This is a genomic window from Phaeospirillum tilakii (genome assembly GCF_042683125.1).
GTDB classification, from domain to species: Bacteria; Pseudomonadota; Alphaproteobacteria; order Rhodospirillales; family Magnetospirillaceae; genus Phaeospirillum; species Phaeospirillum tilakii.
In genome coordinates, this window is the sequence record NZ_JBHUIY010000002.1 from 111,641 (window position 1) to 218,863 (window position 107,223).

At 70.1% G+C, this 107,223-nt stretch carries 95 protein-coding genes, 2 tRNA genes, 2 pseudogenes and 1 riboswitch (1 of these 100 running past the window's edge); of the genes and pseudogenes, 54 read left to right on the top strand and 45 right to left on the bottom strand.

Going from position 1 to position 107,223, the window contains the following annotated elements; all coding sequences use genetic code 11:
* The 4 genes from ACFSNB_RS01585 to ACFSNB_RS01600 form a co-directional block, all read left to right on the top strand.
* Window positions 1–269 carry the final stretch of an aminoglycoside phosphotransferase family protein gene (locus tag ACFSNB_RS01585; protein ID WP_377313842.1) on the top strand. Its footprint begins 724 nt before the window's first position, so only the last 269 of its 993 coding nucleotides appear in the window; the start codon falls outside the window, past its left edge; it ends in the stop codon at window positions 267–269.
* Complete coding sequence (locus tag ACFSNB_RS01590) at window positions 266–970, top strand: nucleotidyltransferase family protein (RefSeq protein WP_377313844.1); 705 nt, start codon at window positions 266–268, stop codon at window positions 968–970. Before ACFSNB_RS01585 ends, ACFSNB_RS01590 begins: the two co-directional genes overlap by 4 nt.
* A gap of 415 nt (window positions 971–1,385) precedes the next feature.
* A complete protein-coding gene (locus ACFSNB_RS01595) occupies window positions 1,386–3,458 on the top strand; it encodes a methyl-accepting chemotaxis protein (protein ID WP_377313846.1) in 2,073 nt (690 codons plus the stop codon).
* An 896-nt stretch (window positions 3,459–4,354) separates the two neighbouring features.
* Window positions 4,355–5,068, top strand: a complete 714-nt coding sequence (locus ACFSNB_RS01600) for a DUF2971 domain-containing protein (RefSeq protein WP_377313848.1) — start codon at window positions 4,355–4,357, stop codon at window positions 5,066–5,068.
* Window positions 5,069–5,323: 255 nt separating this feature from the next.
* Here the strand turns inward: ACFSNB_RS01600 and guaA are convergent, their stop codons facing one another.
* The 6 genes from guaA to ACFSNB_RS01630 form a co-directional block, all read right to left on the bottom strand.
* The gene (guaA, locus tag ACFSNB_RS01605) at window positions 5,324–6,877 is read right to left on the bottom strand and encodes a glutamine-hydrolyzing GMP synthase (protein ID WP_377313850.1); all 1,554 of its coding nucleotides are present in this window, start codon (window positions 6,875–6,877) and stop codon (window positions 5,324–5,326) included.
* A 29-nt stretch (window positions 6,878–6,906) separates the two neighbouring features.
* Entirely contained in the window at window positions 6,907–7,485 is a 579-nt protein-coding gene (gene thpR / locus ACFSNB_RS01610) for an RNA 2',3'-cyclic phosphodiesterase (RefSeq protein ID WP_377313852.1), read from the bottom strand.
* On the bottom strand, window positions 7,482–8,138 hold the full coding sequence (locus ACFSNB_RS01615) for an arylesterase (protein ID WP_377313854.1): 657 nt from the start codon (window positions 8,136–8,138) through the stop codon (window positions 7,482–7,484). The genes thpR and ACFSNB_RS01615 overlap by 4 nt, the downstream gene beginning before the upstream one ends.
* Before the next feature lie 43 nt (window positions 8,139–8,181).
* Window positions 8,182–8,418 carry a YMGG-like glycine zipper-containing protein gene (locus ACFSNB_RS01620; protein ID WP_377313856.1) on the bottom strand — a complete coding sequence of 79 codons (237 nt, stop codon included), beginning with the start codon at window positions 8,416–8,418 and terminating at the stop codon, window positions 8,182–8,184.
* A gap of 244 nt (window positions 8,419–8,662) precedes the next feature.
* On the bottom strand, window positions 8,663–10,672 hold the full coding sequence (locus ACFSNB_RS01625; RefSeq protein ID WP_377313858.1) for a tetratricopeptide repeat protein: 2,010 nt from the start codon (window positions 10,670–10,672) through the stop codon (window positions 8,663–8,665).
* A 165-nt stretch (window positions 10,673–10,837) separates the two neighbouring features.
* The gene (locus ACFSNB_RS01630) at window positions 10,838–11,770 is read right to left on the bottom strand and encodes a ribose-phosphate pyrophosphokinase (RefSeq protein WP_377313860.1); all 933 of its coding nucleotides are present in this window, start codon (window positions 11,768–11,770) and stop codon (window positions 10,838–10,840) included.
* A 277-nt stretch (window positions 11,771–12,047) separates the two neighbouring features.
* On the opposite strand from ACFSNB_RS01630, the gene cobD reads away from it, so the two are divergent.
* Window positions 12,048–13,052: a threonine-phosphate decarboxylase CobD gene (gene cobD, locus ACFSNB_RS01635; protein WP_377313862.1), complete on the top strand. Its 1,005-nt coding sequence runs from the start codon at window positions 12,048–12,050 to the stop codon at window positions 13,050–13,052.
* Between the two features lie 10 nt (window positions 13,053–13,062).
* Here cobD and ACFSNB_RS01640 read toward each other — a convergent pair whose 3' ends face one another.
* From ACFSNB_RS01640 to ACFSNB_RS01650, 3 genes are all read right to left on the bottom strand, one after another.
* Window positions 13,063–14,292, bottom strand: coding sequence for a hypothetical protein (locus tag ACFSNB_RS01640; RefSeq protein ID WP_377313863.1), 1,230 nt, complete (start codon window positions 14,290–14,292; stop codon window positions 13,063–13,065).
* A gap of 143 nt (window positions 14,293–14,435) precedes the next feature.
* Window positions 14,436–14,984 (bottom strand): inorganic diphosphatase, encoded by a 549-nt coding sequence (ppa, locus tag ACFSNB_RS01645; RefSeq protein WP_377313864.1) that lies wholly within the window; start codon window positions 14,982–14,984, stop codon window positions 14,436–14,438.
* Between the two features lie 214 nt (window positions 14,985–15,198).
* Entirely contained in the window at window positions 15,199–16,536 is a 1,338-nt protein-coding gene (locus ACFSNB_RS01650; RefSeq protein WP_377313865.1) for an AmpG family muropeptide MFS transporter, read from the bottom strand.
* A 298-nt stretch (window positions 16,537–16,834) separates the two neighbouring features.
* On the opposite strand from ACFSNB_RS01650, the gene dnaK reads away from it, so the two are divergent.
* From dnaK to ACFSNB_RS01675, 5 genes are all read left to right on the top strand, one after another.
* Window positions 16,835–18,748 (top strand): molecular chaperone DnaK, encoded by a 1,914-nt coding sequence (gene dnaK, locus ACFSNB_RS01655; protein ID WP_377313867.1) that lies wholly within the window; start codon window positions 16,835–16,837, stop codon window positions 18,746–18,748.
* Window positions 18,749–18,886: 138 nt separating this feature from the next.
* On the top strand, window positions 18,887–20,032 hold the full coding sequence (gene dnaJ / locus ACFSNB_RS01660) for a molecular chaperone DnaJ (protein WP_377313868.1): 1,146 nt from the start codon (window positions 18,887–18,889) through the stop codon (window positions 20,030–20,032).
* An 83-nt stretch (window positions 20,033–20,115) separates the two neighbouring features.
* Complete coding sequence (locus tag ACFSNB_RS01665) at window positions 20,116–20,643, top strand: winged helix-turn-helix domain-containing protein (protein ID WP_377313870.1); 528 nt, start codon at window positions 20,116–20,118, stop codon at window positions 20,641–20,643.
* Window positions 20,644–20,738: 95 nt separating this feature from the next.
* Window positions 20,739–22,070, top strand: a complete 1,332-nt coding sequence (locus ACFSNB_RS01670; protein ID WP_377313872.1) for a metallophosphoesterase family protein — start codon at window positions 20,739–20,741, stop codon at window positions 22,068–22,070.
* Complete coding sequence (locus ACFSNB_RS01675) at window positions 22,070–25,528, top strand: ATP-binding protein (protein ID WP_377313874.1); 3,459 nt, start codon at window positions 22,070–22,072, stop codon at window positions 25,526–25,528. The genes ACFSNB_RS01670 and ACFSNB_RS01675 overlap by 1 nt, the downstream gene beginning before the upstream one ends.
* A 131-nt stretch (window positions 25,529–25,659) precedes the next feature.
* On the opposite strand, the gene ACFSNB_RS01680 is transcribed toward ACFSNB_RS01675, so the two are convergent.
* From ACFSNB_RS01680 to ACFSNB_RS01690, 3 genes and pseudogenes are all read right to left on the bottom strand, one after another.
* Entirely contained in the window at window positions 25,660–27,093 is a 1,434-nt protein-coding gene (locus tag ACFSNB_RS01680) for a hypothetical protein (protein ID WP_377313876.1), read from the bottom strand.
* Between the two features lie 231 nt (window positions 27,094–27,324).
* Window positions 27,325–27,468, bottom strand: a pseudogene (locus ACFSNB_RS01685) (DapH/DapD/GlmU-related protein); the annotation flags it as partial.
* A gap of 234 nt (window positions 27,469–27,702) precedes the next feature.
* Window positions 27,703–27,864 (bottom strand): annotated as a pseudogene (locus ACFSNB_RS01690) (maltose acetyltransferase domain-containing protein); the annotation flags it as partial.
* Between the two features lie 147 nt (window positions 27,865–28,011).
* Here ACFSNB_RS01690 and ACFSNB_RS01695 point away from each other — a divergent pair.
* Window positions 28,012–28,416 carry a YbaN family protein gene (locus ACFSNB_RS01695; RefSeq protein WP_377313878.1) on the top strand — a complete coding sequence of 135 codons (405 nt, stop codon included), beginning with the start codon at window positions 28,012–28,014 and terminating at the stop codon, window positions 28,414–28,416.
* Window positions 28,417–28,472: 56 nt separating this feature from the next.
* On the opposite strand, the gene ACFSNB_RS01700 is transcribed toward ACFSNB_RS01695, so the two are convergent.
* Window positions 28,473–28,548: transfer RNA gene (locus tag ACFSNB_RS01700), tRNA-Ala, on the bottom strand.
* Between the two features lie 120 nt (window positions 28,549–28,668).
* Between ACFSNB_RS01700 and ACFSNB_RS01705 the strand changes: the two genes are divergently transcribed.
* On the top strand, window positions 28,669–29,370 hold the full coding sequence (locus tag ACFSNB_RS01705; protein WP_377313880.1) for a pyrimidine 5'-nucleotidase: 702 nt from the start codon (window positions 28,669–28,671) through the stop codon (window positions 29,368–29,370).
* Here ACFSNB_RS01705 and greB read toward each other — a convergent pair.
* Both greB and tsaD read right to left on the bottom strand, forming a co-directional pair.
* Complete coding sequence (gene greB / locus ACFSNB_RS01710) at window positions 29,319–29,909, bottom strand: transcription elongation factor GreB (protein WP_377313881.1); 591 nt, start codon at window positions 29,907–29,909, stop codon at window positions 29,319–29,321. The genes ACFSNB_RS01705 and greB overlap by 52 nt on opposite strands.
* 140 nt (window positions 29,910–30,049) lie before the next feature.
* On the bottom strand, window positions 30,050–31,105 hold the full coding sequence (tsaD, locus tag ACFSNB_RS01715; RefSeq protein ID WP_377313883.1) for a tRNA (adenosine(37)-N6)-threonylcarbamoyltransferase complex transferase subunit TsaD: 1,056 nt from the start codon (window positions 31,103–31,105) through the stop codon (window positions 30,050–30,052).
* A 51-nt stretch (window positions 31,106–31,156) separates the two neighbouring features.
* On the opposite strand from tsaD, the gene hemC reads away from it, so the two are divergent.
* The 6 genes from hemC (at window position 31,157) to cobN (ending at window position 39,987) form a co-directional block, all read left to right on the top strand.
* On the top strand, window positions 31,157–32,125 hold the full coding sequence (gene hemC / locus ACFSNB_RS01720; RefSeq protein WP_377313885.1) for a hydroxymethylbilane synthase: 969 nt from the start codon (window positions 31,157–31,159) through the stop codon (window positions 32,123–32,125).
* A gap of 48 nt (window positions 32,126–32,173) precedes the next feature.
* Window positions 32,174–32,851 carry a uroporphyrinogen-III synthase gene (locus ACFSNB_RS01725; protein WP_377313887.1) on the top strand — a complete coding sequence of 226 codons (678 nt, stop codon included), beginning with the start codon at window positions 32,174–32,176 and terminating at the stop codon, window positions 32,849–32,851.
* Complete coding sequence (locus ACFSNB_RS01730) at window positions 32,848–33,927, top strand: COG4223 family protein (RefSeq protein WP_377313888.1); 1,080 nt, start codon at window positions 32,848–32,850, stop codon at window positions 33,925–33,927. Before ACFSNB_RS01725 ends, ACFSNB_RS01730 begins: the two co-directional genes overlap by 4 nt.
* Entirely contained in the window at window positions 33,924–35,114 is a 1,191-nt protein-coding gene (locus ACFSNB_RS01735; protein ID WP_377313890.1) for a heme biosynthesis protein HemY, read from the top strand. The genes ACFSNB_RS01730 and ACFSNB_RS01735 overlap by 4 nt, the downstream gene beginning before the upstream one ends.
* 13 nt (window positions 35,115–35,127) lie before the next feature.
* Window positions 35,128–36,141: a cobalamin biosynthesis protein CobW gene (gene cobW / locus ACFSNB_RS01740; RefSeq protein WP_377313892.1), complete on the top strand. Its 1,014-nt coding sequence runs from the start codon at window positions 35,128–35,130 to the stop codon at window positions 36,139–36,141.
* 156 nt (window positions 36,142–36,297) lie between these two features.
* A complete protein-coding gene (gene cobN, locus ACFSNB_RS01745) occupies window positions 36,298–39,987 on the top strand; it encodes a cobaltochelatase subunit CobN (protein ID WP_377313894.1) in 3,690 nt (1,229 codons plus the stop codon).
* A gap of 180 nt (window positions 39,988–40,167) precedes the next feature.
* Here cobN and ACFSNB_RS01750 read toward each other — a convergent pair whose 3' ends face one another.
* The 3 genes from ACFSNB_RS01750 to ACFSNB_RS01760 form a co-directional block, all read right to left on the bottom strand.
* Window positions 40,168–40,689, bottom strand: coding sequence for a GNAT family N-acetyltransferase (locus tag ACFSNB_RS01750; protein ID WP_377313896.1), 522 nt, complete (start codon window positions 40,687–40,689; stop codon window positions 40,168–40,170).
* On the bottom strand, window positions 40,686–40,967 hold the full coding sequence (locus tag ACFSNB_RS01755) for a type II toxin-antitoxin system TacA family antitoxin (RefSeq protein ID WP_377313898.1): 282 nt from the start codon (window positions 40,965–40,967) through the stop codon (window positions 40,686–40,688). Before ACFSNB_RS01755 ends, ACFSNB_RS01750 begins: the two co-directional genes overlap by 4 nt.
* Before the next feature lie 71 nt (window positions 40,968–41,038).
* Window positions 41,039–41,974: a cation diffusion facilitator family transporter gene (locus tag ACFSNB_RS01760; RefSeq protein ID WP_377313900.1), complete on the bottom strand. Its 936-nt coding sequence runs from the start codon at window positions 41,972–41,974 to the stop codon at window positions 41,039–41,041.
* A 184-nt stretch (window positions 41,975–42,158) separates the two neighbouring features.
* Here ACFSNB_RS01760 and fabI point away from each other — a divergent pair, with 184 nt between their 5' ends.
* Window positions 42,159–42,968, top strand: coding sequence for an enoyl-ACP reductase FabI (gene fabI, locus ACFSNB_RS01765; RefSeq protein ID WP_377313902.1), 810 nt, complete (start codon window positions 42,159–42,161; stop codon window positions 42,966–42,968).
* A gap of 179 nt (window positions 42,969–43,147) precedes the next feature.
* On the opposite strand, the gene ACFSNB_RS01770 is transcribed toward fabI, so the two are convergent.
* The 6 genes from ACFSNB_RS01770 to ACFSNB_RS01795 all read right to left on the bottom strand — a co-directional run bounded on the left by ACFSNB_RS01770 (window position 43,148) and on the right by ACFSNB_RS01795 (window position 47,918).
* Complete coding sequence (locus tag ACFSNB_RS01770) at window positions 43,148–44,548, bottom strand: NAD(P)(+) transhydrogenase (Re/Si-specific) subunit beta (RefSeq protein ID WP_377313904.1); 1,401 nt, start codon at window positions 44,546–44,548, stop codon at window positions 43,148–43,150.
* A 12-nt stretch (window positions 44,549–44,560) separates the two neighbouring features.
* Window positions 44,561–44,962, bottom strand: coding sequence for a proton-translocating transhydrogenase family protein (locus ACFSNB_RS01775; RefSeq protein WP_377313906.1), 402 nt, complete (start codon window positions 44,960–44,962; stop codon window positions 44,561–44,563).
* A 13-nt stretch (window positions 44,963–44,975) separates the two neighbouring features.
* Window positions 44,976–46,106 carry a Re/Si-specific NAD(P)(+) transhydrogenase subunit alpha gene (locus ACFSNB_RS01780; RefSeq protein ID WP_377313908.1) on the bottom strand — a complete coding sequence of 377 codons (1,131 nt, stop codon included), beginning with the start codon at window positions 46,104–46,106 and terminating at the stop codon, window positions 44,976–44,978.
* A gap of 177 nt (window positions 46,107–46,283) precedes the next feature.
* Entirely contained in the window at window positions 46,284–47,123 is an 840-nt protein-coding gene (locus ACFSNB_RS01785; RefSeq protein WP_377313910.1) for a metal ABC transporter permease, read from the bottom strand.
* On the bottom strand, window positions 47,116–47,784 hold the full coding sequence (locus tag ACFSNB_RS01790; protein WP_377313912.1) for a metal ABC transporter ATP-binding protein: 669 nt from the start codon (window positions 47,782–47,784) through the stop codon (window positions 47,116–47,118). The genes ACFSNB_RS01785 and ACFSNB_RS01790 overlap by 8 nt, the downstream gene beginning before the upstream one ends.
* Complete coding sequence (locus ACFSNB_RS01795) at window positions 47,781–47,918, bottom strand: hypothetical protein (protein ID WP_377313914.1); 138 nt, start codon at window positions 47,916–47,918, stop codon at window positions 47,781–47,783. The genes ACFSNB_RS01790 and ACFSNB_RS01795 overlap by 4 nt, the downstream gene beginning before the upstream one ends.
* 144 nt (window positions 47,919–48,062) lie before the next feature.
* Between ACFSNB_RS01795 and ACFSNB_RS01800 the strand changes: the two genes are divergently transcribed.
* Complete coding sequence (locus ACFSNB_RS01800) at window positions 48,063–48,347, top strand: hypothetical protein (protein WP_377313916.1); 285 nt, start codon at window positions 48,063–48,065, stop codon at window positions 48,345–48,347.
* A gap of 248 nt (window positions 48,348–48,595) precedes the next feature.
* Here the strand turns inward: ACFSNB_RS01800 and ACFSNB_RS01805 are convergent, their stop codons facing one another.
* Genes ACFSNB_RS01805 through chlG form a run of 5 tightly spaced genes read right to left on the bottom strand, consistent with a single transcriptional unit; the run spans window position 48,596 to window position 54,642 of the window.
* Window positions 48,596–49,672 (bottom strand): phytoene/squalene synthase family protein, encoded by a 1,077-nt coding sequence (locus ACFSNB_RS01805; RefSeq protein ID WP_377313918.1) that lies wholly within the window; start codon window positions 49,670–49,672, stop codon window positions 48,596–48,598.
* On the bottom strand, window positions 49,653–51,179 hold the full coding sequence (gene crtI, locus ACFSNB_RS01810; RefSeq protein WP_377313920.1) for a phytoene desaturase family protein: 1,527 nt from the start codon (window positions 51,177–51,179) through the stop codon (window positions 49,653–49,655). Before crtI ends, ACFSNB_RS01805 begins: the two co-directional genes overlap by 20 nt.
* A 22-nt stretch (window positions 51,180–51,201) precedes the next feature.
* Complete coding sequence (locus ACFSNB_RS01815; protein ID WP_377313922.1) at window positions 51,202–52,389, bottom strand: geranylgeranyl diphosphate reductase; 1,188 nt, start codon at window positions 52,387–52,389, stop codon at window positions 51,202–51,204.
* A 37-nt stretch (window positions 52,390–52,426) separates the two neighbouring features.
* Window positions 52,427–53,755, bottom strand: a complete 1,329-nt coding sequence (locus ACFSNB_RS01820; protein WP_377313924.1) for a BCD family MFS transporter — start codon at window positions 53,753–53,755, stop codon at window positions 52,427–52,429.
* Entirely contained in the window at window positions 53,752–54,642 is an 891-nt protein-coding gene (gene chlG / locus ACFSNB_RS01825; protein ID WP_377313926.1) for a chlorophyll synthase ChlG, read from the bottom strand. Before chlG ends, ACFSNB_RS01820 begins: the two co-directional genes overlap by 4 nt.
* 361 nt (window positions 54,643–55,003) lie before the next feature.
* On the opposite strand from chlG, the gene bchF reads away from it, so the two are divergent.
* The 13 genes from bchF (at window position 55,004) to ACFSNB_RS01890 (ending at window position 70,012) form a co-directional block, all read left to right on the top strand.
* Window positions 55,004–55,537 (top strand): 2-vinyl bacteriochlorophyllide hydratase, encoded by a 534-nt coding sequence (gene bchF / locus ACFSNB_RS01830; protein WP_417629360.1) that lies wholly within the window; start codon window positions 55,004–55,006, stop codon window positions 55,535–55,537.
* Between the two features lie 37 nt (window positions 55,538–55,574).
* Window positions 55,575–56,843 carry a ferredoxin:protochlorophyllide reductase (ATP-dependent) subunit N gene (locus ACFSNB_RS01835; protein WP_377313930.1) on the top strand — a complete coding sequence of 423 codons (1,269 nt, stop codon included), beginning with the start codon at window positions 55,575–55,577 and terminating at the stop codon, window positions 56,841–56,843.
* A complete protein-coding gene (gene bchB, locus ACFSNB_RS01840; protein ID WP_377313932.1) occupies window positions 56,834–58,474 on the top strand; it encodes a ferredoxin:protochlorophyllide reductase (ATP-dependent) subunit B in 1,641 nt (546 codons plus the stop codon). The genes ACFSNB_RS01835 and bchB overlap by 10 nt, the downstream gene beginning before the upstream one ends.
* On the top strand, window positions 58,461–62,057 hold the full coding sequence (locus ACFSNB_RS01845; protein WP_417629359.1) for a magnesium chelatase subunit H: 3,597 nt from the start codon (window positions 58,461–58,463) through the stop codon (window positions 62,055–62,057). Before bchB ends, ACFSNB_RS01845 begins: the two co-directional genes overlap by 14 nt.
* Entirely contained in the window at window positions 62,054–62,953 is a 900-nt protein-coding gene (gene bchL / locus ACFSNB_RS01850) for a ferredoxin:protochlorophyllide reductase (ATP-dependent) iron-sulfur ATP-binding protein (RefSeq protein WP_377313936.1), read from the top strand. Before ACFSNB_RS01845 ends, bchL begins: the two co-directional genes overlap by 4 nt.
* On the top strand, window positions 62,953–63,651 hold the full coding sequence (gene bchM, locus ACFSNB_RS01855) for a magnesium protoporphyrin IX methyltransferase (RefSeq protein ID WP_377313938.1): 699 nt from the start codon (window positions 62,953–62,955) through the stop codon (window positions 63,649–63,651). Before bchL ends, bchM begins: the two co-directional genes overlap by 1 nt.
* Window positions 63,648–65,051 carry a BCD family MFS transporter gene (locus tag ACFSNB_RS01860; RefSeq protein ID WP_377313940.1) on the top strand — a complete coding sequence of 468 codons (1,404 nt, stop codon included), beginning with the start codon at window positions 63,648–63,650 and terminating at the stop codon, window positions 65,049–65,051. The genes bchM and ACFSNB_RS01860 overlap by 4 nt, the downstream gene beginning before the upstream one ends.
* Window positions 65,052–65,110: 59 nt before the next feature.
* On the top strand, window positions 65,111–65,887 hold the full coding sequence (gene puhA / locus ACFSNB_RS01865; protein WP_377313942.1) for a photosynthetic reaction center subunit H: 777 nt from the start codon (window positions 65,111–65,113) through the stop codon (window positions 65,885–65,887).
* Window positions 65,884–66,516, top strand: coding sequence for a photosynthetic complex putative assembly protein PuhB (gene puhB, locus ACFSNB_RS01870; RefSeq protein WP_377313944.1), 633 nt, complete (start codon window positions 65,884–65,886; stop codon window positions 66,514–66,516). The genes puhA and puhB overlap by 4 nt, the downstream gene beginning before the upstream one ends.
* A gap of 32 nt (window positions 66,517–66,548) precedes the next feature.
* The gene (gene puhC / locus ACFSNB_RS01875) at window positions 66,549–67,007 is read left to right on the top strand and encodes a photosynthetic complex assembly protein PuhC (protein ID WP_377313946.1); all 459 of its coding nucleotides are present in this window, start codon (window positions 66,549–66,551) and stop codon (window positions 67,005–67,007) included.
* A 69-nt stretch (window positions 67,008–67,076) separates the two neighbouring features.
* A complete protein-coding gene (puhE, locus tag ACFSNB_RS01880; RefSeq protein WP_377313948.1) occupies window positions 67,077–67,913 on the top strand; it encodes a putative photosynthetic complex assembly protein PuhE in 837 nt (278 codons plus the stop codon).
* A gap of 160 nt (window positions 67,914–68,073) precedes the next feature.
* Window positions 68,074–69,225 (top strand): hypothetical protein, encoded by a 1,152-nt coding sequence (locus ACFSNB_RS01885; protein WP_377314029.1) that lies wholly within the window; start codon window positions 68,074–68,076, stop codon window positions 69,223–69,225.
* A gap of 37 nt (window positions 69,226–69,262) precedes the next feature.
* Window positions 69,263–70,012, top strand: coding sequence for an MgtC/SapB family protein (locus tag ACFSNB_RS01890; RefSeq protein ID WP_377313950.1), 750 nt, complete (start codon window positions 69,263–69,265; stop codon window positions 70,010–70,012).
* 12 nt (window positions 70,013–70,024) lie between these two features.
* Here the strand turns inward: ACFSNB_RS01890 and ACFSNB_RS01895 are convergent, their stop codons facing one another.
* Window positions 70,025–70,780: a Crp/Fnr family transcriptional regulator gene (locus ACFSNB_RS01895; protein WP_377313952.1), complete on the bottom strand. Its 756-nt coding sequence runs from the start codon at window positions 70,778–70,780 to the stop codon at window positions 70,025–70,027.
* 96 nt (window positions 70,781–70,876) lie between these two features.
* Here ACFSNB_RS01895 and ACFSNB_RS01900 point away from each other — a divergent pair, with 96 nt between their 5' ends.
* The 7 genes from ACFSNB_RS01900 (at window position 70,877) to ACFSNB_RS01930 (ending at window position 77,933) form a co-directional block, all read left to right on the top strand.
* Window positions 70,877–72,133, top strand: a complete 1,257-nt coding sequence (locus tag ACFSNB_RS01900; RefSeq protein WP_377313954.1) for a radical SAM protein — start codon at window positions 70,877–70,879, stop codon at window positions 72,131–72,133.
* A 15-nt stretch (window positions 72,134–72,148) separates the two neighbouring features.
* Entirely contained in the window at window positions 72,149–72,619 is a 471-nt protein-coding gene (locus ACFSNB_RS01905; protein WP_377313956.1) for a hypothetical protein, read from the top strand.
* 80 nt (window positions 72,620–72,699) lie between these two features.
* Entirely contained in the window at window positions 72,700–74,055 is a 1,356-nt protein-coding gene (locus tag ACFSNB_RS01910; RefSeq protein ID WP_377313958.1) for a B12-binding domain-containing radical SAM protein, read from the top strand.
* Entirely contained in the window at window positions 74,024–75,244 is a 1,221-nt protein-coding gene (locus tag ACFSNB_RS01915) for an MFS transporter (protein WP_377313960.1), read from the top strand. The genes ACFSNB_RS01910 and ACFSNB_RS01915 overlap by 32 nt, the downstream gene beginning before the upstream one ends.
* Window positions 75,245–75,310: 66 nt before the next feature.
* On the top strand, window positions 75,311–76,282 hold the full coding sequence (locus tag ACFSNB_RS01920) for an aliphatic sulfonate ABC transporter substrate-binding protein (RefSeq protein ID WP_377313962.1): 972 nt from the start codon (window positions 75,311–75,313) through the stop codon (window positions 76,280–76,282).
* Window positions 76,279–77,130: an ABC transporter permease gene (locus ACFSNB_RS01925; protein ID WP_377313964.1), complete on the top strand. Its 852-nt coding sequence runs from the start codon at window positions 76,279–76,281 to the stop codon at window positions 77,128–77,130. Before ACFSNB_RS01920 ends, ACFSNB_RS01925 begins: the two co-directional genes overlap by 4 nt.
* A gap of 11 nt (window positions 77,131–77,141) precedes the next feature.
* Window positions 77,142–77,933, top strand: coding sequence for an ABC transporter ATP-binding protein (locus tag ACFSNB_RS01930; protein ID WP_377313965.1), 792 nt, complete (start codon window positions 77,142–77,144; stop codon window positions 77,931–77,933).
* Window positions 77,934–78,114: 181 nt separating this feature from the next.
* On the opposite strand, the gene rodA is transcribed toward ACFSNB_RS01930, so the two are convergent.
* The 6 genes from rodA to ACFSNB_RS01960 form a co-directional block, all read right to left on the bottom strand.
* A complete protein-coding gene (gene rodA, locus ACFSNB_RS01935; protein ID WP_377313967.1) occupies window positions 78,115–79,275 on the bottom strand; it encodes a rod shape-determining protein RodA in 1,161 nt (386 codons plus the stop codon).
* The gene (gene mrdA / locus ACFSNB_RS01940; protein ID WP_377313969.1) at window positions 79,275–81,167 is read right to left on the bottom strand and encodes a penicillin-binding protein 2; all 1,893 of its coding nucleotides are present in this window, start codon (window positions 81,165–81,167) and stop codon (window positions 79,275–79,277) included. Before mrdA ends, rodA begins: the two co-directional genes overlap by 1 nt.
* Before the next feature lie 9 nt (window positions 81,168–81,176).
* Entirely contained in the window at window positions 81,177–81,692 is a 516-nt protein-coding gene (mreD, locus tag ACFSNB_RS01945; RefSeq protein WP_377313971.1) for a rod shape-determining protein MreD, read from the bottom strand.
* A complete protein-coding gene (gene mreC / locus ACFSNB_RS01950; protein ID WP_377313973.1) occupies window positions 81,689–82,573 on the bottom strand; it encodes a rod shape-determining protein MreC in 885 nt (294 codons plus the stop codon). Before mreC ends, mreD begins: the two co-directional genes overlap by 4 nt.
* A 95-nt stretch (window positions 82,574–82,668) precedes the next feature.
* Window positions 82,669–83,709 carry a rod shape-determining protein gene (locus tag ACFSNB_RS01955; RefSeq protein WP_377313975.1) on the bottom strand — a complete coding sequence of 347 codons (1,041 nt, stop codon included), beginning with the start codon at window positions 83,707–83,709 and terminating at the stop codon, window positions 82,669–82,671.
* A gap of 102 nt (window positions 83,710–83,811) precedes the next feature.
* Window positions 83,812–85,356, bottom strand: a complete 1,545-nt coding sequence (locus ACFSNB_RS01960) for a 2-isopropylmalate synthase (RefSeq protein WP_377313977.1) — start codon at window positions 85,354–85,356, stop codon at window positions 83,812–83,814.
* 374 nt (window positions 85,357–85,730) lie between these two features.
* Here ACFSNB_RS01960 and ACFSNB_RS01965 point away from each other — a divergent pair, with 374 nt between their 5' ends.
* Together ACFSNB_RS01965 and ACFSNB_RS01970 are read left to right on the top strand one after the other, a co-directional pair.
* Window positions 85,731–86,450 carry an ABC transporter ATP-binding protein gene (locus ACFSNB_RS01965; RefSeq protein ID WP_377313979.1) on the top strand — a complete coding sequence of 240 codons (720 nt, stop codon included), beginning with the start codon at window positions 85,731–85,733 and terminating at the stop codon, window positions 86,448–86,450.
* Window positions 86,447–87,202: an ABC transporter permease gene (locus ACFSNB_RS01970; protein WP_377313981.1), complete on the top strand. Its 756-nt coding sequence runs from the start codon at window positions 86,447–86,449 to the stop codon at window positions 87,200–87,202. Before ACFSNB_RS01965 ends, ACFSNB_RS01970 begins: the two co-directional genes overlap by 4 nt.
* 73 nt (window positions 87,203–87,275) lie before the next feature.
* On the opposite strand, the gene ACFSNB_RS01975 is transcribed toward ACFSNB_RS01970, so the two are convergent.
* The gene (locus ACFSNB_RS01975; RefSeq protein WP_377313983.1) at window positions 87,276–88,712 is read right to left on the bottom strand and encodes a carbohydrate porin; all 1,437 of its coding nucleotides are present in this window, start codon (window positions 88,710–88,712) and stop codon (window positions 87,276–87,278) included.
* A gap of 148 nt (window positions 88,713–88,860) precedes the next feature.
* Complete coding sequence (gene gloB / locus ACFSNB_RS01980) at window positions 88,861–89,634, bottom strand: hydroxyacylglutathione hydrolase (RefSeq protein WP_377313985.1); 774 nt, start codon at window positions 89,632–89,634, stop codon at window positions 88,861–88,863.
* A gap of 113 nt (window positions 89,635–89,747) precedes the next feature.
* Between gloB and ACFSNB_RS01985 the strand changes: the two genes are divergently transcribed.
* Window positions 89,748–90,548: a class I SAM-dependent methyltransferase gene (locus ACFSNB_RS01985; RefSeq protein WP_377313987.1), complete on the top strand. Its 801-nt coding sequence runs from the start codon at window positions 89,748–89,750 to the stop codon at window positions 90,546–90,548.
* Between the two features lie 63 nt (window positions 90,549–90,611).
* A tRNA-Gln gene (locus ACFSNB_RS01990) sits at window positions 90,612–90,685 on the top strand.
* A 170-nt stretch (window positions 90,686–90,855) separates the two neighbouring features.
* On the opposite strand, the gene ACFSNB_RS01995 is transcribed toward ACFSNB_RS01990, so the two are convergent.
* The 3 genes from ACFSNB_RS01995 to ACFSNB_RS02005 all read right to left on the bottom strand — a co-directional run bounded on the left by ACFSNB_RS01995 (window position 90,856) and on the right by ACFSNB_RS02005 (window position 94,129).
* Window positions 90,856–91,524: a hypothetical protein gene (locus tag ACFSNB_RS01995; protein WP_377313989.1), complete on the bottom strand. Its 669-nt coding sequence runs from the start codon at window positions 91,522–91,524 to the stop codon at window positions 90,856–90,858.
* Between the two features lie 436 nt (window positions 91,525–91,960).
* Entirely contained in the window at window positions 91,961–93,268 is a 1,308-nt protein-coding gene (locus ACFSNB_RS02000; protein ID WP_377313991.1) for a Fic family protein, read from the bottom strand.
* A 321-nt stretch (window positions 93,269–93,589) separates the two neighbouring features.
* Window positions 93,590–94,129 carry a serine O-acetyltransferase gene (locus tag ACFSNB_RS02005; protein ID WP_377313993.1) on the bottom strand — a complete coding sequence of 180 codons (540 nt, stop codon included), beginning with the start codon at window positions 94,127–94,129 and terminating at the stop codon, window positions 93,590–93,592.
* A 174-nt stretch (window positions 94,130–94,303) separates the two neighbouring features.
* On the opposite strand from ACFSNB_RS02005, the gene ACFSNB_RS02010 reads away from it, so the two are divergent.
* Both ACFSNB_RS02010 and ACFSNB_RS02015 read left to right on the top strand, forming a co-directional pair.
* Window positions 94,304–94,666, top strand: coding sequence for a rhodanese-like domain-containing protein (locus ACFSNB_RS02010; RefSeq protein WP_377313995.1), 363 nt, complete (start codon window positions 94,304–94,306; stop codon window positions 94,664–94,666).
* A 5-nt stretch (window positions 94,667–94,671) separates the two neighbouring features.
* Window positions 94,672–95,133 carry a rhodanese-like domain-containing protein gene (locus tag ACFSNB_RS02015; RefSeq protein ID WP_377313997.1) on the top strand — a complete coding sequence of 154 codons (462 nt, stop codon included), beginning with the start codon at window positions 94,672–94,674 and terminating at the stop codon, window positions 95,131–95,133.
* A gap of 82 nt (window positions 95,134–95,215) precedes the next feature.
* On the opposite strand, the gene cobF is transcribed toward ACFSNB_RS02015, so the two are convergent.
* Both cobF and ACFSNB_RS02025 read right to left on the bottom strand, forming a co-directional pair.
* Window positions 95,216–96,001: a precorrin-6A synthase (deacetylating) gene (gene cobF / locus ACFSNB_RS02020; RefSeq protein WP_377313999.1), complete on the bottom strand. Its 786-nt coding sequence runs from the start codon at window positions 95,999–96,001 to the stop codon at window positions 95,216–95,218.
* A gap of 34 nt (window positions 96,002–96,035) precedes the next feature.
* Window positions 96,036–96,722 carry an adenosylcobinamide amidohydrolase gene (locus tag ACFSNB_RS02025; RefSeq protein ID WP_377314001.1) on the bottom strand — a complete coding sequence of 229 codons (687 nt, stop codon included), beginning with the start codon at window positions 96,720–96,722 and terminating at the stop codon, window positions 96,036–96,038.
* A 99-nt stretch (window positions 96,723–96,821) separates the two neighbouring features.
* Window positions 96,822–97,030: riboswitch (cobalamin riboswitch) on the top strand.
* Window positions 97,031–97,318: 288 nt separating this feature from the next.
* On the opposite strand from ACFSNB_RS02025, the gene ACFSNB_RS02030 reads away from it, so the two are divergent.
* The 7 genes from ACFSNB_RS02030 (at window position 97,319) to ACFSNB_RS02060 (ending at window position 104,651) form a co-directional block, all read left to right on the top strand.
* A complete protein-coding gene (locus ACFSNB_RS02030; RefSeq protein WP_377314003.1) occupies window positions 97,319–99,337 on the top strand; it encodes a TonB-dependent receptor family protein in 2,019 nt (672 codons plus the stop codon).
* 74 nt (window positions 99,338–99,411) lie between these two features.
* A complete protein-coding gene (locus ACFSNB_RS02035) occupies window positions 99,412–100,215 on the top strand; it encodes an ABC transporter substrate-binding protein (RefSeq protein WP_377314005.1) in 804 nt (267 codons plus the stop codon).
* Window positions 100,212–101,183 (top strand): FecCD family ABC transporter permease, encoded by a 972-nt coding sequence (locus ACFSNB_RS02040; RefSeq protein WP_377314007.1) that lies wholly within the window; start codon window positions 100,212–100,214, stop codon window positions 101,181–101,183. The genes ACFSNB_RS02035 and ACFSNB_RS02040 overlap by 4 nt, the downstream gene beginning before the upstream one ends.
* Window positions 101,180–101,977, top strand: coding sequence for an ABC transporter ATP-binding protein (locus tag ACFSNB_RS02045; protein WP_377314009.1), 798 nt, complete (start codon window positions 101,180–101,182; stop codon window positions 101,975–101,977). The genes ACFSNB_RS02040 and ACFSNB_RS02045 overlap by 4 nt, the downstream gene beginning before the upstream one ends.
* A 204-nt stretch (window positions 101,978–102,181) precedes the next feature.
* Window positions 102,182–103,063: a metal ABC transporter solute-binding protein, Zn/Mn family gene (locus ACFSNB_RS02050; RefSeq protein WP_377314011.1), complete on the top strand. Its 882-nt coding sequence runs from the start codon at window positions 102,182–102,184 to the stop codon at window positions 103,061–103,063.
* Window positions 103,060–103,704, top strand: a complete 645-nt coding sequence (locus ACFSNB_RS02055; RefSeq protein ID WP_377314013.1) for a DUF1007 family protein — start codon at window positions 103,060–103,062, stop codon at window positions 103,702–103,704. Before ACFSNB_RS02050 ends, ACFSNB_RS02055 begins: the two co-directional genes overlap by 4 nt.
* Window positions 103,680–104,651: a nickel/cobalt transporter gene (locus ACFSNB_RS02060; protein ID WP_377314015.1), complete on the top strand. Its 972-nt coding sequence runs from the start codon at window positions 103,680–103,682 to the stop codon at window positions 104,649–104,651. The genes ACFSNB_RS02055 and ACFSNB_RS02060 overlap by 25 nt, the downstream gene beginning before the upstream one ends.
* On the opposite strand, the gene ACFSNB_RS02065 is transcribed toward ACFSNB_RS02060, so the two are convergent.
* Complete coding sequence (locus ACFSNB_RS02065) at window positions 104,640–105,491, bottom strand: SDR family oxidoreductase (protein ID WP_377314017.1); 852 nt, start codon at window positions 105,489–105,491, stop codon at window positions 104,640–104,642. The genes ACFSNB_RS02060 and ACFSNB_RS02065 overlap by 12 nt on opposite strands.
* Before the next feature lie 49 nt (window positions 105,492–105,540).
* Here ACFSNB_RS02065 and ACFSNB_RS02070 point away from each other — a divergent pair, with 49 nt between their 5' ends.
* Entirely contained in the window at window positions 105,541–106,287 is a 747-nt protein-coding gene (locus ACFSNB_RS02070; RefSeq protein ID WP_377314019.1) for a tetratricopeptide repeat protein, read from the top strand.
* A gap of 111 nt (window positions 106,288–106,398) precedes the next feature.
* On the opposite strand, the gene ACFSNB_RS02075 is transcribed toward ACFSNB_RS02070, so the two are convergent.
* The gene (locus ACFSNB_RS02075; protein ID WP_377314021.1) at window positions 106,399–106,671 is read right to left on the bottom strand and encodes a BolA family protein; all 273 of its coding nucleotides are present in this window, start codon (window positions 106,669–106,671) and stop codon (window positions 106,399–106,401) included.
* Window positions 106,672–107,223: the final 552 nt, after the last annotated feature.

The window sequence follows — 107,223 nt, forward strand, 5'->3', positions numbered from 1 at the left end:
GGATGAAGCAGCGCTGGCTCGACCGGGTCGGGCTCGACCGGGTGGTGTTCGACGCCTCGTGGGCGGTGATGGCGGCCCAGCGCCACGCCAAGGTGATCGGCATCTTCACCCGCCTCGCCCGGCGCGACGGCAAGCCCGGCTATCTGGTCCACATTCCCCGGGTGTGGCGCCTGCTGGAACGGGCGCTGGCCCATCCCGCCCTGGTCTCGCTGGCCGGCTGGTTCGAGCGCGAGATCCCGCCCGCCACCCGTGGGGTGCCGGCGCCATGAGCGCCGCGCCGTCGCATGCGATGGTGCTGGCCGCCGGGCTCGGGCTTCGGATGCGGCCGATCACCCTGACCCGGCCCAAGCCGCTGGTCGAGGTGGCCGGGCGCAGCATGCTCGACCGCGCCCTCGACGCCCTCGCCGCCGCCGGGGTGGGCGAGATCGTGGTCAATTGCCACTGGCTGGGCGCGCAGATCGCCGCCCATCTCGCCGGCCGGGCCGGCATCACCCTGTCGCCCGAGGACGAATTGCTGGAAACCGGCGGCGGCGTCGCCCGCGCGCTGCCCCGGCTGGGCGATCAGGCGTTCTACGTCGTCAATGCCGACATCCTGTGGCGCGACGGGGCGGTGCCGGCGCTGGAGCGGCTGCGCGCCGCCTGGGACGACGCGACGCTGGACGCGCTGCTGCTGCTCCATCCGGTGGCGCGGGCGGTCGGCTATGACGGGGTGGGCGACTTCTTCCTCGGCGCCGACGGGATCCCGGTCCGGCGCGGCACGGCGGAATCGGCGCCCTATCTGTTCACCGGGGTGCAGATCCTCCATCCCCGCCTGTTCGCCGATGCGCCGGCGGGGCGGTTCTCGCTCAACCTGCTCTATGACCGCGCCCTGGCGGCTGGGCGGCTGGGCGCGGTCGTCCATGACGGCGACTGGTTTCATGTCGGCACCCCCGAGGCCCTGCCCGAGGTCGAGGCCCGGCTGCGCGGCTGAGGCGCGTCCGCCCCAAACGACAGTGCCCCACACGCGGGGGGGAGTGCGTGTGGGGCGGCCTGTCGTCCGGCGGAAGGCCGTGGATCTGTCAGGGGGGCAATCCGCGGCCGGTGGGCGGGGGAAGGTGTCCCGCCACCGCCCGACAATGCGGCAAGGCCCCGTCCGATTTCATCTGTGCAGAAGGGTAGGCCGGATCATCGCAAGGGATGATCCGCGCGCGATTTCGATCCCGTCCCCCCTCCTTTGGGGGTAGCGGCGCACCGCCTTTCCGGCGGACTCCGATCTTTCATCCTGGGCACTCCGACGGACGTGATAAGATGATCCGTGGTATCGTTTGCATCAAACGACGCTGTCGTCAGGTCATTGCCGGCGCTTACGGAGTCAGGCCGGCGCCATATCGTGACGCGAGGCGGTAATGAACGTTCGTGCTCTGTCGATCCGCGCTAAGATTGTTATTCCTCTGTTGGCGGTGGCGCTGCTCAGTCTTGGCGCCCTGGCGGCGTTTATTTCATACTATCAGTTTCATGCCGACGAGCGATTTGCGCGCGATCTGATCCGGGTCGAGGCGGTCCGCGAGGCCGAAACCACCACCCGCGCCATCGAATCGGCGCTGACCGCCACCCGGGCCAATGCCGTCTGGATCGGCAGCGCCCTGGCCGGCGGCAGCTTCGACCGCGCCGCCACCGTCCTGGCGCTGAAGGCGACGCTGGAGCGGACCCCGGCGATCACCGGGATCTATCTCGGCCTCGAGCCCGGCGCCGACGGCCAGGAGGCCCGCCACGCCGGCGGCCCCCTCGGCGACAAGGACGGGCGGGCGCTGCTGTACGTCTTCCGCTCCAATGGGCAGGTGACGGCCGAGCCGACCCCGCTGACCGGCGATCCCGCCGAACAGGACTGGTATTACCGCCCGATCGCCGAACGACGCGAGGCGATCACCCCGCCTTATCCCTACGAGGTCGACAAGAAGACGGTGCTGATGACCACCGTGGTCGCCCCGGTGACGGTGGCCGGTGTCCCCCGGGGGGTGATCACCGCCGATCTCAGCCTGACCGACCTTCAGGCCCGGCTCGGGGCGCTGCGGCCGATGGGGACCGGATTCGCCAGCCTGATCTCCTCGGACGGGCAGTGGGTCGGCCATCCCGATTCGGCCCGCCTCGGCAAGCCGGCGGCCGATGCCTGGGCCAAGGACCTGCTGCGCCGGGTCGCCGCCGGTCAGCCGGCCGAAACCGAGTATCTCGACCCGGTCAGCGGGGCGCGGATGGTGGCGCTGATGGTGCCGGTGCGCTTCGGCGCGGCGCCCGAAACCTGGGGCTTCGCCGTCAGCGTTCCCTACGCCACCATCGTCGCCACCGCCAGCCAGACCCGCGATACCCTGGTACTGTCGGCGGTGGCGATCATGCTGCTGATCTGCGGGGTGGGGGCCTGGGTCGGCGCCTCGCTGTCGCGGCCGATCCGGCGGATGACCGCGACGATGGAGCGGCTCGCCGCCGGTGATCTGGCGGTCGAGATCCCCGGCAGCGGCCGCCACGACGAGATCGGCCAGATGGCCGAGGCGGTCCGGGTGTTCAAGGACAATGCCCTGCGGATGCGCGGGTTGGAGGCCGACCGCGCCGAGGGCGAGGCGCGCGCCGCCGCCCAGCGGCGCGAGGCCGCGCTGGCGGTGGCTGACCATTTCGAGGCGGCGATGCTGGAGATGGTCGAGGGGGTCTCGGCCCAGGCCGCCGGCATGCAGGACATCGCCCGCGACATGCGCGCCGGGGCGCAGCGCAGCTCGACCCTCGCCTCGGGCGTCGCCGCCTCGTCGCGCCAGACTTCCGCCAACGTCCAGACGGTGGCCACCGCCACCGAGGAACTGTCGGCCTCGATCGGCGAGATCAACCGGCAGGTCAGCGAGGCGGCGCGGATCTCCGCCGCCGCCGCCGAACAGGCCCACGGCACCAACGCGATGGTCGAGGGGCTGGCCCGCTCGGCGGGCAGGATCGGCGACGTGATCGGGCTGATCACCGATATCGCGGCCCAGACCAACCTGCTGGCCTTGAACGCCACCATCGAGGCGGCGCGGGCCGGCGATGCCGGCAAGGGCTTCGCGGTGGTGGCGGGCGAGGTCAAAAGCCTCGCCAACCAGACCGCGCGGGCCACCGACGAGATCTCCGGCCAGATCGCCACCGTGCAGGAGGAAACCCGCCGCGCGGTCGAGGCGATCGGCGGCATCCGCGCGGTGATCGACGAGGTGCGGCACATCTCCGCCAGCATCGCGGCGGCGGTCGAGCAGCAGGGCGCCGCCACCGGCGAGATCGCCCGCAATGTCCAGGAGGTGGCGCGCGGCACCCAGGAAGTATCGGCGGATATCGCCGCGATCGACCGTCAGGCCGGCGAAACCGGCACCGCCGCCGAGCAGGTGCTGACCGCCTCCAGCGCGCTGGCCCGCAATTCCGACCAACTGCGCGGCGAGGTCGGGCGGTTCCTCGATACCCTGCGGGTGGGGTAGGGGGGCAGAAGCGGGGCTGCCGCCCCGCACCCCGCCCGGAGGCGGCGCCTCCGGGCCTCCGCTGTTTTTAGGGGGGCGGGTTATGGACGGTATGAGGTCGTCACCTCGGGATGAAGATTCCCGTGATGCAGGCTGAATTGCGAACCGCTCTCTGCCCACCGACGGCCTTTTCTCCAATTTCCCTCGGGCAACCGTGATACCCGAGCACATAGGCGGCAGACAGGCTCAAACGTTATTTCCGTGTCAGAGGTCAGAGCCTTGGGAGACTGGCTTCCAACGGTCGCCAGATGCGGAGAGGCGGCGGGCGGTATCGGTGTCGCGGCCCATGCCGGCGCCGCGCGGGCCGACCTCTTGAAAAATACCGCCATTGCGGAATCGGCTTTCCCGCTCAAGATCTTCCCGCGCCTCGGCAGGTGTGCCGGTCTTCACAATTCGTGTGTGGCTCTCGATGAGGCTGCGAATGTTGGTCCGGCGCCCATTGTCGCCGCTTTACTCATCACTCCCATTCAAATTTCCTCTTCTTTGCCAAGCGATTAATTGATTATAATTAGAGAATTCTGGTTCTTATACAAACTGCCGTTCGCTCGAACCGTCAGATGGGCATAGCTCTTGATTTCAAGGGGGATTTTGGCCGTTCGAGAAATTCCGCGGTTTTAGGGACGACCGACATCGCTCGGTCCATTTCTCCTGCACTGACCGCGCCGTGCCACCGACACGGTATAAAACTACGGTGGTGTCGTAAATGATCTCCCGAGAACAGAACCGTGTGGAGGAGCTTAATAATGAAGCTTTATAAGTTCGTAGGCAGCCAAGCGGCAGTCCGAGCCATAGCCCGCGGATCAATAAAATTCACAAGGATATCTGAATTAAATGATCCATCATAACTTGTCCCGTACATGAATAGAGAAGCGGTGGGCTCGTCACTCGTTGCTGTACGAGAGAATGGTTATACGGCAGAGCAATTTGAATGGTTAGGTTGTCAGGAAGCCGTGCTTCGTTTGCTTTCGCCGGAAACGCGTATCATATCTCGTCCAAAAACTATTGAACAAGCAAATCGAACTCTGGCGTTGCCGGTCTATGACGATCTTGATTTTATGGAGAAACAGTTATTAAGAACAATCTCGCTCATACGATCCCGGGTCGGAGTACTGTCTCTGACCGAGAGATTTGACTCTCTTCCAATGTGGGCACACTACGGAGCGCAGGCAAAAGGTTACGTCGTCCAATTTGAGGGCCTTGATCGCGAATTTCAGAACGATCCTACTGGCAGTCTGAACGTCCTAAAGCCAGTGAACTACGTAGAAGATATTGTGGGAATGACTCATGATCCCTGCACTCAAGACAATCTCTTTTTTTGCAAATTTCGGGACTGGAGTTATGAGCGAGAGTGGCGAGTGGTAAGTGCCCTTTCAGCTTGCTTGCTCAGTGAGGATGGAAAGATACATCTGCGATCAATTCACCCTTCTACTGTTACAGGCGTTATCTGCGGCTGGAATGTCACGGGTGAAGAGGTAACTGCTCTTGCAGCTGACCTGTCCGTTATCGATTCTACCATCAAGGTCAAAGTCGCTTTGTTCGACCGTGGTCATGTGAGGGTGACCTCTGTTTAGTTGGCGCGTAAACTACCGTTAGGCCCAGCATTTCAATCTCGGCGGCACGTCGATGCCCGGTGCCGGTGGTTGCACGGACCCGTTCGCCGTCCATCACGAACGCGCACTGCCAAGTGCTTGATCCAGAACGCTTGTGAACCCCCATCGGGACCTCCTGATGCACAGGGGTCCCCACAGTCGGTCCTGATGGTCCGGTCTCCCGCGTCCCGGAGGAGCGGCTCAAGGGGTTAGGCTTTCACCTAACCCCTTGAAAACTCATTCCCACTCGATCGTCCCCGGCGGCTTGCTGGTCACGTCGTAGGTCACGCGGTTGATGCCCTTGACCTCGTTGATGATCCGGTTCGCCACCCGGCCGAGGAAGGCCATGTCGAACGGGTAGAAATCGGCGGTCATCCCGTCGGTGCTGGTCACCGCCCGCAGCGCGCAGGCGTAGTCGTAGGAGCGGGAATCCCCCATCACCCCCACCGTCCGCACCGGCAGCAGCACGCAGAACGCCTGCCAGATCACGTCGTAGAGGCCGGCCTTGCGGATCTCGTCGAGATAGATCGCGTCGGCCGCGCGCAGGATGTCCAGCCGCTCGCGGGTCAGTTCCTGGCCGGGGATGCGGATCGCAAGGCCCGGGCCGGGGAAGGGGTGGCGGCCGACCATCTCGTCGGGCAGGCCCAGTTCGCGCCCGAGCACCCGCACCTCGTCCTTGAACAATTCGCGCAGCGGCTCGACCAGCTTCATGTTCATCCGCTCGGGCAGGCCGCCGACATTGTGGTGGCTCTTGATCGTCACCGACGGGCCGCCGGTGAAGCTGACCGATTCGATCACGTCGGGGTACAGCGTGCCCTGGGCCAGGAATTCCGCCCCGCCGACGGCGCGGGCCTCGGCCTCGAACACGTCGATGAAGGTGGCGCCGATGATCTTGCGCTTCTTCTCCGGGTCGGTTTCCCCGGCCAGCTTCGACAGGAACAGCGCGGAAGCGTCCTTGTGCACCAGCTTGATGTTGAAGCGGTCGCGGAACAGCGCCACCACCTGATCCGCCTCGCCCGCCCGCAGCAGGCCGGTATCGACGAACACGCAGACCAACTGCTCGCCGATCGCCTCGTGCAGCAGCGCCGCCACCACCGAGGAATCCACCCCGCCCGACAGGCCGCAGATCACCCGGCCGCTACCGACCTGGGCGCGAATCCGTTCGATCTCGTGGGCGCGGAACGCCTTCATCGTCCAATCGCCGCCGCAGCCGCAGATGCGATGGGTGAAGTTGGCCAGCAATTCCCGCCCGCGCGGGGTGTGCACCACCTCGGGGTGGAACTGCACGCCGTAGAAATGGCGGGCGTCGTCGGCGATCGCCGCGAACGGCGCGCCCTCCGACGCGCCGACCACCCGGAAGCCGGGCGGCAGGGCGGTGACGCGGTCGCCGTGGCTCATCCACACTTCCAGCGCGCCGTTGTCGGAACTGATCCCGTCGAACAGGGTGCAGGGGGCGAGCTGGGTCACCACGGCGCGGCCGAATTCGCGGTCATGGCCCGGCTCGACCGTGCCGCCCAGCTGGGCGCACATCGTCTGCTGGCCATAACAGATGCCGAGCACCGGCAGGCCGAGGCTGAACAGCCCCTCGGGCGCGCGCGGCGAGCCGGCCTCGGTCACCGAGGCCGGACCACCCGACAGGATCACCCCCTTCGGGGCGAAGGCGCGGATCGATTCGACCGTGACGCGATTGAACGGGTGGATTTCGCAATAGACACCGGATTCGCGGACCCGGCGCGCGATCAACTGGGTCACCTGCGAGCCGAAATCGACGATCAGGATGCGGTCGGACATGATTCCTCCGGACGGTACGGGGCGCGACTTTACTCGAACGCCCCGCCGCCGGACAAGCCGCCCGGCACCGATCCGGCCGCCGTCAGCGGATAGCTGACCAGCCGTTCATACTGGGCGCCGTGCGGCGACAGGTGACTCTGGAACAGGGTGAAGGCCTCGACCGCCAGCGTCTCGGGTGGTGGCGGCACCGCCAAGGCCCGTTGCAGCCGCTCCGGCCGGACCGAGTCGAGCCGGGCCAGGGTGATGTGCGGGGTAAAGCGCCGGGTCTCGGCCGCCAGCCCGACCCGGGTCGCCGCCGCCTCGATCCGTCCGGCCAACCGGCGCAGCGGCGGGCTGGCTTCGACCCCGCGCCACAGGGTGCGGGCGCGGTGGCGGTCGCCGAACAGGCCGAGTTCGGTCAGGGTCAGGGTGAACGGTGCCGCCTCGACCCGGGTCAGGGCGAGGTCGAGGTCGGCGGCGGTGGCCTCGTCGATCTCGCCGACGAAGCGCAGGGTCAGATGCAGGTTTTCCGGTTCGATCCGCCGCGCCCCCGGCAGTCCGGCGGTCAGCCCGGCCAGCCGTTCGGCCAGATCGCCCGGCAGGTCGAGCCCGACGAACAGCCGGATCATCCGGCGCGGGCCGGGACCGGTGGATGGTCGAGCAGGGTTCGCACCGCCGGCAGGATGCGGGCGACGATGGTCTCGACCCCCTGGGCGGTCGGATGCAGCCCGTCCGGCTGGTTCAGCTCGGGATGGCCGGCGACCCCGTCGAGGAAGAACGGGTACAGCACCACCTTGTGGGCCTGAGCGAGGCGGGCATAGAGCGCGTTGAAGGCGGATTCATAGGCGCGGCCGTAATTGGGCGGCGCCAGCATCCCCGCCAGCAGGGTGGGAATCCCCGCCTCGGCCAGCCGGGTCAGGATGGTGGCGAGGTTGGCTTCGGTCAGCTTGGGATCAAGCCCGCGCAGGGCGTCGTTGGCGCCCAGTTCGACGATCGCCCGCTGCGGCCGCTCCGACAGCACCCAGTCGAGCCGGGCCAGCCCATCGGCGCTGGTGTCGCCCGACACCCCGGCGTTGCTGATCTGCACCGCGCGGCCCTCAGCCCGCAACGCCGCCTCCAGCCGGGCGGGAAAGGCCGCCGCCGCCGGCAGGCCGTAGCCGGCGGTCAGCGAATCCCCCAGCGCGGCCAGCCGCAACGGCGCGGCGGCGCCCCCGCGCCCGGGCAGGGCGGTGAGGGCCAGACCGGCCAAGCCCGCGCCCAGCAGGACGCGGCGGGAGGTCATCGCCCCACCGTGTCGGCGGTGGAGCGGGGTTTCTGTCGGCGCATTACTGGCGGTGGGCCGACATTTCCGGGCTGGTCAAGCCGCCGATCGCGGCGCCGGTGACGCCGCCGACCGCGGCACCGACCAGCGGCCCGCCGGCGAGATAGCCGATGCCGGCACCGGCGGCGGCGCCGATCGCCGCGCCCGACAAGGTGCGCTGCTGCCACGGCCGCATGTCGGAGCAGCCGGTGGCGCCGATCAGAACCAGGGAAAGGGCGGCAATCAAGGTAATGGGTCTCATCGTCGTTCCTCTTGCGATCGGGAGGGGAAAACCCGGCCCGGCCGGATCAAGGCCCCAGGCTAGGCAATGCCCAGGCCGCAGGCTGTGACTGTGATCACCTAATGCCGTTCTGGCAACCCTCTATCACGGGCGAGGCTAATCGCCCATTCTGGCCGAATTGCGGCAGAAAGAGTCCGCCTCGCGGCGGTGACCCGGGCTCCGCCCGGACCCGCCAAGGGCCACAGGCCCTTGGATCCCCCCGCTTTTATCGTGCGGTGCGTTCCAGCTCGGCAAGGCGGCGTTCGGTCTCGCTGAGATCGCGCCGGAATCCTGGGTGGTCGGGGTGTTGCTCCGCCAGGGCGCGGGCCAGCGGCAGGCTTTGCCGATAACGCCGGATCGCTTCCACCCGCCGCCCCGCTCGCTCGGCCAGATCGCCCAGCCGTTCGTAACTGACCGAGAGGTCGCGTTGGGCCTGTGCGATGGCGGGGTTGTCGCGGGCGAGGCGCTGGCTGATCGCGAGGTCGGCCTCGAACTGGAGTCGGGCGGTGTCGAGATCGCCGGCCTCTTGGGCGATGGTGCCGAGTTTGTTGTGGCTGATCGAGAGGTCGCGTTGGGTCTGTACGCTGGTGGGATTGTCGCGGGCGAGACGTTCGCTGATCGCGAGAACGGTCTCGAACTGGTGTCGGGCGGTGTCGAGATCGCCGATTTTTCGGGCGATGTCGCCGAGTTTGCTGAAGCTGACCGAGAGGTCGCGTTGGGCCTGTGCGCTGGTGGGATTGTCGCGGGCAAGGCGTTCGCTGATCGCGAGAGCGGCCTCGAACTGGCGCCGGGCGGCGTCGAGATCGCCGGCCTCTTGGGCGATGGTGCCGAGTTTGTTGTGGCTGATCGAGAGGTCGCATTGGGCTTGGGCGCTGGTGGGATTGTTGCGAGCGAGGCGTTCGCGGATCGCGAGAGCGGCCTCGAACTGGCGCCGGGCGGCGTCGGGATCGCCGGTCTCGCTGGCGATGCCGCCGAGTCTCTCGTGGCTGATCGATAGGTCGCGTTGGGCCTGTGCGCTGGTCGGATTGCCGTGGGCGAGGCGCTCGCGAATTGCGCGAGCGGCCTCGAACTGGCGCCGGGCGGCGTTGAGATCGCCGGCCTCTTGGGCGATGGTGCCGAGTTTATTGTGGCTGACTGAGAGGTCACGTTGGGCCTCGGCGCTGGCGGGATTGTCGTGGGCGAGGCGCTCGCGGATCGCGAGGGCGGCCTCGAACTGGCGTCGGGCGGCGTCGAGATCGCCGGCTTCCCGGGCGACGTCGCCGAGTTTCTCATGGCTGACCGAGAGGTCGCGTTGGGCTTGTGTGCTGGTGGGATTCTCGCGGGCGAGGCGCTCGCTGATCGCGAGGTCGGCCTCGAACTGGCGTTGGGCGGCGTCGAGGTCGCCGGCCTGTTGGGCGATTTCGCCGAGTTTGTTGTGGCTGACAGAGAGATCGCGTTGGGCCTGTGTGCTGGAGGGATTGTCGCGGGCGAGGCGCTCGCTGATCGCCAGACCGGCCTCGAACTGGCGCCGGGCGGCGTCCAGATCGCCGGATTGCTGTTTTAGGTCTCCCAGGGTGTTGTTGATGACCATCCGGCCGCGGTCGGATGTTGCGGTATGTATTGCGGCATTGGCGGCGGCGAGGGCGGCGGTCAGATCGCCCGCCTCGTCGCACAATTCCGCCAGGATGATCGCGGTCCAGGTGTCGTCTGGCTGCAGGTGGAATGCCTGTTGGTAGGCATTGCGGGCCTCGGCGGTGTTGATCCCGCGCAGCAGATCGCCGATCTGGCGCCATTTGTCGGCGGCGGCCTCGGTTTCGGCGCGGGCGGCGTCCTTGAGGGTGACGACGGCACCGGTCAGATCGCCGGCTTCGATCTGTCGCACCGCGCGAAGGTTGGCGGGGGTGGCGTCGGTGACGATGGCGCGGGCCGCCTCGTTGCGCCGTTGTTCGGTTTCGGCCGAGAGGGGCGGTGCGGCGGGATCGCGCTGTCGTTTAAGTTCAGCGAGGATCTTGTCGAAATCGGCCTGGGTGGCCGGCTGCTCCCCCATGAATTTCCGACGATCGAACAGCCAGAGATAGGCGGTTCTGATCGACCGATGCTTCCAGACCAGCAGACCAATCAACGCCCCGGCCAGCACCACCCAATTGGGAATCGGGTCGAACAGCGGCCGCAGAGTCTCGGGAGTACGCTCCCGGATCGCGTCATAGGCGGCATTAAGGCCGAGGACCAGCCAGTCCAGCCACGTTTGCCGTTGCACCGTTCCTCCCCCACAGGCCGCCTGCAATCATAGGGCGACCGTTCCGGGCTGGCTACGGACAAAGGGCGGAATTGGTGGTGTTCCGAGGCGGCAAGGGAAGGGAGGTCCAGGAGGCTCGGCCTCCTGGCGGGTGCGGGCGGCGCCCGCTTTACCTCCTCCGATGCCTCAGTCGAACAGGCTGGAGACCGAGCGTTCCTCGCTGATGCGCTGGATCGATTCGGCCATCAGGGGGGCGATGGTGACGTGGCGGATATTGTGGGCCAGCGACACCGCCTCGGTGGCGGGGATCGAATCGGTGATCACCAGTTCGGTCAGCGGCGAGGCGGTGACGCGGGCGACCGCGCCGCCCGACAGCACGCCGTGGGTGACGTAGGCGGAGACCGAGCTGGCCCCGGCCTTCATCAGCGCCTCGGCGGCGTTGCACAGGGTGCCGGCCGAATCGACGATGTCATCGACCATGATGCAGCGGCGGCCGCGCACGTCGCCGATGATGTTCATCACCTCGGACACGCCGGCCTTTTCGCGCCGCTTGTCGATGATGGCGAGGTCGGCGTCGATGCGGCGGGCGATGGCGCGGGCGCGGACCACGCCGCCGACGTCGGGCGACACCACCATGATGTCGTCGCCGGTGTAATGGGCGCGGATGTCGTTGACGAACACCGGGGCGGCATAGAGGTTGTCGAGCGGAATGTCGAAGAAGCCCTGGATCTGGCCGGAATGCAGATCAAGGGTGACGACCCGGTTGGCGCCGGCGGTGGTGATCAGGTTGGCGACCAGCTTGGCCGAGATCGGCGAGCGCGGGCTCGACTTGCGGTCCTGGCGGGCATAGCCGAAATAGGGGATCACTGCGGTGATGCGCCGCGCCGAGCCGCGCCGCAGCGCGTCGAGCGTCACCAGCAGTTCCATCAGATTGTCGTTGGCCGGGAAACAGGTCGACTGGATCAGGAACACGTCCTCGCCACGGACGTTTTCATGGATCTCGACGAACACCTCCATGTCGGAGAAGCGGCGGACCACCGCCTTGGTCAGGGACATGTTGAGATATTCGGCGATCGCTTCGGCGAGCGGCCGGTTGCTGTTACAGGCGAGAATCTTCATGGTGGGATCATCCGTGGAGCGGGCGTGGGGAGCGGCGGCGGCGCCGGAATCCGAACCAGACGGGCTCATCCCCGGACCGGGGGCCTCGCCCCCCAGCCAGCCCGCACGACGCGTTGCTGCGCTCCGACAAAACCGCGCTCCCTATATCAGCCGCTCCCGGCGCTGTAAACCGCCTTGGCCAAAAATGACGGGAAAGTGACGGTCGCGCCGAACGCGGTTGACCCCGGCCGGGCGGCCTGCTTCCCTGTACGGCCGTGCCCTGTTTCGGAGGCCCCCGATGTCCGGTTCGTCCGCCGCCCTGCCGCCGCATGGCGGCGACCTTGCCGCCGCGACGGCGCGCTGGGGACGGCCGGAGGCGGGCTGGCTCGATCTGTCGACCGGGATCAATCCCCAGCCCTATCCGCTGCCGCCGCTGACCGAGGCCGATTGGTCGCGCCTGCCCGGGCACGAGGCCGAGCAGGCGTTGCTGGCGGCGGCGCGGCGGGCCTTCGCCGCGCCCGAGCCGGTGCGGCTGGTCGCCGCCTCGGGCGGGCAGGCGCTGATCCAGCATCTGCCCTGGCTGCGCCGGCCGGGGCCGGTCACCATTCTCTCCCCCACCTATGCCGAGCATGGCCGGGCCTGGGACGCCGCCGGCCATGCGGTGCGCCGCGCCGCCGATCCGGCCGGGGCGGATCCGGCCGGGGTGCTGGTGGTGGTCAATCCCAACAATCCCGACGGCCGCCGGCTCGCCCCGGCGCAACTGGTCGAACTGGCCGGGCGGTTCGCCGCCGCCGGCGGGCTGGTGGTGGTGGACGAGGCCTTCGCCGATCCGACCCCCGACCTGTCGCTGATCCCGCTGGCCCCGGCCGGAGCGGTGGTGTTGCGCTCGTTCGGCAAGTTCTACGGCCGGGCCGGGCTGCGGCTGGGGCTGCTGGCCACCGTCGAGGCCGGGCTGGCCGAGGCGCTGGCGGCGCGGCTGGGGCCGTGGGCGGTGTCGGGGCCGGCGCTGGCGGTCGGCGCCGCCGCCTATGGCGATGCCGCCTGGGCCGAGGCGACCCGCCACCGGCTGGCGGCGGATGCGGCGCGGCTGGCGGCGCGGCTGACGGCGGCGGGGTTCGCCCCGGTCGGCGGCACCGATCTGTTCAGGCTGGTGGCCCATCCCCGCGCGGCAGAATGGTGGGAGCGGCTGGGGCGGCAGGGGATTCTGGTGCGGGCGTTCGCCGACCGGCCCGACTGGCTGCGGTTCGGCCTGCCCGGCGACGCGGCCGGGTGGGCGCGGCTGGAGCGGGCGCTGGTGGGCTGATCCCGCCGGCTCAGGGCGCGGTGGCGCCAGCGGCGTTGGGGTCGGCCTGGAGCTTGCGGCCGGTGCTGCGTTCGTATTTGTCGAGGCCGTTGGTCATCGCCGCGGCGAACCAGTCGTTGTTGCCGGCCGGGGCGGCGGTGGCGGCGCGCGGATCGGTGACGGTGCGGGGTGCGGGCGCGGCGGCGGGGGCCTTGACCGGCTCGGTGGTGGCGGTCAGCGACGGGCCGCCGGTGACCGGGGTGGTGGCGCCGGCCTCGGACTGGGCCGAAACCATCGAGCCGGCCGCCGACGGGGCGATCAGGCTGGTCTGCGGCCGCTGGCCGGTGATCGGCAGGGCGGAATGGGCGCCGCTGCTCGACAGCGAGCCGGTGATCCGGGGCGGATCGCGGGTGGCGCTCGGCACCGTCCGCATCGGCATCTTCAGCGGCCGGGTGGAGGCCTCCGGGGTCAGCCGGGTCGGGTTGGCGGCGTCGCTGACGGTGGCGGCGGCGGGGCTGGCGGCGCCGTCGTTCTGGGCCACCTGGGCCGGGGCGGCGATCGGCGTGGTGGCCACCGTCGGACGCGGCGCGGCGGCCGGGGCCGTCGCCTCGCCGCCGATCAGGTTGTCGAGCAGGGCCATCCGGCCGCGCTCGCCGTTGCCGCCGGGGGGGGCGGTCCCGGTCCCGCCGCCGGGAGCGGCGGCGGAGGAGGAAGCCGATCCGTTGCCGGCGGCGCTGGTCGCGGCGCCGTCGGCGGCGGCCACGGTGGCGGCGGCGGTCGCCGTGCCGCCCGCGCTGGTGGCGGCCGGATCGGCCGGCTTGGCGGCGGCCAGCTTGGTGTCGCTGGCGGCGGCGTCATCCTTGAACAGGGCCAGGACATGGCCGCCGGCGGTGGCGCCGGTGCCTTCCTCCATCACGCAATTGACCGCGGCGCCGATCAGCCCGAGCGGGCCGCCGAACAGGGCACCGCCGACCAGCCGGGCGCCGACGCCGATCTTGTCGCCGGTTTCCTCGCGGTAGATGTCGCTGACGAGGGGAATGTGCTGGAGCGGGTTGATGATGTCGAGCAGGTCGCTGAAGGACGGCCCGTCGTCGCCGTCGAACATCGGCAGGCCGTTGTCGCCGATCTGCCCGGCCGCCCGCGCGGTTTCCGCGTTTTCCGACGGCAGCACCGGCACCAGCGCTTCCACCGGGTTGTAGACCGGGGAGGACGTGGCGGCGGTCGACGCCGAAGGGGTCGGCGATGTGGCGGAAACCGACATGAGGCACCTCGGGAACGGGGTTGCCGGTTTTCAATGCATGGTCCGTGCCATGCTGTCGCCGCCGGAAAACGCGCCACGGGACGCGGCGGGGCGGCGCTCCCCCGGCAGCGGCGCGCTACCGGGGGGCATTTTTTACCCGGTCGTTATTTCTTCTTGGCGGCCTTCTGGGCCTGGGCGCGATCGATCGCCTGCTGGATGATCTCGCCGGCCTTTTCCGGGCCGCCCCAGCCCTTGAGCTGGACCCACTTGCCGACTTCCAGGTCCTTGTAGTGGATGAAGAAGTGCTCGATCTGCTGGAGCAGGATCTTGGGCAGGTCCTCGTGGCTGGTGGCGCCGTCGTAATAGGGCAGCAGCTTGGAATGGGGCACGGCCAGGATCTTTTCGTCCATGCCGCCCTCGTCCTCCATCAGCAGCACGCCGATCGGACGGCAGCGCATCACCGCGCCGACCGCCACCGGGGTGCGGCCGACCACCATCACGTCGACCGGGTCGCCGTCGTCGGACAGGGTGTGCGGCACGAAGCCGTAATTGACCGGATAATACATCGCGGTATTGAGGAACCGGTCGACGTACATCGCCCCCGATTCCTTGTCGATCTCGTACTTCACCGGGTTGCCGTTCAACGGGATCTCGACGATCACGTTGACGTCGCGGGGCGGGTTCTTGCCGATCGGAATCTTCTTGAGGTCCATGGGTTTGGTCAGTCCTGATCTATGAAAGCGGTGTGCGGGCGCCGGCTGGGCGCCCCGGGACCGCGGGCCACGACCGTGCCCGGGGGGGTGCGGTCGCGAGGGAAAGGGCGGCGCGGCTGGCCGTGCCGCCGGAAGAATACGACCGGGGCAGGGCGAAACTCCCCGCTGTCCTGCCGCAGGTTGGGGCTGAGCATCGCTCGCCCGGGCTTTGGATTCAACCCTCCTCGGTGGCGAGCGCGCGGGCGCGCCGGGCCAGCCAGGGCAGGATCAGCAGCGCCGGCAGGGTCGCCACCGTGGTCAGCAGGAAGAATTCGACCCAGCCGACCTGATCGGCCAGCCAGCCGCTGGTCGAGGCGAACAGGGTCCGCCCCACCGCGCTCAGCGACGACAGCAGCGCGTATTGGGTCGCGGTGTAGGCGGCGCTGCACAGGCCGGACAGGTACGTCACCAGCGCCGAGCCGGCCATCCCCGAGGTCAGGTTCTCGACCAGCACGCAGGCGGCCAGCGCGGCGATGTTGTGCCCGGCCATCGCCTGGACGACATAGGCGAGGTTGCCGAGCGATTGCAGCACGCCGAACAGCAAGAGCGCCCGCATCACCCCCAGCCGGACCACCAGCGCGCCGCCGATCACCGTGCCGACGATGGTGGCGCTGAAGCCGAAGATCTTGCTGACCCAGGCGATTTCCTCGAGGCTGAAGCCGGTCTCGATGTAAAGCGGGGTGGCCATCGTCCCGGCCATCGCCTCGCCCAGCTTGTAGCCGACCACGAACAGCAGGATGGCGATCCAGCCCGGCCGGGTCATGAAATCGGCGAACGGGCCGACCACCGCCGCATGCAGCCAGGCCAGCAGCCGCCCGAGCGGGCCCTGCAACCCGGGGCGGCGGGCCAGCAGGTCGGCGATGGCGCGTTCGCGCGCCAGGGTTTCGGGCGAGATCCGGGGGATCGGCTCGCGCCCGAACAGAAACACCGCCATGCCGAGGGTCAGCAGCCCGGCCATGGTGGCGTAGGCGGCGAACCAGCCCCAGGTCGAGGCGATCAGCAGCGCCCCCGCCCCCGACACCAGCATCGCCACCCGGTAGCCGACCTGGACCGCGCCGGCCCCCGGCCCCTGGGTGTCGGGGTCGAGCGTCTCGACCCGGAAGGCGTCGATCACCACGTCCTGGCTGGCCGACAGCACCGCCACCGTCACCGCCAGCAGCGCGGTCAGGCCGATGTCGCCGACCGGGTCGCTCGACCCCAGCGCCAGCACCGCCGCGATCAGCAGGGTCTGGATCAGCAGCCCCCAGCCGCGCCGCCGCCCCAGCCGCCGGGTCAGCAGCGGCAGCGACAGCCGGTCGATCAAGGGCGCCCACAGGAATTTCAGCGCATAGGGGGTGCCGACCAGGGCGAAAGCGCCGATGGTCGCCCGCCCGATCCCCTCGGTCTTCAGCCAGGCCGACAGGGTGGAGAAGGTCAGCAGCAGCGGCAGGCCGCTGGCGAAACCAAGCACCAGCATCTGCAACACCCGCCGGTCCAGATAGGCGGCGAAAGCGGAGGACCAGCGTGGGGGCATCGGAGCGGGGGCCGGACTGGGGGGAGGATCCCGTTGTCATGCCAAGCCTCCCCGCCGCTGGCAAGACAAATCGCCCGTTTCGCCGCCGGCGGCGGTCCGCTCCGGTGCGGGCCGCGCCTCCGCCATCATTTTGCCATGGTTGCACGCCTCCGCCCCCGCCCTATATAAGGCGGCGAGGGCAAGGGCCCACCGGCCTTTTCCCGAACGGATTTAAGCGATTCAACCCGGAAGGGGGTCGCGGGGCGGCTGCCGCAGCCAGCAGGGCCCCGGGGATCTGCCGAGCAGGAATGAGGATGACATGAGCAAAGTTATCGGCATCGACCTGGGCACCACGAATTCGTGCGTTGCCGTGATGGAAGGCAAGGCGGCCAAGGTCATCGAGAACGCCGAGGGCATGCGCACCACTCCGTCGATGGTGGCGTTCACCGATTCCGGCGAGCGGCTGGTCGGCCAGCCGGCCAAGCGCCAGGCGGTGACCAACCCCACCGACACCCTGTTCGCGATCAAGCGCCTGATCGGCCGCCGTTTCGATGATCCGGTCGCCAAGAAGGACATCGACCTCGTCCCCTATCACATCGTCGGCGGCGACAATGGCGACGCCTGGGTCGAGGTGCGCGACGGCAAGTTCAGCCCGAGCCAGATTTCCGCCTTCATCCTGCAGAAGATGAAGGAAACCGCCGAAGCCTATCTCGGCGAAACCGTCAGCCAGGCGGTGATCACCGTCCCGGCCTACTTCAACGACGCCCAGCGTCAGGCCACCAAGGACGCCGGCCGCATCGCCGGCCTTGAGGTCCTGCGCATCATCAACGAGCCGACCGCCGCCGCGCTGGCCTACGGCATGGAGAAGAAGGGCACCGGCACCATCGCGGTCTATGACCTCGGCGGCGGCACCTTCGACGTCTCGGTGCTGGAAATCGGCGACGGCGTGTTCGAGGTGAAGTCCACCAACGGCGACACCTTCCTCGGCGGCGAGGATTTCGACGCCCGCATCATCGACTACCTCGCCGACGAGTTCAAAAAGGAGCAGGGCATCGACCTGCGCAAGGACCGTCTGGCCCTCCAGCGCCTCAAGGAAGCGGCGGAAAAGGCCAAGATCGAGCTGTCCTCCGCGATGCAGACCGAGGTCAACCTCCCCTTCATCACCGCCGACGCCTCGGGCCCCAAGCACCTCAACATCAAGCTGACCCGCGCCAAGCTGGAAGCCCTGGTCGAGGATCTGGTCGCCCGCACCATCGAGCCGTGCAAGGCGGCCCTCAAGGATGCCGGCGTCAAGGCCAGCGAGATCGACGAGGTGATCCTGGTCGGCGGCATGACCCGCATGCCGAAGATCCAGGAAGTGGTGAAGGAATTCTTCGGCCGTGACCCGCACAAGGGCGTCAACCCGGACGAAGTGGTGGCGATCGGCGCCGCGATCCAGGGCGGCGTGCTGAAGGGCGAGGTCAAGGACGTCCTGCTGCTCGACGTCACCCCGCTGTCGCTCGGCATCGAGACCCTGGGCGGCGTGTTCACCCGCCTGATCGACCGCAACACCACCATCCCGACCCGCAAGAGCCAGGTGTTCTCGACCGCCGAGGACAACCAGACCGCGGTGACGATCCGGGTGTTCCAGGGCGAGCGCGAGATGGCCGCCGACAACAAGATGCTGGGCCAGTTCGATCTGGTCGGCATTCCGGCCGCGCCGCGCGGCGTGCCGCAGGTCGAGGTCACCTTCGACATCGACGCCAACGGCATCGTCAATGTCAGCGCCAAGGACAAGGCGACCGGCAAGGAACAGCAGATCCGCATCCAGGCCTCGGGCGGCCTGTCCGACGCCGACATCGAAAAGATGGTCAAGGACGCCGAGTCCCATGCCGCCGAGGACAAGAAGCGCAAGGAGCTGATCGAGGCCCGCAACCAGGCCGATTCGCTGATCCACTCGACCGAGAAGAGCCTCAAGGAGTTCGGCGACAAGGCGCCGGCCGACCTCAAGGGCGAGGTCGAGCGCAACATCCAGGCGGTGCGCGCCGTGCTCGACGGCGATGACGCCGCCGCGCTGAAGGCCGCCACCGAGGCGCTGATGCAGAGCTCGATGAAGCTCGGCGAGGCGATGTACAAGCAGGCCGGCGCCGCCGCCGAGGGAGCCGAGGCCGGTCAGGCCGGCGCCCAGGCCGGTGACGAGAAGGTGGTCGATGCCGACTTCGAGGAAGTCGACGGCGACAAGAAGGGCCGCTGAGCCGGTCTGAACCACGACGCGGCCGGCGGATTTCCGCCGGCCGCTTTTTCCGGCGGCGGCACGCTGGTCTTCCCCCCCGAGGCGGGCGGGACCAAGCGGGCCGCCCGCCTCGGCAGCTCCGGATAGCAAGCGAAGCGCATGAGCAAGCAGGATTACTACGACCTTCTTGGCGTCGGGCGCGGCGCCTCGGCCGACGAGATCAAAAAGGCCTATCGCAAGATGGCCATGAAATATCATCCCGATCGCAATCCGGGCGATGCCAAGGCCGAGCAGACGTTCAAGGAAATCAACGAGGCCTACGACGTCCTCAAGGACGAGCAGAAGCGGTCCGCCTATGACCGCTTCGGCCATGCCGCCTTCGAGCAGGGCGGTGGGCGCGGCGGGGCCAGCGATTTCGGCTTCGCCGCCGGTTTCGCCGACATCTTTGACGAGATGTTCGGCGAGATGATGGGCGGCGGCCGGCGCGGTCAGGCCTCCGGCCGCGGCGCCGATCTGCGCTACGACATGGAAATCTCGCTCGAGGACGCCTTCGCCGGCAAGACCACCACCATCCGGGTGCCGTCCTCGGCGGTGTGCGAGGATTGCAAGGGCTCGGGCGGCCGCGACGGCGCCCAGCCGGTGACCTGCCCGACCTGCCACGGCCACGGCAAGGTGCGCAGCCAGCAAGGCTTCTTCACCATCGAGCGCGGCTGCCCGACCTGCCAGGGGCTGGGCCGGATCATCAAGGATCCGTGCCGCTCCTGCGGCGGCACCGGCCGGGTGCGCAAGGAAAAGTCGCTGTCGGTCACCATCCCGGCCGGAGTCGAGGAAGGCAACCGCATCCGCCTGTCGGGCGAGGGCGAGGCCGGCATGCGCGGCGCGCCGTCGGGCGACCTCTACATCTTCCTGTCGATCCGGCCCCATCGCCTGTTCCAGCGCGACGGCGCCAACATCTTCTGCCGGGTGCCGATCCCGATGGTGACGGCGGTGCTGGGCGGTACCATCGAGGTGCCGACCATCGATGGCGGCAAGGCCAAGGTGGCGATCCCCGAGGGCACCCAGACCGGCCACCAGTTCCGCCTGCGCGGCAAGGGGATGAGCGTGCTGCGCAGCGCGGCGCGCGGCGACATGTTCATCCAGGCCACGGTCGAGACCCCGGTCAACCTGACCCCGCGCCAGATCGAGCTGCTGCGCGAGTTCGAAAAGGCCGGCGAGGAGCGCAAGGGCGGCAATTCGCCGGAAAGCCACGGCTTCTTCGCCCGGGTCAAGGAATTCTGGGAAGACCTCAAGGAGGGGGGATCCTGACGCTCCCCACGCCGCCCCGCCTGCTGCTGATCCTGCCCGATCCGTCGCTGGCGGCGGCGATCGCGCCCCACCTTGACCCGCCGATGGCGGTGACCTGCGTCGCCGACCCCGCCGCCGCCCTGGCGGCGGCCGGGGCGGCCGACCTGATCCTGATCGACGATGCCGTCGCCCCCGGCGCCTGCGCCACCCTGCGGGCCGCCGGGGTCGCTTTGCCGCTGGTGCTGCTGGCCCCCCCGGGCAGTGCCGATTCCGATGCCGACCTGCTGCTGGTCAAGCCGCTGCGTCTCGCCGGCCTCGGCGCCCGTCTCGCCGAGCTGCTGGCCCGGCCGGTGCTGGGCGGCTGGCGGCTCGATCCCGAGCGCCGGGTGCTGGCCGCCGGCCCCGACCGGGTGGTGCGCCTGACCGACAAGGAGGTGGCGATCCTGCTCCGCCTCGGCCGCGCCGCCGGCGCGGTGGTGGCGCGCGAGGAATTGCTGGCCGATGTCTGGGGCTATTCCACCGAGATCGACACCCATACCCTCGAAACCCACATCTACCGCCTGCGGCGCAAGCTGGCCGACGAGGCCGCCGCCTGTCTGCTGACCGAACCTGGGGGGTATCGGTTGGTGTAATGCGGGCTCTGCCCGCACCCGCCAGGAGCCAGCGGCTCCTGGACCTGCTTCGATGGTCGGGGGCGTGAAGGACAAGGGAATGGGATCCAAGGGCCTTGCGGCCCTTGGCGGGTCCGGGCGGAGCCCGGGAAACAGGGGAGGGGATCATCGCGGCGTTTCGTTTCGTCCATGCGGCGGATCTGCACCTCGATTCACCGCTGCGTTCGCTGGCCCTGCGTGATCCCGACCTCGCCGCGCTGATCGGCAGCGCCACCCGGCAGGCGTTGGCGCGGATCGTCGATCTGTGTCTCGACGAGCAGGTCGATGCCCTGCTGCTGGCCGGCGATCTCTATGACGGCGACCAGACCTCGATGAAGACCGCCCGCTTCCTGGCCGACCAGCTCGGCCGGCTGGCGGCGGCGGGGATCCGCGTCTTCATCGTGCGCGGCAACCATGACGCCGCGTCGCGGATCAGCCGCGAGCTGGTGTTGCCCGACAGCGTCAAGGTGTTCACCGGCCGGGCCGAGGCGGTGGTGATCGAGCGCGGCCGGGGCGCCCGGCCGGTGGCGGTGCATGGGCTCAGCTTCGCCAAGCCGCAGGCGCCGGACAGTCTGCTGCCGCGCTACCGCGCGCCGCTGCCCGATACGATCAATCTCGGCCTGATGCATACCAGCCTGGGCGGCTCGCCCGGGCATGACCCTTACGCGCCCTGCCGGTTGGCCGATCTTCAGGCGACCGGGTTCGATTACTGGGCGCTCGGTCACATCCACCAGCGTTCGGTGGCCGAGGGGCGCACGACGGTGGTGATGGCCGGGATGCCGCAGGGGCGCGACGTCAACGAGGCCGGGGCCAAGTCGGCGACCCTGGTGACCATCGGCGACGATGGCGCCGTCACCGTCGAGGAACGGGTTACCTGTCAGGCCCAGTTCGAGCGGGTGACGCTCGACCTGTCCGGGATCGAGGATTGGGGCGATCTCGCCGCCGCGCTGGAACGGGGGCTGGGGCAGGCGCGCGACGGCCTCGCCGCGCCCCATCTGGTGGCGCGGCTGCGTCTCGGCGGGACGACCCCGCTGGCGTGGCGGATCCGGCGCGATCTCGATTTGCTGACCGAGGAGGCGCGGCGGCGGGCCGGGCTGGTCGGCGGCTGCTGGGTCGAGGCGGTCGAAACCACCTGCCGTCCGCCCGCCAGCGGCGGCGAGGATGAAACCGATCCGCTGTGCGAGCTGCGCCGCCTGATCGACGACGAAATCGCCGGGTCGGACGGCTTCGCCGCCGAGCTTGCCCGGCTGGCCGACGAATTGCGCGGCCCGCTGCCGGCGGAATGCCGCGACCTGTTCGGCGGGGACGCGGTGGCGGCTCGAGCCCGGCTGGCCGAACTGGCCGCCGAGGGGATCGACGAGGTGTTCGCCCATCTCGCCGGCGACGGCGCCAGCGGGGAGGAAGGCTGATGCGTCTCCGCCGGCTCGACCTCACCCGCTACGGCAAGTTCACCGGGGCCAGCCTCGATTTCGGCGCGGCGGTGGCGGGGGCGCCCGACCTCCATGTCGTCTACGGCCCCAACGAGGCGGGCAAATCGACCCTGTTCGCCGCCTGGCTCGACCTGCTCTACGGCATCCCGCCGCGCAGTTCCTACAACTTCCTGCATGATTACAAGGCGATGCAGGTCGGCGGCGTGGTCGAGCTGGCCGGGGAGGCGCGCCCGTTCGTGCGGGCCAAGCGGGCGCAGAACAGTCTGCTCGACGCCGCCGGCCAGCCGCTGCCCGACGCGGCGATCCTGGCCGAACTGGGCGGGATCGACCGCGATTCCTATCGCCTGATGTTCTCGCTCGACGATGACAGCCTGGAACAGGGCGGCGAGGCGATTCTGGCCGCGCGCGGCGATCTCGGCCAGTTGCTGTTCTCGGCCAGCAGCGGCCTCGCCGATCTCGGCCAGCGCCTCGCCACCTTGCGCGAGACGGCGGACCGCTTCCACCGCCCGCGCGCCCGCTCCGGCCAGTTGGTCGAGGCGCTGGCCGACCTCGACCGGCTGAAGGCCGAGCGGGCGGCGATCGACACCCAGGCCGCCGCCTATGCCGAGCTGGTCGCCACCGTCGAGCGCGAACAGGCGCGCGACGCCGATCTCGCCACCCGGCGCGGCGCGGCCCAGGCGCGGCGGGAGGAGATTGCCCGTCTGTTGCGGGCCGGGCATCTGCTGGCCCGGCTTGGCCGGGTGCGGGCCGATCTGGCGCCGCTGGAAAGCCTGCCCGAGGGGCCGGCCGATCCCGCCGCGCTCGCCCGTGACCTGGAGGAGCTGCGCGCGGCGGCAATCCGGCTCGATGCCGAAACCGCCACCGCCGAGGCCGCCCGCGCCGAGCTGGCCGAGGCGCGGGCGACGAGTCCCGAGGATGCGGCGGCGCTGGCCCTGGCCGGGCGGTGCGAGGATCTCGCTCCGCTGCGCGCCCGCGCCCTCACCGCCCGGCAGGATCTGCCCGAGCGGCGCCAGACCCTGCGCGAGCTTGATCTGGCCATCGCCGGCCATCTGGTCCGGCTCGGCCGCGCGGGCGAGCCCGATCCGGCGCGGCTGGCGCTGCCGGCCGGGTTGGTGGAGCGGCTGCGCGATCTGATCGAGGCCTGGTCTGGCATCGACACCGCCTGCCGCGCTGCCGCCCGCGAGGCGGAGGAGGCCGAGGCGCTGTGCGCGGCGGGGCCGGACCCGGACGATGCCGAGGCGGCGGCGGGAGAGGCGGCGGCGCTGGCCGCGCTCGACGCCGCGTTGCGCGATTGGCGGGGCAGCGATCACGCCGCCCGCGCCGCCGGGGCCGACCGGGCCCGCGCCGAGGCCGAGGCGGCCCTGGCCGACGCGCTGGCGGCGCTGCTGCCGTGGCGGGGCGCGGCCGACGATCTGCCGGCGCTGGTGGGGCCCGATCCAGCCCGCCTCCAGGCGTGGCGGCACAGCGGGCAGGCGGCGTCGGCGCAGATCGAACGCCGGGCGGCCGAGGTCGAACGGCTGCGGGACGAGGCTGCCCGGCTGACGGCGCGGCGCGCGGCGCTGGCCGCCGGCGGTGGCCTCGCCACCGACGGCGAGGCGGCGGCGTTGCGGGCCGAGCGGGATCGGGCCTGGGCCGAGCATCGCGCCCGGCTCGATCCGGCGACGGCGGATCACTTCGCCGCGTTGTTGCGCCAGGACGACGCGGCGGTGGCAAGGCGCTTCGCCCATACCGCCGAACTGGCCCAGTTGCAGCAGACCGAGCTGGCGCTGGCGGAAAACCGCGCTGCGCTGGCTCAGGCCGAGGCGGCCCTGGCCGCCGCGCGGGAAGAAGGGGCCGAGATCGAGCGCGCCGCCGCCGCCGCGCGGGCCGCGTTGTCGCCTTTGCTGCCGACGGACTGGGGGGTGCCCGAGATCGAGTCCTGGCTGGCCCGGCGCGAGCGGGCGCTGGCGGCGCGGCAGGCGTTGCGGACCGCCGAGGCGGCGGCGGCGCAGGCCCACCGCGACGGCGCGCGGCTGGAAGCGGCTCTGGGCGCCGCGTTGCAGGCCTGCGGCCGTCCCCTGGCGGCGGGCGAGTCCCCGGTGTTGGTGGCCGAGACGGTGGCGGCGGCGGCGGTCGAGCGGCGACAGCGGCGTGACGAGGCCATCCGGCGGCGCGAGGCGCGCGACCTGCGCCGCCGCGCCGCCGACCGCGCCGAGGCCGAGCGGCGGGCGTGGGAGACGGCGTGGCGCGAGGCCTGTGCCGGCTGCTGGCTGGGGGAAGGCGGGGTGCCGGCGGTGGCGACGGTCCGCGCCAGCCTGGGGGTGCTGGCCGATCTGGCCGCCGCCTGCGCGACACGGGCGGCGCTGGCCGATCGCATCGTCAAGATGGAGCAGGATCAGGCCGCGTTCGCCGCCGGGGTGGCGGCGCTGGCGGCCGAGCTTGGCCTCGCGGCCGGTGATCCGGCGGCGGCGGCGGAGCTGGACCGGACCATTGCGGCGCGGATCCGGCAGGCCGAGGCCGAGGCCACCCGGCGGGCGGAGCTGGCGGCGCGGCAGGAGACGGCGGACCGGGCGGCGGCCGACCTGGCCGCGCGGGGCGAGGCCCATCACCGCCGGGCCGGGGCGCTGATGGCGGCGTTGGGTGTCGCCAGCCTCGACGGGGTGGCGGCGCGGCTGGAGCAGATCACCCGGCGGGCGGCGCTGCGCCTCCAGGCGGCGGAGCTGGCCGATGAGATCCTCGACATCCTGCGCCTGCCGCGGATCGAGGACGCGGAAGCGGCCTGTGCCGAGGCCGATCCGGCGGCGCTGGAGCAGGAACAGGCCGGGCTGGCGGAGGAGATCGCCCGGCTGGAGCAGGAGGGGCGCGAGGCCTATGCCGCCCGCCGCGAGGCGGAGACGGCGCTCGACCGGGTCGGCGGCGACGACCGGGTGGCGGCGCTGGAGGCGCGGCGGCGGACGATTCTGCTGGAGATCGAGGCGGGCGCACGCCGCGCCCTGCGGCTGCGGGCCGGGGCGCTGGCGACCGAGCAGGCGCTGCGGCTGTACCGCGAGCGCCATCGCGGGGCGATGCTGGCGCGGGCGGCGGCGGCGCTGCGGCTGATCAGCCGGGGCGCCTATGCCGACCTCGCCACCCAGCCGGACAAGGACGGCGAGGTGCTGGTGGCGCTGGCCGCCGAGGGCGGCTCGAAACTGGCGGCCGACCTGTCGAAGGGCACCCGCTTCCAGCTTTATCTGGCGCTAAGGGTGGCCGGCTATCTCGAATTCGCCCGCACCCGGCCGGCGGTGCCGTTCGTCGCCGACGACATCCTCGAAACCTTCGACGATTTCCGCGCCGAGGAAACCTTCCGCCTGTTCGCGCAGATGGCCGAAACCGGACAGGTGATCTACCTCACCCACCACCGCCATCTGTGCGACATCGCCCGCGCCGTCTGCCCGGGGGTCCGCATCCACGATTTGTGAGACTCGCCGGGTTCCGCTGCCCGTCGCGCGGCCAACACCCGCGCCCAAGCGGAAAGGCCGCTCCGCGCCCGACCATCAATGGGTTCCAAGGGCCTTGTGGCCCTTGGCGGGGGCGGGCAGAGCCCGCGCGATCAGGCCTTGCGGATCTGGAAGGTGGGGGGCAGCGGTTCCTTGCGGCCGACCGACTTGGCCAGTTCCTCGATCTCGTTGATCTTCGAGGCGAGGAAGTCGGCGATATCCTTGTTCTCGGCCGGCAGGCCGCGCAGGAAGGCGATCGCCGTTTCCGGGCGCAGTTTCTTCTGGTTGACCGCCTGGGTCAGTTGGGCCTTGACCGCCTCGGGGTTGGTGAGGTCCCAGATCGACAGGCCGAACTTGTTGGGGAACGACTTGATGATCGCGTGCATGTCGTTGGGGGCGAGGCCGGAGAACAGCCATTTCAGTGCCTGAAGGTCGCCGCGCAGCACCGAGTGATGGAACACGGTGTTGCCCTGGTCGTCCTGTTGCAGCAGCAGCGACAGCAGCGGATTGGTCGGCGCCGGGGACTCCTTGTCGATTACCATGTCCTTGCGGACCAGCTCGCCGCGCACCGACTGCTTGATCACCAGCGCGTCATTGTGCAGCAGGCTGGTGATCTTGCGCATGTGCATGTGTTTTTCGGCGAACAGGGCGATGAACAGCACCCCCTGGCCGTTCTTCTTCTTGCGCAGCAGCTTTTTGGCCAGATAGGCCTGGGCATAGCTCTTGGTGGTGGCGACGTCGGGGGCGCCGATCTTGCGCACCACCTCGGCGGTGCTGGCCATCAGCAGCCGCATCAGATCGTCGAACATCGCATGGTTGGCGATGCTGATCAGATCGAAGAAGGCGGTGCTGCCGGTCTCGACGTCGAAATATTCGAAGAACAGCCGGCAGGTGGAGGCGCGCAGGGTGACGTCGGCCTGGGGCTGCACCGCCTGACGCAGGACGTGCTGACAGAGCAGGCCGCGATTCTCGGCGATGTCGCGCGAGAAGATCATCGACATGATGTGGTTGCGCGCCAGTTCTTCGGCGGTGCCCTCGGCCACCGCGTTCTCGATGTTCTCGATGGTGAGGTGCTTGGTCTGAATCAGGGCGTTGAGCGACTGCCAGCGCGGCGCCGGCACCAGCATCTTGAACAGCGGCGACTGGCCGTTCTTGTTGCGGCGCGAAAAATCGATGTCCATCGCCAGCAGGGTGCGGGCGATCTTCAGCGTCGCCGCGCCCTCGTGCTGGCGCAGGGTGTCGGCCAGATAGTGCCAGATGCCGTTGCCGTTATAATCCTCGTGATTGAGGAAGGTATAGATGTCGGCCTCGCGATCGTGTTCTTTCCAATGGTGCAGGATCGCATCGAACACGCCGGCGGCGGCATCGACATTGTTCTCGGCGAGGCGGAACTGGAGATAGTTCTCGTTGTTGAAGCCTCTGGCGTCGAACAGCCGGTCGGAGTTGTTGCTGAACTTGATCCATTGCATGAAGAACCGATCGAATCGGCCGGTCATCTTGGCGAAACGGGTCTGGATGTCCTCGTGGATCACCTCGAGCGTGTTCATCGGCCGGCTGTCTTAACGTGGATCGGTCAAAAAGGGGCACCCTCTGTCGGCGGGGCGGCTCGGCAATCAGGGGAGGGCGACGCGCCGGCCTGAAGGGTCTGAGTCTACCACCCCATTCTCACCTTATCTGTGGCGAAATGCGCGCTGCAAGCGCGTCGTGCAAGGGGGCGGGCGGAGAAAAGACCGCGCCCGCCGCCGGGCCGGGGCTCACGCGGGCGCGGCGGCGGGGCGGACGCGGGCCGGGTTGCCGCAGGCGATGGCCCCGGCCGGGACGTCGCGCGTCACCACGCTGCCGGCCCCGATCACCGCGCCGTCGCCGATGCTGACCCCGGGCAGGATCAGGGCGCCGGCGCCGATCCACACGTCGCTGCCGATCCGCACCGGCCGGCCGAATTCCAGCCCGGCGGCGCGGGTGGCGGCGTCGCGGGGATGGTCGGCGGCCAGCAACTGCACCCCGGGGCCGATCTGGGTGCGGTCGCCGATCTCGACCGGCATCACGTCGAGGATCACGCAGTTGAAATTGAGGAACACCCCCTGGCCGAGGCGGATGTTGAAGCCGTAATCGCAATGGAACGGCGGCCGGACCTCGCTTCCGTCGCCGACCGCCGCCAGGCCTTCGCGCAGCGCGGCGAGGCGGCTTTCGAGCGAGGCGTCGAGCATCCGGTTGTAGCCGGCCAGCCAGCGTTGCGCCGCCGCCTGGGCCGCGCGCAGGTCGGGGGCGCTGGCCGAATAGAGTTCGCCCGCCAGCATCTTGTCGCGTTCGCTGCGCATGGTTCCCCTGTTTCCTGGTGGTGCCGGGCGGCCAGGATAGCCCGGCCGGGGCGCCGGGGCGACCGTCCCTTTTTTTCGATCTGGCCGCCGGGCCGGTTCGCTGCCATGCTTGCGCGAAAAAATCGCTGACAGGAGGCGGCAATGGAGGTGATCGAGATCAGGACGCCGCGCTGGCGGCGGGTGTTGCTGTTCGGCCTGGGCTGGGTGTTCTTCGCCCTCGGGGTGCTGGGGGTGTTCCTGCCGGTGCTGCCGACCACCCCGTTCATGCTGCTGGCGCTGTGGTGTTTCGCCCGCTCGTCGCGGCGGTTCCATCACTGGCTTTATACCCACCGCCTGTTCGGGCCGCCGCTGCAACGCTGGCAGCGCCACGGGGTGATCCCGCTGTCGGCCAAGATCATCGCGGTGGGGGCGATGAGCACCAGCATGGTCTATGTGGTCGGCTTCACCGCCGCCCCCTGGTTCGCCAGCGCGGCGATGGGGCTGGTCTGCCTGATCGGGGCGGTCTACATCCTGTCGCGCCCGCACCGGATCGCCCGGCCCGACGCGCCGTAAGGTTGTGCCGCAACGAAAAGACCCGGTCGTGTGACACGACCGGGTCTTCGGAAACTTGGTGGAGCCGAGCGGGATCGAACCGCTGACCTCCTCGTTGCGAACGAGGCGCTCTCCCATCTGAGCTACGGCCCCCGAAAGGAGCCCGGAAAATAGTCAAAGCCGGCGGGGCTGTCAATGGGTGTTTTTGATGAAATCTCGCCGTCGCCGCAGGGCGGTCTTGCCAGCCGGGGCGGGGCAGGGTACCTCAGGAGAATGCCGCCCGCTTCCTCCCCGCTCGCGCCGCCGCTCGGCCCGGTCCAGACCTGGGTGTTCGACCTCGACAACACCCTTTATCCGGCCTCGTCGAGCCTGTTCCCCCAGATCGACCGGCGGATGCGCCGCTTCATCGCCGACTGGTTCGGCATCGACGAGGGCGCCGCCCACGATCTCCAGAAACGCTATTACCGCGAATACGGCACCACCCTCAGCGGGCTGATGCGGCATGACGGGGTGGCGCCCGATCTGTTCCTCGATTACGTCCACGACGTCGATCACGGCGTGCTGTCGCCCGATCCCCGGCTGGGGGCGGCGCTCGACCGCCTGCCCGGGCGCAAGCTGATCTACACCAACGGCTCGGTGCGCCATGCCGAGGCGGTGCTGGAGCGGATCGGGCTGGCCGGGCGGTTCGAGGCGGTGTTCGACATCCGCGCCGCCGATTTCATCCCCAAGCCCCAGCCCGAGCCCTATCGCCGGCTGATCGAGCTGTACCGGTTCGACCCCCAGGGCGCGGTGATGGTCGAGGACATCCACCGCAACCTGCGCCCCGCCGCCGCGCTGGGGATGCGGACGCTGTGGGTGCGCGAGGAAGAGCATCCCGACGGGCCGATCCCGCCCCAGGACGAAAGCGACCTCGCCCACGTCGATTACGTCACCGACGATCTGGCCGGCTGGCTGGCGCTGCTGGCGTCGGCGTAGCGGATCTCCAGCACTTCGAGGATCTCGACCCCGCCGGGGCTGCGCAGATGGACCTGATCGCCGATCTCGGCCTTCAGCAGGGCGCGGGCCACCGGCGAGATCCAGCTGATCAGGCCGCGATCCATGTCGGCCTCGTCGATGCCGACGATGGTGACGGTGATCTCCTGGTCGCGGGCGTTGGCATAGGTCACCGTCGCCCCGAAATAGACCCGGTCGTGCCGGGTCTGCTGGGCCGGATCGACCACCACCGCGCTTTCCAGCCGCTTGGTCAGGAAACGGATGCGGCGGTCGATCTCGCGCAGCCGCTTCTTGCCGTAGAGATAATCGCCGTTTTCCGATCGGTCGCCGTTGCCGGCGGCCCACGACACGATCTCGACCACCTTCGGCCGCTCCACTCGCAGCAGGTGATCGCGTTCTTCCCTGAGCGCGGCGAAGCCGGACGGGCGCATGTAGTTCTTGGTGCCGGGCGGCAGGCCGGCCGGGGCCTCGTCCTGCTCGTCGTCGTCGCCGGAAGGTTCGCGGGTGAAGGCTTTGCTCATGATCCGTCTAAAATAGGAGGTTTCGTGGGCGCTGCCCACAGCGCGAGAGCCCAAGCTGAAAGGCGCCGGGGTCCCCGACCATCGAGGCAGGTCCAGGAGCCGCCGGCTCCTGGCGGGTGTGGGCGGAGCCCACGTTTCCGTTACGCCTTGACCCCGGCGCCGACGGCGCGGGGGGCGGTGGGATCGAGCGGCCAGCGCGGGCGGGGGGCGAAATCGAGCGGGTCGCTGTGGCCGAGCCGCAGCTTTTCGATCCCGGCCCAGGCGATCATCGCCGCGTTGTCGGTGCACAGCGCCAGCGGCGGCGCCAGCAAGGCGAGGCCCGCGCGGGTGGCGACCTCGGCCAGGGTCTGGCGCAGCGCGGCGTTGGCGGCGACCCCGCCCGACACCACCAGATGGCGGCCATCGGGCCATTCGGCGCGGAAGCGGCGGGCGGCGCGGGTGACCCGGTCGGCGATCGAGTCGACCAGCGCGGCCTGGAAGCCGGCGGCGACGTCGGCGGCGTCGGTGGGCGACAGCGGTCGGGGCAGCGATTCGATCAGCAGCCGCACCGCGTTCTTGAGGCCGGAAAAGCTGAAATCGCAGTCGGGGCGGCCCTTCATCGGCCGGGGCAGGGCGAAACGGGCCGGGTCGCCGGACAAGGCGGCCTGCTGGATCGCCGGGCCGCCGGGATAGCCGAGCCCGGCCATCTTGGCCACCTTGTCGAACGCCTCGCCGGCGGCGTCGTCGATGGTGGTGCCGAGGCGGCGATAGCGTCCGACCCCCTCGACCGCCAGCAACTGGCAATGGCCGCCCGACACCAGCAGCAGCAGGTAGGGGAAGTCGATCCCGTCGGTCAGCCTTGCGGTCAGCGCATGGCCTTCGAGGTGATTGACGGCGAGGAACGGCTTGCCGGCGGCCAGCGCCAGCGCCTTGCCGGTGGTGGCGCCGACGATCACCCCGCCGATCAGGCCGGGGCCGGCGGTGGCGGCGACGGCGTCGAGCTCGGCGAAGCGCCGGCCGGCCTCGGCCATCGTCTCGGCGATCAGGCGGTCGAGGTGGAGCAGATGGGAGCGCGCGGCCACCTCCGGCACCACCCCGCCGAACGGCTTATGCTCCTCGATTTGTGACAGAACCCGTTGCGCCAGCACATTTCTGCCGTCGTCCACCAGGGCGGCGGCGGTCTCGTCGCAACTCGTCTCGATCCCAAGAACCAGCAAGGCGTAAATCCCTTTGCGAAGCGGTCCCCGACTTACTACAACAGTGGGACCATGACAGCAAAACCCAACACCCACGCCACCTTCACGATCGGCACCCGCGGTTCGCCGCTGGCGCTGGCCCAGACCTACGAAACCCGCGAGCGTTTGGCCGCGGCCTGGCCGGAGCTGGCGCAGCCCCCGGCGGGAGGCGTGGACCCGGTCGAGATCCAGGTGATCAAGACCACCGGGGACATGGTGCTCGACCGGCCGCTGTCCGAAATCGGCGGCAAGGGCCTGTTCACCCGCGAGCTGGACGAGGCGATGCTCGACGGCCGCATCCGCATCGCGGTCCACTCGATGAAGGATGTGCCGACCTATCTGCCCGACGGCATCATCCTGCCCTGCATGCTGCCGCGCGAGGACGTGCGCGACGCCTTCATCTGTTTCAAGGCCAAGACCATCGCCGACCTGCCGGCCGGCTCCGTGATCGGTTCCTCCTCGCTGCGCCGCGCCGCGCAGATCCTCAATCGCCGCCCCGACCTCAAGGTGGTCAATTTCCGCGGCAACGTCCAGACCCGCATGCGCAAGCTCCAGGAAGGCGTGGTCGATGCCACCCTGCTGGCGATGGCCGGCATGCGCCGCCTCGGCCTCGAGGCCCACATCACCAGCCCGATCGAAACCACGGAACTGCTGCCGGCGGTGGCCCAGGGCGCGATCGGCATCACCTGCCGCGCCGACGACGCCGACGCGCTGCGCATCCTCGCCCCCCTCAACTGCCAGGACACGTTCGACCGGGTCACCGCCGAGCGCGCCTTCCTGACCAGGCTCGACGGCTCCTGCCGCACCCCGATCGCCGCGCTGGCCGAACTCGACGGTGACCGGCTGTCGTTCCGCGGCCTGATCGTCAGCCCCGACGGGGTCACCGTCCACACCACCACCCGCAGCGGCTCCCGCGCCGACGCGGCGGCGATGGGCGTCGATGCCGCCGAGGAACTGATCAAGGCGGCCGGGCCGGGCTTCTTCGACTTCATGACCAGCTAGGCCATGGTTCAGGCTCTGGTCACACGTCCGCGGGAGGATGCCGAACCGGTGGCGCGCGCGCTGGCCGGGCGCGGCATCGCCGTGATGATCGAGCCGCTGCTGGGCATCGAGCCGGTCCCCGGGGTCACGGTCGATCCGACCGGGCTCCAGGGCCTGCTCGTCACCAGCGCCAACGGGGCCCGCGCCCTGGCCCGCCTGCTGCCCGGCCGCGACCTGCCGGTGTGGGCGGTGGGCGATTCCTCGGCCCGGGTCGCCCGCGAGCTTGGCTTCGCCTCCGTCCACAGCGCCGGGGGGGACGTCGAGGATCTGGCCGCCCTGGTCGCCGCCCGGGCCGATCCCGCCGCCGGGGCCCTGCTGCACGCCGCCGGCGAAACAATCGCCGGCGACCTGTCCGGACGGTTGGCCGAACGCGGCTTCGCCGTGCGGCGCGAAACCCTCTACCGCGCGGTCGCCGCCACCGCGCTCAGCCCCGACCTGTGCCGGGCGTTGCGGGCGGGGACGATCGATCTCGCCCTGTTTTTCTCTCCCCGCACCGCCGCCACTTTTGCTACCCTTGTCACCGATGCGGGGCTGGGGGAGACACTGTCCCGTGTCGTCGCCTATGGTCTGTCGGGGAATGTCACGGCCAGACTTGCTGCACTGCCCTGGGCCGCCCTTCGCAAGGCGGCCGAACCCACCCTGGCCGCCTTGCTGGCGGCCGTCGACGAGAATGGACACCCTTCATGACGCAAGAGACCTCCGCTGAGCCCAGCGAACGGACGGCCCCGCCGGCCGCGACCCGGCGCTCGTCCGGCGCGGGCAAGGTGATCGCGCTTCTGCTGGTGTTGTTGCTGGCGGTGGGCGGTTACGCGAGTTTTCCGCTGTGGCGCGGTTATGTCGGGTTCCCCGCGCCGGCCAACGAACTGGTCGCCCTGCGCGCCGCCCTCGCTTCCCTCGCCGACCGGCTGACCCAGCTCGAAACCAGCCTCAGCCAGCCGGGCGAAGCCGGCCTGTTCGGCCGCCTCGCCGCGGTCGAGCAGAAGGTGGCCGACCTGCCGCAGGACGCCGCCCAGCTGGCGCCCCGGGTCGAGACCCTGGCCAAGCAGGTCGAGGCGGTGCGGCGCGACGTCGCCGAGGGCGCGGCGCTGGCCCAGCTGCCGGCCCAGGTCGATTCGCTGGCCCGGCAGGTCGATGGCCTGCACAAGACCACCGCCGACGCCGCCACCCTGCTCAAGCTCTATGCCCGGGTCGATGAGACCGAAAAGGCGCTGCGCAGCCTTGAGGCCCGTCACGCCTCGGCCGCCGGGCTGCTGCTGGCGGTCGGCCAGCTGCGCGAGGCGGTCGATCGCGGCCAGCCGTTCGACGCCGAGCTGCGCACCGTCAAGGTGCTGGCCGGCGACGACACCGAGGTCGCCACCCAGCTCGAAATCCTCCGCCCCTATGCCGAGAGCGGGATTGTCAGCCGGGTCGGCCTGGGTGGTCGGCTCGACCGCGCCGCCGCCGAGATCGTCCGCGCCGAGATGCTGCCCGAGGAACCGGGCTGGAGCCGCAACGCCGCCAACCGGATGCTGTCGCTGGTGTCGATCCGGCGCGAGCCCGGGGTGGTGGCCGGCAACGACGCCGCCGCGATCCTCGCCCGCGCCGAGGCCGACCTCAATGGCGGCGACCTCGCCGCCGCGATCGGCGAACTCGACTCGCTCGGCCAGGGCTCGGCCCAGGCCGCCGCGCCGTGGCTGGCCCAGGCCAAGGCCCGCGTCGCCGCCGACAAGGCGGTGTCGGAACTGACCGCCCACGCGATCGCCCTCGCCGGAGCCCGGCCATGAGGCGCCTGCTCGGCTACCTGATCGTCACCGCGCTGGTGGTTACCGCCGCGGTGTGGCTGGCCGATCAGCCCGACCAGATCACCGTGCGCTGGCAGGGCTGGCGGATCGACACCAAGATGCCGGTGCTGCTGTTCGCCCTGCTGGTGCTGGCGGCGGTCGCCGCCTTCCTCGGCCGGGTCACCCGCAGCGTGGTCGGCGCCCCGGCCCGGATCTCCGGCAGCCGCCAGACCGAACGGGCGCTGAAGGGCTATCGCGCCTTGTCCGAGGGCCTCGCCGCCGTCGCCACCGGCGACACCCGCCGCGTCGCCCGTCTCGCCCATCAGGCCGAAAAGCTGCTGAAGGATCCCTCGCTGACCGGTCTGCTGACCGTCCAGGCGGCGCGGATGGGAGGCGACGAGGCCGAATTGCGCGGCCGGTTCGAAACCATGCTGACCCGGCCCGAGACCGCCTTCCTCGGCCTGCGCGGCCTGCTCGACCTCGCTTTGCGTCAGGGCGAGCGCGAGGCGGCGCGCGACTATGCCGCCCGCGCTTTGGCGCTCCAGCCCTCGGCCGAGGGTCTGGCCGGCACCCTGTTCGACCTCCAGGCCGAGGCCGGGCTGTGGGCCGAGGCCGAGATCACCCTCGGCATCGCCCAGCGCTACCGCACCATGGGCGAGGAGGAACTGGGCCGCCGCCGCGCCCTGGTGCTGTTCGCCCGCGCCCAGGCCGCCGACGAGCGCGGCAACCGGGTCGAGGCGCTCGATTTGGCCCTCAAGGCCCGCAAGATCGATCCCGCCTGCACCGCCGCCGTGGTGCTGGCCGCCGACATCCAGCGCCGCCGGGCCAAGACCCGCAAGGCCGAGCAGATGCTCCAGGCGGCGTTCCGCGTCGCCCCGCATCCGGCCCTGGTCGCCGCCTGGATCGCCTGCGGTCCCGACGATTCGCCGCTCGACCGGGTCAAGCGGGTCAAGCGGCTGGTCGAGGTCAATCCGACCTCGGCCGAGGGGCGGCTGGCTCTGGCCGAGGCCGCGCTCGACGCCAAGCTGTGGGGGCAGGCCCGCACCCACCTCCAGCAGGTGCTGGCCCAGCGGCCGAGCCATCGCGTGCTGACCTTGCTCGCGCGGCTTGAACGCGAGGAGAACAAGGACGAGGTGGCGGCGCTGGCCTGGCTGGCCAAGGCCGGCGCCCTCGCCCCCGACGCCGTGTAAGCGAGGGTTTCCGATGCGCCGCCTTCCCGCCACGGTGATCACCGGCTTCCTCGGCGCCGGCAAGACCTCGCTGGTCCGTCACCTGATCGAACAGGCCGCCGGCCGCCGGCTCGCTTTGATCGTCAACGAATTCGGCGATGTCGGCGTCGATGGCGGCCTGCTCGCCGCCTGCGGCGCCCCCTCCTGCCGCCCGGGCGACATCATCGAACTGGCGAACGGCTGTCTGTGCTGCACCGTCGCCGACGAATTCCTGCCGACGATGCAGGCCCTGCTCGAACGGCCCGAGCCGCCCGACCATATCCTGATCGAAACCTCCGGCCTCGCGCTGCCCAAGCCGCTGGTGACCGCCTTCCGCTGGCCGGAGATCCGCTCCCGCGTCACCGTTGACGGGGTGATCGCGGTGGTCGATGGCGCCGCCTTCGCCACCGGCCGCTTCACCTCGACCCCGGAACAGATGGCGCGGCCCGACCACGACAATCCGCTGGAAGAGGTGTTCACCGACCAGCTCGCCACCGCCGACATCGTCCTGCTCAACAAGGTCGATCTGCTTGATCCCGCCACCCTGGCCGAGGTCCGTGGCCGGCTGGCGGCGGCGGTGCGGCCCGGGGTGCATCTGCTGGAGACCACCCATGGCGCGGTCGATGCCCGCGTCGTGCTCGGCCTCAATGCCGCGGTCGAGGAGGATCTGGCGGCGCGCCCGACCCATCACGATGCCGGCGAGCCGCACCAGCACGACGATTTCGAGAGCTTCGCGGTGACGCTGCCCGAACTGACCGACCCCGAGGCGCTGGAGGCGCGGCTGCGCGCGACCATCGCCGCGCATGACATCCTGCGCCTCAAGGGCTTCGTCGCCATCGCCGGCCGGCCGGCCCGCGCGGTGATCCAGGCCGCCGGCCCCCGGCTCGAACGCTATTTCGACCGGATGTGGGGCGAGAACGAACCCCGCGCCGGTCAGTTGGTGGTGATCGGCTGCCGAGGCCTCGACCGCGCCGCCATCACCCGGCAGATCCAGGGCGCCGCCGCCTGATCGGCTAAGGTGGGCTCCGCCCACGCCCGCCAGGGGCCGTAAGGCCCCTGGACCCCCTTGATTGGGGGGTGTGCGGACTCCCATCCATGGGGTCCAGGGGCCGCCGGCCCCTGGCGGGTGTGGGCGGAGCCCACGCAACAAGGTTTTACGGACACGATGCATCTTCTCGCCGTCCAGGCCGGCACGCTTCCCGATGGGACCGACGCGGTCGATCTCGGCCAGACCCCGGGCGAGATCGTGGTGCTGTCGGCCGCCGACACCGAACTGGCCTGCCTCGCCGCCGCGTGGCGGGGCGGGCCGGCCGGGCTGCGGCTGGCCAACCTGATGCGGCTCGGCCACCATCTGTCGGTCGATCTCTATGTCGAGCGGATGATCGAACCGGCGCGGCTGGTGGTGGTGCGGCTGCTGGGCGGGCGGGCCTACTGGCCCTACGGGGTCGAGCAGATCGCGGCGGCGGCGCGGCGCACCGGCGCCGCCCTGGCCCTCCTGCCCGGCTCGACCGAGCCCGATCCCGATCTGACCGCCGATTCGACCCTGCCGCCCGAGGTGGTGGAACGGCTGTGGTGCTATCTGCGCCATGGCGGTCCCGACAATGCCCGCGCCTTCCTCGATTACGCCGGCTCGCTGATCGGCCGCCCGGCCGGCTGGGTCGAGCCCCGGCCGCTGCCCGCCGCCGGCCGCCACCGCGCCGACCCCGCCGGCGACCGGCCGCGCGCCCTGGTGGTGTTCTACCGCGCTCTGGTGCTGGCCGGCGATACCCAGGCGATCGACGCCCTGTGCGATGCCCTCGCCGCCGAGGGGCTGGCGGTGACCGCGCTCTATGTCCACAGCCTGAAGGATCCCGCCGCCGCCGGGCTGGTGCGGGCCGAAATCGCCGAGGCCCCGCCGGCGGTGATCCTCAACGCCACCGGCTTCGCCACCTCGGCGCCGGGGCGGGCGGTGGCTGGGCCGTTCGGCCCGGCCGATTGCCCGGTGTTGCAGGTGATCCTGGCCGGCGAGACCGAGGCGGCGTGGCGCGAGGGCGGCGGCGGGCTCGGGCCGCGCGATCTGGCGATGAACGTCTCGCTGCCCGAGATCGACGGCCGGATCCTCGCCCGCGCCGTCGCCTTCAAGCAATTGCACCGCGACGCCGCCACCCAGTGCGACCTCGCCCGGCTGGGCGCGGTGCCCGACCGGATCGCCTTCACCGCCCGCCTCGCCGCCGGCTGGGCCCGGCTGCGCCGCACCCCGGCGGGCGAGCGCCGGGTCGCCCTGGTGCTGGCCAATTATCCCCATCGCGACGGCCGGCTCGGCAACGGGGTCGGGCTCGATACCCCGGCGGCGGCGGTGGACATCCTCCAGGCCCTGGCCGGGGCCGGCTACGCGGTGGCCGACCCGCCCGCCGACGGCGCCGCGCTGATGCGGGCGTTGCTGGCCGGAATCACCAACGCCCCGGCGCCGGACCGCGCGATGCGCGCCGCCCTGCCGCTGGCCGCGTATCGGGCGTGGTTCGCCACCCTGCCGGCGGCGGCGCGCGAGGCGGTGCTCGATGCCTGGGGTCAGCCCGAGGACGATCCCTGGCTGCGGCCGGGCGCCGACGGGGCGCCGGCCTTCGCCCTGCCGGTGCTGGAACTGGGGGCGGTGGCGGTGGCGATCCAGCCGGCCCGCGCCCCGGGCGACGAGGCGGCCCGGCGCTACCACGATGCCGCCTTGCCGCCGCCGCACCGCTACCTCGCCTTCTACCGCTGGCTGGGCGCGACTTTCGGCGCGCAGGCGGTGATCCATCTCGGCAAGCACGGCACGCTGGAATGGCTGCCGGGCAAGGCGGTGGCGCTGTCGGCCGGCTGCTTCCCCGAACTGGCGCTGGGGCCGTTGCCCCATCTCTATCCCTTCATCGTCAACGATCCGGGCGAGGGCACCCAGGCCAAGCGCCGGGCCGGGGCGGTGATCATCGACCATCTCACCCCGCCCTTGACCCGGGCCGAGACCTACGGGCCGCTGCGCGAGCTGGAACGGCTGGTCGATGAATATTACGAGGCCTCCGGGCTCGACCCGCGCCGGCTGGCGGTGCTGCGGCGGGAGATCCTGTCGCTGTCGGCGGTGATCGGGCTCGAGGCCGATCTCGGCATCCAGCCCGGCGACGATCCCGACCTCGCCCTCAGGAAGCTCGACAACCATCTGTGCGAGCTGAAGGAACTCCAGATCCGCGACGGGCTGCACATCTTCGGCCGCTCGCCCGAGGGGGAGCGGCTGACCGGCCTGCTGGTGGCGCTGGCGCGGGTGCGGCGCGGGGCCCGGCCGGGCGACGAATCGCTGCCGCGCGCGCTGGCGGCCGATCTCGGCCTCGGCTTCGACCCGCTCGACTGCGACCCGGCCGAGTCCTGGACCGGACCGCGTCCCGCCGCGCTGGCCGGGCGCGGCGAGGGAGTCTGGCGCAGCCACGGCGACACCGTCGAGCGGCTGGAGGCGCTGGCCACCGCCCTGGTGGCGGGGGCCGAGAGCTGTCCGGCCGACTGGCCCCGCACCCGGGCCGTGCTCGATCTGATCGCCGCCGAGCTGCGGCCGGCGGTGGAGGCCTGCGGCCCGGCCGAGATGGCGGCGCTGCTGGCCGGGCTCGACGGCCGCTTCGTCGCCCCCGGCCCGGCCGGGGCGCCGACCCGGGGCCGTCCCGACGCCCTGCCGACCGGACGCAATTTCTTCTCGATCGATCCCCGCACCATGCCGACCCCGGCGGCGTGGCATCTGGTGTGGAAGTCGGTCACCCTGCTGCTCGAACGCCATCTCCAGGACCAGGGCGACTGGCCCCGGGCGATGGCGATCACCGCCTGGGGCACCAGCGCGATGCGCACCGGCGGCGACGATCTCGCCCAGGCGCTGGCCCTGCTCGGGGTGCGGCCGAGCTGGGAGGCCGGCTCGGGCCGGGTCACCGGCTATGAAATCCTGCCGGCCAGCGTGCTCGACCGCCCCCGGGTCGATGTCACCCTGCGGGTGTCGGGCCTGTTCCGCGACGCCTTCCCCGGATTGATCGCCCTGTTCGACGCGGCGGCGCGGGCGGTGGCGGCGCTGGACGAGCCGCCCTCGGTCAATCCGCTCGCCGCCCGGGTCGCCGCCGACCGTGCCCGGCTGGAAGCGGCCGGTCTGCCCCCGGACGAGGCCGCCCGCCGCGCCGGCTATCGGGTGTTCGGCAGCCGCCCCGGCGCCTATGGCAGCGGGCTCGAAAGCCTGCTCGACAGCGCCGCCGCGACGCCGCGTGCCGCGCTGGCCGCCGCCTATCTCGCTTGGAGCGACTGGGCCTATGGCGGCGAGGCCGAGGCCGAACCCGGCGCCGGCCTGCTGGCCGAACGCCTCGCCGGGGTCAGCGCGGTGGTGCAGAACCAGGACAATCGCGAGCACGATCTGCTCGATTCGGCCGAATATGCCAGCTTCGAGGGGGGCCTCGCCGCTGCGGTCGAACTGGCGGCGGGGCGGGCGCCGGTGGTCTATCACGGCGATCACGCCAACCCGGAGCGGCCGCGCATCCACACCCTCGACGAGGAATTGTCGCGGGTGCTGCGCGGCCGGCTGGTCAATCCGAAATGGATCGCGGGGGTGATGCGCCACGGCTACAAGGGCGCGGCGGAAATGGCGGCGGGGGTCGACAACCTGCTGGCCTTCGCCTCGACCACCGGGGCGGTGCGCAGCCACCATTTCGATCTGGTCGGCGCCGCCTATCTCAAGGACGAGACGGTGCGCGGCTTCCTGGTCGAGGTCAATCCGGCCGCGCTCGACGACATCCGCGCCGCGCTGGCCGCCGCCCGCGATGCCGGCCTGTGGCGGCCGCGCGACAACCGCATCTTCGACCTGCTGACCCGGGAGCCGCCGCCATGATGAGCCCTCGCGCCGTGATCTACGCCCTGCTCGCCTTCGCCGGCACCGTCGGCGGCTATGTCGCGGCCCACTGGTCCGACCTGCTGCGCTGAAGATTTCCCCCCGCTGCGCCTTGCTCCAACGGGTTCGAAGGGCCTTCGGCCCTTCGCGGAGAGCGCCGAGAGGCAGAGCCTTTCGGCATTATGGGGCCGATCCGGCCCGTCCACCCTGCATGGCGATGAACATCCGCCGCTGCGGTCCGTTCAGACCCTGGAAGCCGAACGCCGCGTAGAAGGCCCGCGCCCTGCCATCGATCGGATCGACGACGATCACCGCCATCGCGACCGTTTCGGCCGCCAGCCGGATCTTCCTGACGGCATCGGCGATCAGGACCCCGCCCAGCCCCCGGCCCTGGGTGCTGTTGTCCACCGCGAGCCGGCCGATCAGGGCGGCCGGGATGGCATGCTTCGGCAGCTTCCTCTCCAGGGCCGCGGGCAGGTCGGCGGGAACCACCAGCGCCGCGCTCAGGGTGAAGTAGCCGAGCACGCGCTCGGGCTGATCGGCCGGTGCCGCCACGAACACGCGGGCGGTGGCGCGACGAACGTCCTGGCCGGCCTGTTCGCGGAGGTATCTATCCAGCGCCGCGTTGCCGCAGGTGAAAGAAGCGCGGTCGTGATCCGGCGCCAGAGGCCTGATCAGGATCGAGGCGGCGTCGAAGCTCAACGGCGGACGATCCGGTCGTGTTCCTCCAGGGCGCGCTGAAGCCGCTCGTTCGGCGGGGCGGGGGTGAGCAGCATTTCCCGGAACCGTTCCCATTCCTCGGCATTGAGGGCGATCACCTCATGCTCGCGGACGATGGTTTCCGCCTGCTGCAAGGCCACGTCGATCACGAAGTCGGTCAGGGTCTTGTCCGCATAGGCGGCGGCCCGCTCCAGCGTCCGCTTCGATTGCGGGCTGAGGCGAAGGCTGATCCGGTCCTGGCGCTGGGCGGTTCGGGGCATGGAACGACTCTCCTGCGTACGACAAAAGCGTACGCCCGGCAGGCGCACGTTTCAAGGATCGCCCCACCGGCTCAGGCCCGGGCGTGGACCGAGACCAGCGGGCAATCGTGGGAATCGTGCTCGACCTGAAGGGTGGCGTGGTCGATGCCGAAATGCGCCTTCAGCTCGGCGGCGATGCCGAGCAGGAAGCCGTCGCCGCCGCCGCCCTCCGGCATCACCAGATGGGCGGTCAGCGCCACCGTGCTGGTGCTGAGCGGCCAGATGTGCAGGTCGTGCAGCGCGCTCACCCCCGGCCGGCTTTCGAGGAAGCTTTCGACCTCGGCGCGGTCGATCCCGGCCGGCACCGCGTCGAGGGCGAGGTCGAGCGAATCCCGGAACAGCCCCCAGGTGCCGATCGCGATGATCGCGACGATGGCCAGGCTGGTGATGGGGTCGATCCAGCCCCAGCCGGTCAGGGCGATCAGGCCGGCGGCGAGGATCACCCCGGCCGAGATCCCGGCATCGGCGGCCATGTGCAGGAAGGCCCCGCGCAGGTTGAGGTCGCCCTTCGCCCCGCTGCGGAACAGCAGCGCGGTGGCGCCGTTGACCAGCACGCCGGCCGCCGCCACCGCCATCACCAAGCCGGTCTCGACCGTCATCGGCTCGCCCAGCAGCCGCCGCACCGCTTCCCAGGCGATCGCGCCGAGGCCGGCCAGCAGCAGCGCGGCATTGGTCAGGGCGGCGAGGATGGTGCCCCGGCCGAGGCCATAGGTCAGCCGTCCGGTCGGGCGTCGCCGCGCCAGCAGGATCGCCGCCCAGGCCAGCAGCAACCCGGCGACGTCGGCGAGGTTGTGGCCGGCATCGGCCAGCAGCGCCAGCGAATCCGCCAGGAAGCCGGCGGCGACCTCGATCACCACGAAGGCGACGTTGAGCCCGATCCCGATCTGGAAGGCCCGGTCGTGTCCCGCGCCGGGGACCGGATGGTCATGGTGATGGTCGTGATGGTGGCCGTCGTGCCGATGGGCCATGCCGCTGCTCCCGCCGAATGACACTCATTCGCATAGAAAAGCGGTCAACCGCCCCGCCGTCAATCGGGGAATGGCGGCCATGACGAAACGGCGAAATCGCGCGCCGGCCGGGGGGGAGGGGTTGAGGCCGGGCGGACGAGGGCATATGTTGCAATGCAGCAGGAGTCTTGGAGGACCCGCCGTCATGAATGAATCCCTGATTGCCGCGCCGCGTTTCGCCCCGGTGCGGACTCTGTCGCTGGCCGGCAAGCGTGGCCTGATCATCGGCATCGCCAACGAGAACAGCATCGCCTACGGGGTGGCGCGCCATGTTCACGCCTACGGGGCCGAACTGGCGATCACCTATCTCAATGAGAAGTCGCAAAAGTATGTCCGCCCGCTGGCCGACGAGGTCGAGGCCTCGATCTTCCTGCCCTGCGACGTGCGCGAGGAAGGGCAGCTCGAGGCGGTGTTCGATACCATCGCCCGTGAATGGGGCCAGCTCGATTTCGTCATTCACTCGATCGCCTTCGCCAAGCGCGAGGATCTGCACGGCCGCGTCACCGATTGCTCGCGCGATGGCTTCTCGCTGGCGATGGACGTGTCGTGCTTCTCGTTCATCCGCTGCGCCAAGCTGGCCGAGCCGTTGATGAAGAATGGCGGCTGCCTCGCCACCCTGTCCTATTACGGCGGGCGCAAGGTGGTCGAGCATTACAACGTGATGGGGCCGGTCAAGGCCGCGCTCGAAAGCGTCACCAAGTACCTCGCCCATGAACTCGGCCCGAAGGGGATCCGGGTGCTGACCCTGTCGCCCGGCCCGCTGCGCACCCGCGCCGCCTCCGGCATCGACCGCTTCGACGAACTGCTCGACGCCGCCGCCGCCAAGGCGCCGACCCACCACCTCGCCGATATCGACGATGTCGGCTCGTTCGCCGCCTATCTGGTCAGCGACCTCGCCAAGTCGGTCACCGGCACCACCCTGTTCATCGACGGCGGCGCCCACATCATCGGGTAACGGGAGTTACGCGGGCGCTGCCCGCACCCGCCAAGGGCCGCAAGGCCCTTGGAACCCGCGCCCTTTCCTTCGGCATTTCAATCATCGAGGGGATCCAAGGGCCGATGGCCCTTGGCGGGTGCGGGCGGCGCCTGCGAAAAAGGCGTCCCCGCGCCGAGCGGGGACGCCTCCGGTCGGCCTCAGCCGAGCGCCTTGACCACTTCTTCGGTGACCTTCTTGGCGTCGCCGAACAGCATCATGGTGTTGGGGCGGAAGAACAGTTCGTTCTCGACCCCAGCATAGCCCGAGGCCATCGAGCGCTTGATGAACAGCACGGTCTTGGCCTTCTCGACCTCGAGGATCGGCATGCCGAAGATCGGGCTTTTCGGGTCGGACTTGGCGGCCGGGTTGGTGACGTCGTTGGCGCCGATCACGAAGGCCACGTCGGCGGTGCCGAATTCGTGGTTGATCTCTTCCAGTTCGAACACCTCGTCATAGGGGACGTTGGCCTCGGCCAGCAGCACGTTCATGTGCCCAGGCATGCGGCCGGCGACCGGGTGGATGGCGTAGCGGACGTCCACCCCTTCCTTCTTCAGCAGGTCGGCCATTTCGCGCAAGGCGTGCTGGGCCTGGGCCACCGCCATGCCGTAGCCGGGGACGATGATCACCTTCGAGGCGTTCTTCATGATGAAGGCGGCGTCGTCGGCCGAGCCGGCCTTGACCGCGCGGTCGCCCGCCGCCCCGCCCGCCGCGGCACCGCCGGCCACCTCGCCGCCGAAGCCGCCGAGGATGACGTTGATGATCGAGCGGTTCATCCCCTTGCACATGATGTAGGACAGGATCGCGCCGCTCGACCCCACCAGCGCGCCGGTGACGATCAGCAGCGGGTTGGCGAGGGTGAAGCCGATGCCGGCCGCCGCCCAGCCCGAATACGAGTTCAGCATCGACACCACCACCGGCATGTCGGCCCCGCCGATCGGCAGGATCAGCAGCAGGCCGAGCGCCAGCGCGACCAGGGTGATGGCGATGAACAGGGTGACCGAGCCGCCGGAGAAGGCGAACAGCACCACCAGCGCCAGTAGCAGGATGCCGAGGCCGGCATTGAGCTTGTGCTGGCCCTTGAAGGTCAGCGGCTTGCCGCTGACCAGCCCCTGGAGCTTGGAGAACGCCACCAGCGAGCCGGTGAAGGTGATCGCGCCGATCGCGGTGCCGAGGCTCATCTCGATCAGCGAGGCGGCCTTGATCCCGCCCGAGGCGGCCAGGATGTTGAAGGCGGCCGGATCGGACAAGGCGGCGGCGGCGACGCAGACGGCGGCGAGGCCGACCAGCGAGTGGAACGCCGCCACCAGCTGGGGCAGGGCGGTCATCGCGATGCGGCGGGCGACCAGGGTGCCGATGCCGCCGCCGATCAGGATCCCGAGCGGCACCAGCACCCAGGCGAAATCGGGGGTGAGGATGGTGGTGACGATCGCCACCGCCATGCCGGCCATGCCCCAGCGGTTGCCGTTCTGCGAGGTTTCCGGGCTGGACAGGCCGCGCAGCGCCATGATGAAGCAGACGGCGGCGGCGAGATAAGCGAGTTGGGTCAGATTGCTAGCCACTTGCGCGCCCTCCTATTTCTGCTTCTTCTTGAACATGCCGAGCATGCGCTGGGTGACCATGAAGCCGCCGAAGATGTTGATCGAGGCCAGGATCACCGCGATGAAGCCGAACAGGCGCGAGGCGGTGTTGTCGGTGGCGGTGGCAATCAGCGCGCCGACCACGATCACCGAGGAAATCGCGTTGGTCACCGCCATCAGCGGCGAGTGCAGCGCGGGGGTGACCCGCCACACCACGTAATAGCCGACGAAGCAGGCCAGCACGAACACGGTGAACAGCGAGACGAAGCCGATGCCGTGATCGCTCATCGCCTGGATCTGGCCGGCCTGGGCCAGCATCTCGGCGGCCTTGAGGTTGAGCTGTTCGGCATCCTGGGCCAGCTTGGCGGCGGCCCGGACGAGATCGGTGGAGTCCATGTGGCGAGCCTCCTTAGCCGGCCAGAGCGGGGTGAACGACGCGGCCGTCGCGGGTGACGCAGGTGCCGGCCAGGATTTCGTCGTCCCAGGTGAATTTGAGGGTGTGGCTGTCCTTGTCGACCAGCGGGGTCAGGAAGTTCAGCAGGTTGCGGGCGTACAGCGCCGAGGCGTCGACCGCGATCCGCGACGGGATGTTGCCGTGGCCGACCAGGGTGACGCCGTGCTTGACCACCACCTTGTCGAATTCCGACAGCGGGCAGTTGCCGCCGGCCTCGACCGCCAGATCGACGATCACCGAGCCGGGGCGCATCCCCTTGACCATCTCCTCGGTGATCAGCACCGGGGCGGGCTTGCCCGGGATCAGCGCGGTGCTGATGGCGATGTCGGTCTTCTTCAGCACCTCGGCGATCTTGTCCGCCTGCTTGCGCTTGTAATCCTCGCCCATCTCCTTGGCGTAGCCGCCCTTGGTCTCGGCGTCCTTGGCGGCGTCGGCATCGACCTCGACGAACTTGCCGCCCAGGCTCTCGACCTGCTCCTTGACCACCGGGCGGACGTCGAAGGCATAAACCACGCCGCCGAGGCGCTTGGCGGTGGCGATCGCCTGCAACCCGGCGACGCCGGCGCCGAGGATCAGGAAGCGGGCCGGGGCGACGGTGCCGGCGGCGGTCATCATCATCGGGATGGCGCGGCCGAAATGCTCGGTGGCGTCGAGCACCGCCTTGTAGCCGGCGAGGCTGGCCTGCGACGACAGGATGTCCATGCTCTGGGCGCGGGTGATGCGCGGCAGCAGCTCCATCGCGAAGGCGGTGACCTTGCGCGCCGCCAGCGCCTCGATCAACGGGCGGTTGGCGAGCGCGGCCAGCGCGCCGACCAGCACCGCCCCCTCCTTCAGCAGGCCGACCTCCTCGTCGAGCGGCCGCTGCACCTTCAGCACGATGTCGGCGTCGGCCAGCGCCGAGGCGGCATCGGCGGCGAGGCTGGCCCCGGCCTCGCGGAACAGATCGTCGGGGATCGCGGCGCCGGCGCCGGCCCCGGTCTCCACCACGACATCGAAGCCCAAGCCCTTGAACTTCTTGACGGTATCGGGAGACGCGGCGACCCGCGCCTCGCCGGCGCGGCGCTCCTTCGGTATGGCGATCTTCATCTGTCCTCTTCCCTTCGTGTACGGGGCGGAAGCCTCCCGCATGACGCGGCGACAATGCCTTCAAGGGGCCGGTTTGCCAAGCGGGTTCGCGCCGGGGAGCGCACCCGATACTTGTGTCTTCGCCCTGCCGGCGAAAACCGTCCCCATGCCTCGGTTATAGGGAACCAAAGGAAAACGTCAGCGCCGCAGCGCCCCGCCGACCCGGCCGAACAGCAGCGACAGCAGATAGGCGGCGCCGGCCACCAGCACGATCGCCGGGCCCGAGGGCAGCTCGAAGCGGAACGACAGCACCAGCCCGACATAGCCCGAGGCCAGGGCGATCAGGCCGGCCAGCCCGATCAGGCCGGGCAGGTGGCGGGCCCACATCCGCGCCGCCGCCGCCGGCAGCATCATCAGCCCGACCGCCATCAGGGTGCCGAGCGCCTGGAAGCCGGCGACCAGATTGAGCACCACCAACGCGAGGAAGGCGAGGTGGACCAGGGCGCCGGCTCCCCCGGCGGCACGCAGGAAGCCGGGATCGAAACATTCCGCCACCAGCGGCCGGTAGAGCAGGGCGAAGCCGGCCAGGGTGACCGAGGCGATCGCCGCGATCAGGGTCAGCGAGGCGGCATCGACCGCCAGCACCGAGCCGAACAGCACATGCATCAGATCGACCGTGCTGCCGTGGGTCGAGATGATCATCACCCCGAGCGCCAGCGAGATCAGGTAGAAGGCGGCGAAATTGGCATCCTCGCGCAGCGCGGTCAGCCGGGTGGCGAGGCCGGACAGCACCGCCACCGCCATCCCGGCCACCAGCCCGCCCAGCCCCATCGCCGGCAAGGCGAGCCCGCCGAGCAGGAAGCCGACCGCCGCCCCCGGCAGCACGGCGTGGCTGAGGGCGTCGCCGAGCAGGCTCATCCGCCGCAGCAGCAGGAACACCCCCACCGGGGCGCAGCCGACCGACAAGGCGAGGCAGGCGACCAGGGCGCGGCGCATGAAGGCGTAATCGGCGAACGGGGCGATCCACAGATCATACATCGGCGGCCTCGCGGCGCGGCAGCACGGTGGCGGTCGGTCCCCAGGCGATGGTGTCGCCGCCCAGGCGCAGGGTGTGGGGGAAGGCGCGCCGGACCAGATCGAGATCGTGCGACACCGCGATCACCGTCCGTCCGGCCTCGGCCCAGCCGTGCAGGATCGCCATCAGGTCGGCGGTGGTGGCGGCGTCGATCGCGGCGAACGGCTCGTCGAGCAGGATCACCGCGCCATCCTCGATCATCAGCCGGGCGAAGCGGGCGCGCTGGCGCTGGCCCAGGCTGAGGGCGCCGATCAGCCGCCGCTCCGCTCCGGCCAGCCCGACCGCCGCCAGCGCCCGTTCGGCGTCCGCCCGCTGCCCCGGCCCGATCGCGGCGAAGGCGCCGCATTGGCGCCAGTGGCCGAGCAGCACCAGGTCGAGCACCGTCAGCGGAAAACCGGGATCGAATTCGGCCTGCTGCGGCAGGTAGGCGACGGTGCCGTCGGCCACCACCCGCCCGGCCAGCGGCGGCAGCAGCCCGGCCAGCCCTTTCAGCAGGGTGCTCTTGCCGGCGCCGTTGGGGCCGACCACCGCCGTCAGCGCCGCCGGGGCGAAGGCGCCGTCGAGGCCGCGCAGCACCGGGGTGGCGCCGTAGCCGAGGGTCAGGGACTCGACCCGCAAGGTCACGGCACCACACTCCCCCACCAGCCGGCGGCCCAGCCGACCGCCGCCCACAGCGGCAGCAGGATCAGGACGGCGAGGGCGAAACGGGCCAGGGCGCTCCAGGCCAGCAGGGGAGGCAACGGAAACAGGGAGGGCATCGGGGGGCAATCCGGATCGGCAACCGAACACGGATGTTATAACATATCATTTCGGCACCAACGGCAAGGCGGGATCGTCTTGACAAGGCGGCGGCGGCGGTTCCACCCTGGCCGCCTCATCCTCTCCCCAGGGAGTTGCCGTCGATGGATCGCCGCACTTTTCTGCGTCTGGGCGCCCTGGCCGGGCTGGGCTGCGTCGCCGGCGCCGCTCCGGCCGCCGCGTTCCAGCAGATCGATTGCGAGGAGAGCGGCAGCGCCGACCCGGCCTGCCGCCGGCTCGACGAGCACCAGAACCGCTTGCGCCAGCTTGACGCCACGCTGGCCGAACGCGGGGTCAGCGATCCCGAACAGCGCCGCCAGATCCTCGCCGCCGCCACCTGCCCGGTGTGCGGAATGCCGCTGATCGGTTCCGGTTCCGGCGCGTTCTAGAAAAGCTTTTGTTGGGCTATCGCCCAAGCCCATTTGGGGCGATGCCCCAAACCCCCTTTGATTCTATTTATAAAAACAGGGGAGGTCTGGAGGCATCAGCCTCCAGGCGGGGTGCGGGGCGGCAGCCCCGCAGGGGGCGATGGAAAGACCTCTCCGAGAAAAGCGGGCTCCGCCCGCACCCGTTTCTTCCCAAGGGGATCCAAGGGCCCCCGGCCCTTGGCGGGTGCAGGGCAGAGCCCTGCCTACCGTCAGGCCCGCTGACGGAGGCGGTCGCGGCGTTCGAGTTCCTCGAACAAATCGAGCACCCAGATCACCCGGTCGGTGAAGCTCCACCAGCGGATCGGCGGACGGATCTTGCCGCGCGAGGCCTCGGGCCAGTCGGGGGCGGCGGCGACGGCATCGACCAGGAACTTGGCCTCGGCCAGCGGCGGCGCCACCAGCCGGCGGGTCGGGATGAAGTCGGAGATCGCCAGCCGGGTCACCATCAGCCACAGCTTGTGGTAGAGGGGGACCACCGCGCGCGAGGTGACCGAATCATAGCCCTGGCGCCGCACCTTGTGGCCGATCTCGGCATAGAGGAAGCGGGCGGCGTGGATCGCGCCGCGGCAGGCGGGGGGCAGGGCGGCGATGCCGGCTTCCGACCGCTCGTAGAGGGCGTCGGCCTCCTTCAGCAGCCGCTTGATCACCCGGCCGAGCGCCTTGTCGAACTTGGGATCCTTCAGCCACGCGTCGGGGTCGATCCCCTCCTCGCGCATCCAGGACAGCGGCAGGTAGATCCGGCCGTTGCGGGCGTCCTCGCCGACGTCGCGGGCGATGTTGGTGAACTGCATCGCGATGCCGAGGTCGCAGGCGCGCGCCAGCGCCTCGGGGTCGCGCACCCCCATCAGCATCGTCATCATCGCCCCGACCGTGCCGGCGACGCGGGCGCCGTAGGCGGTGACCCCGGACAAATCGTCGTAGCGGCGGCCGAGGCCGTCCCACTCGAACCCCTCGATCAGCGCCGCCGGCAGTTCCTTGGGGATGCCGTAGAACGCCACCACCTGGGCGAATTCGCGGTCGGCGGCGATCGGGGCCGGGTTGCCGGCATAGATCCGGTCGAGCCGGTCGCGCAGCCCGTCGAGCGCGGCCAGCCCGCCGCCCTCGCCATCGACCGCGTCATCGGCGAGACGGCAGAAGGCGTAGAGCGCGGTGGCCGGCTTGCACACCGAATTCGGCAGCAGCAGCGAGGCGGCGAAGAAGGATTTCGAGCCGCCCTTCATCAGGGCGCGGCATTCGGCGAAATCCGCCTCGGACGAGGTGGGGCGGTCAGACGAGGGCGTTGGCATCGGGCACCAGACGGTCAATCACCTGAGCGGAGGACAGCACGCCGGGCATGCCGGCGCCGGGATGGGTCCCGGCCCCGACCAGATAGAGCCGGTCGATGTCTTCGCTGCGGTTGTTGGGACGGAACCAGGCGCTTTGCAGCAGGATCGGCTGGGGGCCGAAGGCGGCGCCACGGAAGGATTGCAGCCGGTCGCGGAAGTCGAGCGGGGTGGTCATGCGCGAGCTGACCACGTTGGCCTCGAGATCCGGCAGCACGGTGCGCGACAGATAGGCGGCGATGCGCTGGCGGTAGGGTTCGGCCGCGCTGGCCCAGTCGGTGTCGCCCTGAAGGTTGGGCACCGGCGACAGCACATAGAAGGAATCGCAGCCGGCCGGGGCCATCGACGGGTCGGTGGCGGTCGGGCGGTAGAGATAGAGGCTGAAATCCTCGGCCAGTACCTTCTTGTCGAAGATGTCGTGCAGCAGGCCGCGATAGCGCGGGCCGAGCAGGATGGTGTGGTGGGCGACGTCGTCATAGCGGCGCTTGGTGCCGAAATACCACACGAACAGGCTCATCGAGCTGGTGGTCTGCTCGATCCGCGAATCGGTCCAGCGGAAGCGGGTTTCGTCCGCCAGCAGGGTGTTGTAGGTGGTGGCGGAATCGGCGTTGGAGATCACGATGTCGGCGGCGATCTCCTCGCCCGATTCCAGCCGGACGCCGACGGCGCGGCCGTTCTCGACCAGGATGCGGCGGACCCCGCTCTTGTAACGGATCTGGTTGCCCTGGCCCTCGATCAGCCCGACCAGCCCCTTGACCAGCGAGCCGGTGCCGCCCATCGCGAAATGCACCCCCCAGCGCTGCTCCAGATAGGAGATCAGGCTGTAGACCGAGGTCACCGAGTAGGGGTTGCCGCCGATCAGCAGGGGATGGAAATTGAAGACGATCCTGAGCGCCTCGTCGGACAGGTAGCGTTCGGTGAACTGGACCACGCTGAGATAGGAGCGATGGCGGATCATCGCTGGCGCCACCTTCAGCATGTCGGTCACCGAGGAGAACGGCATCGAGGACAGCTTTTCGAACCCGACCTTGTAGACCCCCTCGCTCGCCTTGAGGAAGCGGTCGTAGCCGTCGAGATCCTTCGGGCTGAACCGGGCGATCTCCTCCCGCACCCGGTCGCGTCCGCCGCGGTAATTGAACACCCGGCCGTCATCGAAACGGACCTGATAGAACGGGTCCATCAGCCGCAGGTCGATGTCGTCCGACATCTTCCTGCCGCACAGTTCCCACAGTTCCTCGAACAGGAACGGGGCGGTGATGATGGTCGGGCCGGCATCGAAGGTGAAGCCGTCCTGGCGGAAGACGTAACCGCGCCCTCCGGCAGCGTCGAGCCGCTCCAGCACGGTGACGCGGTAGCCCCGCGCCCCCAGCCGGATCGCGGCGGCGAGACCGCCATAGCCGGCGCCGATCACCACCGCATGCGGGCGCCGATCGTCACCGGAGGGGAGGGTATCACGCTGCACGAAGGTCACGGGGGTCTCCGATCTTTTCAGTTCAGGGCTTCAGCAGGCCGGTGAGGTGGCCGAGATTCTTGGCGAAGATGCGCAGATGCGCCAGCGGCTTGGCCTTGACCAGCGCCTTGTTCATATAGGCGTCGAAGGTCAGCTGCTGGACGTCCTTGTCCTCGCAGATCTTGACGAAGCGCTCGCGGCGCTCGTCGTTGCGGTACCAGAAGCGCTGCATCACGCCCAGCACCTGGAACACTGCGCCGTGGGCCTGCATGAACCGCTTGCGCGCCTCGCGCAGCGCCTTGGGATTGCCGTTGATCAGGAAATCGGCGACGGATTCGCCGGCCAGCCGGCCGCCGACCATCGCGTAATAGATCCCCTCGCCCGAGGCCGGGGCGACCACGCCGGCGGCGTCGCCGGCCAGCAGCACGTCGCGGCCGTTGTCCCACACCTTGAGCGGCTCCATCGGGATCGGCGCGCCTTCCTGACGCAGGGTCTCGGCCGAATCGAGGCCGATGGTCTTGCGCAGCTCGGTCACCGCCTGCCGCATCGAGAAGCCCTTCAGCGCGGTGCCGGTGCCGATGCTGACGGTGTCGCCGTGCGGGAACACCCAGGCGTAGAAATCGGGCGAGAGCGGGCCCTGGTAATAGACGTCGCAGCGTTCGGCCTCGTAGCCGGCCGGCGGCTGGGCCGGGGTGCGGACGAACTCATGATAGGCGAAGACGTATTTCAGCTTGTCGGCGCCGGGCACCGCCTGATGGCCGACCGCCGACTGGGCGCCGTCGGCGCCGATCACGGCGCGGGCCTTGACCTGGAACGGATTGCCGTCGGCGTCCTTGCAGGTCAGCAGCGCGGTGCCGGCCTCGTCGCGGCCGAAGCTCTCGAAGGTGCCGGTGCGGCGGGTGGCGCCGGCCGCGCGGGCGCGCTCGCGCAGCCATTCGTCGAAGGTCGAGCGGTTGACCATGCCGACATAGCCGCCCTCGATCGGAATATCGACGAAGCGGCCGGACGGACCGATCATCCGCGCCTTGCTGATGCGGGCGACCAGCTGGCTGTCGGGCACCTCGAACTCGGCCATCAGCCGGGGCGGCACCGCGCCGCCACAGGGCTTGATCCGGCCGGCGCGGTCGAGCAGCAGCACCTTGAAGCCCCGGCGGGCGAGATGGGTGGCGGCGGTGGCGCCGGCCGGGCCGCCGCCGACCACCACGGCATCGAACAATTCAGTCTCGGTCATCGTTTTCCCCCCGAAGATCGATAAGGCGGCTCTGCCGCTAGGGTTGTGCCGCGTCCCCCGGGCGGGGGGCGGATTCGTTGCTCTGGAACACCCGCAGCGCCAGCAGGGCGGCGGCGGCGAACAGCAGCGCCTCGAAGGCGAACACCGCGGCATAGGCGGCGGCCGGGCTGCCCAGCAGCCAGCGGGCGAGGTCGCTCGCCCCGGTGGCGACCAGCCCGCCGACGGCGAAGGCGATCGCCTGGGCGGCGCCCCAGATCCCCATCCGGGTGCCCTCGCGCGAGCGGGTGCCGTGGCCGACCATCGTCATCATCGCGCTGATCGCGGCGACGGCGAAGGCGCCGTTGGCGATGCCGAGCACGAACACGGTGGCGTCGAGCGGCCAGTCGGGCGCGGCGAAGCCGGCGGCGGCCAGCACCAGCAGCACCGCGCCGGAGCCGAGGCAGCCGCCGATGGTCCAGGCCCGCATCGTCCCCGGCCAGCGCTTGGCCAGCCAGGTGCACAGGCTGCCGGCCAGGATCATCCCGAGCAGGGCGCCGCCATGCTGCATCCCGGTGATCTTGGCGGTGCCGCCGACGGTGCGGTCGAACACCCGGCCGGCGAACGGCTCGAGGATCAGTTCCTGGGCGTTGTAGGCCAGCATCGAGACGAAGATGAACAGGGTCAGGCGGCGGGCCTGCGGCTCGGCCCACACCTCGGCCAGCGCCTGGAGGAAGGGGGCGTGCGCCTGGGCCGCGTCGGCCGCCGGGGTCGCCGGCGCGGTGTCGCGGCCCTCGATGCCGAGCAGGGCCAGCGCGGTCACCACCAGCGCCACCACCGCGACGATGCCGGTGACCTCGATCAGGCGGGCGGCGGAAAAGGGATCGAGCAACTGGCTGACGCTGCCGGCGGTGCCGGCCATCCCGGCGATCATCATCACCCAGACGATGGTGGCGGCGGCGGGGCGCAGCTGCGGCGCCACCCGCTTGGCCATCAGCACCAGCAGGGTGGTGCCGCTGGTGCCGGCGCCGATGCCGACCAGGGTGAAGCCGATGAACGACACGGCGAGGCCGAGCGGCAGCGAATCCGGGATCAGCGGCACCGCCAGGGCGGCGGTGACCCCGCCGGCGGCCAGGATGATCTGGCCGCCCATGATCCAGGGGGCGCGGCGGCCGCCCTGGTCGGAGCCGTAGCCCATCCGGGGGCGCAGGATCTGCACGGCGTAGTGCCAGGCGACCAGCGCCCCCGACACCAGCGCCGCCAGTTTCAGCTCGACCACCATCACGCGGTTGATGGTCGAGGTGGCGAGGACCACGATCGCCCCCAGCGACGCCTGGACCAGCCCGAGACGGACGATGCCCAGCCAGCCGAGGGGGGCGGGGGAACTCACGGGGTCACCCCGGCGTGGAGCGAGAAGGCGCTGACCATCATCCCCAGAACATAAAGCGTGATGCCGGTGGCATTGTACCACGGCGCCAGCTCGGCCGGGCGTTGCAGCAGCTTGACCATCAGCACGCCCTGGACGGCGAGCAGCAGGGTGACCAGGGTGGCGCCGACGCTGTGGCCCCAGGCCAGCAGCAGCAGGATCACGATCACCTGCGGCACCGCCATCACCTTGCAGGCCAGCACCCCGGCCTTGTCCGGCCCGAGCAGCACCGGCAGCGAATTGACCCCCATCTGGCGGTCGCCCTCGACCGACTTGAAGTCGTTCAGCGTCATGATGCCGTGGGCGCCGGCGCTGTAGAGCGCGGCCAGGGCGAAAATCTTCCAGTCGGGCAGGCCGCCGGCCATCACGGCGGCGCCGGTGATCCAGGGCAGGCCCTCGTAGCAGGCGGCGCAGGCGAGGTTGCCGCGCCAGCCGTTCTGCTTCAGCCGCCACGGCGGGGCGCTGTAGGCCCAGGCGAGGGCGAGGCCGACCAGGGCGGCGACGAACACCACCCAGCCGAGCTGGGCCGCGACCCAGGCCGACAGCAGGGTCCAGCCGATCGCGATGTAAAGGCCGGCGCGGCCGGGCAGGCGGCCGGACGGAATCGGGCGGTTGGGCTCGTTGATCGCATCGACATGGCGGTCGAACCAGTCGTTGACCGCCTGGCTGGTGCCACAGACCAGCGGGCCGGCCAGGGCGATGCCGGCGAGGACGAAGCCGGCATGGTCGATCACCGACTGCCCGGACGACACCACGCCGCAGGCGAACGCCCACATCGGCGGGAACCAGGTGATCGGCTTCAGCAGTTCGACCGCCGGCGCGACCCGCGCCCGTGCCTGTTGCAGATCCATACCCTGTGTTCTCCCTCCAGCCGCAGGCGGCGTTGATCTCCCCGGTCGCGGGGTGCCGCCGTCACGCCCCCCGCGCCGTCGTCCCCGCCGCCTCATCCCCCGAGGCGGCCGGGCGGCCTATTTAAGGGGGGACGTCCCTCGCTGGCAAGGCGAATTGCACCCGCCGCTCCCCCGGCGCGACCGCCCCGGAAAGCCGCGGAAATGGCCGCAAAGTCCGACGGGAACGCTTGGTTGACACCCCGGAACCTCCCGTATAGCATCCCGGGTCATGCTTGCGGCTGGGGGGAACGTCGGCAAGATGTCGGGACTCAATTTCGTCACCAACCTGGTCGATTCCATGGACAAATGCCCTTGGGCGACCATGGCGGGTCGCAGCAGCGCCCGCCAGCCGTCGCCGTCTGTCGTCAAACGCCCGCCGCTTTATACACCCGAGGAGCGGCGCCGCCGCGACGAGACGGTGTGGACGCTGGTTCAGGGCATTCTCGCACCGATCCAATTCGTGGTGTTCCTGGTCAGTCTGGTGCTGGTGGTCCGCTATCTGGCCACCGGCGCGGGCGAATCCGCCGCCACCATCTCGATCGTGGCCAAGACCATGATCCTCTACACCATCATGATCACCGGAGCGATCTGGGAGAAGGTGGTGTTCGGCTGCTACCTGTTCGCCCGGCCGTTCTTCTGGGAGGACGTGTTCAGCTTCCTGGTGCTGGCGCTGCACACGATCTATCTGTGGGGGCTGCTGACCGGGTCGCTGTCGGTCGAGCAGCAGATGTATGTCGCGCTCGCCGCCTACGCCACCTACGTCGTCAACGCCACCCAGTTCCTGTTGAAACTGCGCGCCGCCCGGTTGCAGGCCGAGGCGGAAGCGGCGGAAGCGGCTGCCGGGTCGGCGCAATGAAAGCGGCCACCGGCCGCCTGAACAAGCGGGTGTCGTAATGGGATGTGATGACGTCGTTCCTCTGCGGGAACGCGGCCAGCGCGAGGTCTTCTGCGGCCTCGCGCCGATCGTCTGGCTGCACCGCAAGATCCAGGACGCCTTTTTCCTGGTGGTGGGGTCGCGCACCTGCGCCCACCTGATTCAGTCGGCGGCGGGGGTGATGATCTTCGCCGAGCCGCGCTTCGCCACCGCGATCATCGAGGATCGCGATCTGGCCGGCCGCGCCGACGCCAATGCCGAACTCGACCGGATCGTGACCCGGCTGCTCGAACGCCGCCCCGACATCCGGATGCTGTTCCTGGTCGGCTCCTGTCCGTCTGAGGTGATCAAGCTCGACCTCGACCTCGCCGCCGACCGGCTGATGCGGGCCCAGGGCGGGCGGGTGCGGATCGTCGCCTATTCCGGCAGCGGTCTCGACACCACCTTCACCCAGGGCGAGGATGCCTGTCTCGCCGCGCTGGTGCCGCAGCTGCCGGCCCTGCCGGCCGGGGCCGGGCGCTCGCTGCTGGTGGTCGGCTCGCTGGCCGAGGTGGTCGAGGGCCAGCTCGAACGGCTGTTCGCCGGGCTCGGCATCGAGCGGGTGCGCTTCTTCCCGCCGCGCCGCTCCGACGATCTGCCGCCGGTCGGGCCGGACAGCGTGGTGCTGCTGGCCCATCCCTTCCTCGCCACCACCGCCCGCGCGCTGGAGCAGAAGGGGGCGACGGTGCTGACCGCGCCGTTCCCGTTCGGGGCCGAGGGCACCACCCTGTGGCTCCAGGCCGCCGCCACCGCCTTCGGGGTGCCGGCCGAGCGGTTCGAGGCGGTCACCGCCCCGGCGGCGGCGCGCGCGGCCAAGGCGCTCGACCGCTTCCGTCCCGAACTGGAAGGCAAGCGGATCTTCTTCTTCCCGGATTCGCAGATCGAGATCCCGCTGGCCCGTTTCCTGGCCCGCGAACTGGGGATGGAGCTGGTCGAGGTGGGCACCCCCTATCTCCACCGCCAGCATCTCGCCCCCGAACTGGCCCTGCTGCCGGACGGCACCCGCCTGTCCGAGGGTCAGGATCTCGAACGCCAGCTCGACCGCTGTCGCGCCGACCGTCCCGACCTGGTGGTGTGCGGCCTCGGGCTGGCCAATCCGTTCGAATCCGAGGGGATCGCCACCAAGTGGTCGATCGAACTTCTTTTTACCCCGATCCAAGGCTATGATCAGGCCGGCGATCTGGCCGAGCTGTTCGCCAGGCCGTTGTTGCGCCGGTCACGGCTGGTGGAGCTTGCGCCATGCAACTGACCCTCTGGACCTACGAGGGGCCGTCCCACATCGGCGCGATGCGTGTCGTCGCCGCGATGACCGGCGTTCATTTCGTGCTGCACGCCCCGCAGGGCGATTCCTACGCCGACCTGCTGTTCACCATGATCGAGCGCGGCCGCAAGCGGCCGCCGGTGACCTACACCAGCTTCCAGGCCCGTGACCTCGCCGGCAACACCAGCGAGATGTTCAAGACCGCCGCGCGCGACGCGATCGCCCGCTTCCAGCCCCAGGCGCTGGTGGTGGGCTCCTCCTGCACCGCCGAACTGTTGCAGGACGACACCGGCGGGCTGGCGCGGGCGATGGGGCTGCCGATCCCGGTGATCCCGGTCGAGCTGTCGGCCTTCCTGCGCAAGGAGAACTGGGGCGCGGGCGAGACCTTCTATCAGCTGGTGCGCGGGCTGGCCGGCCCGCACGTCCCGGCCCCGGGCACGCCGCGCCCGGCCCGGCCCGAGGGCCAGCGGCCGCGCTGCAACCTGCTCGGCGCCACCTCGCTCGGCTTCCGCCATCGCGACGACATCGTCGAGGTCACCCGTCTGCTCGACCGGCTCGGCATCGACGTCCATGTCTGCGCCCCGCTCGGGGCCAGCCCGGCCGATCTCGCCCGCCTGGGCGAGGCCGATTTCAACGTCGTGCTCTATCCCGAGGTGGCGCAGTCGGCGGCGGAATGGCTGAAGCGCAGCTTCGGCCAGCCCTTCGTCGCCACCGTGCCGCTCGGCGTCGGCGCCACCCTCGACTTCATCCGCGAGGTGGCGGCGCTGGCCGGGGTCGATCCGGCCCCGCTGCTGGCGGCGCCGGCCACCCGGCTGCCGTGGTATTCGCGCTCGGTCGATTCGAACTACCTGACCGGCAAGCGGGTGTTCATCTTCGGTGACGCCACCCACGCCATCGCCGCCGCCCGGGTCGCCACCAAGGAATTCGGCTTCACCGTGGTCGGGCTCGGTTCCTACTCGCGCGAACGCGCCCGCGACGTCCGCGACGCCGCCAAGCTGTACGGCGTCGAGGCGCTGATCACCGACGATTACCTCGAGGTCGAGGCCAAGGTGGCCGAGGCCACCCCCGATCTGGTGCTCGGCACCCAGATGGAACGCCATGTCGCCAAGCGGCTCGGCGTGCCCTGCGCGGTGATTTCGGCCCCGGTCCATGTCCAGGACTTCCCGGCCCGCTCGGCCCCCCAGATGGGGTTCGAGGGCGCCAACGTCCTGTTCGATACCTGGATCCATCCGCTGATGATGGGGCTTGAGGAGCATCTGTTGCAGATGTTCCGTCACGATTTCGAATTCCACGAGGAGGCGGCGCCGTCCCATCTCGGCGGCGCCGCGGTCGAGCGCAGCGCCGAACCGGTGGCCGTCGCCGCCGCGCCGGTCGCGCCCGCCCCGGCCGAGGCCGTTCCGGCCGCCGCTCCCGCCGCTGTTGCCCCCGCCGCCGCTCCGGCGGCTCCCGCCAACGGGACACCGTCCTGGACCCCGGAAGCGGAAAAGGAGTTGCTCAAGGTGCCGTTCTTCGTGCGCGGCAAGGCCCGCCGCAACACCGAACGGTTCGCCCGCGAGCGTGGTCTGGCCCAAATTACCGTTGAGGCGCTTTATGATGCAAAAGCCAATGTCGGGCGCTGACGCGACGCCGATCCGCGTCGTCATCGTGACGATGGACAGCCACCTCTCGGCGGCGGTGGACCGGGCGCGCGAGGTGCTGCGGCAGGAAGTGCCCTCCCTCGAACTCGACATCCATTCGGCCGACGAATATTGCAACGATGCCGGCGCCCTGGCCGCCTGCGTCCGTGACATCGAGCGGGCGGACATCGTCGTCGCCTGCATGCTGTTCCTCGACGAGCATATCCGCGCCGTGCTGCCGGCGCTGACCGCGCGGCGCGACGCCTGCGACGCGATGCTGTGCTGCCTGTCGGCCAGCGAGGTGATGAAGCTGACCAAGCTGGGCCGGTTCTCGATGAACGGCGAGGCCAAGGGCATCATGGCCCTGCTGAAGAAGCTGAAGGGCGGCGAGAAGAAGGACGGCACCAGCGGCCAGGGCCAGATGAAGATGCTGCGTCAGCTGCCCAAGCTGATGCGCTTCATCCCCGGCACCGCCCAGGACGTCCGCGCCTATTTCCTCTGCCTGCAATATTGGCTGGCCGGTTCCGACGACAACGTCGCCAACATGATCCGGCTGCTGATCGAGCGTTACGCCTCCGGCCCGCGCAAGGATCTGGCCCATGCGGTCAAGGTGCAGGACCCGATCGAATATCCGGATGTCGGCCTTTACCACCCCAAGGCCAAGAACCGCATCGTCAGCAAGCTCGAGGATCTGCCCCCCCATGCCGGGCTCGCCGGCACCGTCGGCGTGCTGGTGCTGCGCTCCTACGTGCTGGCCGGCAATTCGGCCCATTATGACGGGGTGATCGCCGCGCTGGAGGCCAAGGGGCTGCGGGTGATCCCGGCCTTCGCCAGCGGGCTCGACCCGCGCGAGGCGATCGAGGCGTTCTTCTTCAAGGACGGCGTCCCGACCATCGACCTGATGCTGTCGCTGACCGGCTTCTCGCTGGTCGGCGGCCCGGCCTACAACGACGCCCGCTCGGCCGAATCGGTGCTGGCCCGGCTCGACGTGCCCTATGCCGCCGCCCACGCGGTCGAGTTCCAGACCCTCGACCAGTGGCGCGCCGACAATCGCGGCCTGATGCCGGTCGAGGCGACGATGATGGTGGCGCTGCCGGAACTCGACGGCGCGATCCTGCCGATGACCTATGGCGGCCGTCCCGCCACCCCCGAGGGCCAGAAGCGGCGCGAAATGGTGGCCGAGCCGGAGCGGGCCGACACCCTGGCCGCCCGCGTGCTGAAGCTGGTCACCCTGCGCCGCACCGAGCGGGCCCAGCGCAAGGTCGCGGTGGTGCTGTTCAACTTCCCGCCCAATGCCGGCAAGGTCGGCACCGCCGCCTTCCTGGCGGTGTTCCCGTCGATCTTCAACACCCTGAAGGCGATGAAGGCGGCCGGCTACAGCGTCGATCTGCCCGAGAACGCCGACGCGCTGCGCGAGTCGCTGCTCCAGGGCAATGCCGCGCTGCACGGGACTCCGGCCAACGTCGCCGCCAAGATCCCGGCCGAGGACCATGTCCGCCGCGAGCGTTACCTCAAGGAGCTTGAGGCGACCTGGGGCCCGGCCCCCGGCCGGCAGCAGTCGGACGGCGCCAACATCTTCGTGCTGGGCCAGAGCTTCGGCAACGTCTTCGTCGGCGTCCAGCCCGCCTTCGGCTACGAGGGCGACCCGATGCGGCTGCTGTTCGAGCGCGGCTTCTCGCCGACCCACGCCTTCTCGGCGTTCTATCGCTGGATCCGCGACGATTTCGGCGCCCATGCCGTGCTGCATTTCGGCACCCACGGCGCGCTGGAATTCATGCCGGGCAAGCAGTCGGGCCTGTCGGGCGAATGCTGGCCGGACCGGATGATCTCCGATCTGCCCAATTTCTATCTCTACGCCTCGAACAACCCGTCGGAAGGCTCGATCGCCAAGCGCCGGGCCGGGGCGACCCTGATCTCCTACCTGACCCCGCCGATCACCCATTCCGGGCTGTATCGCGGCCTCCAGGATCTCAAATCCTCGATCGACCGCTGGCGTCAGCTTGAGCCGGATTCCGATCCGGAGCAGCGCGCCTCGCTGGCCGAGCTGATCCAGGCCCAGGCGGCCCAGGTCGATCTCGCCCAGCTTGAGCCGGCCTGGACCGAAGAGGAACGCCAGAGCCGGGTCGAGACGCTCAACACCGAGCTGCTCGAACTGGAGATGACCCTGATCCCCAACGGCCTGCACGTGGTCGGCGAGCCCGACAGCGCGGCCGAGCGGGCCGACATGATCGAGGCGGCCGGGATCACCGATCCCGAGGAGCGGGCCCGGGTCGATGCCCTGCTGGCCGAGGATTCCGAGATCCCGGCGATCCTGCGCGCCCTCGACGGCCGCTACATCCACCCCGCCCCGGGCGGCGACCTGCTGCGCACCACCGACGTGCTGCCGACCGGCCGCAACCTGCACGGCTTCGATCCGTTCCGCATCCCCAGCGCCTTCGCGGTCAAGGACGGCGCCCGTCAGGCCGCCCGCATCCTCGCCCGCCATCAGGCCGACGGCCACGGCGTGCCGGAGACGGTGGCGATGGTGTTGTGGGGCACCGACAACCTCAAGAGCGAGGGCGGCCCGATCGCCCAGGCGCTGTGGCTGATGGGGGCGGAACCCCGCCAGGATTCCTACGGCCGGGTCTGCGGCGCCCAATTGATCCCGCTCGAAACCCTGGGCCGGCCGCGCATCGACGTGGTGCTGACCCTGTCCGGCATCTTCCGCGACCTGCTGCCGTTGCAGACCCGGATGCTGGCCGAGGCGGCGCTGCTCGCCGCCGGGGCCGACGAGCCGGTGGAGCAGAACTTCGTCCGCAAGCACGCCAAGGCGATCATGGACTCGACCGGCTGCGAACTGGCCGAGGCGGCGCTCCGGGTGTTCGGCAACGAGGACGGGGCCTACGGCGCCAACGTCAACCAGCTGGTCGAGGCCGGCGCCTGGGACGACGAGGACGAACTGGCCGACGCCTACCAGAAGCGCAAGGGCTTCGCCTTCGGCGTCACCGGCAAGCCGGCCCGCAACGACGCGGTGCTCAACCAGTTGCTGGCCAGCGTCGATGTCACCTACCAGAACATCGATTCGGTCGAGGTCGGCGTCACCACCATCGACCATTATTTCGACTCGCTGGGCGGCATCACCCGCGCGGTCAAGCGGGCCCGCGGCGGCGCCTCGGCCCAGACCTATATCGGCGATCAGACCCATGGCGAGGGCACGGTGCGCACCCTGTCCGAGCAGGTCTCGCTCGAGACCCGCACCCGCACCCTCAATCCGAAATGGTACGAGGCGCTGCTCGAACACGGCTATGAGGGCGTGCGCGAGATCGAGGCCCAGGTCACCAACACCCTGGGCTGGTCGGCGACCACCGGCGAGGTGGCGCCGTGGGTCTACCGTCAGCTGACCGAGACCTACATGCTCGATCCCGAGATGCGGGAACGGCTGGCCAAGCTCAACCCGGCCGCCTCGGCCAAGATCGCCAACCGCCTGATCGAGGCCCACGAACGCAACTACTGGACCCCGGACGAGGAAACCTTGAAGATTCTGCAGGATGCCGGCCGCGAGCTGGAGGACCGCCTCGAAGGCGTCAATGTCGGAGAGGCGGCATGACCGATCGCTGTGACGATCCCTCCGCCTGTCCCGACGACGAGGGCAGCAGCCAGGTGAGCCTCGATCCCCGGGTCAAGATCGGCTCGGCCAAGGTGTTCACCATCTATGGCAAGGGCGGCATCGGCAAATCGACCACCTCGTCCAATCTGGCGGTGGCGTTCTCGAAGCTGGGCAAGCGGACGCTGCTGATCGGCTGCGACCCCAAGCACGATTCGACCTTCACCCTGACCAAGCGGCTGACCACCACGGTGATCGACGTGCTGGAGGAGGTCGATTACCACCCCGAGGAGCTCAGGACCGAGGATTTCGTGTTCGAGGGCTATAACGGGGTGATGTGCGTCGAGGCCGGCGGCCCGCCCGCCGGCACCGGCTGCGGCGGCTATGTCGTCGGCCAGACCGTCAAGCTGCTGAAGGAACACCATCTGCTCGACGAGACCGACGTGGTGGTGTTCGACGTGCTGGGCGACGTGGTGTGCGGCGGCTTCGCCGCGCCGCTGCATTACGCCGACCGGGCGGTGATCGTCGCCGCCAACGATTTCGACTCGATCTTCGCGATGAACCGGATCATCGCCGCGATCCAGGCCAAGGCGCGCGATTACCCGGTGCGGGTCGGCGGCATGGTCGCCAACCGCAGCGCGGCGACCGACCAGATCGACAAGTTCAACGCGATGGCCGGGATGAAGCGGCTGGCGCACATGCCTGAACTCGACGTGATCCGCAAGAGCCGGTTGCAGAAATCGACCCTGTTCGAGCTGGATGCCACCAATCCGGACGTCGCCAAGGCCCAGGCGGAATATCTCGCCCTCGCCACTCAATTGTGGAACGGGGTCGAGCCGCTCGAGTCGGCGCACGCGCTCAAGGACCGCGAAATCTTCGATCTGTTGGGATTCAATTGATGCCGACCGCCAATTACCAGCAGCGGAAGGGGTGGGTCGCGACCTATTTCGACCGCACCGCCGCCGAGGCCTGGGCCAAGCTGACCTCGGACAGTCCGGTCAGCCGGATTCGTGAAACCGTCCGCGCCGGGCGCGAGGAAATGCGCGCGACCCTGCTCGACTGGCTGCCGGCCGACATGACCGGGATGCGGCTGTTCGACGCCGGCTGCGGCACCGGGCTGCTGTCGGTCGAGGCCGCCCGCCGTGGCGCCGAGGTGGTGGCGATCGACCTGTCGCCGACCCTGATCGGCGTCGCCAAGGAACGGGTGCCGGCCGAACTGGCGGCGCGGATCGATTTCCGCTCGGGCGACATGCTCGATTCCTCGATCGGCCGGTTCGACTACACCGTGGCGATGGATTCGGTGATCCATTACGACACCCCCGACGCGGTCAAGATCATCGCCCAGTTGGCCAGCCGCACCGACCGGGGCGTGCTGTTCACCTTCGCCCCGCGCACCCCGCTGCTGATGGCGATGCATTACGCCGGCAAGTTCTTCCCGCGCGGCGACCGGGGCCCGTCGATCGTGCCGGTGGCGGAAGAGGCGCTGGTCGCCCACATCGCCGCCACCCCCGAATTGGCGGGCTGGAGTCCGGGACGAACCCGGCGTATTCTCACCGGGTTCTACAAGTCCCAGGCGCTGGAGTTGCGGCGGTCATGAAAAGGCTTTCCGGCAGCATCGCCCGGTCGTTGGTCAACATCGACACGCGGTACCTTCCGTTCGCCGACGTCGCCAGCCCGGATCTGCCGCTGAAGCGGCTGCTGCGCCTGTCGCTGTTCCAGATCACCGTCGGCATGGCCGGCGTGCTGGTGCTCGGCACGCTGAACCGGGTGATGATCGTCGAACTCGGCGTGCCAGCGTGGCTGGTGGCGCTGATGGTGGCGATTCCGCTGATTCTCGCCCCGTTCCGTACCGTGATCGGCTTCAAGTCGGATCATCACCGCTCGGTGCTGGGCTGGCGCCGCGTCCCCTACATCTGGATGGGGACGATGTTGCAGTTCGGCGGCCTGTCGATCATGCCGTTCGCCCTGCTGCTGCTGTCGGAGCCGAGCGCCGGCCCCAACGTGATCGGCCAGATCGGGGCGGCGCTGGCCTTCCTGCTGGTCGGCGCCGGCATGCACACCGCCCAGACCGTCGGCCTCGCCCTGGCCGCCGACATGGCGCCCGAGCCGGCGCGGCCGCGGGTGGTGGCGATGATGTGCTCGATGATGGTGGTCGGCATGGTGGTCAGCGCGGTGGTGTTCTCCTCGCTGCTGGCCGAGTTCAGCCCGAAGCGGCTGATCGAGGTGGTGCAGGGGGCGGCCTTCGTCACCATGCTGCTCAATTCGATCGCGCTGTGGAAGCAGGAACCCCGCAACGCCGAGCGGGCCCTCGACAAGAGCGCGCCGCCGAAGTTCGGGGATGCGTGGCGTGAATTCATCGCCGCCGATCCGCGCGCGCTGCGCCGCCTCGCGGTGGTCGGCATCGGCGCCTTCGGCTTTTCGATGCAGGACGTCCTGCTCGAGCCGTTCGGCGGTCAGGTGCTGCACCTGCCGGTGGCGGTGACCACCCTGATGTTTTCCCTTTTCGCCATCGGTGGGGTGACCGGTTATGTGCTGACCGCGCGTCGGCTCGCGACCGGGGTCAACCCCCACCGTCTTGCCGCCATCGGCATCTTTGCCGGTCTGGTGGCGCTGTCGAGCCTGATCCTGTCCGCTCCGTTGCATTCGGTGCCGTTGTTCGGCCTGGGCACGCTGCTGATCGGGTTCGGTACCGGTCTGTTCGTCGCCTCGACCCTGTCCGATTCGATGGGACAGGCCAAGCATGGCGACAGCGGCCTCGCCCTGGGGGTTTGGGGGGCGGTTCAGGCTTCCGCCGCCGGCCTCGCCATCGCATTCGGTGGCGTCGCCCGCGACGTGGTGTCGGGACTCGCCATCTCCGGGGCGTTTGGAGAGGCCTTCGCGGTGCCCGCAACCGGGTACGTGGCGGTCTACTGTTTTGAGATCGTGTTGTTGCTCGCCGCGTTGGTCGCCATTGTTCCCCTGGTACGGGCCCAGGGGGCGGTTGGCGCCCAGCGTTAGTCAAAAGGGTCCGGTTTCGGCTGGATCTCCTCATTAATCTTTGCGATTGAGGTCATACCATGGACATCGGCGCTCTCACTCCTCATGTGGACGTGGCCCTGGTGACGCTGTATGCGTTCTGGGCTTTCTTCGCCCTGTTGATTTACTACCTGCGCTCGGAAGACAAGCGCGAGGGCTATCCGCTGGTGACGGATGGGCCGAACCCGGAGCGGGTGATCGGTTTCCCGCCGCTGCCCGAGCCCAAGACCTTCCTGCTGCGTGACGGCAGCGTCCGCACCGCCCCGCGGGCGGAGGAACTGGTTCCGGTCACCGGCGCCACCCCGGCCTACAAGTTCGACGGCGCCCCGCTGGTGCCGACCGGCAACCCGCTGCTGTCCGGTATCGGCCCGGCGGCGTGGGCCGAGCGCATCGACGCCCCCGACATCGACGGCGAAGGCCATGTCCGCATCGTCCCGCTGCGCGTGGCGAAGGACCTGTCGGTCGAATCCGAAGATCCCGATCCGCGTGGCTGGGAAATCCTCGGCGCCGACGACAAGGTCGCGGGCACCGTTTCCGACCTGTGGGTCGATCGTGGCGACCTGCTGGTCCGCTACTACGAGATCGCGGTTCGCGCCGGCAACAGCACCCGCACCGTGCTGATCCCGAACGCGCTGGTCAAGGTCCTGACCGAAGAGAAGAAGGTCCGCACCGGTTCGGTGCCGGCGGCCCTGTTCGCCTCGGCCCCGACCATCGCCAACCCCGACCGGATCACCTTCCGCGAGGAAGACCGGGTCAGCGCCTATTTCGGCGGTGGCTACCTGCTGGCGACTCCGGAACGGACGGAATCCTGGCTGTGAGCGATCACGACCATTCTGTAGACACGGTCCCGGGCTTGCCCGGGCCGCTTCCCCAGGGGGAGCGCCTGCTGTGGCAGGGCTCCCCGGCCTGGTGGCCGTTGGCCTACCGGGCTTTTCGCTTCGGCTGGCTTGCGGTCTATTTCGGCCTGTTCGGCGGATGGGCCGCGGTCAGCGTGGTGGCCGATGGCGGGGGCGCGGTCCGCGCCCTCGGCGCGGTCGTGCTGACGCTGGCGGCCGGTCTGGCGGCGGGGGGGATCCTGTCGCTGATCGGCTGGGCCAGCGCCCGCGCCACCACCTATTCGATCACCACCCGCCGTGTCGTCATCTCGCACGGCGTGGCGCTGCCGCTGTCGGTCAATCTGCCGTTCGGCATGATCGAGTCGGTGGCGCTCAAGACCTATTCCGACGGCACCGGCGACCTCGTGCTGACGCTGGGCGGCAACCGCAACCTCGCCTATCTGGTGTTGTGGCCGCATGCCCGCCCCTGGCGTTTCAGCAAGGTCGAGCCGATGCTGCGCGCGGTTCCCGGCGCGGTGGCGATCGCCCGCATCCTCGGCGACGCGCTGGCCGAAGCCGCCCGCGAACACGAGGCGGCCGTGGCGGCCCCGCGCGAACCCGCCGACGCCTGATAGTCTGACAGCCTGACAAAGCCGGAGACAAAATGAGCGGCCCGTTCGGCGACAAGCCCATTCCCCGCCCCGTTCTGATCGGGGCCGGCACCCTGCTTCTTCTGGTGGTGATCCTCGCCGGGGTCGCCCGCTATACCGGCTATCGCCTTGGGCAGGCGCCCGAGGCCAACGCCCTGGCCAGCCGCGACGTCGCCTTCGTCGACCAGCCCGACGGCAGCATCGCGGTCGAGGACCCGGCCACCCACGCCCGGATCGACCTGCTTGAGCCCGGCACCTATGGTTTCGTCCGTGGCGCCACCCGCGCGCTGGCGCGCGAGCATCGTGGCCTGCCCCAGGGCGGCGCCGCGCCGTTCCGGCTGACCCGCTGGGATGATGGCCGCGTCACCCTCCAGGACCTGACCACCGGGACCCGGCTTGAACTCGAGGCCTATGGCCCGACCAATCTCGAGGCCTTCACCCGGCTGCTGACCGTCGGAAAACCGGCGTCATGATCGCCTGGGCGGGCGGCGTCCCGCGCCGATACCCGGCCCGAGCCCACCCGCGCGTCGGGGCATAGGCGGATGCTGGATTACGCCTGTCCGGCGCTGTACGCTCTGTTCCTGTGGTGGTTCGGCACCGGCGCGGTGCTGTTTCTCGACGGTCTGCCGACCGCCACCTTCCGCCGCACGATGATGGTGGCGACGGCGGTGTTCGCCGTCGCGCTGGTCGGCCTCGTGCTGACCGCCGACAGCGCCAGCGTGGCCGGGGCCTATGCCGCCTTCACCTTCGGCTTCTTCGCCTGGGGCTGGCAGGAAATCAGCTTCTATCTCGGCTATGTCACCGGTCCGCGCCGTCATGCCTGCCACGAGGGCTGTTCCGGCTGGCCGCATTTCCTGCACGGCATCCAGGTCACCCTCTATCACGAGATCAAGATCCTGCTGACCGCCGCCGTGCTGCTGGCGGTGTGCTGGGAGGCGGCCAATCCGCTGGCGCTGTGGAGCTTCCTGATCCTGTGGGGGATGCATCAGAGCGCCAAGCTCAACGTCTTCCTCGGCGTGCCCAATCTCAGCGAGGATTTCCTGCCGGACCACCTGCTGTTCCTGCGCAGCTTCCTGACCCGGCGGCCGATGAACCTGCTGTTCCCGCTGTCGGTCACCGTCGCTACCGTCGCCACCGCCTGGATGATCGGCGAGGCGGCCTCGGCCGAGCCGGGCTCGTATCAGCAGACCGCCGATACCTTCCTCGCCGCCCTGCTGGTGGTCGGCGTGCTGGAACATTGGTTCCTGGTGCTGCCGCTGCCGACCGCCGCCTTGTGGGAATGGGGCCTCAAGACCCACGGCCATCGCCACCCGGCCGCCGCCGGCCACGACGACGAAACCCTGGTCAAGTCGGTTGCCGATCCGGTTCGCCCGCTCTGACCGGATGTGGGCTCCGCCCACGCCCGCCAAGGGCCGGGGGCCCTTGGAACCCATTGTCGGTCGGGCACGGCAACGCCAAGGGAACGGGATCCAAGGGCCTCTGGCCCTTGGCGGGTGCGGGCGGAGCCCGCGTCTCTTTTTTCTGCTCGCCTTCCTGCTGATGACCCCGCCGGCCTGGGCCGATTCCTGCGCGACGCTGGCTGCCCGGGTGGCGGCGGTGCCCGGCGCGGGGCCGGTGCTGCTGGCGAGCTTCGACGATGTGGCGGATCGCCCGGCGCTGGCCACCGCCGCCTTCACCTATGACAACGCGGTGGCGGCGATCGCCCTGGTCGCCTGCGGCCGCGAGAGCGAGGCGCGGCGGATCGGCGCGGCGCTGACCCTGGCGGCGCGCCACGGCCGGCTGCGCAACGCCTATCGCGGCGGGGCGCAGCCCGATCCGCCCCCGCCCAACGGCTGGTGGGACGCGGCGCAGGGGCGCTGGGTCGAGGATTCCTATCAGGTCGGCACCAGCAGCGGGGTGGTGGCCTGGGCCGGGCTGGCGCTGCTGACGGTGGGGGGCGCCGAGGCGCGCGCCGCCGCCGCCGCGCTGGGCCAGTGGCTGCTGGCCGAGGTCGCCGACCGGCGCGGTGCCGGCGGCTTCACCGGCGGGATCGATGGGGAAGGGCAGGGCGAACGTCGCCTGACCTGGAAATCAGCCGAGCATCAGACCGACCTGATCGCCCTGTTCGGCGGATTGGCGCGGTCGGGCGCGCCGGGGCCGTGGCCGGCGGCCGAGGCGGCGGCGCGGCGGATGCTCGACTCGCTGTGGCTGGCCGACGAGGGGCGGTTCCTGGTCGGCACCCTGCCCGATGGTGTCAGCCCCAACCGGGCCAATTCCGGCCTCGATGCCCAATTATGGCCGACCCTGCTGGCCGGGGCCGCGCCGGACTGGCGGCGGGCGCTGGCCTATGCCGAGCGGGCGCATGGGGTGCCCGGCGGTTTCTCCTTCGCCGCCGACCGCGCCGGGTTGTGGTGCGAGGGCACCGCCCAGGCGGCGCTGGCCTGGCGCGCCGCCGGCCGGCCGGAGCGGACGCGGGCGCTGCTCGCCACCCTGGCCGGGCAGGTCAGCCCGGGCGGCTATCTGTGGGCGACGCCGGAAACCCGGCTGCCGACCGGGCTGGCGATCGGGCCGGACAGCGTGTCGGCCGATTTCTTCTACTATCGCTGGCCCCATCTCGGCGCCACCGCCTGGACGGCGCTGGCCGAGCAGGGGTGGAACCCGTTCACCGGGCGCCGGGTCGGGGCGGGCGACACGCCGCGCGGCGCCGAGTAAAATCAGCCTCCCCATCACCGCCCCGGGAGCCGCCGCGATGACCCTGCCCGATCTGGCCGACCTCGCCGCCGGATACTGGTCCGACCGGGTGGTGCAGGACAATCTGCTGGTCTGCCTCAACGTGATCGGCGCGCTGCTGCTGGGGGTGGTGGTCGGCTACGAGCGCACCTGGAACGGCCGGGCGGCGGGGATGCGGACCTATGGCTTCGTCTGCATGACCTCGGCGGCGCTGACGGTGGTGATCGGCCATCCCGCCTCGTGGTACGGCGGCGCGGTGCCGGCCGGAATCGGGGGCGATCCGACCCGGGTCATCCAGGGCATCGTTACCGGCGTCGGCTTCCTCTGCGCCGGGGTGATCATGAAGGAGGGGTTCTCGATCAGCGGCCTGACCACCGCCGCCTCGATCTGGACCGCCTCGGCGGTGGGGGTGCTGGTGGGGATCGGCTTCTATGCCACCGCCTTCATGCTGACCCTGCTGTCCACCCTGGGGATGCTCGGGCTGCAACAGATCGAACAGAGCCTGCCGGCCCATCACGAACTGGCGGTGCGGCTGCGCTGCCAGCGCGGTCAGGCCCCGGGCGAGGCCGAACTGGTGGCGGCGATCGAGCGCCATGGCTTCACCCTGGTGGCGGAATCGCTGGCGCTGACGATCGAGCGCGACTGGGCGGAGTGGCACTTCCTGGCCTTCATCCGCGATACCCGGGTGCCGTCGTTCGATCCGCTCGCCACCACCCTCGACGGGCTGCCCGGGGTGATCGAGGTCCAGCTCGCCCACGCCAAGACCTGATCCCGCCCGGCCTCACCCCGCCACCGCGCGCAGGGCGTCGAGGTCGTGGATCACCAGCCGGGTCGGGGTGAGGGCGATCAGCCCGTCCCGGCGCCAGCGTTCGAAGGTGGCCGACACCCATTGGCGGGTGACGCCGACCAGCCGGGCGAGGTCCTCCTGGCTGAAATCGCGCCGCAGCGACAGCCCGTCCCCCTCGGGGCGGCCGTCGCGCTCGGCGATCTGCACCAGCAGCCGGGCCAGCCGCTCCCGCGCCGAGCGGGTGCCGAACAGGTGGATCAGCGCCGACATGCAGCGCCCCTTGTGGGCCAGCGCGTCGATCAGCGCCAGCGCCAGCGGCGGCGAGGCGGCGGCGGCGGCGCGCAGTGCCGCGCCCGGCACCACCCACAGCCGGGACGGCCGGGTCGCCACCCCCGACCACATATGCGGGCCGCCCTCGAACAGATCGGGGCCGCCGATGAAATTGCCCGGCCCCCAATAGGCCAGGGTGACCTCGCGCCCGCTGGGTCCGGCATGGAAGATCCGCATCTCGCCGCGATCGATCACGAAGATCGCCCCGCGCGGCTCGCCCTGGCGGAACGCCACCGCCCCGGCGGCCAGCTCGATCCGCCGCGACGCCGCCCGCAGCGGGGCGAGGTCGGGGGCGTCGAGCGCGGCCAGCAGGGCGGCACCGGTCGGGTCGAGTGGTTCCTCGCTGAGATGCAACGCGGGGGGCGGGGCGGGGACGTGGAACAGCGGCGGGGGCGGGCGGGACGAGGCGGGGGCGGACATCGGGGGGGCTCCGCGCTGAGGGCAATTAATTGCTACCATATAGTCTGGTAGATTTATAGTGTTTTGGCGATCCCACCCCAGCCGGAGAGTCCCGCCGTGGTCGCCCTGTTGAAACCCCATTTCCGCGCCGAGGCGCCGTTCGACGAGGTACTCGCCGCCCATCCCGCCTTTCCCCGCCTGATCGCCCGCAAGATCGACGTCCAGCGGCGCGGGGTGCATTACACCCCGGCGGCGGAAGCGGCGATCGATCCAGCGATTCACCAGTTGCGCAGCCCCTACATTTTCGGGTCGCGCGACGGGGCGATCAAGCCGCTGCCGGAATCGCTGCTGCTGCGCGACGGCACCACCATCCTGGTCGATCCGACCCCGCTCGAGCAGGATCCCTATGTGGTCGATCATCGCGACGGGCGCTTCGTGCTGCTCGACGGCGGGGTCGAGGTCGAGACGGTCGATCTGTGGCCCAAGCCGGCCTATTACGACAAGCTGACGTCGTCGGGCATCAAGATGAGCCTGCTGGTCAGCGCCCGGCCGCAGCGGCTCAACGTGTTCCAGTCGAGCTATTGCTATTTCTGGGCCGACAAGGCCGGCTGCCGTTTCTGCGACATCGTCACCCACACCAAGCAGCAGCGCGAGGAGATGGGGGTGCCGACCCGGCTGCGGCCCGAGGACGTGCGCGAGACCATCGCCGAGGCGATCAAGGAGCCGGGCCGCTTCACCAACCTGTGCCTGACCGCCGGCTCGGTCACCAAGGGGGCGGAGATCTTCGATCAGGAGGTCGAGTTCTACATCGAATTGCTGCAATCGATCGGCAGCCTGTTCAAGACCCGCCGCTTCCCCAGCCAGCTGATCGGCTCGGCCTTCAATGAACGCCAATTGCGGCGGCTGCACGAGGAAACCGGACTGAGCAGCTACACCACCGACCTCGAGGTGCTGAACGAGGCGGTGTTCAACTGGGTTTGCCCCGGCAAGGCCCGTCAGGTCGGCTATCGCGAATGGAAGGAACGGCTGGTGCGCGCGGTCGGGATCTTCGGTCGCGGCAATGTCGGCACCGGGCTGGTCGGCGGCGTCGAACTGGCCCGGCCCCATGGGTTCAAGACCGAGGCCGACGCGCTGGCCGCCACCCTGGCCGAGGCCGACTGGCTGGGCGAGCGCGGCGTCACCACCGTCTACATCGTCTGGGTGCCGCGCCCGGGGTCGGAATTCCACGACCAGCAGGCGCCGTCGCTCGATTACTACCTGCGCCTTGCCCAGGGGTTGCAGGACATCCGCGCCCGCCACGGCCTGACGGTCGATTTCGACGATTACCGCCGCTGCGGCAACCATCCCGATTCCGACCTCGCCCGCCTGCAATAGACCGGAGCTGCCCCGATGACCCGTCCCGCATTCGATCAAGCCGGTCTGGCCGCCCTGCTGGCCGACCCCGCCACCGTCAAGGTCCTGGCCGTGCCCGGGCCGGGCGATCTGCCCCGGCTGGTGCCGGTTCCGGCGTTGCAGGAAGGCGACCAGGAGCGGCTGGTGCTGCCCGAACGGCACGAATCCGCCGAATCCCAGCGCGGCCTGCTGCGGGCGCTGTGGTACGACCGCCCGGTGGCGCTGCTGCTGACCCATCCCGACGGCCGCGCCCTCGAACTGCGCGCGCGGCCGCTTCAGGCCCACGTCACCGGGCCGCTGTTCCTGCGCCATTACCAGGAACTGCGAGGGCGGGAGGGCGATGTCGGCCTCAGCGCGGTGTGGGAAATCGCGGTCGAGGCCGGGTTCGATCAGAGCCTCGCCGCCCGCGACGCCGCCGAGGCCGCCCGCCATCCCGGCTTCACCCATCTCGACCGGATCGCCGTCTGAACCACCGGGGTGGGCGCCGCCCACGCCCGCCAGGGGCCGGAGGACCCCTGGACCCCGTTGCTGGTCGCAAGGAGTGCGTGATGAAGGTTCTGCTGATCAATCCCGCCTTCTTCGACGGGGACGCGTTCCGCAACCGCTTCGCCGATTACGTCGACTGGATCCGGGGCGGCAATCTCTATGTCGCGCCGTTCGAACCGCCGCTCGGGCTGGCCTATCTCACCGCCGCGCTCAAGCGGGAGGGGCACACGGTGATCCTGCTCGACATGCAGGGGCTGATGATGGACAGCGAGGCGCTGGCGGCGGCGCTGACGCGCGAGCGGCCGGATCTGGTCGGCATCACCGCGATGACTCCGACCCTGCCGGAATCGCTGCGGGTGGCCGAGTTGGCCAAGCGGATGCTGCCGGCGGTGCCGGTGGTGCTGGGCGGGGTTCATCCCACCCTCGACCCGGCCGGGGTGCTGGCCGATCCCCATGTCGATTACGTCGTGCGCGGCGAGGGCGAGCAGGCCCTGGCCGGGCTGGTGGCGGCGCTGGAGCGCGGGGCGGGGCTCGACGCGGTGCCGGGGCTGTGCCGGCGGGTCGGCGGCGGGGTCCGGGTGGTGGAAAAGGCGCCGCCGGTCGCCGATCTCGACCTGTTGCCGCCGGCCGATTACGCCGCCTTCCCGATCGAACGCTACATCGAGCACAACGCCGTGCTGCGCGGGGTGCGCGGCATCTCGATGATCCTGTCGCGCGGCTGCCCCTATGCCTGCACCTTCTGCGCGGTGCAGCAGACGATGGGGCGGCGCTGGCGGTTCAAGTCGCCCGGCCGGGTGGTCGACGAGGTGATCGCCCTGCGCGACGCCTACGGCATCGAGGGGGTGTGGTTCAAGGACAGCATCTTCAACATGCGCAAATCCTGGACCCGCGCATTCTGCCGCCAGATGGTCGAGCGCAAGGTCGGGATCGAATGGCAGGCGCTGACCCGGATCGACCTGCTCGACGAGGACGAACTGGTGATGATGAAGGCGGCCGGGCTGAGCCAGATCGATCTCGGCATCGAATCCGGTTCGCCGCGCAGTCTGGCCCGGCTCGACAAGCGCATCACCGTCGCGCAGATCCGGGACAAGGTGGCGATGGCCCGCCGCCATGTCCGGGTGTTCGGCTTCTTCATGATCGGCATCCCCGGCGAGGCGGAAGAGGACGTGCGCCAGACCTTCGACCTTGCCCGTTCGATCGAACTCGACCGCTGGAGCTGGAGCATCTACAGCCCGCTGCCCGGCTCGAAACTGTATGACGATCTGGTCGCCGAAGGGCGGATCCAGCCCTTTGCCCTCGACCATGCCCGGGTTCATTTCACCGAGGCTTATGACGGGGTCTGCGCCATTCCCCCGGCGCGGCTGAAGCAGCTTTATGCCGAAATCAATGATCACTTCACCCGCCGCAACGCCGCGTGAGCTGCCCTGGCGGCTGATCCTGCTGGGCGGGCTGGTGATGGCGATCGCGATCGGCCTGCGCGCCGGGCTCGGGGTGGTGGTGCAGCCCTACGCCCTGTTCCAGGGCTGGCCGCTGGCCACCGTCGCGTTGGCGATGGCCCTGCACAACCTGCTGTGGGGGCTGGTTCAGCCGCTGATCGGCGGGCTGGCCGACCGCCACGGCGCGCGCGGGGTGGTGGGGGCCGGGGCGCTGGCCTTCGCCGCCGGGCTGGCCGCCACCGCCTGGGCCGCCAGCCCGGCCACCGCGCTGGCCGGGGCGGGTGGGGCGGTCGGGCTCGGCCTCGCCGCCGCCAGCTTTCCGGTGGTGCTGGCCCTGGTCGGCCGCGCCAGCCCGCCCCGGCGTCAGGCCCAGGCGATGGGGCTGGCGATCGCGCTCGGTTCCTGCGGGCAGGTGGTGGTGCCGCCGGTGGTCGGCTGGCTGGTCGAGCGCAACGGGGTGGTCGCCGCCCTGGCGGCGATGGCCGCCCTCGCCCTGCTGATGGCGCCGCTGGCGTTCGGCCTCGGTGCCGGCCGGCCAGGGCGTGGCGGCCCCGTCGCGCCGCCCCCGGCGCGGGGTGCCCTCGCCGCCGCCTGGGCCAGCCCGTCCTATCGCCGGCTGGTGATCGGCTTCTTCGCCTGCGGCTTCCAACTGGCCTTCATCAGCCTGCATCTGCCCGGCCATCTGGTGCTGTGCGGCCAGCCGGCCGCCGCCGGCGGCTGGGCGCTGGCGGCGATGGGGCTGTTCAACGTCGCCGGCTGCTGGCTGTTCGGCCAGTGGGGCGGGCGTGGCTCGCCGGCCCGATTGCTGGTGCTGCTCTACCTGCTGCGGGCGCTGGCGGTGGCGATCCTGCTGCTGGCGCCGCTGACCCCGGCCAGTCTGGCGCTGTTCTCCGTCCTTACCGGTCTGACCTGGCTGGCCACCGTGCCGCTGACCAGCGCGGTGATCGCCCGGCTGTTCGGCACCGGGGCGCTCGGGTTGCTGTTCGGTGTCGCCTTCCTGTCGCATCAGCTCGGCTCGTTCGCCGGGGCGCTGGCCGGCGGCTGGGCGTTCGACGCCACCGGCTCCTACCGCGCGGTGTGGGCCGTGGCCGCAGGGCTGGGGCTGCTCGCCGCCCTGCTGCATTGGCCGATCGTCGATACCCCGCCCGCCGCCGCGCCCGCCCCGGCCTGACGGGATTGCGGGGGATGTCGAGAATGTGCAATTATCTACTAGATAAATAGTCAAAAGGAGCCCGCCGTGAGACTTTCCCCCCTGTTCGCCGCGCTGGCGGTGGTCCTCTGCCTTGCCGCCACCGGTCCGGCCGCCCGCGCCGCCGACCAGATCCGCTTCGCCACCCAGCCGATCCCGCAATACGCCCCGATCTTCGTCGCCAAGCAGAAGCATTGGCTGGAGGAGGAACTGGCCAAGGTCAAGCCGGGGGTCGAACTGAAATGGGCTTCGTTCCCGGCCGGGCCGCCGATCAATGAATCCTTCGCCGCCGGCCAGCAGGATTTCGGCTTCCTCGGCGACACCCCGGCGCTGATCGGCAAGGCGGTGGGGATCGACACCCGGCTGGCGGCGCTGTCGGCCAGCAGCCCGACCAGCCTCGCCGTGGTGGTGGGGGCGCAGTCGCCGATCCGGTCGGCCCGCGAGCTGAAGGGCAAGCGGGTGGCGGTGACCAAGGGCTCCTATGCCCAGCATCTGCTGGCGCTGGTGCTGGAAAGCGGCGGCCTGACCTTCTCCGACGTCGAACTGGTCAACCTGCCCAACGCCGAGATCGCCCCGGCGATCGTCTCCGGCGCGATCGATGCCGGCGCGGTGTGGGAGCCGGTGATCAGCCGGGGCGAGGCCCAGCACACCATCCGGGTGCTGGCCGACGGCACCGGGATCAAGAAGGGGATCCTGGTGATCATCGTCGCCGCCGACTTCCTCAAGACCCACCGGGCGGAAGCCGAGGCGGTGCTGCGCGCCTATGCCCGCGCCGCCGCCTTCATCAAGAGCAATCCGAAGGAGGCGGCCGAGCTGCTGACCGAGGACACCCGCCTGCCGGCCGACCTGCTGGTCAAGCTGCTGCCCAAGCTCGATTTCACTCCGGCGATCCACGACGAGGACATCGCCGATCTCAAGAAGTCGGAAGCCTATTACCGCTCGATCGGCCTGATCCGGGCCCCGGTCGACATCGAGGCCTGGGCCGACCGCACCCTGGTCCCGGCCGGAGCCGACCAGTGAGCGACTCCGCCGGCCTGGCCGTCGGGCCCGGGCTGACGCGGGCCGGGGTGGGGGAGGGTCGGGCGCGGCGCGCCCGCTCCGGCGCCGGGCTGCGCCGCGCCGCCGGTTATGTCGCCCTGCCGCTGGCGCTGTTCGCCCTGTGGCAGGCGCTGTACGCGCTGGGGGCGATCCGGCCGATCCTGCTGCCGCCGCCGTCGCAGGTGGTGGTGGCGTTCGTCGATCTCGCCGCCAGCGGCGAACTGGCGCGCCATCTCGGCATCAGCCTGCTGCGGGTGCTCGAAGGCTTCGCCGTCGCCGCCCTGGTCGGGCTGCCGCTTGGGGTGGCGATCGGCCTGTCGCGCCGGCTCGACCACGCCACCGACCTGCTGGTCCAGCTGATCAAGCCGATCCCGCCGATCGCCTGGATCCCGCTCGCCATCCTGTGGTTCGGCATCGGCGAGGGCGGCAAGGTGTTCATCATCTTCCTCGGCGCGCTGTTTCCGGTGCTGATCAACACCATCGACGGCATCCGCCAGACCGACCACCGCCATGTCGAGCTGGCCCGGATCCTCGAGGTCAGCCGGCTGCGCTTCGTCACCCATGTGGTGTTGCCCGGCGCCCTGCCGGCGATCATGACCGGGCTGCGGGTCGGGCTGATGGTGGCGTGGATGTGCGTGGTCGCCGCCGAACTGATCGCCGCCTCGAGCGGGGTCGGCTACCTGATCATGGATGCGCGCCAATTGTCGCAGACCGACCGGGTGCTGGTGGGGATGATCACCATCGGCGCGATGGGCAAGCTGCTCGATCTGGCCCTCAAGCTGATCGAAAGCCGCCTGATCACCTGGAAAGCCACCTTTACCGGCGCCTGAGGAGAGACGCGATGTCCCGATCCGCCGCCAGCCGGGCCGACCATTTGTCGATCGGCCCGCTGTCGAAAACCTTCCGCCTGCCCACCGGCAGCGTCGCCGCGCTCGGCTCGATCGCGCTCGACATCCCGGCCGGGCGCTTCGTCGCCATCGTCGGCGCCTCCGGCTGCGGCAAGAGCACCCTGCTGCGGATCGTCGCCGGGCTGGAAACCGCCGAGGGCGGCCCGGTCCGGCTGGGCGGCCGGACGGTGACCGGGCCGGGGCTCGATCGCGGCTTCGTGTTCCAGGAACACCGGCTGCTGCCCTGGCTGACGGTGGCTGGCAACCTTGCCTTCGCCCTCAAGGGGCTGCCCCGGGCGGAGGTGCGGGCCCGGGTCCAGTCCCATCTCGAACTGGTCGGGCTGGCCGGGTTCGCCGACGCCTATCCGTTCCAATTGTCGGGCGGGATGGCGCAGCGGGTGGCGATCGCCCGCGCCCTGGTCAACCAGCCGGGGGTGCTGCTGCTCGACGAGCCGTTCGGTGCGCTCGATGCCCTGACCCGGATCCAGATGCAGCAGGAAATCCTGCGGATCTGGCAGGCCCGGGGCACGACGATGATCCTGGTGACCCACGACATCGACGAGGCGATCTTCCTCGGCGACGAGGTGGTGGTGATGTCGTCGCGCCCCGGCACGATCAAGCGCCGCCTGACCGTGCCGCTGCCCCGGCCGCGCGACCGTTCCAGCCCGGCCTTCGTCGAATTGCGCCGCGAGATCTACCGCGAGTTCTTCGCCGAGTCCGACCACCCCTTCGCCTACGAGATTTAGGAGCGGCCGTCCTTGACGGCTCCCTCGTTGGGCACTCGCCCAAGCCCATTTGGGGCGATGCCCCAAACCCCCTTTGATTTTATTGATAAAAACAGGGGAGGTCCGGAGGCGCCCGCCTCCGGGCGGGGCCGGGGCGGCAGCCCCGCAAGAGACGGAACTCGGGCGGGAGCCTCGCTGTCGCTCAGTCGTCGTGCAGCCCGCGGCGGGAGATCGGCAGGTCGCGGTGGATGTAGGCGCTCATCACCAGTCCCCAGCCGAACAGCAGCGACAGCATCGCGGTGCCGCCGTAGGAGATCAGCGGCAGCGGCACGCCGACCACCGGCACCAGCCCCATCACCATCGCGATGTTGATGAAGAAATAGAGGAAGAAGGTGGTGGTGATGCCATGCGCCATCAGCCGCCCGAACTGCGAGCGGCAGCGCAGCGCGATGGCGTAGCCGAACGCCACCAGCAAAGCGTAGAGCGACAGCAGCACCAGCCCGCCGATCATCCCCCATTCCTCGGCGAACATGGTGAAGATGAAGTCGGTCTGCTTTTCCGGCAGGAAATTGAGCCGGCTCTGGGTGCCGTCCATGTAGCCCTTGCCGAACAGCCCGCCCGAGCCGAGCGCGATCTTCGACTGGGTGATGTGGTAGCCGGCGCCGAGCGGATCGTCCTCGGGGTTGAGGAAGATCAGCACCCGCTTCTTCTGATATTCGCGCAGGAACTCCCAGGCCAGCGGGATCGCCCCCAGGCCCGAGGCCACCACCAGGGCGAACTTCCACAGCCGCACCCCGGCCATGAAGAACACCGCCCCGGCCGACATCACCAGCATCATCGCGGTGCCGAGGTCGGGCTGTTTCAGCACCAGCACCGCCGGCAGCATCACCATCGCCAGCGGCGGCAGCAGGAACAGCGGCCGGCCGATCTCGATCAGGGTGGCGCCGTGGAAATAGCGTCCCAGCGCCAGGATCAGGGTGATCTTCATGATCTCGGACGGCTGGAGCTGGATGAAGCCGAGATCGATCCAGCGTTGCGCCCCCATGCCGATGGTGCCCTTGATCTCGACCAGCGCCAGCAGCACCACGGCGATGCCGTAGAACAGGTAGGCGTAGCGCACCCAGAAGCGCAGATCGACCACCGCCACCCCGATCATGATCGTCATGCCGACCAGGAAGCGGACGATCTGCTTCAGCGCCCAGGGTTCGAGCGAGCCGCCGGCGGCGGAATAGAGGGTGGCGAAGCCGATGCAGGCCACCGCGGTCAGCAGCGCGATCAGCGACCAGTTGAGCTGCCACAGTTTTTCCCGCACCGACATGTCGGCGCGGTTGAGGCGGAGCGGCAGGCGCGGCAGGGACAGCATCAGAACCTCCGCAGGTCGTCGGCGCCGGGATCGGGCGGTCCGGCCGGTTCGGCGGCGGCGCGGGCGAGGTCGCGCTTCTCGACCTCCAGCATGATGTCGCGGGCGATCGGGGCCGCCACCGCCGAGCCGCCGCCGCCATGTTCGACCACCACCGCGATGGCGTAGCGCGGATTTTCCTCCGGGGCATAGGCGACGAACAAGGCGTGGTCGCGTTCCTTCCACGGCAGCTGTTCGTTCTTCTTCACCCCGGTTTCACGCTCGCGCATGCTGATGCGGCGGACCTGGGCCGAGCCGGTCTTGCCCGACAGCCACATCCCTTCCTCGGTGATGCGGGCCTTGTAGGCGGTGCCGCCCGGCTCGTTCGACACCGCGAACATGCCGCGCCGCACCAGCGCCAGCGACTGGGGCGAGACGTCGAGGCTGGGCCAGTCGGGGGTGACGCGCGGCCGCACCGTCTTGTCCTCGACCAGGTCGCGGGCGACGTGCGGCTTGACCGCGAAGCCGCCATTGGCGATCCGCGCCGTCATCACCGCGAGCTGGATCGGGGTGGAGGTGACATAGCCCTGGCCGATGGCGTTGATCAGGGTCTCGCCCGGATGCCAGGGCTGCTTCATCACCTTGCGCTTCCAGGCCCGGTCGGGGATGTTGCCGGCGCGCTCGGACGGCAGATCGACCCCGGTGGGGGCGCCGAGGCCGAAGCGGCGGGCCATCTCGGCGATCTTCTCGAAGCCGACCCGGCGCGCCACCTCGTAGAAATAGACGTCGCAGGAATTCTTCAGCGCGCCGACCAGATCGAGCGAGCCGTGGCCTTCCTTCTTCCAGCAATGGAACTTGATGCTGCCCAGCTGCATGTGGCCGGTGCACAGCACCCGCATGTCGGGGGTGATGTCGCGCGATTCGAGCGCGGCCAGGGCGGTGACCAGCTTGAAGGTCGAGCCGGGGGCGAACTGGCCGGCGATCGCCTTGTTGGTCAAGGGCGCGCGCGGATTGGTCGACAGTTCCTTCCATTCGTCGGTGGTCAGGCCGCGATTGAACGAATTGGGGTCGAACGACGGGGTCGAGGCCATCACGATCACCTCGCCGGTGCGGATGTCCATCACCACCGCCGCCGCGCTCTCGTCGCCCAGCCGCTGCGCCGCATATTGCTGGAGGCGGATGTCGAGGGTGAGGTGGAGGTCGATGCCCGGCTCGCCCTCGTGCCGCTCCAGCTCGCGATGGACCCGGCCGACCGAATTGACCTCGAGCGACGAGGTGCCGGCGCGGCCGCGCAGGGCCATGTCGTAGATCTTCTCGACGCCGCCCTTGCCGATGCGGAAGCCGGGCAGCTCCTCGAGCGGATCGTCGTCGGTCAGGTCGTTCTCCGACACCGCCGAGACATAGCCGACGATGTGGGCGCCCAGCCCCTCGAGCGGATAATAGCGGCTCTGGCCGACATCGATGACGATGCCGGGCAAATCGGGGGCGTTGACCTCGATCCGGGCCACCTCTTCCCAGGTCAGGTTCTCGCGCACGCTGACCGGAACGAAGCTGCGCCGCCGCCGCGCCTCCTTGTGGATGCGGGCGCGCTCGGCCTCGCCGATCGGGATGATCCGGCTCAGCGCGTCGAGGGTGTAATCGAGCGAGGGGGTCTGTTCCGCCACCACCATCACCCGGTAATTCTGCTGGTTGATCGCCATCGGGATGCCGTTGCGATCGAGGATCAGCCCGCGCGGCGGCGCCAGCAGCCGGGTGGTGATGCGGTTGTCCTCGGCCTGCATCGCGTATTTGTCGGCTTCGATCACCTGGAGGTAATACATCCGCGCCGCCAGACCGGTGATCAGGGCCGCCTTGCCGGCGCCCAGCATGATGGCCCGGCGCGAGAACAGCTTGGCACGGTCATTGTCGTGATACATCGGCGGGGCTCAGACCTCGAGCAGGAAGGCCATCTGGGTCCGGGCCAATGCCCAGGTCAGCAACGGGAAACAGCCGAGCGTCAGCAAATAGGCCACCAGCACCGGGGTGGGATCGAGCATCCGCCCGTCGAGCAGCGACACCAGCAGCCAATCGAGCCCGGTGGCGCCGGCGGCGAGCAGGCCGAACGACCACCACGTCACCGCGAAGGATTTGCCGAGGAAGAAACGGCGCTGCCGGGCGGCGGTGCCCTGCACCAGCAGCAGCACCAGCGCCTCGACCCCGAGCGGCGTGCCGGCGATGATGTCGGCCAGCAGGCCGATGGTGAAGGCCAGCCAGGCCGGCAGCAAATCGGGGCGATAGATCGCCCAGTAATAGACCCCCATCAGCGGCAGCATCGGCGCGATGCCGGAAAAGGCGGGGATGCGCAGCGGCACCACCGTCAGCAGCAGCAGGAACAGGGTGGCGCTGGCGGGGATCAGGTGACGCACCCAGGTGTCCATCCGCACCCAGACCGAGGGCTTCACTCCTCCCTCCCCCGCCGCCGGCGCTCGGGCGGGGGGCGGTCGGTCGGCAGGATGCCGCCCAGGCCATAATCGACGATGCTGACGAAATCGAGCTGGTGGCGGCGGACGAAGGGTTCGATCCGCGCCCCGCCCTCACCGACCGACACCACCACGCCGACCGGCAGGCCGGGCGGGAAGGCGGCGCCCGAGGCCGAGGTCGCCACCCGGTCGCCCACCGCGATCGCCGGGTTGCCGACGATGTAATTGAGCTTGGGCCGGGCCGAATTGTCGCCGGCCAGCACGGCGCGGGTGCGGGTCGATTCGACCACCACCGGAACGCGGGCGTTGATGTCGGTGATCAGCAGCAGGCGCGACGAGCGCAGGCCCACCTCGGCGATGTAGCCGACCAGCGCCTCGCCCGACAGCACCACCTGACCCTTGCGCACCCCGTCGCGGCTGCCGGCCGACAGCAGCATCGAATGGCCGAAGGCGGTGCCGGGATCGGCGATCACCCGGGCGGTGACGAAGGCGGGATCGGGATCGGGGACGACGTTGAGCTGCTGGTGCAGCACCTCGGTCTCGGATTCGAGCTTGCGCGCCACCGTCTGCCAGCGCATCAGCCGGGCGTTTTCCTCGCGCAGCCGGGCGTTCTCGGCGCGCAGGTTGGCCAGTTCATGCACCCCGGAGGTGATCCGGGCCACCGTCGCCGCCGGCCGCGCTGCCGCCTCGAGCAGCGGGGCGAGGGCATCGACCACCAGGGTCCGCGCCCGTTCGACCAGCACGATGTCGGCCTTGCCCAGCATCATCAGGGCAAACGCGCCGGCGATCAGGGTCAGAAAGGCGAAGCGTTGCGCGAGCAGCCTCACCGTGGCGAGACGACCTGCCGCACTCGACTGCTTCACCATGCTCCTCCAACATGAAAAGTCGGCCGCGCCAGCATGCCCCCGGCCCGACCGACCTTACACCATCCGCCGGGGCGGATGCCAGGGTGACCGGATCAATACATGCTGGTCAGCACGTTCTTGAGCTTCGGCATTTCTTCCAGCGCCCGGCCGGTGCCGAGCGCCACGCAGGACAGCGGATCGTCGGCGATCGACACCGGCAGGCCGGTGGCGTGGCGCAGGACGTAATCGAGATTGGCCAGCAGGGCGCCGCCGCCGGTCAGGACGATGCCCTTGTCGACGATGTCGGCGGCCAGTTCCGGCGCGGTGTGCTCGAGCGCGACCTTGACCGCCTCGATGATCGCGCCGACCGGCTCGGCCAGGCTTTCGGCGATCTGGCGCTCGCTGATGATCAGCTCCTTGGGGACGCCGTTCATCAGGTCGCGGCCCTTGATCTCCATCGTCCGGCCCTCGCCGTCCTCGGGCGAGCAGGCCGAGCCGATTTCCTTCTTGATCCGCTCGGCCGAGCCTTCGCCGACCAGCAGATTATGGTTGCGGCGGATGTAGGCGATGATCGCCTCGTCCATCTTGTCGCCGCCGACCCGGACCGAGCGGGAATAGACGATGCCGCCGAGCGACAGCACCGCCACCTCGGTGGTGCCGCCGCCGATGTCGACCACCATCGAGCCGGTCGGCTCGGTCACCGGCAGGCCGGCGCCGATCGCGGCGGCCATCGGCTCCTCGATCAGGAACACCCGGCGGGCGCCGGCGCTTTCGGCCGATTCCTGGATGGCGCGGCGTTCGACCGCGGTCGAGCCGGAGGGGACGCAGACGATCACCAGCGGGCTGGCGAAGGAGCGGCGGTTGTGAACCTTGCGGATGAAATGCTTGATCATTTCCTCCGCCACCTCGAAGTCGGCGATCACGCCGTCGCGCAGCGGGCGGATCGCCTGGATGTAGCCCGGGGTGCGGCCCAGCATCATCTTGGCCTCGTCGCCGACGGCCAGCACCTTCTTCTTGCCCTTTTCATCGGCGATCGCCACCACCGACGGCTCGTTGAGCACGATGCCGCGCCCCTTGACGTAGACCAGGGTGTTGGCGGTTCCCAGATCGATGGCCATGTCGGCCGAAAACCACCCCGTCAGGTTCGGAAACATAATCCCTCGCTCACCATCCGATGCCGTTCATCCCGTGCCGCCGTCCGGCATTTTGCCGTGGCGACCGCCGATCCTCGATTTTCCCTGATGGCCGCTGCTATATCATGCCGGGACCGGGTCAGGGGCGGTTTTTTGGCGCTTGACCAGAAGTTTGTTGAGGGCGTTGAGATACGCCCGCGCCGCCGCGACCAGGGTGTCGGTTTCGGCCCCCTGGCCATTGACGGTCTTGCCGTCTTCCTCCAGCCGCACCGTCACCTCGGCCTGGGCGTCGGTGCCCTGGGTCACCGCGCTGACCTGGAACAGCTGAAGCCGGGATTCGTGCGGCACCAGCGCCTTGATCGCGTTGAAGGTGGCGTCGACCGGGCCGTCGCCGGTGGCGCGGACCTTGCGCACCGCGCCATCGATCGCCAGTTCCAGCTCGGCCTCGGGCGGGTTGTGGCGGGTGCCGCACAACACTTCGAGCGAAACCAGGCGCAGCCGGTCGTTGCCGCGCACCACCGCGTCGTCGACCAGGGCGACGATGTCCTCGTCGAACACGTCCTTCTTGCGGTCGGCCAGATCCTTGAAGCGGCCGAAGGCGTCCTCGATCGCCGCGTCGGGCAGGTCGTAGCCCAGCTCGCGCAGCTTGGCGCGGAAGGCGGCGCGGCCGGAATGCTTGCCCATCACCAGATGCGAGCGGACCAGCCCGACCGAGTCCGGGGTCATGATCTCGTAGGTGCCGGCATGCTTCAGCACCCCGTCCTGATGGATGCCGGATTCGTGGGCGAAGGCGTTCTTGCCGACCACCGCCTTGTTGGGCTGGACCACGAAGCCGGTGATGGTCGAGACCAGCCGCGAGGCGCGGGTGATGTGCTCGGTGCGGATCCCGGTGGTGTAGGGCAGGCGGTCGGCGCGGGTGCGCAGCGCCATCACCACCTCTTCCATCGCCGCGTTGCCGGCGCGCTCGCCCAGGCCGTTGATGGTGCATTCGATCTGGCGGGCGCCGGCCGCCACCGCCGCCAGCGAATTGGCGACGGCGAGGCCGAGGTCGTTGTGACAGTGGACCGACAGGATCGCCTGATCGATGTTGGGCACCCGGTTGATCAGCAGGGCGATCAGCGCGGCATATTCCTCGGGCACGCTGTAGCCGACGGTGTCGGGGATGTTGATGGTGCGGGCGCCGGCCTTGATCGCCGCCTCGACGCAGCGGCAGAGGAAATCGGGCTCGGTGCGCGAGCCGTCCTCGGCCGACCATTCGACGTCCTCGACCAGCGAGCGGGCCAACGCCACCGAGTCGGACACCTTGGCCAGCACCGCCTCCGGTTCCATCTGCAACTTGTACTTCATGTGCAGCGGGCTGGTGGAGATGAAGGTGTGGATGCGGCCGCGCTCGGCCGGGCGCAGCGCCTCGGCGCAACGCTCGATGTCGCCGCGGGTGGCGCGGGCGAGGCCGCACACCACCGAACGGCGGACGCGGCGGGCGATCGCCTCGACCGCCTCGAAATCACCGACCGAGGCGATCGGGAAGCCGGCCTCGATCACATCGACTCCCATCTCCTCCAGCGCCAGGGCGATGCGCAGCTTCTCGTCCTGGTTCATCGACGCGCCGGGCGATTGTTCGCCGTCGCGCAGGGTGGTGTCGAAAATGATCACACGGTTGCGGTCCATCACTCGCTCGACCTCGTTCGCCCCGGTCCCGGCGCGCGCCTTGCGCCGCCGCCCGGGGACGGTTCTGCCCGATCCCATACCGGCCCGTCCGTGAGCGGTGTCACGGATCCGGTCCCTCCGACCCTCACGGAGCGCTGATCCCCGGAAAGCCAGGCCGGGCGAGGAGCCACCCGGCCGCCGGCGCGGGCGCGGAGGCCGGCCGGGGTGGGGCGGCCCCGAAACGGGTCGCGCTCCCACCGGGTGACAAGGAAGTCCGTTTTCCGTCACCCTGTCAACAGGATCGTCGCGGCGCGGCACAGCCATGATTAAACCTTGCCGGCCCGGGCGGGGATGGCCACCCTGGGGCCCGGTCGGTCAGGCGGGGGAGGGCGGCGATGATCCGGGTCGAGGCGGTGGTCAAACGCTATGGCGCGCTGGTGGCGCTCGACGGGATCGATCTGGCCATCGGCGCGGGCGAGGCGTTCGGCCTGCTTGGCCCCAACGGCGCCGGCAAGACCACCCTGGTGCGGCTGCTCGCCACCCTGGCCCGGCCGGATGGCGGGCGGCTTTGCGTCGGCGGCCACGACACCGTGACCGAGGCGGCGCGGGTCAAGCGGCTGATCGGGGTGGTGTTTCAGGAGAACAATCTCGACCGCGACCTCAGCCCGCGCCAGAACCTGCTGTTCCAGGCCCGGCTGCACCGGCTGGCGGCGCCGGGGGCGGCGGTGGCGGCGATGCTGGAGCGGATCGGGCTGGCCGCCCACGCCGACCGCCCGGTCAATGCCCTGTCGGGCGGGATGCGGCGGCGGCTGGTGATCGGCCGCGCCTTGCTGACCGATCCCCGGGTGCTGTTGCTCGACGAGCCGACCACCGGGCTCGACCCGGCGATCCGGCGCGAGCTGTGGGCGATGATCCGCGCCATCCGCGACCAGGGCTGCACCGTGATCCTCACCACCCATTATGTCGAGGAGGCCGAGGCGCTGTGCGACCGGGTCGGCATCCTGACCCGGGGGCGTCTCGCCGGGCTGGGCAGTCCGGCCGAACTGGTCGGCCGCTTCGGCGGGCCCCGGCTGGAGGACGTGGTGGTGGCGCTCGGCGCCGGAGCGGCGGCATGAGCGGGGCGGGGCTGGCCGAGGCCGGGGCGATCTTCCGGCGCGAGATGCAGCTTTACCGCGCCAAGCTGTCGCGGCCGACCTTCGTCGTCTCCGCTTTGGTGACGCCGCTGATGTATCTGGTGGTGTTCGGGCTCGGCCTCGGCCGGCAGGTGCGGATCGAGGGCGGCGACTACCTGACCTTCCTGGTGCCCGGCCTGATGGCGATGGCGGCGATGAGCAACGCCTTCACCGCGGTGGCCAGCGGGATCAACATCGCCCGCTTCTATCACCGCACCTGGCAGATCATCATGCTGGCCCCGGTGACGCCGCTCGCGGTGGTGGCCGGCACCATCGGCGCCGGGGTGGCCCGGGGGCTGTTCGCCGCCACCCTGGTCGGGGCGGCCGGGCTCGCCGCCGGCTGGCGGCCGGAACCGACCCTGGTGATCCCGCTGGCGCTGCTGCTGGAGACCGCGTTGTTCGCCGGGCTCGGGCTGGTGATCGGGCTCAACACCCGCAGCACCGAGGAACACACCACCTACACCAATTTCCTGATTACCCCGATGGGGTTCTTCTGCGGCACCTTCTTTCCGCTCGCCAGCCTGCCGGTCTGGCTGGCGGCGCCGCTGCATCTGCTGCCGCTGACCCATGCCGTCCTCGCCCTGCGCGAGCCGGGGCTGACGGCGACGGCGCTGGGCGGGCTCGGGGTGTTGAGTGGGTTCGTCGTGGTGTTGCTGGGGTGGGCGGTGTGGCTGGTGACGCGCTATCGCGAGTGAGGCGCCGGAGGAAGCGGGGCCGCCGCCCCGCACCCCGCCCGGAGGCGGAGCCTCCGGACCTCTTCTTTCTTTTTTACAGGGTGAACACGGTGCGCAGGCCGACCACCACCGCGTCGTCCATCACCTTGCCGGTGTCGTCGGTGGCGGTGGCGCCGGGGTGGAAGATGTACTGGGCGTCCGGCACCAGGGTCCACCACGGGGTCACCGAATAGCGGTAGCTGACTTCCAGCATCGCCTCGTAATCCTGGCGGGGGGTATAGGTGCCGAGGGCGGTCAGGTCGGAATCATAGCTGGCGAGGCGGCGGCTGGCGGCGCCATAGGCGAAGCCAAGCGCGGCGACGTCGCTGTCGCGGCCCTCGAAGGTGCCCTTCAGGGCGAGGCCGGTGTCGAAGTAATAGGGCATGCGGTTGCGGTCGTCGGGCATCAGCGAGCCGCGCAGGAAGAAGCCGAGCCCGCCGTCCTCGCTGCCGGGGCGGCGCCACAGCATCTGGTCGAGGATGGCATAGGCCGCCCAATTGCCATGCAGGCGGCGGCCATCGGCGCCGGAGACCGCCCGATACTGGCCGTTGTCGTCAAAGCGTTGGTCGTTGAAGCCGCCATTATAGTACCAACCGCCGACCTTGACGGTGCCGGGCAGGCCTGAGGCATCCTTGCCCTGGTTGTAGCCGTACTGGGCCTCGCCGAACCACACCGGCGGCTGGTTCCAGGTGAAGTCGATGCCGTTGGCGTTGTGACGGGTTGGGTCCTCGTTGAGGCTGGAATCGATGCCGGAGGCCGGATCGCCCGAGAACACCGCGCCGAGCAGGGTCAGATTGTCGGTGGCCTTGACCTTGACCCGGGCGCCGAGATTGGCCAGCGGATAGCCGCCGCCGCCGCTCGGCATGTTGGCGGCGAACGATCCCGGCCATCCGAACGGGCTGCCGATCAGGTTGGCGGCATAGGTCGAGTTGAAGAATTCCTCCTGCATCGGCACCTGACCGGCGCGCAGCGACACCGCGTCCTCGAAGAAGCTCTGTTGCAGCCACAGGGCGAACAGGCGGGTGGTCGGCGAGGTCTCGATGTCGCGCGAGGCGATCCAGTTGTTGAGGAAATTGGCGCTCAACTGGCGGCCGTGGGTGTTGATCGCGCTGGCATGGAACAGGCCCCCCTGCCATCCCGCCAGCTTTTCGAGGTCGGCTTCGACGTCGATCTGCAACATGCCGAACGCCACCCCGCGCTGCTTGGCGCCGCCGGACGGGTTGCCCAGCGCCTCGGCGCTGTAGGTGCCGGCCACGGTGATGCCGTGCTCCTCGAGATTGGTGCGCAGCCCGCCCCAGTCGCCGGTCAGGGTGTCACGGGTCCAGAACGTCTTCGGCGCCTCGACCGCCGCCGCGTCGTCCTGGGCCGCCGCCGCTCCCTCCTCGGCCGCCCGGGCCGGGGTGGCGGACAGGCCGCCGAGCAGGGCGAGCCCGGTGAACAGCACGGCGGGCAGCCCGGCGCGCGTGGTGACCCTGTGGTGGGCGTGGATCATGCTGCAAATCCCCTTCCGGATTGTCGCGAATGCGAAACGTTCGCAAATCTTCCGTTTGCATAACAATCCCGCCCCGGCGGCGCAAGGGTGCCCGGGACGGCCAGACTCTTATCTCGGGGGCCTGTTGCAAAAAAACAACAGGGGTGGTTCAGAACACGTCCTTGCGCCGCCGCAGCTCGGCCAGCACCCGCACCGGATCGGTGCCGGGGGCCATGCCGACGGCGCGGGCGACGCTGGGTTCATCGACGCGGAGGAACGGATTGGCGGCGCGTTCGTCGGCCAGCGCGCTGGGCACGGTGGGGCAGCCCCGGGCGCGCAGTGCCTCGACCTCGGCGATCCGGGCGAGCAAAGCGGGGTTGTCGCGCTCGACCAGCCGGGCGAAACGGCCATTGGCGGCGGTGTATTCGTGGCCGCAATAGACCAGGGTCTCGGCCGGCAGCTCGCGCAGTTTGTGCAGCGAGTCCCACAATTCGGCGGCGCTGCCCTCGAACAGGCGGCCGCAGCCGAGCGAGAACAGGGTGTCGCCGCAGAACAAGGCGTGGCTGTCGGGGAACCAGAAGGCGAGATGGCCGCTGGTGTGGCCGGGCACCGCCAGCACCAGCGCGGCGGCGCCGCCGAGCAGGAAGGTGTCGCCCTCGCCCACCTCGTCGGAGAGGGGCGGCAGGCGGTCGGCGTCGCGGGCGGCGCCGACCACGGCGCAGCCGGTGCGGCGGACCAGATCGGGCACGCCGCCGGTATGGTCGCCGTGATGGTGGGTGAGCAGGACGTGGCTGAGCCGCCAGCCCAGCGCGTCGAGCCGCTCCAGCACCGGGGCGGCGACGGCGGGATCGACCGCGGCGGTGGCGCCGCTGTCGGGCTCGTGCAGCAGATGGACGTAATTGTCCGACAGCACCGCGACGGTTTCGACCACCAGCCTGGCCATGATGCTGCTCTCTCCGCGTGGTGGGGCGCTCGTCCGGTTGTAGCACCGCCCGGGCAAAACGCCTATCGTGATGGCCGCGCCAAGGCGGAAGGAGCGGGACGGAGCGCCGACAGATGCATGAGGCAATGGGCTGTTCGCCGATGTGGACCGACGTGGTCGATCTGCGCGATTTCTATGCCACCGGCCTGGGGCAGGTGACGCGGCGGCTGATCGGCGCCCGGCTGCGGCTGTTCTGGCCCGATGTCGGCGGGATGCGGGTGCTCGGGCTCGGCTTCGCCACCCCCTATCTGCGGGTGTTCCTGGGGGAGGCCGAGCGGGTGATCGCGCTGATGCCGGCCAGCCAGGGGGTGTTGCCCTGGCCGGCCGAGGGGCGCGGCCTGACCGCGCTGGGCGACGAAACCGACCTGCCGCTGCCCGACCGCTCGTTCGACCGCATCCTGATGGTCCACACCCTCGAATCGACCGAGCAGGTGCGGGCGGTGATGCGCGAGGCATGGCGGGTGCTGGCCGATGGCGGCCGGCTGGTGGTGGTGGTGCCCAACCGGCGCGGCATCTGGTCGCGGCTGGAGCGCACCCCGTTCGGCAATGGCCGCCCCTTCACCCAGGGCCAGTTGGTCCGGATGCTGCGCGACAACATGTTCACCCCGCTCGACCACGGCTCGGCGCTGTTCCTGCCGCCGACCGCCTCGCCGATGCTGCTGAAGGCGGCGCCGGCGGTGGAGCGGCTGGGCCGGCGCTGGTGCGAGGCGTTCGGCGGCGTGCTGATGATCGAGGCGGCCAAGCAGATCTATGCCGGCGCCGCCGGACGCGAGCGCAGCGGCGGGCGGCGGAGCTATCTGCCGCTGCCGCAGGGGCTGCCGCGCACGGTCGATCCGGCGCTGACGCCGCGTTGGGAGGATCCGCTCCGGCGGTGAATTTCCCGCTTGATCTCCCCGAATGACCACGTTATAAGGGCGGCCTCCGACGACGAGGCCAATTGGGGGATCGTCTAATGGTAGGACAGCGGACTCTGACTCCGCCAGTCTAGGTTCGAATCCTAGTCCCCCAGCCACCGTCTCTTTCCTGAAAAATCAGTGACCTAACAAACGCGGCCCTCGGCCGCGTTGTTCGTTTTGCGCGTGTGCGGTACATCAGCAGCCCGTCCCGCGCGGCCAGCAGACCGTGGGGGCGCTGATACGAGCTTAATGGTTTGATTTTCACCTTTTGGTGAGATCTGTTTACTTAATGCTGCCGAATTTCGCCCTCTCCTTCTAGCCGTAGAATTGGTATGCAAATACGCTCAATAGTCACAACTTGTTCCGCGATGATTCTGTCCATTTCATTTTTTTCTCGACAGGGATACCCCTCCCACAGGTCAGAATCTATCTTGTTTCTAAATTTTGAATCAGAGTCGCCGCGGTCTCGAGCCTTTAAGTCAACGGATACGCGAACGATGTGGAACTGCCTATTTAACGTATCTATTGCAGCCTCCAATTCTTCACCAAAAAGCGCCCGCGCAATAGCCCGACATTCATCAAGCCCTTGTCTGGAATCGATCGCAGAATTCAGGCGATTATAGTAGGCTTGAGTCGTTTCAAAACGCCCCTGCTCGCTTTCATAGGTAGGCCAGCTGCCGGTTTCTTTAAGCTTATCTCGTGCAGCTAATATTTCGTGCCCCAACATAAGGGGGCTTCGAACGTATGATAATTCGCGTCGCGCCTTGTAAGTCGCCGTTAGAATTCGTTCGGCCTGTTCAATTCGTCTCTCGGATAGCTTCTGCTGCCGCCAACTGTTGAAGGTGTTGGAACCGAGGTTGGCGGCGATGATGACGGCTGCGGCTCCGGCGATCGTGCCAACACCTTGCATCAGAGAGCCAACAGTTGACCAATTAACATCATTGATCCAGTTCATCTCGCCCCCGCCTTTGCCAAACGCGCGCCAGGGCCGCGTTGTTCATTTCCTGCGTTGGCAGTATATTAGAAGCTCGTCCCATGCGGCCAGCAGACCGTATGGACGCTGATGTGAGCTTGCGCGATGTCCGACCCGATCAAAATCCTCGATGGTGCCGTGACGTTCTACCAGCGCACCAGCAAGGGTGGACGGCACGCACCAACGATCAAGAGCGCGAAGAGCGATGTGGTCGTCGTCACCGGCAAGCGCGATCTTGAGGACGCGGAGGAGGGGGGGGCACGGGAGCGGTTTTACGAACGGACCGCCGACCATCGGTGCGGCATAGCCATCCACAGCCGCACCCAACGGGTCAGCTCATTGGCCGGGCGGGATAAGTCCGTTGCAGGGGGCTCGGCGGCTTGTGAGGAATTCCCCCGCGTGGGGCAGACATCTGGCCCTATGCTGCCTCGGCATAAAGCCTGGGGAACACAATTTCAGCGACATGCGCGGGAAAGCGCAGCGATACCGGTCCCTTGGGGGTCTCGGAGGCGAGTACGCCGTTGGCAACCAAGGCTGCCAGGACATCACGCGCAGTCCGCTCCGGCAGTCCGCTTGCCCGGCTGGCATCGCCGCGGGGCATCTCGCCACGGATCACAACCTCATCCAGGATGCCGACCGACTCAGGCCGGAGTCCTTGGCTCACTGTGAACAGGCGCAGTCGGTCGCGCAGGTGATCCAGATCGAATAGGTCCCCCATGAAACGCACCTGGTCCAGACACACGGACAGGAACCAGTGGACGAAATCGATCAGCGTTTCCTGCGACAGGTTGCCGCGCCCGTCCAGGGCGTTGCGTCTCGTTAGGTCTGCCTGTTCCATCTTTGCCCGATACTCGTCAGGCGAAGCCAGCCCGCGTGCAAGGCCCCGAGAGACCGACCATAGGCCGTGCGCGCCGATCCCGGCAGCGAGCCCGATTGCGTGGCTCATTAAGCGGCTCACCCGTCCGTTGCCGTCGTAAAAGGGGTGGATGAAATTGAGGCGGTGGTGCGCGGCGGCCATGGCAATGATCCGCTGGCTGGACCCCATGGTGTCCAGCCTGTACCGCTCCTCAAAATACGACATGAACGCCTCGACCCGATGGCTTGACGGCGGATCATGGCGACCGACGCCCGTTTTCTGCCCCGGTAAATCCTGTTCCGGACAGCGGAAGGTGCCTGGAGCCATCAGCAAATTCCGGCCATCCTTGGCTCGAATGATCCTGAGGTCTTCGGGGAGGTCGCGGTAGAACTCGCCATGCAGCCAGCGTATGAATGCAACGCTGGTTGGTGGTTCCAAGTCGCTCCGCGCGAACTTGGATTCGATTTCAGCTTGTACCCGCATGTGGGCCCTGGCCTCCATCTGAAGATCGCGGCGGTCTTCGTCGAAATCGTTTTCCATCGCCCGCTCGATCTCCCGCAGGCTTGTCTTGTGGCCCTCGATCCGGTTGCTGTAATAGGTGTTCATGGCTCTCACGAGCGAGGCCAGGGCTCGCGCGGTCGATGGTGCCAGACGATTGCCCAGTTGTGTCGCTTCTGCCTTCAGGTCCGCGATTACGTCCCCCAGAGCCTCGGGGATCTGTTCGAGGCGGCAAGGCTCGATCCGCGACACCGGTTCGTTTTCTTCCATCAAATTGCCGATCTGCGAAATAGACGATGTCGCAGATATGACACTTTTTTTTGATTTATGCACCCGTGCATATGCCGATCCTGCTGCCGTTTCGGTCGGCACGATCCATCTCCCCGTCTTTCTTAGGCTTTCAGGCTCAGCGTGTGCCGTTTCCGCCGATCTGCGCGCGGGGCCTTCCGCCATCCATTACTGACGGTTCCGGATGGTACTTTCGTTCTTGGACCAGTCTCGAGCGCTTTTTATACTTGGTCTACGCCAAAAACCGGGAATCTCTTCACGGGGCTGCCGCCCCGGCCCCGCCCGGAGCGATGCTCCGGACCTCCTTTTTTGTTGAGACGCAAAATGTTCCGGGGTCTGGGGCCTCAAGGCCCCAGCGGGTGCGGGCAGAGCCCGCAAATCGGCGTCGGGGGCGAGCGGCATCGATCAGGGTTGCTCGGGCGGCAGAATCCGGGCCGGGACGCCGACCGCGCGATGGCCGGCGGGAACGTCGGTCAGCACCACCGCGTTGGCGCCGACCATCACCGCGTCGCCCAGCGTGATCGGGCCGAGGATCGCCGCGCCCGCGCCGAGCGTCACCCCGTCGCCGATGGTTGGCATGCCGGTGTCGGGCCGTTTGCGTCCCACCGTCACCCCTTGCAGGATCGTCACCCGGCGGCCGAGGCGGGCTTCCTGGCCGATCACCACCCCGTAGGGATGGGGAAAGAAGATCCCGCCGCCGATGCGGGCGTCGGGATCGACGTCCGAGCCGGTCATCATGCAGGTGACATACCAGACGATCCGCTGGCACAGCGTGCCGATGCGCGGGATTCGTCCGACCAGTTCCTGGAGCCGGATCGACAGCGCCAGTTGGAAGCCCGGCTCGATCAAGGCCAGCCGGATCGCCAACCGGGGGGTGCGCTCCCGTCCCAGGCCGTCGGCCCACACCGTCAGGTCCATCGCGAGCTTGGCGCGGATCGAGTCCATCCTTGAGTTCCCCCCGTCGCGGCGGCGGTCCCGCACCACCCCCCGTTTCCTTTCTACCGCCGGACGCGTTGCGCCTCCAGCCGGTTCGCCCGCTGGTGCGGCCGGGATTCCCCGCTTGGCGCGGAAATTAGATCGCCTTAATATTAACGGACATGGATATAAGGCGAGGACATCATGAGCGACGAGAGGGTGGTCGAGGTTTCCCCGACCGAGGCCAAGCGGTTGCTGGATCTGGAACAGGCGGTGCTGATCGACGTGCGCGAGCCCTATGAATACGGCTTCGAGCGGATTCCCGGCGCGTTGCTGTTCCCACTGGCGACCTTCGATCCCAAGGCGCTGCCGGTCGGCGGCGCCAAGACCATCCTGTTGCAGTGCGGCACGGCGAAGCGGTCGGGGATGGCGGCGCGGCGGATGGTCGAGGCCGGCTTCCCGGTGGCCCATCACATCGCCGGCGGGATCGCGGCGTGGAAGGCGGCCGGCCTGCCGCTGCTGGGGATCAACCCCGCCACCGGCGCGATCGAGCCGAAGACGGTCTGACCGCGATGACCCGACCCATCTTCTCCCGCCGCCAGACCCTGGCGGCGGCCCTGTCCGCTTTGGCCCTGGTCGCACTCGGTCCGGCGGCCCTGGCCCAGCAGGCCACCCTGTCCCCGCCCGAGGCCCGCGCCGCCATTGCCGCCGGCAAGTTGATTCTGGTGGACGTCCGCACCCCGGACGAATGGCGGGAAACCGGGGTGCCGGCCGGGGCGCGCCGGCTTGACTACCGCAACCGCGCCGACGATGCCGCCTTCGTCGCCGCCTTTGCCGCCCTGGTCGGCGGCGACCGGTCGGCGCCGGTGGCGGTGATCTGCCGCAGCGGCCGCCGCTCGGCCCAGGCGCGGGCGCTGCTGCTGGCCCACGGCTTCCGCTCCGTCGCCGATGTCAACGAGGGCGTGCTGGGCGGCGAGGCCGGACCGGGCTGGCTGCGGCGCGGCCTGCCGCTGACGCCTTGCCCCGACTGCTGATCTTCCGGGTTCGAAGGGCCGGTGGCCCTTCGCGGAGAGCGCCGAGAGGCAGCGCCTCTCGGCATCCTTGCCGCCCCGGCCCCTATTCCTCCTCGCGCCGGCGCAGCAGGTAGCAATCCATCACCCAGCCCTTGCGCCGGCGCTGCTCGGTCAGGGCCTGCTCGATCTGCCCGGCGACGCGGTCGAGCGGCCCGGCGATCAGGGTTTCGTCCGGGCTGCCGACATCCGCCCCCCAATAGATATCGACCGTCCCGGTCCCATCGAGGCGGCGGAAGGCCGAGCGCGAATCCAGCATCACCACCGCGTTGTGGATCGCGGCGGGGTCGCCGGTTTCGAGCTGACGGCCGGTGGTGATGGTGACGCTTTCGCCGATGCGGTTGAGCGGCACGGCGTGGCGGGCGGCCAGCATCTGCACCGAGGTGATGCCGGGGATCACCCGCAGGTCGAACGCGGCGCCGTCGCGGTCGATCAGCTCGCGCAGGCTTTGCAGGGTGCCGTCATACAGGCAGGGGTCGCCCCAGATCAGGAAGGCGCCGCACTCGCCCGGGGCCAGCTCGCGCTCGATCATCCCGGCGATCAGGGCGGTGCGGCGGTCGCGCCATTCCACCACCGTCTCGTGATAATCGGCCGGGGTGCGGTCGCGCGGCGGGCTGGGGGCGCGGGCGACGCGGTAGGGGCGGCCGTCGCGGTGGCGGTCGAGGATGTCCTGGCGGAAGCGGATCAGCGACTCGGTGCCCGGCCCGTCCTTGTCGAGGAAGAAGAACAGGTCGGCCTGCTGGATCGCCTTGACGGCGGCCAGGGTCAGCGCGTCGGGATCGCCCGGGCCGATGCCGATCAGCAGCAGGGTCTTGCGGGGCGGGTGGGCCATCGGGAAAGCCTTTCTCGGGGCGGGGAAGGGGGGATCATAGCCGGCGCGACGCCGCCAGGGTGGCGGGATTTTCCGCCTCCCACACCCGGCGGGCGGCGCGGGTGGCCTGATAGACCGCGCTGGTCAGCGCCTGACCGGTGGCGGTGTGCAGGCCGGCGAACGGGCAGGGCGCCGCTGCCGGCGGGCAGGCGAGCAGGATGCAGTCGGTGCCGGTGCCGACGATGCGGCCGTCCTCGGCCAGCAGGGCGGCGGTGCGGGCCTGGGCGGCCAGGGCCAGCGCCTCCAGCAGGGCGCCGTCGCTGAGCGGCCGGGTCAGCGCCGCCAGCAGGTTGATGGTGCCGACCGGGGCGGGCGGCGGCGGCATCACCGGGCGGGGGTGGCCGGCGGAATCGAGCACCGCGCCGTTGGTCAGGCCGAGAGTCACCAGTACCTCGGCGCGGTCGGGGCCGGTGCCGGCGGCGGCGCGGTGGTGGCGGTCGAGCGCCCGCGCCGTCATCATCCCGGCGGCGCCGTCCAGCCCCGCTTCCGCCAGCCGGCGGTCGAGCAGGTCGAGCGGATCGACCCCGAGCGGCAGGTCGGCATCGACCACTTCCAGCCACGCCACGCAGGCGGTGGAGGTCAGGCCGGGGCGGTTGAGGCTCCAGCCGGCCAGCCGCCACGGGGCGGGGAAGCGGGCGATCAGCCAGCCGGGGCGGGTTTCGAGGGTGAACAGCGGTTCCATCGCCGGGGCGTTTCGCACGGGTCGGGGGGAGAGGGCAAGCCCCGGTGTCGGGCGGGCGGGCGGCGGAAAACCGGCTTGACCGGCGGGGACGGCTGTTTCATCTTCGGCGCACATGCTGGTTCCCCGGTTCGCACCGGGGAGGCAAGAGGGAACACGGTGCCGGCCCCGCGCGGGTCGCAATCCGTGACTGTCCCCGCAACTGTGAGCGGCGAGTCCGCGTCCATCATGGCCACTGGGAAACTGGGAAGGCCGGGCGCTTCGGGCGATGACCCGCGAGTCAGGAGACCTGCCAGCACGGTCACCCAACCGGTGGGCGGTGGACCCATACGGAGCGGCCTTTCGCAGCGGTGACGTCGACGCCGAGACGAAGGCCGTGCCGGGATTCCCCCCGTCATGACCCGAGCGATGTTGTGCCGGTTCCCCTGGTGCCTGTCGGCGCCGGCCGGGATCGGGTCGGGGCCGATTCGTCATGGCCTTCCGATCGGTTTTCGTTTCCACGCGCCGTCCGGCCTTGCCGGGGCGCGAACGCAGGAGCGTGACCGATGGGAGCTTGCGGACATTCCGCGCGCCGGGGGGGACCCGGCCTGACCTTTTTGTTGACCCTGGCCGCGATCGGCGCCGGACCGGCCGCCCAGGCCGCCGGGACCACGGCCGCCGACCCGCTGCCCGAGACGCTGGTGACCGCCAGCCGGCTGGGCGAGGGCATCACCGGAGCCTCGACCACGGTGATCACCGCCGACGAGATCGAACGCTCGCCCGGGCAGAGTCTGGCCGACATCCTCGGCCGGGTGCCGGGGATCCAGGTGCAGACGATGTTCGGCGGGGTCAACGGCAGCGGCGCCTCGGTCGACATGCGCGGCTTCGGTGCCACCGCGACCGGCAACACCCTGATCCTGGTCAATGGCCGCCGTCTCAACGACGTCGATCTGTCCTCGGTCGATCTGTCGGCGATCCAGCGTTCCAACATCGAACGGATCGAGATCACCCGGGGCAATGCCGGGGCGGTGCTGTATGGCGACGGCGCGGTCGGCGGCGTGATCAACATCGTCACCAAGAACGGCGCCAATACCCCGGATTCGGCGCGGATCGAGGGGGCGATCGGCTCGCTCGGCTATCGCGAGACCAATGCCGGGGTCAACAAGCGGATCGGCGACACCGCGCTGTCGGTCGCCGGCAGCCAGATCACCTCGGACGGCTATCGCGACAACAACGCCCTCAAACAGCGCAGCATCTCGGGCGAGGTGCGGCAAAGCCTCGACGGCGGCGAGCTGTATCTCAATCTCGGCGCCGACGACCAGCATCTCGGCCTGCCGGGTGGGGTCAATCAGACCAATTATGCCCGTGGCCTGCGGCGCGGCACCACCTCGCCCTACGACCATGCCGAGAAGCGCGGGGTCAACGCCGCGCTGGGCGGCAGTTTCGACGTCGCTTCCGGCCTCGAACTGGTGGTCGATGGCGGGGTGCGGCACAAGGAGCAGGAGGACGCCTTCTTCAGCAGCTGGGGCAGCGTCTACGACACCTACAACGAGCGCCAGCTGACCACCCTGTCCTTCACCCCCCGGCTCAATGGCGAGGGCAGCCTGGCCGGCCTGCCCAACCGGCTGACCGCCGGCCTCGATTACAGCTATTCCCTCTATGATTCGCGGCGGATGTGGCATCAGGGCAACCGTCCGTTCCACACCTACCACCTGCGCCAGCACAACGTGGCCGAATACCTCCAGGACACCCTGTCGGTCCGTCCCGACACCGACCTGTCGTTCGGCGCCCGGGTCGAGCATGTGATGCTGTCGGCGGTCGATCGCTACAACCCCGACAACGCCTCGGCCAGTTGGGCGATCACCCCGGGCGGCAACCCGCTGTCGGACAGCGACACCCAATACGCCCTGCATCTCGGCCTCGACCATCGCCTGACCGAGCAACTGGCTTTGTTCGGCCGGCTCGGCCGCAGCCTGCGCCTGCCCAATGTCGATGAACGGGTCGGTTCGACCGCCTGGGGCTCGGGCACCAATTTCGCCCTCAAGGCCCAGACCTCGCGCGACCTCGAACTCGGCCTGCGCGGCCAGCACGGCCGGTTCGGCTGGCAGGGCAGCGGCTACGTGATGGAGCTGCGCGACGAACTGCATTACGACCCGATCAGCGGGGTCAACCGCAACCTCGACCCGACCCGGCGCTATGGCGGCGAGGCGACCGCGACCTACCGCCTGACCCCCGAACTGCGGCTGAAGGGCGGCCTCGCTTATACCGAAGCCAAATTCACCGCCGGCGTGTACAAGGACAAGGACGTGCCGCTGGTGTCGCGCTGGACCAGTTCCGCCGGGCTGTCGTGGGACGCGTGGGAGAAGTACGTGGTGGTCGATCTCGACGCCCGCTATGTCGGCGATCGCCGCGCCGACAACGACCAGAGCAATTTCCAGCCGCTGATCGGTTCGCATACCGTGGTCGATCTGCGGGTCGGCGGCGAGCTGGCGCCGGTCACCTGGTCGTTCGCGGTGCAGAATTTGTTCGACCAGAGCTATTACGACTACGCGATCGCCAGCAGCACGACCTATGGCGCGGCCAACGCCTACCCCCTGCCGGGGCGGACGGTGGTCGGCCGGCTCGGCCTGTCGTTTTAACAGCAGGGGTCCGGGGCCTTGCGGCCCCGGCGGGGGCAGGGCGGCGCCCTGCAAGGCGGTCGAGGATACGAACGATGCGTTTGGGAGTGCTGCTCACCCTGACCCTGCTGCTGGCCCTGCCGGCACTGGCGGAGCCCCCCCGCCGCATCGTCTCGGCCAATCTGTGCGCCGACCGGCTGGTGCTGGAGCTGGCCGAGCGCGACCGGGTGAGGGCGGTCGGCCCGTTCGCGGCCGACCCGGCGGTTTCGACCGTTGCGGCGGCGGCCCAGGGCCTGCCGGTCACCGAGGGCCGGGTCGAACAGATTCTCGCCTTTCATCCCGATCTGGTGGTGCTCGGCACCTTCAACGATCCGGCGACCGGGATGTTGCTGGAGCGGCTGGGGGTGCCGGTCTACCGGGTCGGCGCGCCGCAGAGCCTCGACGGGGTGCGGGCCGAGATCCGCAGGCTGGCGGCGGCGTTGGGCGAGACGGCGCGGGGCGAGGCGATGGTGGCCCGGCTGGAGGCCGGGCTGGCGGCGCTGCCACGGCTGGAGCGGCCGGTGGTGGCGGCGGTGTATCAGGCCGGGGGCTGGAGCGCGGGGCGGGGCACCCTGGCCGACGAACTGTTCGGCCGGGTCGGTCTGGTCAACCTCGCCGCCGCGACCGGGCGGAGCGGGATTGCTCCGCTGCCGCTGGAAACGTTGGTGGCGGGACGGCCGGAACTGATCGTGATCGAATCGATGGGGGAGGAGGCGCCCTCGCTGTCCGGCGAATTGCTGCGCCATCCGGTGCTGGCCGGGCGGGGGCTGCGCCGGGTGACGGTGCCGATGCGGCTGTGGGCCTGTCCCGATCCGGCGCTGGCGGCGGCGGCGGCGCTGGTGGCGGAGGCGGCACGATGAGCCGGCCCGCGCCCGAACCGGTGCTGGCCCTGCTGGTGCTGCTGCTGACGGTGGTGTCGCTGTCGGTCGGGGCCACCGCGCTGGGGCCGACCGATCTGTGGTCGGCCGACCCGACCCGGGCCACGCTGGCCCGCACCGTGCTGGTCGAGATCCGCCTGCCGCGCACCCTGCTGGCGCTGCTGACCGGCGGCTCGCTCGGGCTGGCCGGGGCGGTGCTGCAAGGGCTGCTGCGCAACCCGCTGGCCGATCCCGGGGTGCTCGGGGTGTCGGCGGTGGCGTCGCTGGGGGCGGTGCTGGCGTTCTATTTCGGGCTGTGGTCGGTGGCGGCCGGGGGGGTGGCCGGCGGCCTGCTCGCCGCGCTGCTGCTGGTGGCGCTGGCCGGGCGGCGCGCCGGCAGCCTGACCCTGCTGCTGGCCGGGGTGGCGCTGTCGAGCTTCGCCGTCGCCCTGACCGCGCTGGCGCTCAACCTCGCCCCCTCGCCGCTGGCCGCCTACGAGATGATGTTCTGGCTGCTCGGCTCGGTCGCCGACCGCTCCTGGGTTCATCTGCGCCTCGCCGCGCCGCTGATCCTGCTCGGCTGGGTCCTGCTGTTCGCCACCCGGCGCGGCCTCAGCGCGCTGGCGCTGGGCGAGGCGGTGGCCCACTCGCTGGGGATCGATCCGGTCCGGCTGCGCCTGCTGGCGATCGTCGGCACCGCCTGTTGCGTCGGCGCGGCGGTGGCGGTCAGCGGCAGCATCGGCTTCGTCGGGCTGGTGGTGCCGCATCTGCTGCGGCGCTGGGTCGGCCATGATCCCGGCCGCCTGCTCGGGGTCAGCACCCTGGGCGGGGCGGCGCTGCTGCTGGCGGCCGATCTCGGGGTGCGGGCGCTGGCCAGCGGCCCGGAACTGAAGCTCGGCGTCGCCACCGCGCTGGTCGGGGCGCCGTTCTTCCTGGCCCAGGTGGTGCGGATGCGGGGGGAACAGCCATGAGCCGGCTGGAGTGGCGCGGACTGGCGCTGACCCGGGGCGGACGGCCGGCGCTGGACGGAGTCACGCTGACCCTGGCCCCGGGCGAGCTGCTCGGCATCGTCGGCCCCAACGGCGCCGGCAAGAGCGCCCTGCTGCGCTGCGCGGTCGGGCTCGACCGGCCGGGGGCGGGCGCGGTGCGGCTCGACGGGCGGACGCTGGCGGACTGGCCGGCGGCCGAGCGGGCGCGGCGGATCGCCTATCTGCCGCAGAGCGCCGAGGCGCCCTGGCCGATCCCGGTGGCGGCGGCGGTGGCGCTGGGGCGGCTGCCGCATGGCGACGCCGACCGGCCGGCGGGGCGGGCGGCGGTGGCCGCCGCGCTGGCGGCGGTGGGGATCGAATCGCTGGCCAAGCGGGCGCTGACCGCGCTGTCGGGCGGCGAGCGGGCGCTGGCGCTGCTGGCCCGGGCGCTGGCGGTCGAGGCGGATCTGCTGCTGCTCGACGAGCCGCTGGCGGCGCTCGATCCGCATCACCAGCTCGCGGTGCTCGACCTGCTGGCGGCCCAGGCGGCGGCGGGGCGGGCGGTCGGGCTGGTGCTGCACGACCTGACCCTGGCGGCGCGGTTCTGCTCGCGCGTCGCCCTGCTGGCCGGCGGGCGGCTGCGGGCGGACGGGCCGCCGGCGGTGGCGCTGTCGGACGCGTTGCTGGCCGAGGCCTATGCCATCCGCGCCCATCGCGCCGAAATCGAGGGCGAGGCGCTGCTGGTGCCATGGCGGCGGGAAGACGCGGGCTCTGCCCGCACCCGCCAAGGGCGATGAGGCCCTTGGATCCCTTTCCCGGTCCTTCGCGCGACGAACGTTTGCGCCCAAGCTGAAAAGCGGATCGGGACCCGACCATCAAAGGGTTCCAAGGGCCCTTGGCCCTTGGCGGGTGTGGGCGGAGCCCACCTCAGCGCCCCTTGCGCAGGTGGCCTGATGTAATGTTATAACGTTGCGGAACGGGTTGCATAAGGGAGAACCGAGATGCTGCGACGGGGGATGGTGCTGGCGGTGCTGCTGCTGGCGCTGGTCGGCGGAAGTGCTGCGGCGCAGGCGCGGCCGCTGAAGGTGGTGGCGACCTTCTCGATCCTGGCCGGGATCACCCAGGACATCGCCGGGCCGGCGGCCGAGGTGGTCGCCCTGGTCGGGCCGGACGGCGACGCCCATCTGTTCGAGCCCAGCCCGGCCAACGTCAAGGCGTTGAGCGAGGCCGATCTGGTGGTGGCCAACGGGCTGGGGCTGGAACCCTGGCTCGACCGGCTGGTCGCCGCCGCCGGGGCGCGCGGCAAGCTGGTGCTGGCCTCGGCCGGGGTTACCCCCCGGATGGAGGATCGGGCGGCCGATCCGCATGCCTGGCAGGATCTCGCCAACGGCCGGCGCTATGCCGCCAACATCGCCCAGGCGCTGGCCGCCGCCGCGCCGGAGCAGGGCGCGGCGATCACCGCCCGCGCCGCCGCTTATGACCACCGGCTGGACCAGCTCGACGGCTGGGTGCGGGCGCAGATCGCCACCCTGCCCGTGGCGCAGCGGCGGATCATCACCACCCATGACGCCTTCGGCTATTTCGGCCAGGCCTACGGCGTCACCCTGCTCGCCGCCCAGGGGCTCAGCACCGAGGCCGAGCCGACCAGCCGCGATGTCGCCCGGCTGGTGCGCCAGATCAAGCAGGCCAAGGTGCGGGCGGTGTTCCTCGAAAACATGTCCGATCCGCGCCTGATCCGCGCCCTGGCCCACGATGCCGGCGCGGTGGTCGGCGGCACCCTCTATGCCGACGCGCTGTCGGCGGCCGATGGCCCGGCCCCCAGCTACGAAGCGATGTTCCGCCACAATGTCGCCGTGCTGGTGGCGGCGATGGCCAAGAATTGAGCCCGACCGGTCGCGCCGTCGTCGCGCTGGGGCTGGCGCTGCTGGCGCTGGCCCCGGGGCACGCGGCGGCGCACCCCCATGCCTGGATCGACATTTCGGTCGCGGTGCGGTTCGACGCCGACGGCCGGGTGACCGGGCTCGCGGAATCCTGGCTGTTCGACGAGTTCTACAGCGCCGACACCGTCGGCAAGGGTGATCCGGCCCGGATCGACCGGCTGATCAAGGGGATCATGCGCAACCTCGCCGGCTATGGCTATTTCACCCGGGTCCATGCCGGCGGGCGCGAGATCGCCCTGGCGCCGCCGCCGCCGGCCAGCGCGCGGATGGAAGCGGGGCGGCTGCGGATGGATTTCCTCGCCCCGCTGGCCGAGCCGGTCATCCCGACCCAGGCGGCGCCGCTGACCTACGCGGTGTTCGATCCGACCTATTTCATCGAGATGCTGCACGCCGAGGCCAAGGACGCGATCCGGCTGGAGGGCGCGCCGCCGGGCTGCCGCTTCCGTCTGCTCCAACCCCATCCCGATCCCAAGGCGGTGGCCGCCGCCGCCGCGCTCGACCGTACCCAGAGCGGCGGCGACGGACTCGGGGCCCAGTTTGCCGAGAAGGTCGAAATCACATGCGAAGCCTCCCCCCGGCCCTGAGCCGCGCCGTCCCGCCGCTCGGCCTGATCCTGCTGGTCGCCGGTGTCGCGGCACTGGTCGCGGCCGGCGACGGCGGTGACCGTCTGGTCGCCTGGATCCTGACCGAACAGCGCCAGTTCCACCGCGCCCTGGCCGCCCAGTTGCACGCCCTCGCCGGCAGCGGCTCGCTCGCCGCCGGCTGGGGGCTGATCGGGGTCAGCTTCCTCTACGGTCTGTTCCATGCCGCCGGTCCCGGCCACGGCAAGGCGGTGATCGCCACCTATCTGCTGACCCAGGCCTGCCATCTGCGGCGCGGCTTGGCCCTGGCGGCGGGGGGCGCCGTGTTGCAGGGGCTGACCGCGATCCTGCTGGTGTCCGGCCTCGGCCTGCTGGCCGATGGTCTGCCCGGCGGCAGCGCGGTGGCGGTGTCGTGGAGCGAGCGCGCCAGCTTCGCCCTGCTGGCCGGGCTCGGCCTGCTGTTCGCGGGCCGTGCCGGGCGGGCGCTGTGGGCCGGGCGGCGCGCCTGTCCCGACCCTGATCACCATCACCACGATCACCACCACCACGACCATCACGATCACGGCCCCGGCTGCGGCTGCGTGCCCGCGCCCGGCCCGGACCAGATCGCCCGCGCGGAAAGCTGGCGCGGCGTGGCCGGGGTGCTGCTGTCGATCGGGTTGCGGCCGTGCAGCGGGGCGGTGCTGGTGCTGGCGCTGGCCAACCTGCTCGGGTTGGGCTGGGCCGGAATCGCCGCGGTGGCGGCGATGTCCTGCGGCACCGCGCTGGCGGTGGCGGTGCTGGCGGTGGCCAGTGTGCAGGCGCGCGGCTGGGTCGCCCGCTGGGGGGGCGGCGACGGCAGCGGCCGGCTCGGGCCGGCGGTGGCGCTGGTCGGGGGTGGCGGGCTGTTCCTGCTCGGGGCGTCGCTGCTGCTGGCCTCGTTCGGTCCCGCCCACCCGCTACGGTTCTGAGGCGGCGGCGATTGCCGCCAGCCCCTCGCGATAGCCGGGATAGGCCAGGGTCAGCCCCAGCGCCTCGTGCATCTTGCGGTTGGCCACCCGCTTGTTGTCGGCATAGAAGCCGAGCGCCATCGGCGACAGGGTGGTGGCGGCCTGCTCCCACGGGATTTCCGGCGGCGGGGCGACCCCGAGCAGGGCGGCGGCGTGGGCGATCAGATCCTGCGGCGGGGCCGGGTCGTCGTCGCACAGATTGTAGATCTCGCCCGGCGCCGGCCGGTCGAGCGAGGCCAGCACCGCCCGGGCGATGTCCTCGACATGGATCCGGCTGAACACCTGTCCCGGCTTGACCACCCGCCGCGCGGTGCCGGCCCGCACCTGCTCCAGCGCCGAGCGGCCGGGGCCGTAGATCCCGGCCAGCCGGAAGATGTGCGGCCCGAGTCCGCTGGCCTGCCACGCCTGCTCGGCGGCGAGACGCTGGCGCGAACGCTCCTGGGTGGGGGCGGGCGGGGTGGTTTCATCGACCCAGCCACCCTGATGGTCGCCATAGATTCCGGTGGTGGAGAGATAGCCGACCCAGCGCGGCCGGAGGGCGGCCAGCGCCGGCCCCATCGCGTCGAGGACCGGATCGCCGGCGGCGTCGGGCGGGGCGGTGGACAGCACCGCCGTCACCCCCGCCAGCGCCTCGGCCGGCAGCGGCCGGGAGCGGTCGCACGGCCAGACCTCGATTCCCGGCAGGCCGTCGGCCCGGCCGGAGCGGGTGGTGCCGACGACCCGCCAGCCGCGCGCTTGCAGGGCCCGGGCCACCACCCGGCCGGTATAGCCCAATCCGAACAGCAGAAATTTGTCGCCCATGGCCCAGCCCGCCTTGCATCCGCCGTACTTTTGCGGAGACTAGCCGGTCATGAAGCGCCCGACCATCCTGCTTGTGCCGCTGTTGCTGTGGCCCGATCTGGCCGCCGCCGCGGTAATCGAACCGCATGCCGAATACGAGGCCTGCCTGACCCTGGCCCGTTCCAAGCCCGAGGAGGGCTGGGAGGAGGCGATCGCCTGGCAGTCGCTCGGCGGCGGCGAGCCCGCCCGTCACTGTGCCGCCCTGGCCCTGATCGGACTCGGCAAATACGAGGAGGCGGCCCACCGCCTCGAAACCCTGGCCGAGCAAAGCCGGCGCGAGGCGTCGATGCGGGCGCAGATGCTGGAACAGGCGGCCCAGGCGTGGGAACTCGCCGGGCGGCAGGACCGGGCGCTGGCCAATCTCGACACCGGGCTCAAGCTGGTGCCGGGCCAGCCCGACCTGCTGCTCGACAGAGCGGTGCTGCTGGCCGGCAGCGGCCATCTCGCCGAGGCGGTCGAGCAATTGACCGGCCTGCTCCAGGCCCAACCCAACCGGGTCGAGGCGCTGACCTTGCGCGGCAGCGCCCTGCGCCAGCTCGACCGTGCCGACGAGGCCGGCCGCGACATCGCCCGTGCCCTCGAACTCGACCCGACCTTCCCCGATGCGCTGCTCGAACGCGGCATGCTGCGCCGGACCGCCGGCGATCAGGCCGGCGCCCGCGCCGACTGGATCAAGGCGATCGAACGCGCTCCCGACAGCCCGACCGCCGATACCGCCCGGCGCAATATCGAACTGATGGACGTCAAGGTGAAGTAAGGGACGCGGGCTCCGCCCGCACCCGTAAGGCAGCCAGCGGCTCCTGGACCTGCTTCGATTCAAGGGTTCCAAGGGCCCCCGGCCCTTGGCGGGTGCGGGCAGAGCCCGCGCTTACGCCGCGTCCTCCTCGGGGCTGCGGGCCGTGACGGCCAGGGCGTGAACGCCCCCGGCCAGTTCCTCGGCCAGCAGGCCATGGATCAGGCGGTGACGCTCGATCCGGTTCTTGCCGCTGAAGACGGCGGAGACCACCTCGACCGCGAAATGGCTTTCCTCGGCGGCGTCGGGCTGGTGCCCGGCATGGCGGGCGGACTGGTCGTCGATCACCAGCCGGGTCGGGGCGAGGCCGGCGGTCAATTTCTGGCGGATCGAGTCGGCAACGCGCATCGGCGGAACACTCCCTGATGAGGACGAAGTACCCAGGGGAGGTGGCGTCGCTTCCTGCCGCGATCAAGCCGGCCGAAACGGCGGGGGAGGGCGGTGTCACTTTTTTGCAAAAAGCGGTTGACGGGGGCGGCTGGGAGGCCTAGAAAGCGCCCCTCGCCGCGACGGACCGGTTGGTTCCGAAGCGACGGGGGCCTCGAGAAAGGCCGCTGCCACCGGGTCGCACCGGCGGCGTAAAAAAGCGGTTGACACGGGGTCCGGCGCTGAAGTAGAAACGGCGCCCTTGCCGCTCCGGACTTTCCGGCGGCGGCGAAAAAAAGAGATTGACACGGCCGGCCGGGCCGAGTAGAAACCGGCCTCCCGCTGCGGCGGGCCCCGCCTCGGAGCGGGACGGAAGACGGAAACGTCCTCCTGCTGTTTGACAAGTAAAGAGACAGGAAGGGATGCGCAGGCGGCGCCGGTCCGGTTCACGGACCGACCAAAGTCAAGCGCATCTCAGCTAAGCGTGATGTAATTGCTTTGGACGAGCTCCGGTCTGCAACTTGGTTGCAGAAG

Coding starts and splice junctions, on each gene's coding strand:
- bchF (WP_417629360.1), top strand. CDS start 55,004: ATGGCGGGTCGCAGCAGCGCCCGCCAGCCGTCGCCGTCTGTCGTCAAA.
- ACFSNB_RS01780 (WP_377313908.1), bottom strand. CDS start 46,106: ATGAAGATCGCCATACCGAAGGAGCGCCGCGCCGGCGAGGCGCGGGTC.
- ACFSNB_RS01675 (WP_377313874.1), top strand. CDS start 22,070: ATGCGTCTCCGCCGGCTCGACCTCACCCGCTACGGCAAGTTCACCGGG.
- ACFSNB_RS01895 (WP_377313952.1), bottom strand. CDS start 70,780: ATGTCCGCCCCCGCCTCGTCCCGCCCGCCCCCGCCGCTGTTCCACGTC.
- ACFSNB_RS01970 (WP_377313981.1), top strand. CDS start 86,447: ATGAGCGGGGCGGGGCTGGCCGAGGCCGGGGCGATCTTCCGGCGCGAG.
- guaA (WP_377313850.1), bottom strand. CDS start 6,877: ATGTCCGACCGCATCCTGATCGTCGATTTCGGCTCGCAGGTGACCCAG.
- ACFSNB_RS01805 (WP_377313918.1), bottom strand. CDS start 49,672: ATGCCAACGCCCTCGTCTGACCGCCCCACCTCGTCCGAGGCGGATTTC.
- bchL (WP_377313936.1), top strand. CDS start 62,054: ATGACCGATCGCTGTGACGATCCCTCCGCCTGTCCCGACGACGAGGGC.
- cobN (WP_377313894.1), top strand. CDS start 36,298: ATGCATCTTCTCGCCGTCCAGGCCGGCACGCTTCCCGATGGGACCGAC.
- dnaJ (WP_377313868.1), top strand. CDS start 18,887: ATGAGCAAGCAGGATTACTACGACCTTCTTGGCGTCGGGCGCGGCGCC.
- ACFSNB_RS01885 (WP_377314029.1), top strand. CDS start 68,074: ATGACCCCGCCGGCCTGGGCCGATTCCTGCGCGACGCTGGCTGCCCGG.
- cobD (WP_377313862.1), top strand. CDS start 12,048: ATGTCCGGTTCGTCCGCCGCCCTGCCGCCGCATGGCGGCGACCTTGCC.
- rodA (WP_377313967.1), bottom strand. CDS start 79,275: ATGCTGTCCCTGCCGCGCCTGCCGCTCCGCCTCAACCGCGCCGACATG.
- greB (WP_377313881.1), bottom strand. CDS start 29,909: ATGAGCAAAGCCTTCACCCGCGAACCTTCCGGCGACGACGACGAGCAG.
- ACFSNB_RS01860 (WP_377313940.1), top strand. CDS start 63,648: ATGAAAAGGCTTTCCGGCAGCATCGCCCGGTCGTTGGTCAACATCGAC.
- ACFSNB_RS02075 (WP_377314021.1), bottom strand. CDS start 106,671: ATGCGCGTTGCCGACTCGATCCGCCAGAAATTGACCGCCGGCCTCGCC.
- ACFSNB_RS02060 (WP_377314015.1), top strand. CDS start 103,680: ATGCGAAGCCTCCCCCCGGCCCTGAGCCGCGCCGTCCCGCCGCTCGGC.
- ACFSNB_RS01595 (WP_377313846.1), top strand. CDS start 1,386: ATGAACGTTCGTGCTCTGTCGATCCGCGCTAAGATTGTTATTCCTCTG.
- ACFSNB_RS01975 (WP_377313983.1), bottom strand. CDS start 88,712: ATGATCCACGCCCACCACAGGGTCACCACGCGCGCCGGGCTGCCCGCC.
- ACFSNB_RS01965 (WP_377313979.1), top strand. CDS start 85,731: ATGATCCGGGTCGAGGCGGTGGTCAAACGCTATGGCGCGCTGGTGGCG.
- ACFSNB_RS01755 (WP_377313898.1), bottom strand. CDS start 40,967: ATGCCCCGAACCGCCCAGCGCCAGGACCGGATCAGCCTTCGCCTCAGC.
- ACFSNB_RS01915 (WP_377313960.1), top strand. CDS start 74,024: ATGATCACTTCACCCGCCGCAACGCCGCGTGAGCTGCCCTGGCGGCTG.
- ACFSNB_RS01650 (WP_377313865.1), bottom strand. CDS start 16,536: ATGCCCCCACGCTGGTCCTCCGCTTTCGCCGCCTATCTGGACCGGCGG.
- ACFSNB_RS01640 (WP_377313863.1), bottom strand. CDS start 14,292: ATGTCGGTTTCCGCCACATCGCCGACCCCTTCGGCGTCGACCGCCGCC.
- ACFSNB_RS01800 (WP_377313916.1), top strand. CDS start 48,063: ATGGATCGCCGCACTTTTCTGCGTCTGGGCGCCCTGGCCGGGCTGGGC.
- ACFSNB_RS02045 (WP_377314009.1), top strand. CDS start 101,180: ATGAGCCGGCTGGAGTGGCGCGGACTGGCGCTGACCCGGGGCGGACGG.
- ACFSNB_RS01985 (WP_377313987.1), top strand. CDS start 89,748: ATGCATGAGGCAATGGGCTGTTCGCCGATGTGGACCGACGTGGTCGAT.
- puhC (WP_377313946.1), top strand. CDS start 66,549: ATGAGCGGCCCGTTCGGCGACAAGCCCATTCCCCGCCCCGTTCTGATC.
- cobW (WP_377313892.1), top strand. CDS start 35,128: ATGCGCCGCCTTCCCGCCACGGTGATCACCGGCTTCCTCGGCGCCGGC.
- ACFSNB_RS02005 (WP_377313993.1), bottom strand. CDS start 94,129: ATGGACTCGATCCGCGCCAAGCTCGCGATGGACCTGACGGTGTGGGCC.
- puhE (WP_377313948.1), top strand. CDS start 67,077: ATGCTGGATTACGCCTGTCCGGCGCTGTACGCTCTGTTCCTGTGGTGG.
- ACFSNB_RS02070 (WP_377314019.1), top strand. CDS start 105,541: ATGAAGCGCCCGACCATCCTGCTTGTGCCGCTGTTGCTGTGGCCCGAT.
- ACFSNB_RS02010 (WP_377313995.1), top strand. CDS start 94,304: ATGAGCGACGAGAGGGTGGTCGAGGTTTCCCCGACCGAGGCCAAGCGG.
- ACFSNB_RS01795 (WP_377313914.1), bottom strand. CDS start 47,918: ATGCCCTCCCTGTTTCCGTTGCCTCCCCTGCTGGCCTGGAGCGCCCTG.
- ACFSNB_RS01730 (WP_377313888.1), top strand. CDS start 32,848: ATGACGCAAGAGACCTCCGCTGAGCCCAGCGAACGGACGGCCCCGCCG.
- ppa (WP_377313864.1), bottom strand. CDS start 14,984: ATGGACCTCAAGAAGATTCCGATCGGCAAGAACCCGCCCCGCGACGTC.
- cobF (WP_377313999.1), bottom strand. CDS start 96,001: ATGGCCCACCCGCCCCGCAAGACCCTGCTGCTGATCGGCATCGGCCCG.
- ACFSNB_RS01960 (WP_377313977.1), bottom strand. CDS start 85,356: ATGGACCGCAACCGTGTGATCATTTTCGACACCACCCTGCGCGACGGC.
- ACFSNB_RS01590 (WP_377313844.1), top strand. CDS start 266: ATGAGCGCCGCGCCGTCGCATGCGATGGTGCTGGCCGCCGGGCTCGGG.
- ACFSNB_RS01680 (WP_377313876.1), bottom strand. CDS start 27,093: ATGAACACGCTCGAGGTGATCCACGAGGACATCCAGACCCGTTTCGCC.
- ACFSNB_RS01665 (WP_377313870.1), top strand. CDS start 20,116: ATGGCGGTGACCTGCGTCGCCGACCCCGCCGCCGCCCTGGCGGCGGCC.
- ACFSNB_RS01930 (WP_377313965.1), top strand. CDS start 77,142: ATGTCCCGATCCGCCGCCAGCCGGGCCGACCATTTGTCGATCGGCCCG.
- dnaK (WP_377313867.1), top strand. CDS start 16,835: ATGAGCAAAGTTATCGGCATCGACCTGGGCACCACGAATTCGTGCGTT.
- bchB (WP_377313932.1), top strand. CDS start 56,834: ATGCAACTGACCCTCTGGACCTACGAGGGGCCGTCCCACATCGGCGCG.
- ACFSNB_RS02025 (WP_377314001.1), bottom strand. CDS start 96,722: ATGGAACCGCTGTTCACCCTCGAAACCCGCCCCGGCTGGCTGATCGCC.
- ACFSNB_RS01615 (WP_377313854.1), bottom strand. CDS start 8,138: ATGACCTCCCGCCGCGTCCTGCTGGGCGCGGGCTTGGCCGGTCTGGCC.
- ACFSNB_RS01835 (WP_377313930.1), top strand. CDS start 55,575: ATGGGATGTGATGACGTCGTTCCTCTGCGGGAACGCGGCCAGCGCGAG.
- ACFSNB_RS01910 (WP_377313958.1), top strand. CDS start 72,700: ATGAAGGTTCTGCTGATCAATCCCGCCTTCTTCGACGGGGACGCGTTC.
- ACFSNB_RS02040 (WP_377314007.1), top strand. CDS start 100,212: ATGAGCCGGCCCGCGCCCGAACCGGTGCTGGCCCTGCTGGTGCTGCTG.
- mrdA (WP_377313969.1), bottom strand. CDS start 81,167: ATGTATCACGACAATGACCGTGCCAAGCTGTTCTCGCGCCGGGCCATC.
- thpR (WP_377313852.1), bottom strand. CDS start 7,485: ATGATCCGGCTGTTCGTCGGGCTCGACCTGCCGGGCGATCTGGCCGAA.
- ACFSNB_RS01735 (WP_377313890.1), top strand. CDS start 33,924: ATGAGGCGCCTGCTCGGCTACCTGATCGTCACCGCGCTGGTGGTTACC.
- gloB (WP_377313985.1), bottom strand. CDS start 89,634: ATGGCCAGGCTGGTGGTCGAAACCGTCGCGGTGCTGTCGGACAATTAC.
- bchM (WP_377313938.1), top strand. CDS start 62,953: ATGCCGACCGCCAATTACCAGCAGCGGAAGGGGTGGGTCGCGACCTAT.
- hemC (WP_377313885.1), top strand. CDS start 31,157: ATGACAGCAAAACCCAACACCCACGCCACCTTCACGATCGGCACCCGC.
- ACFSNB_RS02015 (WP_377313997.1), top strand. CDS start 94,672: ATGACCCGACCCATCTTCTCCCGCCGCCAGACCCTGGCGGCGGCCCTG.
- ACFSNB_RS02050 (WP_377314011.1), top strand. CDS start 102,182: ATGCTGCGACGGGGGATGGTGCTGGCGGTGCTGCTGCTGGCGCTGGTC.
- ACFSNB_RS01705 (WP_377313880.1), top strand. CDS start 28,669: ATGCCGCCCGCTTCCTCCCCGCTCGCGCCGCCGCTCGGCCCGGTCCAG.
- ACFSNB_RS01890 (WP_377313950.1), top strand. CDS start 69,263: ATGACCCTGCCCGATCTGGCCGACCTCGCCGCCGGATACTGGTCCGAC.
- ACFSNB_RS01955 (WP_377313975.1), bottom strand. CDS start 83,709: ATGTTTCCGAACCTGACGGGGTGGTTTTCGGCCGACATGGCCATCGAT.
- ACFSNB_RS02065 (WP_377314017.1), bottom strand. CDS start 105,491: ATGGGCGACAAATTTCTGCTGTTCGGATTGGGCTATACCGGCCGGGTG.
- ACFSNB_RS01905 (WP_377313956.1), top strand. CDS start 72,149: ATGACCCGTCCCGCATTCGATCAAGCCGGTCTGGCCGCCCTGCTGGCC.
- ACFSNB_RS01995 (WP_377313989.1), bottom strand. CDS start 91,524: ATGAACTGGATCAATGATGTTAATTGGTCAACTGTTGGCTCTCTGATG.
- ACFSNB_RS01620 (WP_377313856.1), bottom strand. CDS start 8,418: ATGAGACCCATTACCTTGATTGCCGCCCTTTCCCTGGTTCTGATCGGC.
- ACFSNB_RS01845 (WP_417629359.1), top strand. CDS start 58,461: ATGTCGGGCGCTGACGCGACGCCGATCCGCGTCGTCATCGTGACGATG.
- chlG (WP_377313926.1), bottom strand. CDS start 54,642: ATGGATCTGCAACAGGCACGGGCGCGGGTCGCGCCGGCGGTCGAACTG.
- fabI (WP_377313902.1), top strand. CDS start 42,159: ATGAATGAATCCCTGATTGCCGCGCCGCGTTTCGCCCCGGTGCGGACT.
- ACFSNB_RS01600 (WP_377313848.1), top strand. CDS start 4,355: ATGAATAGAGAAGCGGTGGGCTCGTCACTCGTTGCTGTACGAGAGAAT.
- ACFSNB_RS01815 (WP_377313922.1), bottom strand. CDS start 52,389: ATGACCGAGACTGAATTGTTCGATGCCGTGGTGGTCGGCGGCGGCCCG.
- ACFSNB_RS01785 (WP_377313910.1), bottom strand. CDS start 47,123: ATGTATGATCTGTGGATCGCCCCGTTCGCCGATTACGCCTTCATGCGC.
- puhA (WP_377313942.1), top strand. CDS start 65,111: ATGGACATCGGCGCTCTCACTCCTCATGTGGACGTGGCCCTGGTGACG.
- ACFSNB_RS01775 (WP_377313906.1), bottom strand. CDS start 44,962: ATGGACTCCACCGATCTCGTCCGGGCCGCCGCCAAGCTGGCCCAGGAT.
- ACFSNB_RS01630 (WP_377313860.1), bottom strand. CDS start 11,770: ATGAAGATTCTCGCCTGTAACAGCAACCGGCCGCTCGCCGAAGCGATC.
- ACFSNB_RS02035 (WP_377314005.1), top strand. CDS start 99,412: ATGCGTTTGGGAGTGCTGCTCACCCTGACCCTGCTGCTGGCCCTGCCG.
- ACFSNB_RS01760 (WP_377313900.1), bottom strand. CDS start 41,974: ATGGCCCATCGGCACGACGGCCACCATCACGACCATCACCATGACCAT.